The organism is Bradyrhizobium sp. 4, assembly GCF_023100905.1.
Classification (GTDB): domain Bacteria; phylum Pseudomonadota; class Alphaproteobacteria; order Rhizobiales; family Xanthobacteraceae; genus Bradyrhizobium.
Genome location: NZ_CP064686.1, coordinates 1,597,747 through 1,710,792 on the forward strand (window position 1 = coordinate 1,597,747; position 113,046 = coordinate 1,710,792).

The window sequence follows — 113,046 nt, forward strand, 5'->3', positions numbered from 1 at the left end:
CGCGAGCACGCAGAACAGATAGGCGAGGGCAATGACGCGCCCCACCCTGATCCGCATCGATCGTGTCAATCGCAGCAACATTCCGCCGACATGCTCTTCGCGCGGCAATGTTGCACGCGCTGATTTGCAAAATAATGACAAAACGCGCGTTCGCCAAGCTCCATCTTACCGCAGTGCACCGTGCATGCCCAATATCGCGCCACAATGGTTGACCCTGTGGTGATCCGCGGGCCATGGTCCCGCCCGTGCACGCACCAAATCAATCAGGACAAACACCCGAAGCATTCACCCCTGATTCGCGTCAGGCCTGGATGCGCCTCGTCATTGCGCTTCTGATCGGCTCGATCGGCGGCGTCGGCATGTGGGCGATCGTCGTCATGATTCCCGCGGTGCAGGCCGAATTCTCCGCGACGCGCGGTGCGGTGTCGCTGGCTTTCACCCTGATGATGTTCGGCTTCGGGCTTGGCGGCGTCATCGCCGGCAGGATCACCGACCGGTTCGGCATCGTGGCGGCGATGGCGATCAGCATCGCCTTCCTCGGGGTCGCCAATGTGCTGGCGGGTCTGTCCACCCAGCTCTGGCAGTTCGTGGCGGCGTATTTCCTGATCGGGCTCGGCACCTCCGCGACCTTCGCGCCGCTGATGGCGGAGGCCTCGCACTGGTTCGAGCGCTATCGCGGCCTGGCCGTGACCATCGTCGCCAGCGGCAATTATGTCGCCGGCACGATGTGGCCGCCGCTCGTGAGCACGGGCATGCAGACGATCGGCTGGCGCTTCACTCATATCGGCATCGGCCTCGTCTGCGTCAGCCTGATGACCATCCTGGTGCTGGTCCTGCGCGCGCAGATGGGCCACGACAAGGTTCACGATCATGCCAATGCAGCGCCGCCGCGGGTCGACCTCAAGCTCTCGACCAACACGCTGACGGTGCTGCTCTCGATCGCCAGCATTTCCTGTTGCGTCGCCATGGCAATGCCGCAAGTGCATATCGTCGCCTATTGCGGCGATCTCGGATATGGCGTGGCGCGCGGCGCCGAGATGCTGTCGCTGATGATGGCCTGCGGCATCGTCAGCCGGATCGGCTCGGGCTATCTCGCCGACAAGATCGGCGGCATCCCGACGCTTCTGATCGGTGCGCTGGCGCAGGGCTTCGCGCTCGTATTCTACCTGTTCTTTGACAGCCTGACCTCGCTCTATCTGATCTCCGCGATGTTCGGCCTGTTCCAGGGCGGCATCGTGCCGAGCTATGCCATCATCGTGCGCGAGGCGATGCCTGCGAGCGAGGCCGCAACCCGAGTCGGCATCGTGATCTTCGCGTCCGTGTTCGGCATGTCGTTCGGCGGCTGGGTCTCGGGCGTCATCTTCGACGCCACGGGCTCCTACGCAGCGGCGTTCACCAACGGCGTGGCGTGGAACGCACTCAATATCGGCATCGTGTTGACGCTGCTGATCCGCTCGCGGATGAATGCCGTCAGGACCGGCCCGGGTTTTGCGACCTAGACTGCCTGTCCCGCCTTCAGCAGCGAACAACCCGTGATCTTGTAGCTGCCGTCCGCCTGCTGCTCGAGCGTGTAGAGCGCTTCCCAGGCTTCGCCATTGGCATCGATGATATGGACGTGCTGGGCAATGCGGCTGCCCTCGCTCTTGCTGTCGCCAAATTCAAAGCTCTTGTGCCGATAGACCGGCGGGTAGCCGTTTTGCACCATGGACATGAAGATGTCGGGCGCGGGGAAGATCTCCCGGATCGCCGGCGCGGCGTAGGAGTAGGCCGCGCGCGCGTCGTCGCGGCCGAATGCCTGCTCCTGGGCGCGGATGATATCCTGTGCCGTCGCGACATCGTCGGCGCGTGCTGAAGCGCCAGCCAGCAGCGCAAAAATCAGGACAAGGAGCACACGCATGGCAAAACCTCGCTTGGTCATCCCGGTCAGCGAGGATATCGCCACGCGGATGTTCGGGCAAACAGCCTAATGCGACAGCGGGTCGAGGAAAGGCGTGTCGACCGCGCTGACATAGAAGATCACGACCCTGGTCTCGCCCGTCGTCCGATTGTAGCCGGTCATCGCCACGTTCGGCGGTTCCACCATTGCCTCGCCGGCCTTGACCGTCAGCGGCGGCTTGCCCTCGAGTTCGAGTGTGAAGGCGCCTTCCAGCACGTAGACGGTCACCGGGAAGCGGTGGGTATGATGGACCGTCTTGTCGCCCGGCTTGAACGACGCGGTCATCACCCGCACGGACTGCTTCTCGTCCTTCGGCAAGCCCTCAACCACTTGTTGAAGCACCAGATTCGGTTTGGCGATGTCCTGTGTCCGATGGTCCTGCGCAGTGGCTGCGGTCGACCATCCCAGAACGATTACGGCGCCGAAAGTGAAATGGGGGCGCATCCAAAGTCTCCATTCTAAAGTCGCTGAAGACACCAACCTAGGTGCCGCGGTTCGGGCCCGGCAGCCGCAACATTGCGGCCGGCGGCCGCAGAAGTGCATAATCGCTCCATGTTCGACTGGAACGACCTCAAATATTTCCTGGCGGTCGCGCGGCATGGCAGCACCATTGCCGCCGGCAAGGCGCTCGGCCTCAGCCAGTCGACCGTGCAGCGGCGGCTTGAGGAGCTGGAGCGGCGGGTCGGCCGCGCACTGGTGATGCGTCAGCCGAGCGGCTACCGCCTCACCGAATTCGGTCACATCATGCTGCCCTATGCCGAACGGGTCGAAGCCACCATTGATGACTTCCAGCGTCGGACGGCTGACGCCGAGCAGGACATGAAGGGTGTGATCCGCGTCACCTGTCCCGAGCCGATTGTCGCCCGGCTCATCCAGTCCGGCCTCGTCGGCGACTTTCACACGCTGCATCCCTCGCTGCGGGTCGAATTCGTGATGAGCGATGGCTATCTCGATCTGTCGAAGGGCGAGGTCGATATCGCTTTTCGCTCGGGCGATACCGACGACGAGCTGGTCGGACGCAAGATCGCCGAGTCGATCTGGGCGGTTTACGCCAGCCGCGACTATCTTCACCGGCACAGCAGCCCGGATCGTGTCGAGGACCTCACGTCTCATTTGCTGGTCGGGCTGGACGAATCCCTCTCCAAGCACCGCGCCGTCACATGGCTGAAGGAGGTCGCGCCCAATGCTCAGATGGCTGCGCGCGTCAACAGCGTGCTTGGCCTCGTTTCCGCGATCAAATCCGGCGTCGGCATCGGTCCGCTTCCCGTCGCGCTCGGCGATGCCGAAGCCGATCTCGTGTGCGTCCTTGGCCCGATTCCGGAATTGACGCGAAGCTGGCGCATCCTGACGCATCCCGATCTCCGGCGTGTACCGCGGATCGCGGCCTTCTTCGACTTCATCGTGCATCACCGCGAGGCACTGAGGCCGATCCTGACAGGGTGACGCTATCGGTTCCGCTTTGCAGCCGGCTTCGCGGGCTTTGCGGCCGCGCGGACCTTAGCCTTCACGACAGGCTGCACCCGCAACCCGTCGACGAACACGTCGAGCATCCGCAGCACCGAGGATTGCCAGCCGGGCTGGTCGTGCATGTAGCACATGCCGAAGAACGCGCGCAGCAAGTCCTCAGGACTTATGTCTGCGCGCATCGCGCCGGCCGCGGCTGCGCGATCGAGCAGCGAGCCGATCGCCTTGGTCAGGCGCTCAAAGGAAAAGGCATGCAACTCCGACCCGCTCTGCACCGCGAGTGCCAAGGCTGCGACCATGCCCTTTTTGGTGGCAACGAACTCGACGCCTGAGTGCAGCCAGCGCCTGAGCGCATCGACCGGGTCCCCGTTCTTCAACTGCTCGGCGAGCTCGCTGAGCTGTTCGACCTCGCGCCGGTACACCGCCTCGAACAAATCCTCGCGCGTCGGGAAATGCCGATAGAGCGTGCCGATGCCGACGCCGGCACGTTTTGCCACCGCCTCCAGGCTCGCCTCGGGACCACCCGCGTTGAACACGGCCTTTGCCGCCTCAAGCACGCGCTCGCGATTGCGCACGGCATCGGCGCGGGGCTTCCGGGTCTGGTCGGTGGTGTGGTCGTCCATCCACGCAATGTAGATCACGAATTGGTTAGATTGAACCCTTACGGGGCTGCATCGCGTTGATGCGCACGGGCTTTTGACGAATTCCAAATATTTCCCGCCGGCCCTTGTTAAGCGGAGGCTGCCTCCGTATCTTCGCTGAAGTCGTTGCCGATGTTCGGAGCGCATGTCGACGGCGGCCACGGCGGTGGCGCGCTGCGCGATCACTCATGTCCATATCTGATCGGAGCCTTATATGAACCACTCCATCAGCCTCACCGTGAACGGTGCGCGGCGCGACTTCGTCCTCGACGATCCGCGCGTCACGCTGCTCGATCTCCTGCGTGAGCGCCTCCATCTGACCGGAACCAAGAAGGGATGCGACCGCGGCCAATGCGGCGCCTGCACCATTCTCGTCGACGGCAAGCGCATCAACTCCTGCCTCGCGCTCGCGATCAGTCATGACGGCGCCGACATCCTCACAATCGAAGGCATCGCGCGCGGCGAGCAACTTCACCCCGTGCAGGCCGCCTTCATCGCCCATGACGGATTTCAGTGCGGCTTCTGCACGCCCGGCCAGATCATGAGCGCGATCGGCATGATGAGCGAGGCGCAGGCCGGCAACGATCCCGAGCGCATTCGCGAATGCATGAGCGGCAATCTGTGCCGCTGCGGCGCCTATGCCGGCATCGTCGATGCCGTGCTCGACGCGCAGGCCGGCATGGACGAATCCAACCAGAGGCGCTCCGCATGAAGCAGTTTGATTACGTCAGGCCGGCCACGGTCGCCGAGGCCGTCGCCGCCGCCGCGCAGCCGGGTGCCGCCTATCTCGCCGCCGGCACTAATCTGCTCGATCTGATGAAGGGCGGCGTCAGCCGTCCGGATCGTCTGGTTGACGTCACCCATCTCGACGGCCTCGATCGAATCGAGCGTCTCGCCGACGGTGGTATGCGTATCGGCGCACTGGTGAGCAACGCCAACCTTGCGCATGACGCCGACTTCGCAAAGTCCTATCCGGCCGTCGCCGAAGCGCTGCTCTCCGGCGCATCGGCGCAATTGCGCAATGCCGCGACCGTCGGCGGCAATCTGCTGCAACGGACCCGCTGCGCGTATTTCTATGACACCGCCAGCCGCTGCAACAAGCGCGAGGCCGGCAGCGGTTGCGACGCGCGTGACGGCGAGAACCGCACCCACGCCGTGCTCGGCTGGAGCGAAAACTGCATCGCAACGCATCCATCCGACTTCTGCGTACCCTTGGTCGCGCTTGACGCCATCGTCGAGATCGAAGGCAGGAGCGGGCGCCGCGAGATCGCGCTCGACGAACTTCATCGCCTGCCCGGAGATACGCCCGAGCGTGAATCGGCGCTTGAACCGGGGGATCTGATCGTGGCGGTGCGTCTGCCGCCCGCTGCGCGGGGCTTTGCCGCGCATGTGCGCTATCTCAAGGTCCGCGATCGAACGTCCTACGCGTTTGCCGTCGTCTCGGCTGCGGCCGCGCTGCGGATCGAGAACGGCAAGATCGCGGAGGCGCGGCTTGCGCTCGGCGGTGTCGCCGCAAAGCCCTGGCGCGCCCGCGCTGGGGAGGACGTGCTCAGGAACGTCGCGCCCACGGTGGACGCTTTCCAGGAAGCCGCCTCGCGCGCGCTCGCCGACGCAAAACCGTCCGGCGACAACGCCTTCAAGATCGAGCTCGCGCGCCGCATCATCGTGCGCGCGCTGAGCCTCGCTGCCGCCGGTACGCCCGTGCGCATCCCCGCGCTGCCGGCCTCTCCCTTTGCCTCGACGTCCGGAGCCATTCATGCCCGAACTTAATCTCACCAGCGCGCCCGTTCATCTGCGTCACGGCTCGAACATCGGCCAGCCGTTGACCCGCCGCGACGGGGTCCTCAAGGTCAAGGGCCAGGCGACCTACGCCGCCGACAATCATCCGCCCGGCATGCTGTTTGCGGTAATGGCCGTCGCCAGCATTTCGCGCGGCCGCGTGACCTCGCTCGATGTCAGCGCTGCCAAGCGCCACCCCGGCGTCGTCGATGTCATGACGTCAGACCACAAGCCTGAGCTCGCGATCGACCCCGAGATCAAGACCAATCCATTCGTATTCCGGATGGAGGTCCTGCAGAGCAACGAGGTCCGCTACGCCAACCAGCCGATCGCGGTCGTGATTGCCGAAACGCTCGAGGCGGCCACGGAAGGCGCCGCGCTGCTGGCGCCGCGCTACGAGACGCTGCCTGCGCTCATTGGGCTCGATGCGGGTGAAAGCTTCGTGCCGCCGGTCGTCGGCGTCGGCAACCCCACGGAAAATCATCGCGGCGATGTGGAGGCGGGACTTGCGTCGGCCGAGAAGCGTATCGACGCGGTCTACGAAACGCCGCCGCAGTATCACAATGCAATGGAGCCGCATGCGATCGTGGCTGCCTGGGATGGCGACAATCTGCAGATCGACATGCCGACGCAGGGTCTCATGCTGTCGCTGGCGCGTGTTGCCGAATTGTTCGGCATCGCGCACGACAAGATCCACATCCGCAGCCCGTTCCTCGGCGGCGGGTTCGGCTCGAAGGGACTCATGGCCGGCCCGCCGGTCCTCGGCATCATGGCGGCAAAGCTCGTCGGCAAACCGGTCAAGCTGGTGCTGCGCCGCGAGCAGATGTACGGCCCGGTCGGCCATCGCGCGCCGACGCGGCAGCGGCTGCGCATCGGCACCGATGGCGAGGGGCGCCTGACCGCGCTCGATCACCATGCGCGCACCGTGTCGAGCACATTCGACGATTTCTACGAGCCCGCGGCCGATGCCTCGCACACGCTCTATGCGGCACCTGCGATCCGCACCTCGCATGATGCCGTGCGTGTCAACACGGGTACGCCTTTGTTCATGCGCGCGCCCGGCGAGGCGACCGGCTCGATCGCTCTGGAAAGCGCGATCGACGAGATGGCCTGGGCCTGCGGCCTCGATCCGCTCGCCTTTCGTCTGAAGAACTATGCCGAGGTCGAGCCCATCACCGGCAAACCGTTCTCGTCCAAGGCGCTGCGGGCCTGCTACGAGCAAGGCGCTGCGCGCTTCGGCTGGGCGAAGCGACCGCTCCAGCCGCGGCAGATGCGCGACGATGATGGTCTTCTGGTTGGCTGGGGCATGGGCACCGCGACTTTCCCGGCGCTCATGTTCCAGGCCGAGGCACGTGCGGTGCTTCGCCGCGACGGTTCCGGCGCCATGGAGATCGGCGCGCATGACATGGGGCAGGGCGCCTGGACGGCGCTGGCGCAGATCGCGGCCGACGAACTCGGGCTTGATATCGACCGCGTCGAGTTCAAGGCGGGGACGTCCGACCTGCCCGATGCCGGCATTGCCGGCGGCTCCGCCCACACGGCAACCGCGGGTGCCGCGATCCACAGCGCAGGCGCGGCCGTGATTGCGAAACTCGCCGATCTCGCCACCAGCGATGAGCGCTCGCCGCTGTTCGGCGCCGCCAACGCCGGCGTGATCGCGCGCGATGGCAGGTTGATCCGGCGCGACGACGAGAGCCGCGGCGAAAGCTACTCCGAGATTCTTGCGCGCGCAGGCGTGGCCGAGGTCGAGGCGCGTGGCACCGGCGCGCCGAATCCGACGGCGATGGAGGAGTATGCGATGCACGCCCATGGCGCGGTGTTCGCGGAGGTGAAGGTCGATCCCGAACTCGGCCAGGTCCGCGTCACCCGCATGGTCGGCGCTTTCGCCGCGGGACGGATCGTCAACCCGCGCATGGTGCAGAGCCAGCTGTTCGGTGGCATGATCTGGGGCCTGTCCTTCGCCTTGCACGAGGAAGCCATCACCGACCGCCGCACCGGCCGGATCATGAACGCCAATCTCGGCGAGTACCATATCCCGGTGAATGCCGACGTGCCGCCGCTCGACGTGATCACGGTCGATGAGCACGATCCGCACGTGAACGCGCTCGGCATCAAGGGTGTCGGCGAGATCGGCATCACCGGCAGTGCAGGGGCAGTCGCTAACGCCGTCTGGCATGCGACGGGCGTGCGTGTCCGCCGCTTCCCGATCCGGATCGAGGAGTTGCTGACGTAGCCTTCAAGCAGCGGCGGGCGAGCCCGTCTCGCTCCCCGCCTGCTAGTGCAGCTTCTTGCGAAGAGCCTTGAGAGCCTCTCGCTGCGACTCGATGTAATTCGCGATGGTCTTGCGCAGCTCCTCCGAATGGAGCTTGTCGCTGTCGCGCTGCACTTCATCGAGCGCGGCCTCTGCATTTGCGAGCGTGATCTTCATAGCGAGCCCTGTTACGAAGCGGCTCCGGAAAGCGGAGGCTGCTTGGCTACGGCTTGAAACATATAGAGGATCAGGCTGCGGAAATTGAGATGGCTCAACCTCCGTAAGATACCGGTGGCTCCGTAGGATTGCGGACAACTTCAAAACGTCGGCGGTGTGCAGGCCGAGATCACCTCGCACGGCTTGCCGCCGACGCAGCGGAAACGATGCGGGCGACGGCTCTCGAAGTAATAGGCATCGCCCGGATTGAGGATGCGGCGCTCGTCCTCGACGGTGACTTCGAGCTTTCCTGAAATCACGATGCCGCCTTCTTCGCCGTCATGGACGAGGTGAACGCGTCCGGTGTCGCTGCCGGGCTCGTAGCGCTCCTTCAGGATCTGCAGGCTGCGACCGAACAGATTGTCGCCGACTTGCCGATAGGAGATCGGCTTCTTGCCGACCTCAGTCAGCTCTTCGCCGCGGTAGAAGATCTTGCGCCGGCTCTCGGGCTCCAGCGCGAAGAACTCGGCGAGCCCCATCGGGATGCCGTCGAGGATGCGCTTCAGCGCCCCCACCGACGGGTTCATCTGGTTGGATTCGATCAGCGAGATCGTCGAATTGGTGACGCCGGCGCGTTTGGCGAGTTCGCGCTGCGACAGCTTCTGGCGCGCCCGGATGAATCGCAGCCGTCCACCGATATCGACGCTCATGTCCCTGGCCCGTGTTGCAAGTGTTGCGGATCGCGCAAATATGAACCGGCGGGCCTAGTCAAATCAATGGCTTGCAGATCATCAGAAAAGGACTTGTTGCGCTTTTCAAGCCGTGCCTCTGGTACCAGGTCAGCAAAGGAGCGTGGCCCGTGACCCTTCATCAGATTCCGAACACGATCAAGACCGACTCGTTCTGGATGCCGTTCACGGCCAACCGGCAGTTCAAGAAGGCGCCCCGCCTGTTCTCCTCGGCCGAAGGCATGCACTACACCACTGTCGACGGCCGCAAGGTGATCGATGCCTCCGCCGGCCTCTGGTGCGTCAATGCCGGCCACGGCCGCAAGCAGATCGCCGCCGCCGTCGAGCGCCAGCTGATGACGCTGGATTTCGCACCGTCGTTCCAGATGGGCCATCCGCTGGCATTCGACTTCGCCGAGCGTCTGGCCGAGATCGCGCCGAAGGGCCTCGATCGCATCTTCTTCACCAATTCCGGCTCCGAGTCGGTCGACACCGCGCTGAAGATCGCGCTCGCCTATCATCGCGCCAACGGCCAGGCGAGCCGCACCCGCCTGATCGGCCGCGAGCGCGGCTATCACGGCGTCGGATTCGGCGGCACCTCGGTCGGCGGCATGGTCGCCAACCGCCGCGCCTTCGCCACCCTGCTGCCGGGCGTCGACCACATCCGCCACACCCACGATCTCACCCGCAACGCCTTCGCCAAGGATCAGCCCGAGCATGGCGCCGAGCTCGCCGATGATCTCGAGCGGCTGGTGGCCCTGCACGGCGCCGAGACCATTGCTGCCGTCATCGTCGAGCCGGTGCCGGGCTCGACTGCGGTGTTGCCGCCGCCGAAGGGCTATCTCCAGCGCCTGCGCGAGATCTGCGACAAGCACGGCATCCTCCTGATCTTCGACGAGGTCATCACCGGCTTCGGCCGGCTCGGCACGCCGTTCGCCGCCAATTTCTTCGGCGTCACGCCTGACATGATGACGACGGCCAAGGGCATCACCAACGGCACCATTCCCTGCGGCGCCGTGTTCGCGAGCCGCAAGGTTCACGACGGCCTGATGGTCGGCCCGGAGAACGCGATGGAGCTGTTCCACGGCTACACCTATTCGGCGCATCCGGTCGCCTGCGCCGCGGGCATCGCCACGCTCGACATCTACAAGGACGAAGGCCTGCTGACCCGCGGTGCGTCGATCTCCGAATATTGGCGCGATGCGCTGCATTCGCTGAAAGGCTTGCCCAATGTCGTCGACATCCGCAATTGCGGCCTGATGGGCGCGGTCGAGTTGTCGCCGCGTGACGGTACGGTCGGCGTGCGTGGCTACGACGTCATGGTCGACTGCTTCAATCGCGGGCTGTACTTCCGCATGAGCGGCGATAGCTTTGCGCTGTCGCCTCCGCTCATCGTCGAGAAGAGCCACATCGACGATATCGTGTCGATCCTCGGCGATGCCATCAAGCGGGTGGCCTGATAATTGCTCTCGCCGTTGCGGAGTTCCCTCTTGCAGCGGCGAGCGTGATGCCGCGGGAGTTTGACCAAGCGTGAAAGTTCTGATCCTCGGCAGCGGTGTCATCGGTGTCACCTCTGCCTACTACCTCGCACGTGCCGGCCATGAGGTGACGGTCGTCGACCGTCAGCCCGAACCGGCGCTCGAGACCTCCTTTGCCAATGCCGGCGAGGTGTCGCCCGGCTATTCCTCGCCCTGGGCCGGTCCCGGCGTACCGGTGAAGGCGGTCAAATGGCTGCTGATGAAGCACGGCCCGCTGGTGATCCGGCCGAAGCTCGATCCCGTGATGTGGGTCTGGCTGCTCAAGATGCTGCGCAATTGCACCAGCGAACGCTACGCGATCAACAAGAGCCGGATGATCCCGATCGCGGAATATAGTCGCGATTGCCTGCGCGACCTGCGCCGCGACATCGGCATTCAATATGACGAGCGCTCGCAGGGCACGCTGCAGCTGTTCCGCTATCAGGCCCAGCTCGACGGCACCGGTGAGGACATCGCCGTGCTCAAGCAATACGGTGTGCCGTTCGAGGTGCTCAGCCGTGAGGGCTGCATCGCGGCCGAGCCGGCTCTGGCGGGCGTGAAGGAGAAGTTCGCGGGCGGACTGCGTTTGCCGCAGGACGAGACCGGCGACTGCCACATGTTCACGCAGGCGCTGGCCAAGCATGCCGAAGCGCTCGGCGTGCGCTTCATGTTCAACACCAGCATCGACCGCATCGTCACCGACGGCGGGCGCGTCAGCGGCGTCGTGACCAGCGCCGGTATGTTGCAGGCCGACGCTTACGTGCTCGCGCTCGGAAGCTGGTCGTCGCGGCTGGTCGCGCCGCTCGATATTTCGCTGCCGGTCTATCCCGTGAAGGGCTATTCAATCACGGTGCCGATCAAGGACGCTTCCGGCGCGCCGGAATCGACCGTGATGGACGAGAGCTACAAGGTCGCCATCACGCGCCTCGGCAATCGCATCCGCGTCGGCGGCACCGCCGAAATCTCGGGCTTCTCGAGCCAGCTCTACGAGGCGCGGCGCGCCACGCTCGATCACTCGCTGACCGATCTGTTTCCGCGCGGCGGCGATCTCTCCAAGGCAACGTTCTGGAGCGGCCTGCGCCCGATGACGCCCGACGGCCCGCCCGTGATCGGCTCGACGCAGTACGCCAACCTTCACCTCAACACCGGCCACGGCACGCTCGGCTGGACCATGTCCTGCGGCTCCGGCCGCGTGCTCGCCGACATGCTGTCGGGCAAGAAGCCGGACATTGATGTGAGTGCGCTGACGGTGGACCGGTACAAGTACCGGTTCGGTTAAGACTCTATCCTCCCGTCATTGCGAGGAGCACTTGCGACGAAGCAATCCAGAGTGTCTCCGCAGTCAGAGTCTGGATTGCTTCGCTTCGCTCGCAATGACCGCTGCCGCTACCCCGTCCCCGTCACGCAATTTACCCACAGCACCACCGCCTTGGCATCCTCGGCCGGATTTGAAAATCGGTGCGGCCTCCGGCTTGCAAACCGAAAACTGTCGCCCGTCTTCAGCGACCATGTCTCGCTGTCCACCGTCAGCATCATCTCGCCTTCGAGCACGAGGCCGGCTTCTTCGCCGTCATGGGTGTAGAGTTCGTCGCCGGTGGAGCCGCCGGGCTCCAGATGTACCAGGAATAGATTGAGCCGGTTGTCGGCGCTGGCCGGGCTCAGCAATTGCTTCGACACGCCGGTGCGCCAGAGCTTCAGTTCGGGCCGTTGCAGCCCGCGCGTGACGACCTGATCTGACGCACCGTCGGCGTTCGGGCTCGCGCCGAACAGCGCGGCGATGCCGACGCCGAGCACGTCGGCGAGCGTGGCCAGCACGCGCAGCGACGGCGACGACAGGCCGCGCTCGATCTGGCTGAGGAAGCCGATCGACAGCTCCGTGCGCGAAGCGACCGTCTCGAGCGAGAATTGCCTGATCCGCCTGAGATCGCGGATGCGGCGGCCGACCGCGACATCCATCGCCGGCTCGCCCGCTTTGGCGATAGCCTTGGCTTTCACCTTCTTCGCCGGCTTTGCGCCGGCTGGCCTGCGCATTCTCTTGCCACCGCTCACGTCAAACCGCTTCCTTCATGTGCATGAAAACCGCTTGCAACGGCCGCGAAAGTGTGACCAAATTTTCATACTGGTGAAAATAGGCCGAAACGGCTTGGCCCGCAACGTCTGCGATGACGAGATCTGCGAGCGCCGCCATCGGCCGGGCCCAAGGGGGATGCGATGAAGCGTTTTGGTCTCGCCGCGGTCGCGGCACTCGCGATTGCCGCAGCAGCGCCGGCTTCGGCGCAGCAAGTGCTGAAGGTCGGCTCGACGCCGACAGGCATTCCCTTCACCTTCCTCGACACCAAGACCAATAGCATCCAGGGCATCATGGTCGATCTCGTCACCGAAGTGGGCAAGGATGCCGGCTTCAACGTGCAGATCGAGCCGATGCAGTTCTCGGCGCTGATCCCGTCGCTGACATCGAGCAAGATCGACATCATTGCGGCCGCGATGTTCATCACGGCGCCGCGCAAGGAGGTCATCGACTTCTCCGACCCGATCTACACCTATGGCGAAGGTCTCGTGATTCCCAAGAGCGACACCAAGGCCTACGCCACCCAGGACGATCTGAAGGGTGAGACGGTCGGCGCCCAGGTCGGCACCGCCTTCGTCGACGCGCTCAAGAAGTCCGGCCTGTTCGCCGACGTCAAGGCCTACGACACCATCCCCGACATCCTGCGCGACGTGAACACCGGCCGCCTCAAGGCCGGTTACGCCGACTATCCGATCCTCGCCTACAATCTGAAGCAGGGCGGCTTCCCCGAGGTGCGCCTGGTCGACGGCTACAAGCCCGTCACCGTCGGCTCGGTCGGCATCGGCGTGCGCAAGGGCGAGACCGCGCTGCTCGGCAAGATCAACGCCTCGCTCGTCAAGCTGAAGGCCAACGGCACCATCGACAAGATCCTCGATAAATGGGGCCTGAAGGCACAGGGTTGATCGCCAGCGGCCAATCGATGAAGGCTGATCGATGAAAGGCTTCTGGCACGACGCGGCCGAATTCTTCCCGATCCTGATGAGCGGCGTCGTGCTGACGATCGTCGTCACCATCGGCTCGCTGCTGCTCTCGACGGTGCTTGGCCTGGTCTGGGCGATGATGCGGGTCTCCGGCATCCGCGTCCTGTCGCTGCTCAGCGCCAGCCTGATCAACGTGATCCGCGGCATTCCGATCATCGTGCTGTTGTTCTACCTCTACTTCGTGATGCCCGATCTCGGCGTCACGCTCAGCGCGTTGCAGGCCGCGATCCTCGGGCTCGGCATCGCCTACTCGGCCTATCAGGCGGAAAATTTCCGCGCCGGCATCGAGGCGATCGACAAGGGGCAGATCGAGGCGGCGCAATCGATCGGCATGGGCTGGTGGCTGACCATGCGCCGGGTCGTGCTGCCGCAGGCGGTGCGCATCGTGCTGCCGCCCTATGGTAACGTCATGATCATGATGCTGAAGGATTCCTCGCAGGCCTCGACCATCACGGTCGCCGAGCTCGCCCTTCAGGGCAAGCTGATCGCGTCCTCGACCTTCAAGAACACCAACGTGTTTACGATGGTTGCGCTGATGTATCTCACCATGAGCATTCCGCTGATCCTGCTGGTCCGTCACTTCGAGAAGCGGGCCGGCAAGAAATGATCGAGCTGACCGACGTCCACAAGAGCTTTGGCGAGAACGAGGTGCTCAAGGGCATCACGGCGTCCGTCCAGAAGGGCGAGGTGGTCTGCATCGTCGGCCCCTCCGGCTCCGGCAAGTCCACCATCTTGCGCTGTATCAACGGTCTCGAAGGCTACGACCGCGGCGAGATCAGCGTCGAGGGATTGAAGGTCGACCGCGACGCGCCGTCGATCATGCAAGTCCGCACCCAGGTCTCGATGGTGTTCCAGCGCTTCAACCTGTTTCCGCACCGGACCGTGCTGGAGAACGTGGTCGAAGGTCCGCTCTATGTGAAGAAGGAGCCGCGCGCTTCCGCATTCGAGCGTGGCCGCGCGCTGCTCGCCCAGGTGGGCCTTGCTGAGAAAGCCAACGAACATCCGCCGCAGCTCTCCGGCGGCCAGCAGCAACGTGTCGCGATCGCGCGGGCGCTGGCGATGCAGCCCAAGGCCATCCTGTTCGACGAACCGACCTCGGCGCTCGATCCTGAATTGGTCGGCGACGTTCTCGGCGTGATGCGCAAGCTCGCCGACGACGGCATGACCATGGTCGTCGTCACCCACGAGATGGGCTTCGCCCGCGACGTCGCCGACCGCGTGCTGTTCATCGACGGCGGCGTCATCGTCGAGCAGGGACCGGCGAAATCGGTGCTCAACCAACCGCAGCATGCGCGGACGCAGGATTTTCTGCGCCGCGTGCTGCATCCGCTCTGATCGGTCTTCGCCATGACCACGCGCCTGCCTCTGCCGCCGTCTCTCTATGCCGACACCGCCGTTGCGCCGGTGGCCACGCCGCCGCTCGAAATCGATAAGACGGTCTCGGTCGCCATTATCGGCGGCGGCTACACCGGGCTGTCCACCGCATTGCATCTGGCGGAGCAGGGTGTCGAGGCACTGGTGCTGGAGGCGCAGGAGCCGGGCTGGGGCGCGTCCGGCAATAATGGTGGCCACACCAATCCGGGACTGAAGCACGACCCCGATCAGATCGAAGCCGATTTCGGCGCAGAGCTCGGCCGCCGAATGGTCGCGTTCTCCTACGGCACGACGAACTTCACCCACGATTTGATCCGCCGCTACCAGATCCCGTGCGAAGCACGGCAGAACGGCACGCTGCGCGCGGCTTATAACGAGGCGAGCGCCGCCGCGATCGAGACAACCGCACAGCAGTGCATCGCCCGTGGCATGCCGGTGTCGTACCTCAATCGCGAGCAATTGCGCGAGATGACGGGCACGGATCGCTACATCGGCGCCATGCTCGATACCCGCGGCGGCGATCTGCATCCGCTCAGCTATGCCCGCGGCCTCGCGCGCGCCGCGATCTCCGCGGGCGCGAAGGTGTATGGCGAAACACCCGCACTATCACTCCGTCGCGAAGGCAGCCGCTGGCGCATCGAGACGCCGCGCGCGGTGGTGCATGCCGACAAGGTGCTGCTCGCGACCAACGGTTTTACCGACGATCTCTGGCCGGCGCTTCGCCGCACCATCGTGCCGGTGTTTTCCTCGATCGCGGCCACGGCCCCGCTCTCTGACGAAGTGGCCCGTTCGATCATGCCGACGCGTCCCGTCCTTTACGAGAGCGGCCACATCACCGTCTATTACCGCATCGATCAGCAGAACCGCCTCTTGATGGGCGGCCGCGGCCCGATGCGCTGGATCGGTTCGCCGCACGACGTCGCCTATCTCATGCGATACGCCGAACGGCTATGGCCGCAGCTCAAGGGCGTTGCCTGGACCCATGGCTGGAACAGCCGGCTCGCCATCACCGCGGATCATTACCCACATGTGCACGAGCCCGCGGACAACATCCTGATCTCACTCGGCTGCAACGGCCGCGGCGTCGCGCTCTCGACGGCGATGGGCGCGCAGCTCGCGCGACGTCTGATCGGCGGCGCCAAGGCCGAGATCGACATGCCCGTCACCGGCATCAAGCCGATCCCGATGCATGCCTTCTGGCCGGTTGGCGTGACGACGGCAGTGATCGCTGGTCGCGTGCGCGACCGGCTGGGGATCTAAGCTCAGCCCTCCGCCACCGCGTCGGCCCAGGGCTGGAAGATCTCGACCGCGCCGGAATTGGTGTCGCCGTCGCGCATCACGACGCTCGGGCAGGCGAACTTCTGCGGCAAGGACTGCACCCGCGCTTCCTCATAGTCGAATCGCGCCGCGAGCGTCTCGCGTGTGTCCGCCGGCAACCTGGTATCGCCGATCACGATCGCGCCTTCGCTGGCGTCGATGCGCGGTTGGTGGATCGCGGCATCGAGATCCATGCCGAAATCCATCGCAAACGACACGATCTGCATCACCGACGGCAGGATGCGGCGACCGCCGGAGGCGCCGACCGCGAGCCGTCTGCCGTCCTTGGCCTCGGCGATGACAGGCGTGTAGTTGGTGAGACAGCGCTTGCCTGGGGCGAGCGAGTTGGTGGTGCCCGGCATCGGGTCGAACCACATGATGCCGTTGTTCATGGCGATGCCGGTGTGCGGCGTGACGTATTTCGAGCCGAAGGATGACAGCAGCGTCTGCGTCACCGCCGCGATGTTGCCGTGGCGGTCGACCACGGAGAAATGCGTGGTGCAGGCGGGCGCCAGATAGTCCGCGCCGAGCGAGCGCTTGCCGTCGGCATCCCCCATATGCTTGAGCCGCTCGCGATAGGCCGATTGCAACGCGGCGGCATATTCGGCGTAGGCGGCTGCATCGGGCGCGCTTCCCGGCTTCAGGTTCTGCTGCAACAGGCGCAGCGCATGCGCCATGGTCGGTCCGGCCGTCAGCTCCGGCGTCGCAAACACCTTGCCGCCGCGATAGGGGATCGCCAGCGGATCGCGCAGATGGGCTCGGAACGCGGCGAGGTCCTCCACCGATAGCGCGCCGCCGTCGGCCTTGATGTCGGAGGCGATGCTTCTGGCGAGGTCGCCCTGGTAGAAATCGCGCGGACCGGCGTCGGCGAGGTGCGCCAGTGTCGCCTTCAGCGCGTCCAGCGCCAGCCGCGTCTCGGACTTGATGCCCCATGGCGCGCTCGGCGGCAGGCCATCCTTCAGGAACGTGGCCGCGCTTCCCGGATAGCGCCGAAGATCGGCCGCCGATGCCGCGATCGTCAGCGTGGTCCACCAGTCGACCAGCAGGCCTTCACCGGCGAGGGCGACGGCCGGCGCGACGAGATCTTTCCATGGCAGCCTGGCGTGGCGGCGATGCGCCTCCTCCATGCCGGCGACGACCCCGGGCACGGCGATGGAGCCGGGGCCGTGGATATTGTGGTCGCCCTTGACCCGCTGCCAGGGAAACAGATCGGAAGCCGCGCCTTCGCCGCTGAGCGGATAGTCTGCGGTGCGCAGGCTTTGCGGCGCGCACATGCCGTAGTCGATCACCTCATAGCGATTTTCCGCGGCACGGTAGAGCACCATCGCGCCGCCGCCGCCCATGCCGCTGTTCCAGGGCTCCAGCACGTTGAGCGCGAAGGTGGTCGCGACGATCGCATCCACGCAGTCGCCGCCCGCCGCCAGCACTTGCGCCCCCACTTCGGCCGCCCGCCGCGATTGTGCGGCGACGATGCCGCCTTTGGATGTGACGGCGGGCTTGCGGACGGATTGGGCGTGGCTGAACTGGTGCGGCATGATGATGTCTGTGTGCTGTCTTGGTTGCGCTGAGCTCCGCAATTGGCGGAGCGCACGAAGAATGGCACATCGCCCCCACCGAGAACATCGAAAGGGCGACGCGGCATGGCTGGTGTGAAACAGGCGGGGGAGGCGCAGTCGGCAAGACGTAGATGCCAAGACGAGAATGCCCGGGACATAGGCGAGCGGAAGCGACGCCGTCCTTCGGACGGCTATGCCCGGGCATGACGCATTGAGAAACCGATCAGTGGGAAGCAGGAGCCGCAGGGCTCAGCGCGCGCGATCCAGCCGGCTGGCCTGATACTTGGCGTGCCATTTCGGGCCAGGCCCGCGCATGTAGTGGAGCTCGGGGCGGTAGGGATTGCCCGCGACCCGCATCAGCGTCTGCCATTTGCTGGCGATGAAGTTCAGGGGCTGGCGGAGCAGGGTCAGTGACGCGAGCAACATGGCATCACCTCAGTGCGGCTTGCCGAGCATGGCAGTGAAGGGGAGATCGAAGATCTCCTCGCCATCGGAGCCGCTGACATGGATCACCCAGTCGCGCCAATCCTCAGCGCCGGGCGTCAGGATCATCGCGTTCATGATCTGGGCGGCACGGTCGCGCGCCTCGGTCAGGTTGGTCACGGCTGTGCCGCTGCGATCGATCAGCGTGCCGTCCAAGTTGGAGCAGTGAAAATAGACCTGGACCATATGCGTCTCCTATTGGGAGCGATTGGGACGGCAAACCGATACCATTCCAAGCCTTCGCGAAACATTCGGGTCGAGCCCGGTAAGGGAATCTACGGAGATTGGTCGGCGCCAAGCCCCCTGCCGGTTTGATCACAAGGGGGTGTTGATCAACTGGACGGCATTCCCACGGCATGGAACAACCCTGGACGGAAAGTCCGGGAGGCGCCGTGAACCACCTCACATTCTGGCGTGAAAGCCGAAGCCTGCGCGCATGCGCGGGCGCCTTGGTGGTCCTCCTGACCCTCACCTCGGTAGGCTCATCAGAACCGGTCCGCAAGAGCGGCTATGCGATCGGCACGGAGACCTGTGGCAGTGTCGATCTGGCTTTTCCCAGAATCCAGATCGACATGAAGGCGGGATTTTGCGCCGGCCTCGTCGCCAGCGAGGAGGATCGGCTGAAATTCCCGCGCTCGATCATCCAGGTGCCCGGTCGTGACCTGTTCGTGGTCGCCGACATGGCGGGCTGGGGCCATACCGATGGTCGGCTGCTGTTGCTCGACCCGCGCGCGCCCCAGGGACAGCGGTTCAAGGAGCTGCTGACTGCAATCGAATATCCGTTCGGTCTCGTGATCGGCCCGGACAAGAAGCTCTATGCCTCGAGCACGGAGACGATCTTCCGGTTCGATCCGCTCGCCGACAATCCGCGCGACACGGTCGAGACCATCGTCCGTCACATGCCCGGCCGCCGGGTCACATTGCCCGATGGCACAAAGCTCGACGAGAGCGCGCATCCACTCAAGCAGTTTGTCTTTGATAAGAACGGCCGGCTGTTCGTCAACATCGGCTCGCACAGCGACGACTGCATCACGCCGGCGCCGATCACGAGATCTTGCGCGGCGGCCGAGGGCGCTTCCGCGATGGCGTCGATCTGGCTGTTCACGCCGCCCCCGGGCGGTATCTTTCCGGCGTTGAAGCCTGGCGAGACCGACCCGCCGCACAGCGTCTATGCGCGCGGCCTGCGCAACTCGATGGCGCTGGCACTGCATCCGAACTTCCCCGATGCGGGCTATGCTTTCCTGCAAGGCGAGAACGGCCGCGACCTGCCCGATATTTTCAAGCCGAACGAGGAGATCAACGCGATCGAGCCGGGCAGGCATTACGGCTGGCCTTATTGCTACGATCTGTCGACGCCCAGTCCCGAATTCAGGATCGTGTTGCAGTCGGGGGTCTACAAAGCGCTGTGCACCGCCAACGCTCTCTACAAGGCGCCGTTCTCGCTGCTGCCACCGCACGGCGCGCCGCTCGCGATGCTTTATTATCACGGGGCGAAATTTCCGGAGCTCGAAGGCAAGCTGCTGGTTAGCCTGCATGGCTATCGCCCGACCGGCAGCCGCGTCATCGTCTATGACGTCGACGACCACGGCTTCCCGAAGCCCGTCCCGGCGCCGGTGTCTTATCACGTCAGCTGCGCGGCCGATCCGACCCACAGCTTTCAGACCGAGGGCGGCGACGTCGCCGCCGCGCCGTTCGACGAACTGATCGCAGGCTGGCACCGCGTCAACGGCGCCCGGCCGCAAGGCGCCCCGGTCGGCATGACGGTCGCGGAGGACGGCGCCATCTGGCTGGTCGAGGACAAGAACCAGACCGTGATCCGGATCGACCGCGCCGCGGGCGATGCGCCGCCGCCGTTGCCCTGCGACATGCGGAGCCAGGCGCTGATCGATCAACTGGCGGTCTTCGTGGCCAGGGACGCGCCGAACAGCGTCCGGCTCACCAATTTGCGCAAGGGCCTCGTCGAAAAGCATTGCGTCGGCTGTCACTCGGATTTCGGCCTGAAGCCGGGCCTATCGGACGCTCAGAAGGACGCGACGGTGCTTCGCTTCATGCTGTCGCAGGATGGCTGGGTCTATCCTGGTGATCCCGACTCCGGCAAGTTGCGCACGCGGCTTCGCGGGTTAGGCGCGGAGAAGCTGATGCCGCCGGGTGGCGAAGGCCTGCCGAATGCCGAGCCTGGTTACACGCGCCTGCTCGACAGGGCGGATCTGCTGGTGTCAAAAATGGTTCCAGGCCTCCGGATGCGGATCAGGTCCGGCCCGCCGCAGCGCAAGTTCTTTGGCAAAACCAACAAGGAATGCGGCGAAATACCGGCCGCCAAGGTCGTCGTCGTGACACAAAGGAACGCTGTAGACAAACCCGGCTTCAGCCGCTTCTTCCGGCCGGCCGATCCCTATCTGAATGGCGAGTGCAGCGACGGCGATGGCTATTACATCCGGCAGGAATTTCTGGTGCCTGTGCAGTAGCGTTGTTCTCGTCCTTGCGACGGCGCCGGCCCGAGCAGAAACAAAACTGTTCGAAAGCGTGCAGGTGACGCCATCAGGCGAATACACCTTCGGCATCGAAGGGCCGGCCGCCGATCTCGACGGCAATCTCTTCGTCGTCAATTTCGGCAAGCCCGGCACCATCGGCAAGTTGCCTGTCGGCGGCGCGGTGTCCGAGCCGTTCACGGCTTTGCCCGAGGGCAGCGTCGGCAATGCCATCCGCTTCGCGCGCGACGGCACCATGTTCATCGCCGACTACAAGAAGCACAACATCTTCGCGATCCCGAAGGGATCGACCGAGCCCGCCATCTGGTTTCACTCCGACGAGATGAACCAGCCCAACGACATCACCATCGCCCGCGACGGCACGATCTACGCGAGCGATCCGAACTGGAAAGGTCGCGAAGGCCACATCTGGCGTATCGCGAAGGGAACCGACGGAACGGTGCAGGGACAGCTCATGTCGGCGCCGCGCGCGATGGGCACCACCAACGGCATCGATCTCAGCCCTGATGACAAGACGCTCTATGTCGGGGAATCCAGCAGCGGCCAGATCTGGTCCTACACGGTCGGCGGCAACGAGCTCACCAATCCAAAACTCGTCAAGGCGTTTCAGCCCGACACCGTCGACGGCCTGCGCACCGACGTGGACGGCCGCCTCTACGTCGCGCGCATCCTCAAGGGCACGATCACGTTGATGAAGGCCAATGGCGCGGTCGAGCGGGAGATCGCGCTGAGGGCGAAGGAGCCGACCAATCTTGCCTTCGGCGGCCGCGACGGCAAGACGATCTTCGTCACCCAGCGTCAGGGCGGCTTCGTCGAGGCTTTCCGCACCGACCAGGAGGGCCGCGAGCACTGCCTTCAGCGCGGGCGCTGCTAAGCTTCACGAGCGATCTGCTTGCGGCGCAGGGCGGTGTGAGAGGGGCGGCATTCTTCTTGCTTGCATCTCTCCGCCGAGGGGATTTAGACATCTGTGGCACCGTCAAAGCGACCACGGAGTGTTCGAGTGAAAGCCGTCCATACCGAACTGCACCGCAGCCACGATCCGCAATTCTTCCTGGTTCGCGGCGTGGTCAAGCGCACCACCGAGCAGCCCGAGCGTGCCGACCGCCTGCTTAAGGGGCTCAAGGACGGCAAGCATCAACTGGTCGAGCCCAACACATTCGGGCAGGGGCCGCGTGCGCGCATCCATAGCCCCGAATATCTGTCGTTCCTGAGCGAGGCCTGGGAGGCCTGGACCGCGCTCGGCGATTCCGGCCCGGAGATGATCGGCAATATCCATCCGGTGCGCCATGCCGCGACCTATCCCACCCATATCACCGGCAAGCTCGGCTGGCACACCGCCGACACCGCGGCGCCGATCGGCCCCGGCACCTGGGCCGCGGCCTGCGCTGCGACCGACGTTGCGGTCACCGCGGCACAGATGGTGATGGACGGCGAGGATGCGACTTATGCGCTCTGCCGGCCGCCCGGCCATCACGCCTATCGCGACATGGCCGGCGGCTTCTGCTTCCTCAACAACAGCGCGATCGCGGCAGCACATCTGCGGCAGAGGCACGAGCGTGTCGTGATCCTCGACGTCGACGTCCACCACGGCAACGGCACGCAAGGCATCTTCTACGCGCGGCCGGACGTCTACACGGTCTCGATCCATGCCGATCCCGTCGCGTATTATCCTTACGTGTGGGGCTACGCGCATGAGCGCGGCGAAGGTCCCGGCCTCGGCGCCAACCTCAACATTCCCCTGGCGATCGGCACCGGCGATGACGGCTACATCCAGGCGATGGACGTCGCACGCAAGGCGATCGAGTCCTTTGCGCCCGGCGCCCTCGTCATCGCGCTCGGCCTCGACGCCTCCGAGCACGATCCGCTGAAGGGTCTCGCCGTCACTACGCCCGGCTTCCGCCGCATCGGACAGGCCATCGCGAAGATGGGCTTGCCGACGGTGTTCGTGCAGGAGGGCGGCTATCTCTCGGATATTCTCGGCGCGAATTTGACCTCGGTGCTGGCCGGATTCGAAGAGGCGCGGTGATGCTCGCTGAGTAGCCCATCATTCTCCGTCATTGCGAGCGAAGCGAAGCAATCCAGAATCTTTGCGCGGAGGGACTCTGGGTTGCTTCGCTATGCTCGCAATGACGATGTGGATGGTTAGGTCGACTTCATCAACAACTCAAAACATCCCGCTCGCCGCGAGCGCCTTGCAGACGTGCTGCATCTCGGTCTCGTCCGCGACCATGTCGAGCATGATCGTGGTCAGCCCCTTGGCGGCAAACTCCTTCAGCTTCGCGCCGATCTCCGCGTAGCTGCCGACGAGGTAGGGGCAGTCGGCCTGGAAGGTCAGGAACGGCAGCAGCCAATAGCCATTGTCCGCGAGTTCGCCGCTCTGGCCCTCGTAGAGGCGCCGTTTCCACACGGAATCGCTGTTCTCCACCGTGAGCACGAGCAGCTCGCGATCGTCAGCATTATCGCGGAAACGCGCTTTTGCCGCTTGCCGTGCCTCCTCGCGTCCCTCGCGGGCGAAAATTCCAAAATTCACGCCTGATACATCGAGGCCGAGATCGAGATCGGGCGGCAGCATCTGCATCTTGATGCAGCCAGTCTCCTTTGCGACGCGCTGTGCCGGCTCGGACTGGCCTGCGACCAGAAATTCCGGCATCAGCTCCGGCGGCAGACGCGGCCGCAGTTGCAGGTTGCTTGCGCGGTAGAACCGGCCCTCGAAAGTCGCCGGCCGCGGGCTTGCCAGCAGCTGGCGCATCAGCGCAACGAATTCGCCGAGCCGGACATAACGATCGGCATGCGACTGCTCGTCGCCGAGCCCCTGCAGATCGCTGACCGCCGTCCCCGTGATCATGTTGAGATAGACCTTGCGGCGGTGGAGTTGCGCAAAGGACGAGACGAATTTCGCTGCCGTGAACGGGTGCATGTAGACCGGATTGACGGCGATCAGCGGCGAGGATCGGGTCGTCTCGCCGATGATGTGCTGGGCCATCGCCCAAGGCTCGACGAACACGTCGTTGCCTTCGAACAGCAGGATGCCTTCGAAGCCGTTGCGGTCGGCGAACTGCGCCACCCGCATCAGCTCGCCGACATATTTCTTGGGGTCGCGGTTGCGCGAAATCGCGGGAAAGACGCGCAGCCGCGGCAGTGTCATTCAGCCGCCTCCTGCAGCGGCCATGCATTGCGGGTGATGGGAAGGCCGCCGGTGGCGCGGGAGCCGTCGGCGATCGCGAGACGATGCGAGGGCGACGGCGAGATCAGCTGGAATCGCCAGCCTTGCGGATCGTCGGCGATATCGGGCTTGAAGCTGATCTCGATGGCCTCGCGCGATACCTGCATCGCGAAGGCGTCGAGCGGCAAATTGAGGCCGAAACCTCTGGCCTTCAGATAGGCTTCCTTCAGCGTCCAGTAGTCGAAGAAGCGCTCGGTCGCAGCGGGCTCCGGCAGTCCGCGCAGCGTTTCGACCTCTTCCGGCGCGAAGAACCGAAGCGCGGTCGACAGTGGCGCCACCCGACGCGACACGGTCTCGACGTCGACGCCGACGGTCTCATGCCCCGATACGACGCAGGCGACGCAGCCGTCGGCGTGCGACAGGCTGAAATGCAGCGTGCTCGAGGTCTTGGGCGATGCGACAAACGGCCGCCCGTAACGCCCGGCCGCAAATGACCAGTCTGTGGGGGCGACATCAGGTGCGGCGTGCGAGAGCGCGAGGCGCAACATCGCGTGCGCGAAAATATATTGCCGCTGGTGCCGCTCGAACATGAAGCGGTCGGCACGTACCCGTTCGTCGACCGAGAGCAAGCGCCGGCAAGCATCAACCCCATCCGGCGCGTCAAAAGTCTCGATCAGTCCGACAAACAGTTCAATTCTGTCGTCTGCCATCAATTGGGCCCATGGCGTCAGGCCGGGGCCAAATCCCCTGCCATGACGGAAGAATCAACTGAGCAAGAATCAACTGAGCGGACCGCTTCTAGCGGTCCACTCAGGCGAATCCTTGTCGATTGCTGGCCGGTTTACGGGCGCAAGCTTGTGCGAGACCCCAACTCGACACGCGAGCGGCCAAATCTGAAAACTGAAGCCCGAAAACTGAAGCCTGAAGATTCGTGCGGCGTCCCGGCCGACGAGTCTTACGTCTTCTTCTTCTTGGACTTCTTGGAGCCGCCCAACATCGAAATGCTGGCGTCGACGTCCTTCAGCGCGGACTGCAGCTTCTTCTTCTCGGCGCCGAGCAACTTCTGCAGGGCCTTGCGGTCCTTGTCGCTCAGCGAGGTGCCCTTGGTAAATTTGATGAAACCCATAACGAACTCCCCTGTTGAAAATAATCGTCCAAATCAAAACGCGAGAATAATCTTGCGCGATGGCGCCAAATAATCAAGATGCAACTTGGTCATTCACAGCTTTGACGAGTGACCCCGTATTCGCCCGTGCTCTGCGGCCGGTCATGCCGCCCTGCGATTGAGCAGCCGGCCGAGTGGCGCATTGGGTTGGACGAGAGCAGCCCCGAGCAGCGCGACGAGATCCTCCATCCACTGGCCGACCGTGGCGCCGTCGAGCAGCTCGCTCTTGTAATTGCATGAACCGGTGATTCCCGTCGGCCGCTCCTTGAGCATCAGCGACAGCCAGGTCTGGTCGATCGGCAGCACCGGCTGGCCTTCGCGGGCGATGTTGCCGATCGATCCTGTCGTGAGATCAGGCAGATCGAGCGGTTGGCGCAGCGGATTTTGCAGGGTGAAATAGACCTGGAGCAGCGAGGCTGGATTGACCCCCTCCTGCTCCAGATGGTCGGCCAGGATGTTGAACGGCAGCTCCTGGCGCGCATGCGCGTCAAGCACGCTCTGGCGGACCAGGGCCACGGCCTGCGCGAACGACAGCTCCGGCGTGATTTTGGTGCGAACGATCACCGTGTTCTCGAACGGGCCGACGATCCGGTCGGTGTCCGGCTGGGCGCGATTGGCCATGGCAGTGGCGATCGAGATGTCGTGGCGGCCGGTCCGCGCCAGCATCAGGGCTTTCAAGCCGGTCAGCAGGCACATGAACAGCGTGCAATTGTGCTGGCCGGCGAAGGCCGCGAGCCGGCTGATCAGCTCACGCTCGAAACTGACCGGATGGTGCCCCCTGGACGGGCCCGGCCTTGATTCGCCCTCGAAGAGAGGAGCCGCCCCGCGCAAATTCTCCGTCCATTCAGCGGCCTGACGGCGGGCGGCATCGGTGCCGCACCACCAGCGCTGCCAGCGCGCCACGTCCGAGAAGGCCGGCGGCTGTTTCGGCAGCGGCACCGACGGATAGCCCGCCAGCGTCGCATAGCGGTTGGACAATTCCTCGAACAGCACGCCGATCGACCAGCCGTCGACGACGGCGTGGTGCAAAGTCAGCAGCAACACGTGATCGTCATCGTGGAGCCGCAACAGCCGGGCGCGCAGCAGCGGCGCGCGCGTGGTGTCGATCGGGGCATAGGTCTCCTGTTCGATCAGGAGATTGATCTTGCGGAGCTCCAACGCCTTGCGCCGCTTGTTGTTGTGGGGCTGACCGTCGCCGATCGTCTCGATGGTCAGGACACGGCCGAGGGCGCCGGGCGCAGCGACGTGGCTGACGGGCTCCCCGCCGCTCCAGCCGAAATGGGTCCGCAGCGATTCGTGTCGACGCACGATGTCGTCGATCGCCTGCGCCAGAGCGACCAGATTCAGCGGCCCCTGAAGACGGAAGGCGAAAGGCAGGTTGAACAGCGGCAAACCCGAAAGATTCTGCTCGATCCGCAGCATCTGGTCCTGCGCGATCGAGAGCGTGGGAGGGCTGCCTTCGGCCAGGCTCGCTCCAACCAGCCTTGCTAAACTTGCGGCCGGCTTGCGCGGCTTTGCCGCCACGGCCTCGTCGACCCGCCGGGCAAGCTCGTCGATCGTCGGTGCCTCGAAGATGGTCTTGATCGGCAGCGATACGCCAAGCGCCCGGGCGACGCGCGCCATGACTTGGCCCGCCAGCAGCGAATGGCCGCCGAGGTCGAAGAAATTGTCGGTCACGCCGAGGCTCTCGACCTTCAGCAGGTCGATCCAGATGTCGGACAGCACCTTTTCGGTGAAGCGCCGCGCCGGCACAGTCGCATCCGGTCCGGAGGTTTCCTGCTGCGCCGGCGCAAGCAGCGCGCTCCGGTCGATTTTGCCATGGGCATTGAGCGGCACCTGGTCCAGGAACAGGAACGCGGACGGGATGGCATGGCCCGGCAGTCGGCTCTTCAGGAAGTCGCGCAGCTCGCTGGCGCTGCTCCGGCTGCCGGATCTCGCGAAGATGTGGGCAATCAGCCTGACATCGCCGCTCGCTTCGCGACGCGGTTCGACGATGCCGGCGCGCACATCCGGATGGTCGGCAAGCGCGTTCTCGATCTCCTTGAGCTCGATTCGGTAGCCGCGGACCTTGACTTGATGGTCGGCGCGACCGAGGCATTCGATTGTGCCGTCGGCACGGCGGCGGGCGAGGTCGCCGGTCCGGTACAGCCGGCTGCTTGCTTTGCGCGAGAACGGGTCGGGCAGGAAGCGCTGCCGGTTCTGCGCGGGATCGTTGACATAGCCGCGGCCGACACCGGCGCCGCCGATGCAGAGCTCGCCAGTCACGCCGATCGGCTGCGGCTGCAGGCTTGCGTCGAGCACGTAGAGCTGCGTATTCGGCAGTGGCGCGCCGACGGGGACGTTGCTCGTCGTGGTCGTGGGTGCCCTGGTCAGGCGATGCAGCGAGACGTCGTCGGAACATTCCGACGCACCATAGGCGTTGATCAGCGGCACTTTCGGGCAGCGCGCGAACCAGGCGTTGCAGAGATCGACCGGCAGTGGCTCGCCCGTCGAGATCAGAAGGCGCAGCCTCGCAAAGCCGCGTCGGACCTGTGCCTCGTCCATGCGATCGAGGATCACGCGCAGAAGCGACGGGACGATCTCAAGCACCGTGATGCCCTCGCGCTCGATCTCGCGCGCGAGCAAAATCGGGTCTTCCACGATCGCGGTACCGCAGACATGGACGCGCGCGCCGACCATGGGCCCCGCGAGGAACTGCCATACCGAGATGACAAAACTCTGCGGCGCGGTCTGCGCGATCACGTCCCGGCGCGAGAGGTTCAGCTCGGAGATGAGCGAGGCGAGATGGTTCGAAAGCCCGCGCTGCTCGATCATGACGCCCTTGGGCGCGCCGGAGGACCCGGAGGTGTAGATGAGATAGGCAAGGCTCGAAGCCGCGCGCCGCGCCGCGCGGGCCGGATTGGTCGACGCTGGCGCGATCGCATCCTCGAGCCCGGCCATTGGAATGCGCTCGACCAGCGGTTCGAGCAGCGCCTCCGCCATGGACGACTGCGCCCGTCCGGTCAGCAGCATGCGGGCGCCGCTCGATCCGAGGATGGTTGCGAGCCGTGCCGGCGGCTGGTCGGGATCGAGATTGAGGAAGGCAGCGCCCACGCGTTGCACGGCGATCATCGCCGCGAGCAGGTCGGGTCCGCGCTCCGCAAGCAAGGCGACCACGGCCTCGGCGCCGACGCCTTCGCGGGCCAGCCAGCGCGCGGCCGCCTGGCTGCGGCGCGCCAGCTCGCGGTAGCTCACGGATGTGCGGCCGTCCGACACGGCGATCGCGTTCGGCGTCTTCTTGACCTGGCGGTCGAAACGTTCGCTCGGATTGCCGCGCGTGGCGAAATTGGCCGGCACGCCCCGGCCCTGCGCCAGCAGCTGCCGGCGTTCGGTCTCGGTCAGAAGCGCCAAGTGAGAGATGCGCTGCTCGGGATCGGCGATGACGGATTTGAGCAGGGTTTTGAACTGAGCGGCCATGCCCTCGATCGTCGCCGCGTCGAACAGATCGGTGGCGTATTCGAAGAAGCCGGTGAAACGGCCGTCGGCCTCGACCAGTTCGAGCGTGATGTCGAATCGCGCCACTTTTGGATCGATCTCGATCCGCCGCGTCGACAGACCGGAGAAAGATGCCGCCTCGATCGAGGCATTCTGGAGGATGAACATGATCCGGAACAGCGGATTGCCGTCGGTCCTTCGCGCGATCTGAAGCGCGCGCAGGACCTCTTCGATCGGGAGGTCCTGGTTGCGATAGGCATCGAGCGTGACCTGCCGTACCCGGCGCAACATGTCGCCGAAGCTCGGATCGCCGCCAAAATCATTGCGCAGGATCAGGGTGTTGGCGAACAATCCGATCAGGCGCTCGCTCTCGATCTGGTTGCGGTTGGCGATCAGCGATCCGGTCGCGACATCCTCGTGTCCGGTGTGGCGGAACAGCAGGCACTGGAACACTGCGAGCAAGGTCATGAAGGGCGTGACGCCCTGGTTCTGGCTCAGCGCACGCAGGTCGGCCGACAGGGTTTTGGAGAATTCGAGATAGTGACGGGCACCGTGGCCGCTCCAGACCTCCGGCCTTGGTCGGTCGGTCCGCAGCGGCAGTGTGGTGACGCCGTCGAGCTGCGTCCGCCAGTAATCGAGCTGCTCCTTGGCGGCCGGCGTCTGCGCCCAGCTCTGCTGCCAGAGCGCAAAGTCGCGGTACTGGAAGGCTGGCGAAGGCAGTGCCGCCACCTCGTTGTTGCGCGCTGCCGAATAATGGGCGGCGAGTTCTTCCCAGAACAGCCGCTGCGACCAGCCGTCGGTGACGAGATGATGGACGTTGACCACGAGCGCGTGGCTGCTCTTGTCGAACGAGAGCAACGTGACCTTCAGCGGCGCCTCGTGCGCGAGGTCGAACGGATGTTGCGCGAGCCGGAGCGCTTCGCGCCTGACCACAGCGGCCCGCTTGTCCGCAGGGCAGGCCTTGAGCTTGATCCGCTCGAACTGCGGCGGCGATTGCAGCACAAGCTGCACCGGCTCGCCCTCACGTTCGACGATGACCGACCGCAACGCCTCATGGCGCGCCGACACCGCAGCGAGGCCGGTAGAAAGTGCGGCGACATCGAGCCCACCCTTGAGGAGCGCGACTTCGACGACGTTATAATTGTAGCGCGTGGGGTCCAGTCGCGAGAGCACGTACATCCGCTGCTGCTGGAACGACAGCGGCGCGTCTGCTTTCATGGCCTGGCGCCAGGCCGGCAGCATCGTTTCGCGATGAATTGCGGCGGTCTCGATCCGGGCCGCAAGCGCCGCGGCCGTGGCGCAATCAAAAACGTCCTCGAACGAGAAATCGACGTTGAAGCGTTCGCGCAGGCGCGAGCGCATCTGCGTCACCGCGAGCGAGTCGGCGCCGAGCGCGAAGACGTCCTGATCGCTTCCGACCCGCGGCAGCTCCAGCAAATCGGCCCAGATCCCGGCGAGCTCGGTCTCCAGCGCGTTGCGCGGCAGACGCGCCTCCTCCTCGCCGCCGCCCATCGTTGCGATCAGCTCGGCCAGCGCATTGCGCTTGACCTTGCCGCTGGCGCCTTTCGGCAGCGTCGCCACGCTGCGGATCAGGCTCGGCACCTTGTAGGCCGCGAGCCGTTTCCGGGCGAACTGGCGCAACTGGTCCGAGGTCGGCTCGGAATTCGGCCGCAGCACCACGATTGCGGCGACGTTCTCGCCGAGCTTCGGGTGCGGGACGGCAAACACGCCGGCCTCCAGCACCGCCGGATGGCTGAGCAGAACCTCTTCCACCTCCAGCGGCGAGATCTTCTGTCCGCCGCGGTTGATGACGTCCTTGATACGGCCGACGATGAAGAGATAGCCGTCGGCATCGAGATAGCCGAGATCGCCGGTCCGGAACCAGCCGTTGCGGAAGGCAGCCTGCGTCGCCGCCTCGTCATTATAGTAGCTGCGGCTCATGTTGGGTCCGCGCAGCATGATCTCGCCGTGCTCGCCGCTGGCGAGCGCGCGGCCTGTCTCGTCCATGATGGCGATCTCGGGGCCCGCGGCGCGGCCGACCGATCCGACCTTGCGCAGCTCGAACGGATTGGCCGCGATCTGCGAAGCCGCCTCCGTCATGCCGTAGGTTTCGAGCACGGGAACGCCGAACGTCGCCTCCAGCCCGTCGAGGATCGCAGGCGCAAGCGAGGCCGAGGCGGAGCGGATCACGCGCAGCGAAGACGATCGGGCAAGATCCGGGTTGGCTTCCGCCGCCGTCAGCAGCGCGCGATGGATGGTCGGCACTGCCGTGTACCAGGTCGGTTGCAGCTGCCGCATCCAGCCGAAGAAGGAGGCTGCGTCGAAACTTTCCGTACAGATCACGCTGGAGCCCGCGGCCAGCGCCGTCAGCAGGCCGGAAATCAAACCATGGGCGTGAAACAGCGGCAGGACGTTAAGCAGACGATCGTGGGACGCGAGCGACAGCGCGCGGCCGGCGTTGTAGGCGGAGAGGCACACATTGCGATGCGTCAGCGGCACCATCTTCGGTCGCGCCGCCGTGCCCGAGGTCAGCAGGATGAACGCGTCGTCGTCGCCGCGCGAGGCGCCGCTGCTGCTCGCCGGTCCAAGCGCCGGCCCGACGAACGTGCAGCCGCCGAGATCGTCTTGCGACCCCGGCACGAAATCGATCACGGCAATATTGAGCGCCTTGGCGACATCGCGGGCCGCCGAGTTCGTGTCGGCCCGGGTGACGAGCGCGCTCAGCTTCAATTCGCTGAAATAGCGTTGCAGCTCGTCCGCCGTCAGATCGGGATTGACGGGCACGCAAGCGCAGCTCGAGGCGACCGTGATCAACGCCAGTGCGCTGTCGGCACCGCGCGGCAGCGCAACCGCAATACGGTCGGCAGGGGTAATGCCAAGCCCGCGCAGCGTGCGGACGAGATCCTGCGTCCGCGCGCCAATCCCGCCGTAGTTGAGGACCAGCCGGCCAGGGGCGAGGAGGGCGGGGGCTGCCGGCCTCTTGCGGGCATGGAAATCAAGAAGGCCGCCGATATCCGCGAATATCTTCGTTTCGGCCGTCGCGCTGGCCAATTCCTGCGGCGTTGGGCGTGTGACGTCCGACAATTCCGTTCCCTTTTGATCCGATTGGGCTATTCTTCCAAGAAGTTAGGGAACGCGTCCAGTCTGAGGTGAAGTTTTGGCCCCAAAATCTGTGGTTGCGGGGCCCTGAGCCCTTCGACGGAGTGATTGGTCGGGCGGAATCACCATGCTGGAGAATGAGCCGGGCACGGGAACGGAAGGCGGGCTGAAGCGCTGGCTCGATGGTATCGGTCTTAGCCATTATACCGATCTCTTCGCGGAGCACCGTCTCGATCTCGATGTCATGGGAGACCTGACCGAATCCGATCTGGTCGAGCTCGGATTGCCACTCGGCGATCGGAAGCGGCTCCAGCGGGCCATGACCGCGTTGTTCCGGGCCGAAACCGCGGAGAAGCCCGACGGGACGGCGCGCCCGCAAATCCGGACGGAGGTCGGCGCGGAGCGGCGTCAGCTCACCACCATGTTCTGCGACATGGTGGATTCCACCTCGCTCTCGGTGCAGTTCGATCCGGAAGACGTGCGCGACATGATCGCGAGCTTCCGCGAAACCTGTGTCCGCGTGGTGAAGCATTACGAAGGTTTTGCCGCCCGCTTCGTCGGGGACGGTATTTTGGTCTATTTCGGCTATCCGACCGCACATGAGGACGACGCCGAGCGCGCCGTGCGAGCGGGGCTGGAAATCGTCCGGGTGTTGTCGACCGCCCGCGCGATCGAGCCGCGTGGTGCGCTCAGCCACTCACCCGCCGTCCGCATCGGCATCGCGACCGGTCTCGTCGTGGTTGGCGACCTCGTCGGACAGGGCACCGAAGAGCGCGACTCCGCGGTCGGAGAAACCGTCAATCTCGCCGCGCGCCTGCAAGGCCTGGCGCCGCCCAACGGTGTGGTGATTTCCACGTCGACCCAGTCGCTGTTGAAGGGGAAGTTCGACTACCGCGATCTCGGCGTCCACGCGCTCAAGGGCATCTCGGAGAAAGCCCAGGCCTGGCATGTGATGCGCGCCTCGCGGGTGGAGACCCGCTTCGCCGCCGCGATGGGCACGCGGCTGACCCCGCTCGTCAACCGCGAGGAGGAGATTGCGCTGCTGATGGGGCGCTGGCAGCAGGCCAAGGACGGCGAGGGCCAGGTCGTGGTCAAGTTCGGCGAGCCCGGCATCGGCAAGTCGCGCATCATCCAGGAAATCTTCGAGCGGATCGCGGGCGACCGCCATGGACAGGTCTCGTTCCAGTGCTCGCCCTATTACACCTCCACGGCGTTCTATCCGTTCGCCGAGCAGCTCAAATTCTCTCTCGGTCTCGATCGCGAGGATGCGTCCGTGCAGTCGCTGGCGAGCCTGGAGACCGCGATCGCTGCCGCTCATGGCGACATCGAGCAGGTTGCTCCGCTGCTTGCCGCGCTGTTGTCCATTCCGACCGGTGACCACTATCCGCCGCTGGAGCTGTCGCCGCAGCAGCAAAAGGATGCGACCGTCGCGGCGCTGGTCAATCATTTCCTCGGCCTTGCGCGCGAGCAGCCGCTGGTGATCGCATTCGAGGATCTGCACTGGATCGACCCGACGTCCCGTGAGGTGATCGATCTCCTGGTAGACCGGGCACAGAACCGGGCAATCCTGGTCATCATCACCGCGCGGACCGAATTCCAGCCGAGCTGGAACGCCCACTCGCATATCACGACCCTGGTCCTGAGCCGGTTGAGCCGGCAGTTGCGCGCGACGCTGGTCGAACGCGTGGCGGGACGCGAGCTTCCCAAGGAAGTCATCGAGGAAATCATCGTCAAGACCGACGGCGTGCCGTTGTTCCTGGAGGAGCTGACCAAGACGGTGCTCGAATCCAACCTCCTGACCGAACGGCACGGGCGCTACGTGCTGTCGGGCCCGTGGCGGCAGCTCGCGATCCCGGCGACGCTGACGGACTCGCTGATGGCGCGGCTGGACCGGATGGGGCCGTTCAAGCGGATCGCGCAGATCGGCGCCACCATCGGCCGCGAATTCTCCTACGAGACTCTGCACGCGGTCGCCAACACGCCCGCCGAACAGATCGAGGCCGCGCTCAATCACCTGGAGGAGGCCGGGCTGATCATGCGCCGCGGCCACCCGCCCGACGCGCTCTACTCCTTCAAGCACGTGATGATCCAGAACGCAGCGCATGCGAGCTTGCTGCACAGCGAGCGACGCAAGCTGCATTCCCGGATCGCCCAGGTGCTCGCCGAGATGTATCCCGAGAAGACCGAGCGCGAACCGGAGCTGCTTGCCCATCATTTGACCGAATCCGGCCAGAGCGAGGGCGCTGCCAGCTTCTGGCTCAAGGCCGGCAAGCAGGCGGCCAAGAGCGGCGCCAATCTGGAGGCGATTGGCCATCTGCGCCGCGGCCTCAGCGTCGTGCAGGCCAATGCGCGCATGCAGGGCGCCGACGAGATGGAGCTGGAGCTGCGCATCGCGCTCGGCAACGCGCTGATCGCCGCCAAGGGCTATGCCGTGCAGGAGGTCGAGGAGAACTACGTCCGCGCCCTCGAGCTCGGCCAGCAGCTCGACGACGACGAAAAGGCCTTCGCCGCCACGCGCGGGCTCTGGGTCTGTCATTTCATCCGCGCCGATCTGACCCGCGCGCACGATCTCAGCGTCGAGCTGTTGAAGTTCGCCAAGCGCGAGCGGCTGAACGAGGGAACGCTGCCGGCACAGCAGACCGGCTATCTGATCGAGGCGCATCGCTCGATCGCGATGACCATGCTCTATCGCGGGCGCTTTGCTGTGTCCCAGCACCATCTGCATCGCTGCATCAACCTCTACAGCCCCGATCTGCACTCCGATCTGATGGAGCGGCACGGCACCGATCCCGGCGTCGTCTCGCTGTCCTATCTCGGCTACCTCTTGTGGTTCCTCGGCCGGCCCGACGCGGCGCGGCAGCACAGCGAGCAGGCGATCGCGAACGCCGAGAAGATCCGCCACCCCTTCACGCTAGCCTTCGCGCTCGTGTTCGGCGCCTATCTCTGTCAGCATTTGCGCGATGTCGAGGGCACGCGCGACCACGCCAACCGCGCCATGATCATCGCCACCGAGCACAATTTCCTGCACTGGAAGCAGCAGGCCGCGATCCTGCGCGGCTGGGCGCTGGCGCAGCTCGGCGAGGCCGACGAAGGCCTCAGTCAGATGCGGTTCGGTCTCGACGAATACGAAGCGATGGATTCCTGGCTCGCCGGCTGCTGGTTCCGCTGCCTGCTCGCGGAGGCCTACGCCAAGGTCGGGATGCGCGATGCCGCCTTGCGCGCGCTGGACGGTGCGCTCGCGACCGCAAGACGGACCGGCGATCACTCCTACCTCGCCGAAGTCTACCGCCTGCAAGGCGAGATCACGCTCTTGGACGGGGATCCGGCCTCGGTGCAGGAGGCCGAGGACCTGTTCAACCTGTCGCTGGAGATCGCGCGCAAGCAGGGCGCGCTGTCGTGGGAGCTTCGCACCGCCGTCAGCCTCGCGCGCCTGTCGCACCAAGCCGGCAAGCGCGAGCACGCTCGTCTCCTGCTCGTACCGATCGTCGGCAGGTTCAGCGAGGGCTTTTCCACGCCGGACCTGAAACAGGCGATGCAACTGATCGACGAGCTCGGCGCGGACGCGCCTGTTCGTGCACAGTCGATCCCGTGAGATGAGTGATCTTGCCGCCGCGCGTGCGCGTTACGTGGAGCTGATCGCAAAGCGCGAGCAGATCTCCTCAATGCGCCTGCTAGAAGCCCTCGCCACCGTTCCGCGCGAAAAGTTTCTGGCGAAGGGACCCTGGCGCATCAAGAGCGAGGCGGCGCGCTTCTATCGGCTGACGCCGGATGCCGATCCCGTTCATCTCCAGGACAATGTGCTGGTCGCGATCGATGCGCGCCGCAAGCTCGACACCGGACTGCCGAGCCTGTGGGCGCACTTCATCGATGTGCTCGACGTCGGGGAGAAAGACCGTGTGGTCCAGATCGGCTGCGGGCTCGGCTATTTCTCGGCCGTGCTGTCGAAGATCGTGGGCCCCAAGGGCAGGGTGCAGGCAATCGAATGCGACGAGCGGCTTGCGGCGCGCGCCGCGACCTATCTTGGCGCCTATCGCAACGTCGCGGTCGTCCATGGCGACGGATGCGAGGACATCGGCGAACCCGCCGACGTGATCATCGTTCATGCCGGCTTCTCGCAGCCGCATCCGCTCTGGCTTCGGTCGATTCGTCCGCGCGGCCGGCTTCTGGTGCCGCTGACCCAGCGGGACCGCGAAGGCGCCGCGCTCAAGATCACCCGCAAGGGCAAGGGGTTCGAAGCCGAGGCGGTGCAGCAGATCCGGATCTTCCCCGGTCAGGGTCGAGGCGTGACCGCGCTCGACGACCGCGTCGCCGACTGGTGGCAGCGCGCCTCCGCGCTGGCGCCGCTGCGCTTTCGCGGCATCGAGCAGGGGCTGCCGTCGGATGGCTAATGCTTCGTTTCATTTTACCTTGATTGCGAATGTAAGTATTCAACGCGCCTCGGCGCCGCTATGAGTACGGCCTGATCGCCATACGAGCGCGCGCCATGCATTCCGTTGCCCTGCTGACCGCCAGCTACGCCAAGGATATCGAGCGTTTTTCGCTGCTCAGCGAGAGCATCGACACCTGGTTGACGGGCTACACGCGGCATTATGTTCTCGTTAACGATGAGGATCTGCCGCTGTTCGCGCGGTTCGCTTCCGACAAGCGTGTCATCGTTCCGGCCTCGCGCTACTTGCCGAAATGGCTGTGGGCGCTGCCGCCGGCTCTGCAGTTCATCAGCAAACGGCGCGTCTGGCTGTCGCTGCTGTCGTCACCCGTTCATGGCTGGCACATCCAGCAGATCCTCAAGATCGCCGGCGTCCTCAACGCGCCCGAGCAGCGCGTCTGCATCCTGGATTCGGACAATCTGTTCTTCCGCGAATTCGACGTCGGCCAGTATGCCGGCGGCGAGAAGACGCCGCTGTTCGTCACGCGCAACGGGATCGACGCCGCCCACCCCTTGCATGTCCTGTGGCTCCGCACCGTCGATCAGCTCCTTGGCATCAAGGAAAGGTCCTTCCCCGCGGACGACTATGTCGGCAACGCACTGGTGTGGGACAAGGACACCGCGCGCGCGATGACCGACGCGATCAAGTCGGCGACGGGATTGAACTGGGTTCTGGCGCTGTGCCGGAAAAAGAAGTTCTCGGAATATCTCATGTACGGCCATTTCGTCGCGAACGCGCCCGCGCATCTGGCCACTCATCGGGTCACCGAGGATAGCATCGCGGTCTCGCATTGGGATGACACGCGCCTCGACCGCCCGGCCATCGAAGCGATGATGCGCGCCGCTTCGCCCGACCAGGTGGCGCTGTGCATCCAGTCCTATTCGTCGACCTCGATCGACGACATCCGCGACGTGTTCCGCCTCAGCTCGCGCGACCGTCGTAGTCCGAGCCTTTCGCCCGATCACATGGGCGATGCGGTTGAGTTCGAAGCACCGACGAAGACGCGCTAGGGCATGATCCGGAAAAGTGTGCAGCGGTTTTCCGAAAAGATCATGCTCAAAATAAAGCCGTTTAAGCGTCCCTCGTGAACTTGTTGATCACGTTCATGAACGGCTTCGGCTTGAACTCGCCGTCGAGCGGCAGAGGACGGTTCGGCTGCTTGTCGGCGCGGGCAAAGGTGCCGTTGATCCAGCTATAGCGGTCCGAGAGACCCCAGGTCAGGATCGAGCGCACCGGTCCGCTGGTCGAGATCGCGGTCAGGAGATCGTCGACGCGCTTGGCGACGATGGCATCGCGCTCCGCCGGCGTCCCCGTCAGCTTCTGGTCGTCGACATCAAGCTCGGTGACATACACCTCGAGGCCCCAGGCGCGCAGCTCGGTGACGAATTCGGCGAGCCCATGGGTGTCGATCTCGAGCTCGGCATGCAGATGCGATTGCAGTCCCACGGCGTGCAGCGGCACGCCCTGGTCGAGCAGCTCCATGATGAGTTGGCGGTAGGCCGCGCGCTTCGCAATGAACGTGTCCTTGGCCGACTCGATGTCATATTCGTTGATCGCGAGCTTGACGAAGGGGTCGGCCGCGGCCGCCGTGCGAAACGCCAGCGGAATCCAGCGATTGCCCAGATGCTGCGTCCAGAACGAGTCGCGCCGGTCTTTTGGACTGCGCGGATTGTCGGGGATCGGCTCGTTGACGACGTCCCACGACGTCAGCTTGTCCTTGTAATAGGAGACGACCGTGCCGATGTGGTCGACATAGGCGCGCTCGACGCCCTTGGCATCCTTGATCTGCTTGGTCCAGTCCGGAATATCGTGATACCAAGCGAGCGCGTGCCCGCGCATCGTCAGGTCGTTCTGCCGGGCGAAATCCAGTATCGCGTCGGCGCGTTCAAAGGCAAAGGTGTGCGCGTCCGGACGCAGCATCGGCCATTTCAGCTCGAGCACCGGAACCACCTGCGTGCAATACGTGCTGATGGCTTCGCCGAGCCTGGGATCGGCTTGCAGATCCCAGAGCGTGGCCGCGGCACCAAATCCCTGATGGCGCTGGGCGAGTTTCGATGCCGGCGCTGCGGACGCCGATGCGCCCGCCGCAAGTGCGGCGGCGCTGCCGAGGAGAAATTCGCGTCTGTCGAGCCTGGTCACGGCATTCCTTAATCGGAGCCAACGCGCCATCGTACCAAGCGACGCCTTGCAACGCCGGGGTTTTCCCCTCGTTCGGTTAACTTTGCCATCTGCGAAATCACGGTTCCTTTCGGTGGCCACGCCCCGTCAGGGAAGGGCAAATTTAACGCTAACCCGCGAAAGCGGCCTCAAAGCCGCCTTCGCCGCCCGATCTCCAGACTTATGTGACACTCTTGAGGGATGCTGCGGCGCAATTCGTTCGCCCCGCCATGGTCCAATTGATGAACGGCCGTCACACTCGCAACAATGTTGCCGGTCCCGTGCTCGCATGCTGAACCGCCATTTCTCGATTTATCTCGTCGCCTACATCCTGCCTGCGGCGGTGGGCTTCTTCGCCGTCACGGCCTACACGCGGCTGCTCACGCCGGCGGAGTACGGCGTCTATGTCGTCGGCATCAGCCTGGCCGGCATTCTGGGTGCGATCTTCTTCGCCTGGATCAAGCTGTCGGTGTCGCGCTATCAGGCGATGTCGGCCGAGGTGGATTTCCGCGGCACCGCAATGGTCGCCTTCGCGCTTACCGTCGCCGTCCTCTGCGCCACCACGCCGCTGGTCTTCCTGTTCCGCAGTGATCTCAGCGTTGGGCTGCTGCTTGCCAGCATGTTCGTCGCGATCATGGCGAATGCCGTCGATGTCGGCCAGGAGTTCGAGCGCGCAAAATTGCGCCCTTACAGATTCGCGGCGATCTCGATCGTGCGCAGCGTGTCGAGCGTCGGTTTCGGCCTGCTCGGCATCTGGCTCGGCTGGGGTGGACTGGGACTGCTCGCCGCATTCGGCCTGGGTTCGCTTGCAGGGATTATCCTGAACCTCGTCGGTGACCGCACCAGGATCGCGCGTTTTCAGCGCAGCCAGTTCGTGCAGCTCGCGCGCTACGGCCTGCCGCTGACGCTGGCCGGATTGTCCGTCGCGGTCTACTCGGCCTGCGACCGCCTCATCGTGGCATATTTGCTCGGCAAGGACGCCGCAGGCATCTTTGGCGTCGCTGCCGATCTGCCGCGACAGTTCATGGTCATGATCGCCTCCAGCGTCGCCGCGGCAACAGTGCCGCTGGTGTTCCGGTCATTGTCGGAGAAAAACAACGAGACGACGCGGGAGCGGCTGACTGAGAGCCTCGAACTTCTGCTCGTCGTGGTCGCGCCCGTCGCCGTCTGGCTCGCGCTCGCAGCCGACCAGGTCGCCGGCACACTCGTCGGCGTCGACTTCCGCGCCGGCGTATCGGCGCTGCTGCCGACCCTGGTGCTCGCCCGGTTGTTCGGCATCGCCAATCAATTCTACGTGCAGATCAGCTTCCAGCTTGCCGAGCGGCCGTTCATGCTGGCGGCGCAGTCGTTCCTGACGCTGGTCGTCAGCGTGGCGTTGATGTTCGTGCTGGTGGCCGGCCATGGCCTCTACGGCGCGGCGCTGGCAACGCTTGCGACCGAGGCGATCGGCTTCCTCGTTGCCGTCGCCCTGATGCATCGCGCCCATCCGGTTCCGTTCGACCTCCACCGCCTCGCCGGCGTTGCCGTCTCCGCCGCGGCGATGGCGGCTGCGATTCTCGTTGCACGATCCCAGGTCAATGGCATCGGCCTCGTCCCGCTCATGGTTGTGAGCCTTGCGGGCGGCCTCGCTTATGCCGCCGCAGCGTGGTTGCTGAACGTCGCAAATGTCCGGACGCTGTCGTTGCGTTTCCTGCGAACCTTCAATCGGAAGGCGTTAGGCGTTTAGCCGCGGCGTCTGACGAGGCTCGTCCTCACCGTCTGAAGCCCTGAAAGCGCCGCTTGACTTGGCGATGGCTCGGTTTCGGCCGGAAGCGGTCCAGGTGGTGGGCGATTTTGTTGCATCCTTGGCCATAACCGTGCTTCTTGGGCCGAATGTCGGGAGCAGAGCAGACTATGACCCAGGGAATACCGGAAATCCGCGCATCGGCGCAGTTGCTCGCCCGCTATCGCGAGCCCGACAATGCACGGGGTGTCCTCGAACTGGCGATTACGGCGATACCGTTCGTCGTCATCTGGGCTCTGATCTGGGCCGCTCTGGACCAGGGCTATTGGTTTGCCCTCCTGCTGGAGGTGCCCGCGGCGGGTTTGCTGGTCCGCCTCTTCATGATCCAACATGATTGCGGACACGGCTCGTTCTTCCGCGGCCGCGTTGCCAACGATTGGGTCGGCCGTGCCCTCGGCGTGATGACACTGACGCCATACGGCTACTGGCGGCGTAACCATGCAGGCCATCATGCGAACTCCGGCAATCTCGATCAAAGGGGCTTGGGCGACATCGATACGCTGACCACGCGTGAATTTCTCGGGCGGTCCCGATGGCGTCGGACGCTGTATCGCTTGTATCGACATCCCCTGGTGATGTTTGGCGTCGGCCCCTCGTATTTGTTCATCTTGAAGCACCGATTGCCGGTCGGGATGATGCGTCGCGGCTGGAAACCCTGGCTGAGCACGATGGGCACGAACATGGCCCTCGCGGTTCTCGTCGTCACGATGATCCAGCTGGTCGGCTATGGGCCGTTCCTGCTCGTGCATCTGCCGATCATTGTTCTGGCGGCGTCGATCGGCGTCTGGCTGTTCTACGTCCAGCATCAGTTCGAGCACACGCACTGGGCCCACGACGAGACCTGGAATTTTCACGACGCTGCGCTGCACGGCAGCTCTCACTACCAACTGCCGGCTGTCTTGAGATGGTTCACGGCAAATATCGGCGTCCACCACATCCATCATTTGTCCAGTCGAATTCCCTACTATCGCTTGCAGGACGTGTTGCGCGACAATCCGCAGTTCGCTGGTGTCGGGCGGATTACGCTGCTCCAGAGTTTGCGGACCGTGCGGCTGACCTTGTGGGACGAGGAGCGGCAGCGGCTCGTCTCCTTTGGAGAGGCGGCCTTGTTTGGAAAGGGAGCCAAGCTTGTTTGAAAAGGCGGCCTTGGCCCCAGCGGTTTCGCTTACACCGCCCCCGCGCGGCCGCCGAATGGCGTGAATCCGCGCGATCGGAAGGCGATGGGCGTTCTGCGCCCGTTCAAGGTGGCCTCGCCGTCCGACGTGAGGCGCTGGCAGCCGTGTCACCGACCCTCGGTCATTCTGTCGCAGCGATAGAGCGCGAGCTTCGGCCGCGCGCCGCCCTTCCGCCTGCGTCAACCGTCGTATATGAGATTTATCGCCGGAACGTGCCGAATGTCGCCACAGACGGAACGTAAGGCGGCTGCGATTTCTTAATTCAATGATCGCAATCTGATCAATGACCGGCGGATTGGCATTTCGACCGAGGATGGCATGAGAAACCTGATGACAACGGCGCAATCCACCGTGGCGATGCGGCGTTGGGGGCCTCCCGGAATTGTGACCTTGGCGGCGATGCTCGCCTTTGCGGCCGTGGGCCCGGCGACCGCGGCCAAGCAGGCGCGTCAGCCGGCCGAGGCGGTGGCGCCCCGCGAGGCCGGCGAGCCGATCATGGCGATCGTCTCGATCAAGAGCCAGCAGGTCACCTTCTATGACGCCGAGGGCTGGATTTTTCGCGCGCCGGTGTCCACCGGCACGACGGGACGCGAGACGCCGGCCGGCGTTTTCGCCATCGTCGAGAAGGACAAGGACCACCACTCGACCATGTATGACGACGCCTGGATGCCGAACATGCAGCGCATCACCTGGAACGGCATCGCGCTGCATGGCGGGCCGCTGCCCGGCTACGCCGCTTCCCATGGCTGCGTGCGGATGCCGTTCGGCTTCGCGGAGGGCCTGTTCGACAAGACCAACATCGGGATGCGCGTGATCATCTCGCCGAACGACGCGGCCCCGATCGACATCGTTCATCCCGCATTGTTCATGCCGAAGCGGGACGCCATTGCGGCGGCGCCGGGCCAGATCGGCAAGCTCTCCGGCGAGGCCGAGGAGGCCACAAGGGCTGCCGACGAGGCCAAGAAGGCCGCGACTTTGGCCGCGAAAGAGGCGGCCTCGCTGCCGGCCTCGCTGCGCAAGCTGGAACAGCAGAAGACCCGCGCCGACGCCGAGCTCGCCTTCGCCGACAAGCAGCTCGCGACCGCCAAGACCGATCAGGCCCGCGCCAAGGCCGAGGAGCTGAAGCAGAAGGCCGCCACCAAGGCCGCCGACGCGGCGACGCAGCTCGATGCCGCCAAGGCCGCCGCACAGCCGAAGCGCGATGCGGTCGCTGCCACGAAAGAGGCGGCCAAGGCGGCAGCGGCCAGGAAGGCCGACGCCGTGAAGGCTGCGACCGACGCAAAGCTCGCGCTCGAACCGGTCTCGGTCTACATCAGCCGCGCGACGCAGAAGCTCTATGTGCGGCGGAACACGCACAAGCCGGCACCGGACGGCGGCGGCGAGGTGTTCGACACCAGCATCGAGGTTCCCGTCACGATCCGCAATCCGGATCAACCGCTCGGCACGCATATCTTCACGGCGATGGCGAAGAACGACACCGGCCTGCGCTGGAGCGTGGTCACGATCGAAGACGGCGACAACGCCAGGAACGCGCTCGATCGCATCACCATCCCGCAGGAGGTGCTCGATCGCATCGCCCCGACCGCGTTGCCGCGGTCCTCGATCATCATCTCGGACGAGCCGCTGAGCAGCGAGACCAACTACCGCACCGAGTTCGTCGCGGTGCTGAGCAACCAGCCCCAGGGCGGTTTCATCACGCGCAAGCCGACCGCGCCTCCGATGGCCATGGCGAGCGACGACGGCTGGGACAATGGCGGCAACGGTTTCGGCTTCTTCTTCCAGCGCGATCCGAACCCGCAGCCCGTCAATCCGCGCCGGCGTGGCCAGTATCAATACTATCAGCCGGCACAGCCGATGCAGCGGGGCTTCTGGTAGGAGGCGGACAGATCGAAGTCCGCCACTATCGCCGCGCCTCGATCACGATAGCCTGGATCTTGCCCTCGATCGGTCCGGACCCATGGCGCGTTCGGATCGCCTCGGCGACGATGTCGGTCGCAGCCTGAAGCTTGCTGGCATCGCGTGCCTCGATCTCGCTGCGCAGCGGCGTGCCCTGGCAGAGCGCGATCGCGACGTGCTCGGGCGACGGCGCGCGGCTTATTTCAGCTCGCGTTTCGATCGATATGTCACGGAAGCCTGCGCGTTCGAGGTCGGTTCTGATGACCGCCTTGTCGTGATAGCCGTGCGGCGTCCGGGCCATGAAACGGGGCGGGTCGTCGGGAAACAGCTTTTCGAGTGCGACGGTTGCTTCATGCGTCAGCACATTGTCCTCGATGCGATCCCAGACGTTGAACACGAACGTGCCGCCATCCTTCAGGACGCGCTTCACTTCGCCGAAAGCCTTGACGCGATCCGGAAAGAACATGGCGCCGAATTGGCAGCAGACCACGTCGAAGGCGGCATCGTCGAAGGGCAGGGCCGATCCGTCGGCCTGGCGCCACGAAATGCGATCGTCATCTGCCTGACGCTGCGCCGCGACGGCGAGCATCGGCTCGTTGAGGTCGGTGGCGACATAACGGACGCCGCGCGGCAGCGCCGCCGCCACCGCGCGCGTCACGGCGCCGGTGCCTGCCGCGATCTCGAGCAGCACGGAAGGAGATCGGGCCGCGACACGTCTTGCGATGTCGTCGGCGTAGACGGCGAAGATCATCGGCACCAGATATTCGTCGTAAAGTTTCGGGATCGAGCCGGCGAAAACCTTGTCAGTGTTGGACATGCTTGCCTCGCTGAAGGTTCGGACACGAAGCTCACGTTACCATGGATTGCCGTCTACCGCGCCAGCAGCGCGGTGAACCCGGCCGGTTCCTGCATAGCCTTGCGGGCTGGCGTCATCGGCTCCCACCGACCTCGCGGATCGGCCGCGTGCCGTCCCAGCTCAAAGCAGCCTGCCGGACCTTGTCGAAGAACGGCCCCTTGGTGCCGCTGATGTCGGAGATCTCGATCACGGTGCCCGGATGGGCCTGGGTGTCGAAATAGGCAAAGCGCCCCTTGTCGCCGCCGATCTGGCCCTCGTGGCCGATCCTGTAGCCGAGCCCGAGCGCCCTGTCGTAGAGCGCCTGGTAGTCGTGGCTCCAGTAGGACATGTGCTGAAGGCCTTCGTGGCCGGACTCGAGGAACTCCCTGTACAGCGAGGGCGCGTCGTTGCGCTGCTGGATCAGCTCGATCTGGAGATCGCCGGAATTGGCCAGCGCGATGCTCATCTCGACGGCAGAGTTTTCGCCGCGATGGCGAAACCAGTCGGTCTTGACGCGGTCCAAATAGTACCACGGACCGACGCCCATCACCTCGATCCAGTGCTTCATCGCGGCGTGGATGTCCCGCACCACATATCCGTTCTGGCGCACCGCGCCGAAGATGCGGCTCATATCGGCGCCCCCGTTGTCACCTCGTTCACCTGATCTCGATTCACTTCACTTCAATGCCCGCGTCCTTGGCAACCTGCTTCCAGGCCGCGATGTCGCGCGCGTTGATGTCACGCTGCTCGTCGCCCGGCACGAATTGCGGCGTGATGCCGAGCCCCAGCAGCTTCTGCTTCACCTCGTCATCGGCGAGCGCGTCCTTCAGTGCCGCTGACAGCTTTCTTGCGATCGGCTCGGCAAGTCCCGCAGGCGCATACATCGCCCAGGACAGGCTGCGGTCGAACGGCACGCCTTGTTCCTTGTAGCTGGCGACATCCGGCAGGCTCGGCGAACGCTCGCCGCAGGCGGCCAGCGCCTTGATCGAACCGTCCTTCACCAGCGGCGTCGCGGTCGCCATGTCGAGTGTCGCCAGCGAGATGTGGCCGCCGAGCAGATCGCCGGCCAGTTTGGCGATGCCGTTGAACGGCACGTGGTCCATCTTGATTCCGGTCTGCTGCATCAGGATTTCCGCGCAGAATTGTCCGGTCGAGCCCACGCCCCAGCTTCCGTACTGGATCGGCTCGCCCTTCTTGGCCAGCGCGATCAGGCCCTTGATGTCGTTGGCGGCAAAATCCTTGGTCGCCACCAGCATGATCGAGGACGTGCCGATGCGCCCGATCGTGGTGAAATCCTTGATCGAATCGTAGGGCAGTTTCGGATAGATCGCCGGCGCCAGCACATGGGTGGTCATGCCGCCGACGGTGATGGTGTAGCCGTCGTTCGCCGACGCCGCGACCATCTGGGTGCCGAGCGTGCCGGCAGCCCCGGTGTGGTTCTCGATATAGACGCTCTGTCCGAGCGTCTTGCCCATCCTGTCGCCGAGCAGCCGCCCGATCACGTCGCCGCCGCCACCGGCCGCATAAGGCAGCAGCATCCTGATCTTGTGGGTGGGATAGGCGGCCGGGTCCTCGGCGCGCGCAGGCAGCATTGCCGAGGACGTTACGACCAATGACAATGTCGCGGCGCGCAGCAGACGAAAATGGACGAAGCGCGCCATGACCCAGTCTCCCCAGATTGCTCTCCGCTTCTTTGAGAGCGGAGTTGAAACGAACGATCGTTCGTACGATTGACTAGCGAACGATCGTTCGTTAGTCAAGTTGCATGGCTGTCCACACCACCAGCGCGGCGGAAGCGGCTGCGCCCACGACCCGCGCGCGCATCCTCGCCGAGGCGCTCGATCTGTTCGCGCAGAGCGGCTATGGCGGCGCCTCGATGCGCGAGCTCGCGCGTCGCGTCGGCATTCGCGAGAGCAGCCTCTACAATCACTTCGCCGGCAAGGCCGCGATCCTCGAGGCCATCGTCAGCGAGCACGGTCCGGCCAGCTCGGCGAGCCGGCTGGAAGAGCTGCGCTACAAGCAGCTCGCACGCCAGCCCGCCGCGTTCTGCCGCCAGTTTGCATTGGACCTCGTCGAGCAATGGTCCGATCCGCGCGAGCACCAGTTCCAGAAAGTCATCACCGCCGAGCGCAATCGCGTGCCCGGCATTCGCGCCAAATTCGCCGATCATTTTTATGCGCGCGAGCAGAGCATGATGACGGATTATTTCCGCGGCTTTGCGCTCGCCGGCCTGGTCTCGACGCCGGACCCGCGCGAGACCGCGCGGCTGTTCGCCGCCGGGCTGATCTACATCCGTCTCGAGCATTACGTGATGGGCGCGGCACCGTCGCCGCGGCCGAAGGTGATCGAGGCGATCGACCGCTATCTCGCCTTCTTCCTTTCGCTGATCGCGGCGGATGGCGGGACGCGAGACAACAAGAAACGAAAAGCCAAGGGAGAGACTCGTGGCAAGGCTGCCCCTGATTGATCCGGAGACGACCAGCGGCGACATCCGCGCCTCGTTCGACCGCATGCCGGTCAAGCTGAATATTTTCCGCATGATGGCCCATGCCGAGGCCAACATGATCCCGGCGATGCGGCTCGGCAATTCGATCCTGCACAAGCAGAAGCTCAGCGCGGTCAGTCGCGAGCTCCTGATCCTCCAGGCCGCCCAGCTCGAAGGCGGCGCCTATGAATGGCGCCAGCACGTGCCGATCGCGCTCGGCGTAGGCTGCACGCAAGCGCAGATCGACGCGGTCGAGCGCGCCGATTACGATGCCGCCGGCTTGAGCGAGGCCGAGTGCGCGCTGCTGAAATTCGGCCGCGAAGTGGTCGAGAACGTCCGCGTTCCCGAGGCGATCTTCGCCGCCATGCGCGAGCATTTCAGCGACCAGGAGATCGTCGAATCCATCGTCGCCCTCGGCTTCTATATGATGATGGCGCGCGTCACCGAGGCGACCGAAACCGATCTCGATCCCGCGGCCGGCATGGCGGTCTATGACGGCGGCAAGAAGCCGGGCGCCTGAGATGACGGATACCGATAGCAAGCGGGACCGTTACGTCCGCCCGCCGAGTGCGGAGTCGCTGGGCGAAGCGCCGGGGAGGGGACGCCTTAGGGGCCGCCGCATCCTGATCGTCGGCGGTGGCCAGCGTGTGTTCGACGCCGCCACCGATCCGATCGGCAACGGCCGCGCCATGAGCATTCTGTCCGCGCGTGAGGGCGCCAGGGTTGCGGTCGCCGACCTCAACCGAACCTCGGCCGAGCACACCGTCAAGCGCATCACCGACGAAGGCGGTGAAGCCTTTGCGATTGCCGCCGACGTCACGTCGGAGGCCGACGTCCTGCGCATGATCGACGAGGCGCATCGCGCCATGGGCGGGCTCGACGGCATGGTGCTCAACATCGGCACCTTCAGCAAAGTCGGGCTCGATGCCGTCAGCCCCGAGGAGTGGAATGCGATCTACGACGTCAACGTTCGCGGCCCGATGCTGTGCTGCCGCGCAGGCCTGCCGAAATTCGACAGCGGCGGATCGATCGTCTTCATCTCCTCCATCGCCGCGCTGAAAGCCGGCTCGCAGATGGCGGTGTATGATTCATCGAAAGCCGCGCTCGGCGGCCTCATGCGCAACATCGCCCATCTCGGGTCGCGCCGCGGCATCCGCGCCAACCTGGTCTATCCCGGCCTCGTCGACACCCCGAACGGCCGCGAGGCCGGCGCCGGCCGACCCAACCGTGGCAAGGGCCATGTCCCGTTCGGCCGCCAGGCCACCGCCTGGGAGATCGCCTATGCCGTGCTGTTCTTCCTCTCGGACGAGAGTGTCTACGTCACCGCGCAGACGCTCGCGGTCGATAGCGGCCTGAGCGGGATGTGAGAGGCCTCGCGCCTATGGCCCGGGGGCGCGCGCTCGGCAGATCAGGTGGTCCAGCGAGACGCGTCCCGGCCCGTAGGCCATGATGCCGAGCGCCATCGCCGCCCAGGTGATGTGGATCGGCCAGCCGTCAGGCACGGTCAGCTCGACGATGATAGTCATGAACAGCAGTCCGAGCGCCGCAAACCGCGTGCCGAGGCCGAGCAGGAGGAGGATCGGGAACATGATTTCCCCGCATCCGGAGAGAAAGGCCATGACGGTCGGCGCCGGATAGTGATAGGGCCCGCCCGGCAGATGCAGCATGAACTCGTCGCTGAACAACGTCACCGCGGTGTCGTTGAGCCTGAGGAAGCCTGCCCATTTGAGCATGCCGGAACGCCAGAACGGCACCGCCAGCGCGATGCGGAGCACGAGCTGAACGACTGACGGCGAGGCGATGGTCTGCACGAGATGATTGGCCTTATCGACGAGGAGTCCGAGTGAGGGCAGGCCGCCGCCCGCCTGCATGCGTTGGTCCGTGATCATCAGACGTCTCCGAAAGCGAATGAGGTGAAGGCGCCCGCCTCGATCAGGCCGGTGATGTTCGAAGCGATGTCGAAGTCGGCCGCCGCGTCCAGCGCGCGTGCGGCGGCCTCGCCGAGCGGCCGACCCGACATCAGGCTGCTCGCGAATACTGCTCCGCCCGGCGGCAGGTGCCGGACCACGGCATCGAATTCGGCGCGCGTGACCAACGCGTCTTCCGGTGTCGCAGCGTCGATGCGCCCGACCGGCGACGTGTCGCGGTTGGCGGCGAATATCGTCACCGCCGCGAATTGCGACCGCACGATTCTCGTCGCCGGGTGCGGTAGGAGAACGAGATCGCCCAGCCGATCCGGCGCAACAGCGGCAAGCTGCGCCGGCGACAGCGGTGCGGCGTCGGCGGCGTGATAGGCATCGAGCCAGGCTCGCTCGATGCGTGCGACATCTGCGAGCCATGGCATCATCTGCGCATGTTCATATTGCGCGATGAAGGCGGGGAAGTCGCGGCCGTAGTCGAACAGCAGGGGTGAGATCGGTGGCGTCAGGCGAACGTGGAAGCGCGCCATGGCACGGAAGAAGCCGGCGCCGGTGATGCGCTGCACCGCCGGATAGATCGCGGCGAGCGCGTCGATCAGGCTGACCGTGACGTTGTTGCGGTAGACGTCGTAGCGCTTGCCATTGGCCTTGCCGTTCGGGCCGGTCACGATCTCGGGCGCAGGGCGCACCGGGTCCAGCAGCGCCGGTGCAAAGGCTGCGGCAAAGCAAAGGTCAGGCTCAGGCGGCATGACGATCTCCCGTCAGCCCGACCGGGCGGCAACGGTCGAGGATCGCCTGCGCGGCGGCGGCTTCCGCTTGCAGGACCGCCCAATCCGGGATCTTGCTGTCCCACTCGATCAGCGTCGGCACGCCGCCGCGGCGCCGGACGGCGATCTCGTACAGCTTCCACACGGCGTCCGCGACCGGGCCGTCATGGCTGTCGATCAGCAGCAGATCGCCTTCGTCGTCGGCCTGCTCGGCATGGCCGGCGAGATGGATCTCCCCGACGCGCGGCAGCGGAAAGTCCGCGAGGTAGTCGAGTGCCGAGAAGCCGTGATTGGTCGCTGATACGAATACATTGTTGATGTCGAGCAGCAGCCCGCAGCCGGTCCGCTCGGCAACAGTGCGGATGAAATCGGTCTCGCTCATCGACGATTCGCGAAAGGCGACGTAGGTCGACGGGTTTTCCAGCAGCAGCGGGCGGCGGATCGCGTCCTGTACCTGATCGATGTGATCGCAGACGTTCCGGAGCGTTGCCGCGGTGTAGGGCAGCGGCAACAGATCGTTGAAGAAGCTGGTCTCATGCGTCGACCAGGCGAGATGCTCGGATACCAGCGCGGGCTGGTAACGCGCCACCAGTGCGCGAAAGCGGGCCAGATGCGCCTTGTCGAGCGGCTGTGGTCCGCCGATCGACATGCACACGCCATGCAGTGAGAGGGGATGGTCGCGGCGGATCGCTTCCAGCGCGCGGTGCGGCGGTCCGCCTGCGCCCATGTAGTTCTCGGCGTGGACCTCGAAGAAGCCGCGTTGTGGTTTCGCGCCCAGGATCGCCTGAAGATGTTCAGGCTTGAAGCTGGTCCCGGCGACGCCGCCGATGGGCGCGGAATAGCGGAGGGGCACCGCAGACATGTCAGGCGCGATTGCCGTCGTCATGGTTTCACTCCGCTCTTCCGTGTTGTGGTGGTCGCGACGCAGCGCGTCAGACCGGCTTCAGCGAGCCCTTCTTGCCACCCGGCAGGTCGATGCTGGTGCAGGTGCCGCCCTGGACGAATTTCCATGCATTGCCCTGGAAGTCGGCGGTCGAGGTGCCCTGGCAGGTCGTGCCCGGTCCGGCCGCGCAATCGTTCTGGCCCTTCAGCGCGACGCCGAAGCATTTTTCCTTCTTGGCGGCGACGGCCGCGTCGCCCTCGGCCTTGGTCAGCGGAGCAGCAGCGGCCAGGGTCGCCAGTGCGGTCGACATGGCGCCGGCGAGAACGAACGTGGTCACGGCAAGTTTGGCAGACATCGAAGTTTCTCCTGTTCGAGATGGCATCGCCTGGCAGGCGAAGAGCGCCTTGTTCGGTTCGCCCCGCAGCCGCTCGCGTTACCGATCGAGCAGGTCACGAGTTCGTGAGGCCGTCAGATGGGCGCACGGGCTGTGCGCTTGGATCGGATTAGCGGGTGACGGGCCGGTCAATCCAATGCCTAGTCTCTATCGAGACCTTAGCCGGAGAGCATTGGCGGCGACGCGCGGCGCCTGCCACAGGTAACGAATGCACGCCTGCCACGTAGAGCGGTAATAGGAGATGGTCGGTCGCCGCTTTGCCGGAGAACGGAAACAGCTATGAATGTTGATCCCGGACGGCACCTGCGCGCGATCGCGAAGCTGACGGTCAGCATCCGCCTCGCCGTCTCGGCGCTGGTCCTGACCGCGATCCTTTTGACCGCCGCCCTCTCCAGCCTGTTGTGGTGGCGCACGGCGGAGGCGGCGAGCCAGCAGCTCGCATCGACCATCAACGAGCAGATCGTGGCCGCTGTCCGCAAGGAAGTCGCCGCGATTGTGGACGAGGCGCGTGCGGCCCACACCGCCATTCGAACGCTGTTCTTGCAGAACGTGCTCGACACCCGCGAGGCCGACAAGCGCGAATTCGTGTTCCTGTCGCAACTGCAGTCGCAGGCGACGATCTCCTGGGTCGCCTTTGGCTGGCCCGACGGGACCTTCTTCGCCGCGCACAAGCTCGGCGACCGCCGCCTGGAGATGATGGAGATCTCGCTGACCGATCATGCCGGCCAGCGCCGCATCGACGAATACGAGGTGGTGCCCGGCGATATCGAATTCGCCAATCGCCGTTTCGAGCCGACCGATTTTCGCGTCGCCGATCGCGCCTGGTTCAAGACCGGACTGGCGGCCGGCGAGCCGCAGTGGTTCAAGGTCATGGACCATCCGACCGGCGAGCGGCCATCGATTGCCTTTGCCGGTCCGATCGATGTCTACCAGGAGCGGCAAGGCGTCCTCGCCATCGTCATCGAATACACCAGGCTCGCGCGCTTCCTGTCGCAGCTCGAGGTCGGGCGCACCGGAACGGCTTTCATCATCGACGGTAGCGGCGAGCTGATCGCGGCGCCCGACAAGGACGCCGACGAGCTGCACGCTGCGAAGGGCGATACGACGCTGCTACCGCTGGCGCGGATGGCACTCGTGAAGGCGGGCGAGGATGGCCGGAAGGAAGCCTGGCGAAGTCGGCTGACATCGGCTGGCGGCGCTTACGAAGTGGCGCTCACGCCGCTGCCGTTTCCCGGCTGGTCGCTCGCAACCGTGATCCCCGAGGCCGAGTTCCTCGGTCCGGTCGAGACGACATTGCGCCGCCTGATCATCGGCCTTGGCATCGGCGCCGTGCTCGCAGCGTTGGCCTCGGCGATGCTGGCGCGTTCCGTCATCGCCGCACCGCTGTCGCGCGTCGTCGGCGAGCTCCGCCATGTCGAAGCCTTCGCGCTGGAGCAGGTCCGCCGCCATCCGTCGCGGCTCAAGGAGATCGCGAGCCTGTCCGGCGCGATCGCCGAGATGGCGGCCGGCCTGTCCGCGTTTCGCAAGTTCATCCCGGCCGATCTGGTCCGCTCGCTGTTGCGCCAGGGCGTCGAGGCAAGGCCAGGTGGCAGCATGCAGGAGCTCAGCGTGATGTTCGTCGACATCGCCGGCTTCACCGGGCTGTCCGAGCGGCTGGGCGATCGCGTGGTGCCGTTGTTGTCGCGCTATCTCGACCTCGCCTCCGAGACCGTCGTCGCCAATGGCGGCACCATCGACAAGTTCATCGGCGACGCCGTCATGGCGTTCTGGGGCGCGCCGCAGCCGCAGGCCGACCACGCGCTACGCTGCTGCCGTGCGGCGCTCGGCTGTTGCAGGGCGATCGCGGCCTCGGGCCTTGCCGACGATCTTGGCCAGCCGCTCCAGATCCGGATCGGTATCAATTCCGGCCGCATGCTGGTCGGCAATATCGGTTCCGAGCTGCGCCTGAACTATACCGTGATCGGCGATGCCGTGAACGTCGCGAGCCGCCTCGAGGGCGCCAACAAATCCTACGGCACGCAAATCCTCATTGGCGAAGCGACCGAACGTCTCGCACGCGGCGCCATCGTCACGCGCGAGATCGACAGCATCGCCGTGTATGGACGTGAGGAGGGCTTTGCGGTCTACGAATTGATCGGACTTGCCGGGGAGAGCGGCGGGGAGAGGCTTGATTGGATCGTACGCTATGAACAGGGCCTCGCTAACTACCGCGGGCGCCATTTTGCGGCTGCACTCGCTGATTTCGAAGCCGTGCTGAATATGCGCGGCCCGGATCGCCCTGCTGAACTGATGCGCGACCGCTGCCGGCAGTTGGTTGAGAGCGCGCCTGATGTTGCGTGGCGCCCGGTCGCGGCACTGACGACGAAGTAGTCGCGAAAGATTGGCGTGCTGACGGACGAGAGCTGGCGACGATTCTGCCTGCATGATACGTAACTGACACCCGCCCTCTCGCGCTCCCGGACCACCTCAATTCATGAAAACCACACTGCTGAAATCCGAAGACTATACCCGCTCGCCCTGGAAGAACGGCGGCGGCATCTTTACCGATATCGCGGATGCCCATCGCGCTGAGTCCAATGTGAAGGATTGGGACAGCCTGCTGTGGCGCTTCGCGGCCACGCCAATCGTGGCACCCGGGCCGTTCTCCCATATGCCCGGCATCGACCGTTTGCAAATGGTGGTCGGCGGCCGCGGGCTGGTGCTGAAATCGCCCACCCAGGAATTCGACGAGCGCGAGCCGTTCACGACGGTGCGATTCACCGGCGAACTCGAGATCGTGACCAGGCTCGAGGAAGGGCCAGTCGAGGTGGTGAATTTGATGGGCCGGCGCGGTGCGGTGGCGCTTGAGCTCGAAGCGCTTAAGGCGCCCGGTGAGCGGCGATTGTCCGCCGGCACGCATCTGATCTATGCGGCGCGCGGTGACTGCGGCATCCGTCTCGACGGCACGGATTTTTCGATTTCGCACGAAAACACGTTGAAGGTCGAACTGACGGGGGCGTCGACGCTTGCGCTTGTGTCGGGGCTGGCCGTGCTGAGCTCTATTCAGATCGTCGGCTGAACCGCGTTCCCGCCACCGGAGCGGTGCGCACAATCCGTGCAACTGGCTAGGTTGACGCCGTCGCGCCGGAGCACGATATCTGCCCTGATGCAGCCGCCGCCCGAAGCACGGACGGCCACGATATGAACGGGCAGATATGATCGCAGAGAAGAAACCCGCCACGCTATCCGACGGTGTCGTCGATTGGCTGATCAACGGCACGCGCGACGAGCGCTTCGTCGACAAGATCTTTGCCGAGATGTGCATCCGGCTTCAGCAGGCCGGCATTCCGCTGGCGCGGTCGACGGTTCACGTGCTGATCCAGCATCCGCAATGGCTGGGCGCCCGCTTCATGTGGGCCGACGGCATGCGCGAGGCGGAGATTGCGCGGGTCGACTACGACGTCCGCGAGCGGTCCGAATACATCGGCAGTCCCGCCAACGAAATGTTCGACGGCGCAACCGAGGTGCGCGAGAATCTCGAGCAGGACCCAGCGCTCGGCCGCAAGCACGCGCTCTATCGCGAGATGCGCGCGCAGGGGCTGACCGACTATGTGGCCTGGCCGCTCTATCATACGCTCGGCAAGCGCCATCTCGTCACCTTCGCGACCGACCGGCCCGGCGGTTTCGACGAGACCCATGTCGCCGCCCTCAAGAACATATTGCCGGTGCTGGCGCTGGTCAGCGAGATCCGCATCAAGAACCGGCTGGCGCGAACGCTGCTCGAGACCTATGTCGGCTCCCATGCCGGCGAGCTCATCCTGGCCGGCGCCACGCGGCGCGGCACCGGCACGACGGTGCGCGCCGCGATCATGATCTGCGATCTGCGCGAGTTCACCAAGATTTCCGACAATTGGCCGCGCGACGACGTCATCGATCTGCTCAACGACTATTTCGACGCGATGTCGGAGCCGATCGCGCGGCATGGCGGCGAGATCCTGAAATTCATCGGTGACGGCCTGCTCGCCATCTTTCCGCTGAGCGAGCCCAACGCCGGCGCAAACCTGCTGCATGCCGTGACCGAAGCCCGTCAGGCCATGATCGCGTTGAACGCGCGCAACGACGGCACCGGCCGCGCGCCGCTGAACTACGGCATCGGCGTCCATGTCGGCGACGTCATGTACGGCAATATCGGATCGTCCACCCGGCTCGACTTCACCGTGATCGGTCCCGCCGTCAACATGGCCTCGCGGCTGGAAGCCTTGACCAAGCAATTGGGGAAGACGGTGCTGCTGTCACGCGACTTCGCCGATCTCGTCGGCGGCCAGTTCGATCTGGAGCGCGTTGGCGAGCACGGTGTGCGCGGCTTCAGCGAGCCGATCGAGCTGTTTGCGTATCAGGGGTGAGGCAAAGCCGATATGCGACGATCACTGTTTCGATCCGGTCCAGCTTCCGACGCATCCATCGGATCGCCGGAACGACCCGGAGCCGCTGCGGCCTGAGAACCGCCCGGACATGGTCCAGGTCAGGCTTCCGGCGGCACCGACCCCGGAGGTGGAGCCGTTCGGACTGACTTGAGCAGTGCCGTACTGTCCGACCAACTTGCCGCCGGTGATGACCACCGTGTCGGAGGAGGTGCCGCAGGGCGTGCCGACACTGGTCAGAATCCATGCTCCGTCGAGATTGCTGCCTCCGCCGCTCTTTTGCGGCGCGCGGCGCGGCTCGTCGTCCGCGGGCTTGCTGCGCCGTGCCGGCTTCGAAGGCTCGGCCGTCCGCGGCGTCTCGCGCGAACCGGACAGCGATTTTTCGTCATTGCCGATGCTGCCGCCGGCGCTTCCCGACTGCGCACGCGCCATGTCGGGCAAGGCGACGATTACGAGCGCGGCCGACAACAGGGCGGCTTCACAAGAAGCGCGGAAATAGTTTTGCATAGTGCACTGGTTTGAAATGAACAGGTCTAGACCGCGGATCGTATTGCCAATGCCGGAGTGTGTCACTACCCTTGACCCTGGGTCGCCCAAACGTTGCTTCGATCGGCCGCACGTTCATGCCAAAATTCCTCCGCATCGGAATCCATCAGTCGAACGTATCGGGTTACACGTCGAAGGCATGGTGCGTCCGGCGCGTCGGCACGGCGATCCTCCTGAAATGGGGCGCCGTGGAGGTCCAGGGCGCCGGTGACGGACGCAAGGTTTACTGGACCCGTCTGCCGCAGGAGAAGACAATTCGCTGCGGCAGCGCGCAGCGTGCCCAGGATTACGCCAAGGCGGCGATCGCGCGGCGCCGCAACCATCGCTATGAACCTCTCGCCGGCGCGATCGTGCTGCGGCGCCGACCGGCCGCGGGCAGCACCGAACTCAAGCGAGCGCTCGCCACGATCCTGATCGTCGATATCGTCGGCTCCACCGCAAAAGCCGCAAAGCTCGGCGATGCCCGCTGGACCAAAATCATGGGCCATTATTACGCGGCAGTCCGCAAGGAGCTGAAGAGCTCGCGCGGCAAGGAAGTCACGACTACGGGCGACGGCGTGCTGGCGACGTTCAAGACGCCGGCCGCCGGAATCAATTGCGCGACCGCGATCCAGAAGGCCGTGCGTACGCTCGGCCTCGAGATCAGGGTCGGCCTGCATGCGGGCGAATACACCGTGAGCGGCACCGAGGCGGTCGGCCTCGCCTTTCACATCGGCACCCGCGTCGCCGCCAAGGCACGCGCCGGCGAGGTCTTGGTCTCCAGCGCGGTGAAGGAGCTGCTGACGACGCAGTCCGGGATCCGCTTCGCCGATCACGGCGTACACCAGCTCAAGGGCGTGCCGGAGCGCTGGCGGCTGTGGCGGGTGGAGGGCTGAGTCGCCCTCAGAACGCCCGCGCGGTGCGGGCGGGCTGCGGCGCCGCCGTCGCATCGAGCCGCAAATCCTTTCGAATCCCGGCATCCACCAGGGCTGCGGGCGCAAACCTGCGTAGCAATCGCAGGCGCTTCGCAAGGCTGCCGGCCGCGTATTTGAGTTGCGGGCGCGCCGCGCTCGCGGCCTTCAGCACGGTCTCGGCCACCACGCCGGGTTGTTCGGCCGTCGCCATCACCTCGTTCACCCGCTTGGTCACGCCGGCGCGGGCCTCGCGATATTCGTCGAGCGTGGCGTCGGGCTCCATGAAGTTCGCGTCGAACGGCGTCTTGGTGTAGGCGGGCTCGACCACCGAGACCCGGATGCCCCGCGTGCGCAGTTCATGGTCGAGCGATTCCGAATAGCCCGCCACCGCGTGCTTGGTCGCGGCATAGAGCGCGCCATAGGGCATCGGCAGAAAGCCGAGCACCGAGCCGATATTGATGATGCGGCCATTTCCCTGGCGGCGCATGTGCGGCACCACGGCGCGCGTCATCCGGATCAGGCCGAAAAAGTTCGTCTCGAAAATCGCGCGCGCCTGCTCCATCGAGCTCTCTTCTGCGCCGGCAGGGGCAACGCCGAAACCGGCGTTGTTGACGAGCAGGTCGATGCGGCCCTCGCGCCGGATCACTTCGCCGACGGCGGCTTCCACCGATGCATCGCTGGTGACGTCGAGAGCCAGCATCTCGAACGCCTGCTTGCCCGGCTGCGCGCCCCGCCTGCTGGTGCCGAACACCTTGTAGCCGGCGTTCGCGAGCCGCTCCGCCGTGGCCTGGCCGATGCCTGAGGAGGCGCCGGTCACCAGCGCGATCTTCGGTGTAATCCTGTTCATAATGCCTCTCCGACGCCACGACCGGGCCTGAAATCGTTTGATTACGATCGTAACTATTGATATACATGACGATCGTAATTATAAAAGTCAAGCCCCGTGCCCGAGGATCAGTCCCATGCGCGTCTCAAAGGAACAGGCCGCCAAAAATCGCGAGCATATTCTCGAGACCGCCTCGCGCCTGCTGCGGGAGCGCGGCATCACAGGTGTCGGTGTCGACGCGCTCGCCGAGGCGGCCGGGATGACGCATGGCAGCCTGTACAGTCAGTTCGGCTCCAAGGAGCGGCTGGTCGAGGAGGCCGTGGCCCATGCGATCGAGGCCAAAGGCCAGGAATTGCCCGAGGCGTTCGCGCTTGAGGACTATGTTTCGCAATATCTCTCGCCGGGGCATCGCGACGATCCCGCCGCCGGCTGCCCCTTCGCTGCGCTCGCCTGTGAGGTGTCACGTCAAGGCGGCGGCCTGAGAGCGCGCTTCACCGCCGGCGTGCGCGGCACGATCGCCCTGCTGAGCAATCGGATGGCCGCTACGCTGAAGCCACGGCAGCGCGAGGACAAGGCGCTCGCGGCGGCCGCATCCATGGTTGGCGCCCTCGTGCTCGCCCGCGCCGTGGACGATCCCAAGCTGTCGGATGATATTCTTCGCGCGACGAGGAAGTCGCTGGCGGGGTGATGGCGGGACGCCGAAAGGCTGGAACAAAATTCCGGGCCGATGCCTATTATGGCCCGCGCTACTATGGCCCGCCCTACGGCTATTATGGACCGCGCGCCGTGCGGCGGGGCTATTATGTACCTTACGCCTACGCTCCACCGCCCTATGGGGATCCCTGGTGGTGACGAGACAAGGCCCGGACCATCATCCGGGCCTTCCTGCGTGAGCGCAATTGGTTAGTGGTTCGCAGCGCGCCTATTTGCGGTTCGCTCCGGTGGAGCCGGAGCCTGGGATGGCCTGCTGGCCTCCTTGCGTTTGCCTTGTGTCGTTGTCGCCTGGCCGCGTCGTCGACGATTTGGCCGGTGCGTTCGCGCCGCCGCCATTGTTGTCCGATGACGTGTTGAGGCTGGAGGCTCCCGCTCCCGTCGTGCCGCCGGTGCCCGGCGAGTCGATGCTCGACCCGGTCCTGGAGGCACCCGCGCCTTGCGCGAATGCGGCAGGAGGAAATGCGAGAGCCGCAACGAGCCCTGCGAGAACCAGCTTTTTCATGTCCGCTCCTGTGCTTGACGTCGTCACATACCGTGTCGAGGCAAAGATCTCGGCACGCACCCGTTCCTGCGCGGGCGCGGAAATGCCGCACCAGCGCCGACGACTCACCCCGAACTCATCGCGCGCGAGGCGATCATTTCCTGCGCTTGCGGCGTCAGCTCATAGTGGTCGCCGGCTTTCACCAGCCAGCCAGCCTCGATCATGCGTCGCGTCATGCCTGCGCTGCACAGCGGGTGGCCGCCGCCGGGATGAAACAGCGCGCCCTCGCGTTCGATCAGGTAGCCGTAGAGCCGGGCCTGTCGAAGCGGGTTTTGCATCCCTGGTGTGGGCGCCTCCATGGTCTTTCGCGCAGCGCTCCACATGATGGGTTGAGATAACGGGCTGATCCCCGTCAGGCGGCCCCGGCCTGTGGCCCGGGGGCGGGGCTTCGAGCCGAGGCCGCCAGTGCCGGAATCGCAAGGACCCGGCGCGGCCCAATACGCAACGGCCCCAGGTCGTTCCTACAAAGCCGTTCCTGTCGGCATTGCTCTTCCCGGATTGATGCCGGGCAAGGCGAAGCGTCTAGGCCGACCAACGATCCTGCTCTTCCCGGTGGGCATGCTCGTTCAGCCGTTCGGCGATCTGATCCGCGATCTTCTCCGACTCGGCCGAGGCGACCGGCTCGCCCTTGTGGGTCCTGAGCTTGTCCTTGTCGGCTTCGATGGGAAAATCGTCGGGCTTCAGTCCGGGATCCCTGGTCATGGCGCGCCTCATTGTGTCTCGCATCCCGAAAACACGGATGCAGGCTGTTCGTTGCTGGAACAATGAAGCTGCGATCGAAAGCCACAGCCTGGCTCAAGCACCGCGCTCCCGCGCTTTGCTCAGGCCCCGCCGACGGCCCGGATCACGGTGCCGCTGCCGCCGCACGTCGCGCAGGGCGCGCCGTCGATCCGCCCCTTGCCATGGCAATCGGGGCACACGTCTTCGCCCGTGCCCGTCGTTCCCGGTGCGGCTTCATCGCCTGGGTTGAGCGCTGCCGAATCCGTCGGCGATGTCCCGGTCTTGGCGCCTTGCGCGTCGGTCTTGGTCATCTGCATCTCCTTCGAAAAGACCGCAACGCGCCTTGCCGCCGGAAGTGCCAATCGAGGTTGCACGCCGAGACGGCTCCCATTTGCGGGATGACGGAATCGTCGGCAACCACAGCTTGCGCGGCCCGCCAGAAAACCAGCAGTATGCATGCTGGCTCATGGTCGATCTCAAGTTGAAAAATGCCACCGCTCGGCGGCCGGTGTCCGGATCGACATGGCGCATCCCGAGCAGGATCTGAACGAGCTCAAGATCGTCAAGGACAGCAAGCTCTATGACTATCTGGTGCTCGCCTGTCCGTTGACGAAGGACGTGTTCACGCAGCTCGGCCTTGCTCCCAACCTCGCGGAGCAGAAAGTGAATCACGAGATCACGTTCAATCCGTACTGCATGACGACGGTCTGGATCGATATGAAGATGGATGCGCCGGTCGCGCCGGTGCTGCCGCTCACCGAGCAGGGCATGCCGTGGGCGGTCGCGCGGCAGTTCCAGGATAGCGGCAACATGTTCACGCAGTTCTACACCCGCCCCAGGGACGAGCAGACCGGCGATGAGGTCATCGCGGAGGTCAAGCGACTGACCAAACTGCTCGGCGGCACGATCGACACCAGCCAGCCGCGCTGGCAAACATTCGACGAGTTCACCTACTTTCAGCACTTCACGCCGGACCAGATCAAGACCGGCATCTACGCCGACCTCGCCCGCATGCAGGGCGCCGACCGCACGTTCTACGTCGGCGGCGCCACCGACTTCGAGCTGGTCGAGCCGATCGTCGCCCATTCGAAATACATCGTCGAGAAGCACTTCGCCGGCGGGGTCCAGCGCCCGTCGTAGCGGGGCGGGGCAGTCATCACCCCATCGTCACCGCACGCCCGTGCCCTTGCAGCGCTGGCACTTCACCACCTTGTCGCCCTTCTTGAGCAGGCCTTTGCCTTCGCAGTTCTTGCATTTCTGCTTCTTCTTGATGTTCGGGCCTTTTTCACTGGTCATGGATGGCTCCTGCCGCGGTGGGGGGACGGGCGCCTTGTATAGGATATTGAACCCGCGAAGCGGCAGAAATCATCAAGAGTGCTGCGCCGCAATCCCCGCGTTCGATCAGGGACGTCCGCGAATATTCGCGCCGGACGGGCCGCCGACCGTCTGGATCGGCTCACCGGCCGCGCGGTCCAGCGGTGGGTGCGGCCTGGCGAGTCCGACTGTTCCGGGAGCTGCGTCGTTGCTGACCGCAGGCATGTTGACGCGCTCCATCGTGATCGTGGCCACGATGGCAACGGCGAGGGCGATAGCACTCAAAACCAGGGTCATCCGATTCTGGTCTTCCATCGTCAGACCTCCGCGAAACGGCTCCGTAGCGCGGGGATAATGCCGGATCTGCGGTTTAGTTGCTCTCACTTGGTTCAGGCTGCGCCGGACACCACGCCTCACCCCTCGTTCTCCGCGCGGCTGCGCCACGCGTAGCGCGCAGGGCAGATGCTCGCCTTCAGGCCTCCAGCTCTCAGTTCGCGCTCGCGAAAGCATCCGCTGCGTAGACGACCTTGCCGCCCACGACGGTCAGCAGGGACGCCGTGGCGCCGATTTGCTCGACGGGGACGGACATGAAATCCCGATCGAGAATCGCGAAGTCGGCGAGCTTGCCGGTCTCTAACGTGCCGCGCCGCGTCTCGTCGAAGCAGAACCACGCGCTTCCCACCGTGTAGAGGCGCAAGGCATCTTCGCGGCTGGGTGTTTCGTCCGGGCCGCGCGTCGACAGTCCGCCGACGGTCTTGCCGTCGAGCATCCATTGCAGCGCCACGAACGGATTGTAGGATGCGACCCGATGCGCATCCGTACCGGCGCCGACATGGACCCCCATGCGCAACGCCGTGGCGAGGGGTGGCATGCTGCGCGCGGCTTCGCCGGCCTGCGCCACGATGCGGTCGCCGCCGAGATACATCGCGTCCTGCATGGTCCAGCCGACACCGAGGGCTTTCATGCGCGCCAGCGTTTGGGGCGAGGTGTTGTCGAGATGGGCGATGGACCAGCGCAGCGGCGCGAGCGGCGTCTCCTTGTTGACCTCGTCATAGAGGTCCAGGAGGTGATGGACGGATTTGTCTTCCTGCCAGTGGATGGTGACCGTCAGCCCTTGTTTGGCCGCCCAGCGAATGATCTCGCGGAACTTGTCCTTGGCGGCCGCGTCGGGCGCGTTGTTGTTGTACATGGCGCCGGTGATCCGCTCGCCGATGCCGTTGAATCGCAGCATGTCGTCGCCGAATCCCATTGGCAGGAACGGCGTGAGAGCCTTGTACTCCTCGAATTCCGCGCCGACATTCTGGGCGAACAGGCTGAAGGCAACCCGAACCGACAATGATTTGTCGCGCCAGAGCTTTTGCAAGGCGGCGTAATGGCCAGGATAGATGCTGAAGCCGCCGGGATCCACGATCCCGGTCACGCCAAGACGATTGAGCTCCGTGAAGAACTGCCGGGTCCCGGCGACATTCTCATCGACATTCGGCCTCGGCAGCCGATCGAACAGCGCGGAGATGCTGACAATGGAGCCGTTGAGCCAGCCCGTGGTGTCGCCCGATGCGGCGCGCTCAGTCGTGATACCCGCCGGCAACTGATCCGTGGACATCCCGAGCGCCTGCTGCGCTTTCGGCGTCATCAGCACCGCCGAATAGAACAGCTGGATGTAAGCCGGATTGTCGGGAACGGCCGACATCACCTCGGCGAGCGTCGGCCGCCGCTTCTCCGCAAATTGCAATTCGCTCCAGCCGCCGGCCACGATGATCCAGGACGCCGGGCGCGCCTTTGCCGCCTGGCGCAAGCGTTCCATGGCCTCAGGGATAGTCTTCGCGCCGATCCAGTTGACCTCGGTTGCGTAGGTGAGGCCGGCCCGCACGGCGTGAATATGGGAATCGATCAATCCCGGAATGATCGTGCGTCCGCCTGCGTCGACGCGGCGCGTCGCGGGCCCGATCAGGCCTTCCACGGCATCGTTGCCGCCAATCGCGACGATCTTGCCGTCGCGGACGGCGAGAGCCTGCGCGATCGTCGACGCGGCATCCAGCGTCACGATTTTTGCGTTCGTGACAATCAGGTCGGCCTTTTGTGCGTGAACCAAGCTGGCCCAGCACGAGATCACCAGAATCGCCAGAAGCTTGCGCATGTTCAGTCCCGAAATGAGAGAGGCAGGAATGAGAGAGGCGGGTGCGACGCCACACATCCGGCGCTGGATGCGCTCGCGGACATCGCGTGTCGCAACGGGGAGTGTCGTGATCTTGACCACGTCTGGCACCAACAAAATCAGCCGGTCCACCGGAAAGTTCGGTAACGGCTCAAGCAATGATGTTGCAGCCCGCCTTCGCCCGATGGGCTTCCGCGCGGCAGCCTCACTCGCTTTGCACCGAGCGGGGCGTTCTCCCCTGCTAATCCCTTGTCAGCTTGCCGGATTGCGCGCCGTGACGATCCAGGTCGCTCTGTCGATCATCACCGACCGCTCGCCGGCGCGGCCCGCGAAGGCGGCACGAACCGCGGCCGAGGCGCGGGCGCGGATGTCGTCGGGCTGATCAGCGAGCGCGCGCGCTAGCGGGCCGACGTCGAACGTCATCTTCACCGCGTCGTCGACCGCCGCGTCCCGCGTCTCGCCCTCGCCAAACGGGATGGAGACATCGAAGGGCGCGATAGCGATATCGGTGAAGCCGGCCGCCGTCAGGATGCGAACCACCCGCCCCCGGTTGCCGAACGAGAATGGGCCGGGCACTTCGGGATCGGGTGGCGCCGTCGGCGGGACGATGCCTTTGATCGCGTCCATCGGCAATCGCACCCAATCGTTCTCGGCCGCACCACGCCAGCAGACGAAAGCGACCCGCCCGCCCGGCTTGAGCGCACGGCGCATATGAGCGAACGCCGCCGTAGGATCGTCAAAGAACATCACCCCGAAACGCGAGAACAGGATGTCGAACGCGCCCTCGGGCAGCTCGGCTCTGCCAGCGTCGGCCACTCGGAACTGGACCGGCGTATCCGGTGGCGCAAGCGCGCGCGCTCGGCCGATCAGCGGTTCGGATATGTCCACGCCCAGCACATAGCCCCCCGCGCCGACGCGGGCGGCCAGAGCCAGACTCGACGCGCCCGCGCCGCAGCCGATGTCCAGCACGCGTTCGCCCGTGGCGGGCGCTGCGGCTTCGATCGCGGCCTGGCCGAACACCGCCACCCTGGCATCGAGCCGGGCCTGGTGGGCGACCCAGCGCTCCCCGCTTTGGCCATTCCAGTCGGCGACCTGATCGGCATTGTGCTTTGCCATGACATGTCCTTGTTCTGGCCCGGTCACTGGAAGCAGTGGCGACCGCCGGGGACTTCCGAGACGATGCAGTTCATCCGGCCTATAAGCGAAAGATTACGGCTTGCGCGCGTCTGCCTTCTGAAAGTCGTCCCGATGCGCGCGCACAAAGTCCTCGACCGACATCGGCGACACCCCGGTCAGCAGGTTCACATCGTCCGAGGATCGGTCGTATCGGCCGTCCCGGTGCAGCAGTGCCATCGACTCCAAGTGCGCGACCACGTGTGCGGATGCGCCAAAGGATCGCAGGCTCTCCAGCCACGGTTCCAACGGAATATTCATGTAGGTGATTGGACGCCCCAAGACTCTTGTGAAATCTTCGGCGACCTCGCGAAGAGTCTCCGCACGGGGACCGGTCAGTTCGTAAACCTTTCCAAGGTGAGACTCGGGATTCACCAACACCTCTGTCACGCACCGCGCAACATCGTGGGCGGCGATTGGCGACGTCTTTGCCTCTCCGAAGGGCAACATCAGCGCGTTCTGAGCGGTGATAGTCGGAACGGCAAATCGCCAGAAGAACGCGTCCATGAAGGCGGTGGGACGGATCGTGACCACCGGCAAGCCGCTCCACCGCAACACCTGCTCGGCCAGCCAGTGCTGCTTGTGCTGCGGGCTGCGCGCGGTCTCGCGGATGCTCATCTCCGAGACCGTCATCTGCGACATGTTGACGAATGCTTCGACGCCATGGTGCCGGGCAACCGCCGCCACGTTCGTCGTAGCCTCGAGATACTTCTCGCTGGCCGACATGCTGAAGTACAGGCGCTTGCAGCCATCCAGGGCGCGGTGCACCGCGTCCAGGTCGAGCAGATCTCCGACGATCACCTCGGCACCAAGTGCCCTCAGCGATTCCGCCCGGCCGTCATCCTGCCGGACCATGGCGCGCACCTTCAGCCCGCGCTCCAGCAGAGACTTCGTCACGCTCGGTCCGATCGCTCCAACTTGGCCAGCGGCACCGGTGACAAGGATGGGATGGGAGTGTTTCATGTCAAGGTTTCTCCGCGAGACCAATAACGGCGCTCGTGCCGGTGACGAGAATGGTGTGACCGAACAACTTCACTGGCGAGTCGTGGACCTGATGTTGAATTGGTAGTGCCCGCGGACGTCGCGTCTCGGCTGTGCCGTTTCTGCTCGGCGCGACTCACGACGCCACCATGTCGGCGTGAATCGCCTCGACGACCGCGGCGGGGTGGGTCAGCGGGATCATGTGTGCAGCGCCGGGGACAACGACCGTGCGGGCGTCGAACGCTCCCGCGAGCAGACGGCTCACCGACCGCGGAGCGGCCGACGTCCGCTCGCCGACGAGCACCAAGGTCGGCACCGCGGTCGAGGTGAACTCGGCGAGCGTGGTCCGATCGGCTGCGCTGGCGGTCATCTCGAGCCTTAGCCGCGGTGCGAGCCGTGTAACCAGCGCACGCCCCTTCTCGCCCAGCGCGTTCCACGTGCCGGCGCCGCTCCAGTGCTCCACCAGCAGGCAGGCGGCCGCACCGTGATCCGGCCACGCGCGCATGAACCGATCGCAGAGGGTCTGCCCCTCGCGCAGGGCGTCTTCTTCCCCGGGCACGCGCAGCACGCTGACGACCACAGGATCGATCAACGTGAGCCGCGCCACGCGAGACCCGACGGCCAGCCGCAGGTGAAGTCCGAAAAATGCCCCGAGTGAGTGGGTGACGAGGTGGAACGCGCCGACGCCCTGCATGTCGAGCCAGCCGCGCAGGTGGGAAACCTCGTCCTTTGGCTGCCACGCCTCGCTCGGTGTCGGCGACCGTCCGTAGCCGAGCATGTCGGGTGCCAACGCCCTGGCGCCGCGCGCCTCCAGACCCGTGCGGACTGCGGCCCAGGAGTGGGAGCCGGTGGCGGAGCCATGGAGGAGCACAATGGGAAGGTCGTCGATCATCGGAGATCCTGATTTCGGGTAAAAGGGACTTTGATCTCAAACCAGCATCGACTGCTGGGCGAAGATACCCGCCATCGCGCCTTGCGATGATGCCTGGGTGACCGAGGGCAAGAAGGGCGTGGTGAGGTCGCCGGCGGCGTAGATGCCGGGCATGCTTGTTTGGCGGCGCTCGTCGACCTTGAGAACGATGCCGCCCGGCGTATCCACCGTGGCGAGGCCCAGTGATTCATGCAGGTTTGCGGACGGCTTGGTGCGCGGATGGGCGAACAGGATGTCGACTGCGACATTGCGGCCGGTATCGAGATTGACGGTGGCGATATGCCCCTTGTGATGGGCGATCCCGGACATCCGGCCATCGACGACAGGTATGTTGCGGCGCGCCAGATCGGCCTTAGTATCAGGCGGAATGTCGCGACCATCGGCAAAGACAGTCAACTTGTCGGTCCAGTCGAGGAACAGCCTGGCCTGATTGTGCGACTGCGGGCCGGACCAGACGAGGCCCCAATGCTGGCCGGCGACTTCAAAGCCGTCGCAATAGGGGCAGGGCACGATGGACGTGCCCCAGCCTTCGGCAAAGCCCGGAACATCAGGCATCTGGTCGGTGATGCCATAGCTCAGGATCAGACGACGCGCCCCAAAGCTTTCGCCATCGGAAGTGAGGACGTTGAAATCGTCGATGCCGCCGGAGACGCTGTCGGCCCGGGCACTGACCAGCTTGATCGTGGGATAACGCGCCAGCTGCTGCCGCGCCTCGACCAGGATGTCCAGCGGCGCCTTGTGATCGTGGCCGAGCAGGCCATGCGAGTGGCCAGCGAAGCGGTTGCGCGTCAGGCCGGTATCGAGAACGGTGACCTTGCGGCGGGCACGGCCGAGCTGCAGGGCGCCGGCGAGACCGGCAAAGCTGCCGCCGATGATGATGACGTCATCCATGGTGATGGGCTCCGTGGGAGGACAGGTGGAAACCTGCCCAATGGCTTGCATATTTCAGACACTGCGTGGTATCGTAATTCAAGTATTAGAATACTGTCAAGTACTGGAATTGTGGTGACCGAAAACAGACAAGGACGGCGCGGCCGGCCCGCCAACGAGGCGCTTGGCCAAACGATCCTTGACGCCGCGCGCGAACTCTTTGTGGAATTGGGTTTTCAAGCGACGACCTTGGACAAGGTCGCCCAGCGGGCGAAGATATCCAAGCTCAGCATCTACAGACACTTCGAGAACAAGGAGGCGCTGTTCAGCGCGGCCATCGCGGCCGGCTGCCATCAGTTTACACAGGCCCTTTTTGAAGGCGTCGATGGTTCGGCCGAAGATCAGCTCATGGCGGTGGGATCATCCCTGCTTCGCACGCTGTTGAGATCAGACGTCCGCAATGTCGAAGCCATGATCATGGCCGACACGACCAATCAAAAGTCGTTAAGCAAGCTCCATTACGAAGCCCGCCCCGCGCATGTCATCGCCCAAATCGAGGCCCTGTTGCGTCAGTTGCACGCGAAGGCGCTTCTGAATGTGCCCGATCCTCTCCGGTCCGCCCGCTTGTTTGCCGCGCTTTTCAAAGGATCCGATCTCCTGATGATCGCACGCTTCGATCAGGCGAGAGCAGAGGACGACGACGAAATCGAATCCTATTGCCGGTCGGCCGTCGCCATGTTCATTGCCGCGCACGGTGGCAACGACCACGTGGGCGGATATTTGCCTGCCCCAAGGTCAAAAGACGAAATTTGAATCGTGCGTGACCGATGTCGTCAAAATAACCATTGAGCTACAGGCCCCGCCGCGAGACGGCCATTTTGGCAGCGGCGGGCAACGCTGCGCGGTTCGTTTACAGGGATGGAGGTATTAGGGTGACGGTGCATTTAACTCGCCGGACGCCTGTTAAAGCGGAAGCGCATCATTCAGTGCACGGTCATCCTAGTTCCGCGATATCGATCAAGTTGGACCTGTCACGCCCCAGGCGCGCTTTGCGCCACATCGATCACGTGGCGATCCGATCCTACGGTGATCACCACAGTATAGCTCTTTTGCGCGCCGGCCTGATCAGTGGGCGGCGCGAGGTGTAGTTGGCCTCCGTACCATTCGCCGGGCAAGAGCGTGTTGTCCTTGATCGCCGCTTGCTCGAGCACGGCCATGTTGCGTTGACCTGCTTCAATCGTCCCGGAAATCATCGCGTCATTTTGTGCGGCCGCGTTGCCTTGCGCGATCGCCGCGGCTGTCGGGCTGTAGAATGAGCCGGTCCGGCCACTTGGGGTCGTATAGGTGCCATGTCCTGCTCGCGATGCGCCGTAGGCGTTGGCGCCGGCGGCGACCCCGGTCAGAAGCGCAGCCGCGACCTGCCGGTTCTTCTCCTCTTGAACAAGCATCTCGTATGTCACGATCTTCATTTCGAAGTCGGACCCCGCGGCGTGCTGGACGGCTTCAACTTGCCCGACTCGAAACTCGACCGGTTGACGGCCGAGATTGTTGATGCCGACCACGAACACGGGCCGGCCGTTCGCCTGGAGCTGTCGGGATGCCGGCCGAACGAGGACCAGGGAGCTCTTTTGCCGCGAGACGAGAGCAGGCTGCCCATCCCTCATGAGAGCTTGTTGCTGTGGATTAGAAGCTTTGAACGAGACCGTTTCCCCAGCTGTCATGCAGCCGGTGAGCGCGGCGCAAGCCGCCACCAAGACTAAAATACGCACGCTGAATTCCCCCGCCGAAAGAGTCGATGCAAGCGCAACCATTGAGCGAGGGCAAAGACAGTTTACGCGCGCAGGCCCGCGGTCCTCGATCAAAAAGTCTAAGAGGCACCGGCTTGCCTAGCCGAAGCTCGCGAAGCGAGCGAAGGCTGGTGGGCCCGGCAGGACTCGAACCTGCAACCAGACCGTTATGAGCGGCCGGCTCTAACCATTGAGCTACAGGCCCCGCCGCGAGACGGCCGCGAAAGCTGCGGCCAGCAACGGTGCGCGGTTCGTTTACAGGGACGGAGGCGGGGGTGCAATGCTGGGTCTGGCGGATGGAAACGCCGGCGCGGCAACACCTGGTGTTTTTGAAAAACCGAATTAGGCGATGATGCCCTTATAATCCTGTTTTGCCCGACGGCGCAAGCCCACCTCGCCGAGCCTTCGCCCCGCCCTCTGGCAATCGCGCCAGCGGGGGCTCGTTTTTTCCATTCCGTAACCCCTTGTGATCGCTTGCTCTTTCTACTGTGCATGGGGTTGTTTTCGCACATTTTGTTGGGAGGGGTCTTCCGATCCCCTCCGATGTCGCGTCGGCGCGCTGCAGGCTCGCGGCAGTTCCGCGGCGCTAGTCCACCGACACCCCGGCGAACTCCACCACCTTGCGCCACTTCTCGGTCTCGTCGGTGACCAGCTTGCCGAACTCGGCCGGCGTCATCGGCTTGGGGATGCCGCCGGTCTCGGTGAGGCGCGCGACCAGCTTCGGGTCCTTCAGCGCCTCGTTGACGGCCTTGTTGAGGATCTCGATCACGTCCTGCGGCGTGCCCTTCGGTGCGGAGATGCCGTAGAAGCCGACCGATTCGAAGCCGGGCAACGTCTCGGCGATCGCGGGCACGTCGGGCACGCTCGGCCAGCGCTGCGGCGAGGTCACGCCGAGCGCGCGGACATTGCCGCCCTTGGCCTGCTCCATCGCGGAGGGAAGGTTGTCGAAGATCAGCTGCACCTTGTTGGAGATGATGTCGGGGAAGGCGATGGCAGATCCCCGATAGGGCACGTGCACCATGTCGCACTTGGTCATCACCTTGAACAGCTCCGCCGACATGTGCACCGAGGTGCCGTTGCCGGACGAGGCAAAGGAGATCTTTCCGGGATTGGCCTTGCAGTAGTCGATGAACTCCTGAACCGTCTTGGCGGGAAACGCGTTGGAGACGACCAGCATGTTGGTAAGCTGCATGATGCTCGCGACCGGCACCGTGTCGCGCAGGAAGTCGAACGGCAGCTTCTTGTAGAGCGAGGTCGAGATCGCGTTGTTGGGCGCGACGAACAGCAGCGTGTAGCCGTCCGGCGGCGAGGCGATCGCGGCGCCCGCCGCGATGTTGCCGCCGGAGCCGGCCTTGTTCTCGACGATGAACTGCTGGCCGAAGCGGTCCGACAGCCAGTTCGCCATGATCCGCGCCACGATGTCGACCGGGCCGCCGGCGGAGAAGCCGATGATCCAGTGCACGGGGCGGTCGGGATAAGCTGCGGAGGCGGGAGGTGCGGCGCCCAACAGCGTTGAAAGGAAAACCAGCCCGAAAACACTGTTACGCAAAATTCGCAACATGACGCCTCCCATTGTTCTATTGTCGTTGCTGCATGCTTTCACAAAATCGGGGCGCTGCCTACATCGCCGCAAGTCGATGTTGACGCGCCCCCGCCGGGACCGACCATGAGATTCGTTCTTCTTTTCCTTCTCGCTGCGGCGCTGCTTTCAAGCCCCGCCGCCGCTCAAACCGGAGGCAACGCCATTCCGACCACGACTCCCGGCCTGACGATCAGCTTGGGCACCGCGACGCCCGGCGGCGGCTTTCCGCTCTATGGCAACGCCTTTGCGCAAGCGATGAACGCGGCCGATCCGCAAGTGATCATCGCCCCGCGCAACACCAAGGGCAGCAACGAGAACATTCCGCTCTTGGAGAAGGGCGAGCTCGATCTCGCTCTGGTCGCGGGCGAGCCGGCCTATGAAGCCTTCGCCGGCATCGGCCGCGCGCCGGTACGGTTGAAGATCCTTACCGCGATCTATTCCAACCCTGGCATGTTCGTGGTGCGCGCGGACAGTCCCTACAAGACCATTCGCGATCTGGTCGGTCAGCCCGTTGCGTTCGGCGCCAAAGGTTCGGGCCTGCCGATCCTGGCGCGCTATGTGCTCGATGGTCTCGGGTTGAAGCAGGACGAAGACTTCAAGGCGATCTATCTCGATCGCGCCGGCGACGGCCCTGCGATGGTCGAGGATGGACGTGTCGCCGCACTCTGGGGCGCCGGCATCGGCTGGCCCGGTTTTGCAGCGGTGGCCTCGAGCGCGTCAGGCGCGCGCTTCATCGCGCCCAGCGCGGAGGACATCACGCGCATCCGCGCCAAGCATGCGTTCCTGAAGCCGCTCACCGTGCCGGCCGGAAGCTATCCGAAGCAGTCCGAGCCGATCGCCTCGCTGGGGTCCTGGAGCTTTGTGCTGACGCGCGAAGATCTGCCCGACGATGTCGCCTATCGGCTGGCGAAGACGCTTCACGGCGTCGAGCCGACATTCTGCAAGCAGCTCGCGCAAGCCTGTGAGACCACGGCCGCGAACACCGTCGCGGCCGCGCCGAAGCCCGAGCTGATCCATCCCGGCGTGATGAAGTATTTTCGCGAGATCGGGGTGGTGAAGTAGGCGCGCCAGCAACGGCCGTCATGCCCGGGCTTGTCCCGGCCATCCACGTTCTTGGCGCAGCATGAAAGATCGTGGATGGCCGGGACAAGCCCGGCCATGACGTGGCGGCTAGCTTGCGTCGCCCATCACTTCTTCACCATCGCACATGCCGGGTCCGGCGGGCCGAACGCCTTGTCGCCCGAGATCGTCGTGAGGATCTTGTAATAGTCCCACGGATATTTGCTCTCCTCCGGCGTCTTCACCTGCACCAGCCAGAGGTCGTGCACCATCAGATTGTCCTCGCGCAGTTTGCCGTTGCGGGCGAAGAAATCCTCGATCGGCTTTTCCCGCATCTTGGCGGCGACCTTGAGCGGATCGTCGGTGCCGGTGTCCTTGATGGCGTTGAGATAGTGCATCACGCTCGAATAGACGCCGGCCTGCCACATCGACGGCATCTTGTTCATCTTGGCGAAGTAGCGCTTCGACCATTCGCGGGTCTTGTCGTCCAGGTCCCAATAGAACGAGGTCGTCAGCAACAGCCCTTGCGCTGCCTGCAGGCCGAGGCCGTGGATGTCGGTGATCAGCGCCAGCAGCGCCGCCATCTGCTGGCCGCCCTTGAACACGCCGAACTCGGAGCCGGTCTTGATCTCGTTCATGTTGTTGGGCGGACCCGCCGCAATGCCGATGATCTTGGCCTTGGAGGACTGCGCCTGCAGCACGAACGAGGAGAGGTCGGGCGTTGCCAAGGGTGGCTTCACCGAGCCCAGCACCTTGCCGCCATTGGCGGTCACCACCGCCGAGGCGTCGCGCTCCAGCGAATGGCCGAAGGCATAGTCGTCGGTGATGAAGAACCAGCTGTCGCCGCCACGCTTGACCACGGCGTCCGCGGTGCCGACCGCGAGCGCGCGGGTGTCGAACACCCATTGGATCGCATAGGGCGAGCAGAACTTGCCGTGGAAATCCGCGGTGCCGGTGGAGTGGGTGATGAACAGCCGCTTCTTCTCGTTGGCCATGTTCTGCACCGCGAGCCCGACCGCGGAGACCGGCACGTCGACGATCAGATCGACCTGGTCGACGTCGTACCAGCGCCGCGCAATCGCGCCGCCGATGTCGGCCTTGAGCTGGTGGTCGCCGACGACGATGCTGATCGGCTTGCCGAGCACGGTGCCGCCGAAATCGTCGATCGCCATCTGCGCCGCCGTCACCGAGCCCTGGCCGGTCGGCGCCGAGGCCGGACCGTTCATGTCGGTGAGCACGCCGATCTTGACGACGTCGTCGGACACCTGCGCCATCGCAGCGCCCGGCATCAGCGCCGCAAGGAATGTCGCTGCAAAGCCGGCAGCAACCGGCAGACCAAATCTCGTTGGCTTCATGCTTGTCCTCCCCTGATCCGGCGCATTGGCCGGTGTGCCCTCCGGGTATGGCCCGGCTGAATTGGTTTCTTTTGCAACTATTTGGGGGCGGGCGTCAACGTCAGGCGGCGAAGCGGATTTGTCCGGCCGGCGAGGGATCGTAGCCGGTCAGCTCCCCGGCGCGCTGGAGCAGGCGCTTTTCGCTGAGGAACCGGATCAGACCCTGCATGGCGGGGCGGAAATAGCTGCGCTGCCGCATCGCGAGGTCGAAATTCTCCCAGACCAGCGGCACGAAATCGAGGCCGGCCGAGCGCGCCGACGCACGCGTCGCGATTCCGCAATCGGCTTGTCCCGCGCGGACGATCTCGGCGAGATCCGGTCCGGTCAGAGCGGGCGTCTCGATCCGGCGCAAATCGCGCGTCGAGGCGCCGGCGCGCTTGAGCAGCACATCGAGCAGCATCTGCGCGCCCGTACCCTGTTGCCGCATCGCCACCTTGGCCCCGAGCGCGAGCACGTCGGAAAGGCCGCGCAGCCGCTTGGGATTGCCCGGCGGCAGCACGAGACCCTGCTCGCGACGCACGAACGCGACCAGCAATGCATCATGCAGGTCCGGAGCGTCACGCAGGACGGTCGCATTGGCGTCGGCGGCAAGATTGCCGTCGGCATCGAGGCTATGGAAGTGCACCGCCACGGCCATCACCTCGTCGCGCTGCAAGCGCTCGAGCCCGCGCGCGCTACCCTCGCTCATCGATCCCAAGCCCGAGCCGGATTCGCGCAGACCCCAATCCAGCAGCTCGTCCTGGCTGCCGCCGACGACCGGCGGCGGCTCCGCGATCAGCATGCCGGCCGGACGCGCCAGTCCGGACAGCACCCAGAGGTCGAGCTCGTGCCGCGGGAAGAGCCACTTTCCGGTCACCTTGGTGCAGGGGATCGCGCCGGTGGTGACGAGTTCGTAAAGCTTGCGTTCGCCGAGCCGAAGATAGTCGGCGGCTTCGCTGGTCGTCAGGAATTCCATCCTGCATTCCTATGCAAATTCTTGCTTCTTTTTGGAGTTCGACGCAGGTGGAATTCTGCATTTCCAGTTTTGTCCGCCACGACCATGCCCGATCATCTCGCTGCTTTGCAACACATCCCCACGCGCGATCTCTGCTTTGGTGAACGATCCTGAATCGCTCGCGCGGAACGGATCTTGCGGCTGTCGCGCGCAACAGCAATTGGCGTGCCGCTCCGCGCGTTGCCGAGATTTCCCGAGTCGTCGGCGCCCGACGCGAAGGGTAAAGTCTGTCGCCGGTAGTGGTTTGACCCGCGCTCTATCTGTTGTTGTCCGCATCCGACGCTGCAACGAGCAAACGCGTCACGAGTGCGGCGCAATCGATCATCATCATGAGCGCGTCATAGCCAGTGGGAACCCGAACATGGCCGTCCGCCGCCTCTCCGTTGCACTCGCGCTTCTCTGCGGCCTTGCCGCAGGCGTTGCGGCGTCATTCGCGGAGGAACGCGAGATCGTGCTGGCCACGACCACAGCGACGCAGGAGTCCGGCCTGCTCGATTACCTGCTGCCGATCTTCCGTGACAAGACCGGCATCGACGTGACCGTGATCGCGCGGCGCGCCGACGAGGTGCTCGAGGGGGCGCGAAGGGGCGAAGTCGACGTCGTGCTGATGCATGCGCGGCCGCAGGAGGAGAAATTCGTGGCCGACGGTTTTGCCGCGAAGCGCTTCGACGTGATGTACAACGACTATGTGCTGATCGGGCCGAAGAGCGATCCCGCCGGCGTCAAGGGCAAGGACATCGCGACCGCGCTGAAGGCGATCGAGGCCAAGGGCGCGCCGTTCGTGACGCGCGGCGACCGCTCGGGCACGCATGCCGCGGAGCTCGCGCTCTGGATCGTCGCCGGCATCGACATCGCCCGCACCAAGGGCGCCTGGTATCGCGAGGCCAAGCAGGACATGGCTTCCGCCCTCGACGCAGCGCGCGTGGCGAACGCCTATGTGCTGTCCGACCGCGGCAGCTGGATCGCTTTTCGGGAGCGCGGCGATCTCGACATCGTGGTCGAAGGCGACAAGCGGCTGCTCAATCAGTACGGCGTGATGCTGGTGAACCCTTTGAAGTTTCCGAACGTGAAGAAGGAGCTGGGGCAAGACTTCGTCGACTGGCTGATCTCGCCCGGCGGGCAGGCGGCGATCGCCGGATACAAGGTCGACGGACAGCAGCTGTTCTTCCCCAACGCGGACAAATCGGGCGGCTGACGTTCGTATCGCCAGCGATTGCCAAACCGGGCGATGCATGGTCCATCATGGCGCATGACCCAGCGCCTGCCGCCATCGCTGACGCCGCTCGACACCGCGCTCGCCGCGTTGCTGACAGGGCTTGATCCGCTCGCGCCGATGGAGTTGCAGCTGATTGAAGCGGCCGGCTGCATCGCGGCGGGCAATCCGCTGCTCCCAGCCCGACCGTCTCGTGACGTCGCTGCCGCGGACGGCTGGGCATTGTGCGCCAATGATCTGGTCGGCGCGTCCTCCTATTCACCGCTGCCTCTCGGAACAGCGCCGGCCTGGGTCGATGCCGGCGAGGCGCTGCCCGCGGGATGCGACTGTGTGCTCGATGCTGACGCGGTCGAGGTGTCTGGTCCGCTCGCCCAGGTGTTGGCGGAGGGCGTGCCGGGGCAGGGCGTCCGGCGCGCTGGAAGTGACATCGACGGACGCACGCCTGCCCCGGCAGAGGGGAATGCGCTTGGTCCTGCCGCTCTGTTGCTCGCGCGTGCCGCCGGACTGGACCGGCTGAGCGTGCGCCGTCCGCGACTGCGCATCATCAATGTACCAGGTGCAACGGTGACCATGCATCTGATTGCGGACATCGCACGCGCCGCAGGACTGGATGTGCAAACGAGCGAGGCCGGTGCGCGCGACGCGGGATCGATCGCGGAGGCGTTGGGGACGCCTACCTGCGATCTCCTGCTAACGATCGGCGGCAGCGGTGTCGGTCGCAAGGATGCAGCGGTCACCGCTCTGGCCCAGCATGGTGACGTGCTCGCCCATGGTCTTGCGCTCCAGCCCGGACGCTCCGCCGCGATCGGGCGGCTCGGAACGATTCCTGTCGTCGCCTTGCCCGGATCACCGGATCACGCGCTCGCGGTCTGGCTCGCGCTCGTGCTGCCGCTCGTCGACCTTCTGTCGGCTCGGCTGCCACGCCGACAGGTAACCTTGCCGCTCGCGCGAAAAATTGCATCCAGCGTCGGCATCGCCGAAATGGTCCTGCTGGCCGAGGAACATCATGCGTGGGTGCCACTTGCGGTAGGAGAATGGCCGCTCCAGGCAATTGCCCGCGCGGATGCATGGCTGCTTGTTCCCGCCAGTCACGAGGGATTTGCAGCGGGCGCGCCGGTCGATGCCTATCTGATGTGGGAATGATATGGGTTTAGCATGACCATGATCCCGCAATCGCAAGTCCGCAGCGCGCTCGAACAGGAACAGTTCCTCAAAATCCTTTCCCGCGAGGAGGCCCTGGCTCGCTTCGAGGGCGCGCTGTTCCCGCGCGCGCTTCTGTGTGAAATGCGCAAACTCGGTGCTGCGCTCGGTGCGTCGCTCGCTGAAGACATCACTGCGCCAATCGACGTACCGCCGTTCGACCGTTCCAATGTCGACGGCTTCGCGGTGCGCTCAGCGGACCTTGCGACAGCCGGCGAAGGCGCGGCGGTTCGCCTTGGATTGAATGGCGAGACTATTCACTGCGGCACCGTACCGGCGCTGCAAGTCGCTGCGGGAACGGCAACGCCGATTGCCACCGGCGGTCCGCTGCCGCGCGGTGCCGATGCCGTGGTCATGGTCGAGCATACTCAGCCGGCGGGATCCGGTGCGATCGACGTCCGGCGCGCGACCTCGCCCGGGCAATTCATATCCTACGCGGGGTCCGATATCGCGCGCGGCGAGGCGCTGCTGCGCGCCGGCACGATCATCGGCTCGCGCGAGGTCGGCATGCTGGCGGCCTGCGGTCTTGCCGAGGTGCGCGTCGTGCGCAAACCTCGTGTTGCCGTGATCTCCACCGGCGATGAACTGGTTCAGCCGGGCGAGGTGCTCGCGCCTGCTGCGATCTACGACACCAACGGCGCGATCGTCACTGCTGCGATCGAGGAGAACGGCGGAGAGGCGGTTTTCCTCGGTGCCATTTCCGACGACGAAGCCCAGCTCGAAGCTGCCATGCGGCGTGCGCTGGCGGACGCCGACATGCTGGTGCTCTCCGGCGGTACGTCGAAAGGCGCGGGCGATCTGTCTCATCGCATCATCGGCCGGCTCGGCCAGCCCGGCATCATCGCGCATGGCATTGCGCTCAAGCCCGGCAAGCCGCTGTGTCTTGCGGTGTGCGACGGCAAGCCGGTGGTGATCCTTCCGGGTTTTCCGACCTCGGCGATGTTCACCTTTCACGACATGATCGTGCCGGTGCTTCGCAAGATGGCCGGACTGCCGCCGCGTTCTGATGCCAGGGTGAGCGCGACCGTGCCGGTGCGCATTGCTTCCGAGCTCGGCCGCACAGAATTCGTCATGGTCTCGCTGGTAGATGGCAAGGACGGCTTGATCGCCTATCCCTCCGGCAAGGGGTCCGGTGCGATCACCTCGTTCGCGCAGGCCGACGGTTTTCTGCGCATCGACGCGCTCGCCGACCAGATGCCGGCCGGGAGCGAAGCCGAAGTGACGCTTTTCACGCCGCATGTGCGGGTGCCCGATCTCGTCATCGTCGGCAGCCATTGCACCGGCCTCGATCTCGTCACGGCGCAACTCGCGCATGCCGGCCTGAGCGTGCGCTCGATCGCGGTCGGCAGTCTCGGCGGACTTGCGGCGGCACGGCGCGGCGAATGCGATCTGGCGCCGATCCATCTGTTCGACGACAAGAGCCAGACCTACAATACGCCTTACCTCGTCGAAGGGCTCGAGCTCGTGCCGGGCTGGCGGCGGATGCAGGGCATCGTGTTTCGCAAGGGCGACAAGCGTTTCGAAGGCCACAGCGCGAAGGACGCCGTCGTCGCGGCGCTCGCTGATTCCTCCTGCATCATGGTCAACCGCAACCAGGGCGCCGGCACGCGCATCCTGATCGACCGGTTGCTTGGTGGTGCGCGCCCGGAAGGCTACTGGAACCAGCCACGCTCGCATAACGCGGTGGCCGCGGCGGTCGCACAGCACCGCGCCGACTGGGGCGTGACCATTGCGCCGGTCGCCCATGCGGTCGGCCTCGGTTTCATTCCGCTCGCGGAGGAACATTATGACTTCGCGTTGGTGACGGCGCGCAAGCAGCGTCCTGCGGTACAGGCCTTTCTCGCCGCCCTCAGCTCGGACGAAGCGCGCGCCGCGCTGGAGCGGGGCGGATTTCGGCCGGCGTAGGCTTGGTTAGGACGCCGCGTCCAGTGCGGCCAGCCGCTCGGCTTCCGCGATGTCCTCGACCGTGTTGGCATTGAAGAACGGATCGAGCGGCTCCGTCGGCCACGTCACGGTCGCGAGCGGATAACGCGCGGTCCAACGGTCAATCTTGCGGAGATCCTCGACCACCAGCGCGTGACGCAGGTCGTCGCGCAAGCCAACCCGCCACAAGCCGATCACCGGATGCGACTGGCCACCTGACGCCGCAACGGCGAGCTCGGCATTCGCCGCGATGCGTTCTTCATGCAAGCGCGCGATCAAATTTCGCGGCAGGAACGGACAGTCGCCGGCGGCACTGAGTACCCATTCCACCTCAGGCCGGTTCGCCGCGGTCCAGTCGAGCGCGGCAAGGATGCCGGCGAGCGGACCGGGAAAGCCGGGCACGTCGTCGGCAACGACCTGCAAACCGAACGGAGCGAAGCGGTCGGGATCGCCGTTGGCATTGAGGATCAGGCCGCTGCATTGCGGCTTCAGGCGTGCGATTACGCGTTCCAGGATGGTGTGGCCGGCGATGGTGCGCATCGGCTTGTCGCCGCCGCCCATACGCCGCGCGAGGCCGCCGGCGAGCAGCACGCCTTGCGTGGTCGGAAAGCTAATCGTCACCACTTTCACCCTTGCGCTTGTGCTTGGCCGATTCCTCCTCGACATAAGCGAGGTTCTGGTCGTAGACGATGCGCTCTGCCCCCGACAGCGCGATGAACCGTTTGCCGCGTGCGCGGCCGACCAGGGTCAAGCCCACCTGCCGGGCGAGATCGACGCCCCAGGCGGTGAAGCCGGAGCGCGACACCAAAATCGGAATTCCCATGCGGACAGTCTTGATCACCATCTCAGAGGTGAGCCGTCCGGTGGTATAAAGGATCTTGTCGGATGCATCGACGCCGTGGCGGTACATCCAGCCTGCGATCTTGTCGACGGCGTTGTGACGGCCGACATCTTCGGTGTAGCAGAGCGGGTCGCCCTCCCTGCACAGCACGCAGCCGTGGATCGCGCCGGCCTCCAGATAGAGCGAGGGCATGGTGTTGATGGTCTGGGTCATCTGGTAGAGCCAGGAGGTACGCAGCTCCGCCTTCGGCAACGCGACGCTCTCGACCGCCTCCAGCAGATCGCCGAAGGCGGTGCCCTGCGCGCAGCCCGATGTCTGCGTGCGCTTCTTCAGCTTGGCTTCGAAATTGGTGTGGTGCTCGGTGCGCACCACCACCACCTGCAGGTCGTCGTCGTATTCGACCTCGGTGACCGCGTCATTATACTTCAGCATATTCTGGTTGAGCAAATAGCCCAGCGCCAGATACTCCGGATAGTCGCCGATCGTCATCATGGTGACGATCTCCTGCGAATTCAGGTAGAGCGTCAGGGGGCGCTCCACCGGCACCTTGATCTCGATCCTGGCGCCGGACTGGTCGGTCCCGGTCACGCTCTCGGTGAGACGCGGGTCGTCCGTGTCAGGGACGATCAGGGGCGTTGGGGCTTTGTCGATTTTCATCATGGCCGCGACGTTAGCATGACATTCGGATCAAGCCGATATAAGCATGCTAGCGAGAGAACGAAATGCCGCCTATTCGTCATTGCGAGCGAAGCGAAGCAATCCAGGCTGCCGCCGTGGATGCATTCCTGGATTGCCTCGCTGCGCTCGCAATGACGGAGGAGAGGGTGGTTCCATCAAGGACCGGGTCGCTCGCGGAGACGGAGCTGGAATGAAAGTCATCGGCCTTGCAGGCTGGAGCGGTGCGGGCAAGACCACGCTGTTGACGCGGCTGATCCCGCATTTCAATGCGCTTGGCTTGCGCGTCTCTGTCATCAAGCATGCGCATCACCAGTTCGACGTCGACGTGCCCGGCAAGGATTCCTGGCGCCATCGCGAGGCCGGCGCGGCCGAGGTGCTGGTTGCTTCGTCAAATCGCTGGGCGCTGATGCACGAATTGCGCGGAGCGCCGGAGCCGCGTCTGCCGGAACTGTTGAGCAAATTGTCGGCCGTCGATCTCGTCGTGGTCGAGGGTTTCAAGCGCGAGCCGCATCGCAAGATCGAGGTGCATCGCGCCGCCAACGACAAGCCGTTGCTGTTTCCCGATGATCCCGGAATTTTCGGGATCGCGGCCGACGTTGCCATTGAAACCCGACTGCCGACCGTCCATCTCGACGATATCGCTGCCGCCGCGGAATTGCTGCTGCGCGCGGCGATGCCGGTCGAGGAAGCGGTCGCGAAAAGCGCTGCGATGCGCTGACGAGGCAGCATGGCGCAACTGTCGGACGATTGTTTTGCCTTCGGCGGACCGATGATGTCGGTCGCCGAGGCCGTTGGCCTGATCACGACGCGCGTCAACGCGATTGTCGATCTCGAAACCGTGGCGCTCATCGATGCAGATGGGCGGGTGCTGGCCCGCGATATCGCGGCGCCGCTGCCGTTGCCGCCCTTCACCAATTCCGCTGTTGACGGCTACGCCGTGCGCAACGCAGATCTTCCGGATAGCGCCGAGCGGGCACTCCCGCTCGACGGCCGCATCCAGGCCGGCGGTCTGGCACTGGCGCCGATCAAGGCTGGCCGCACCGCGCGCATCTTCACCGGCGCGCCGATGCCGCCGGATGCCGAAACCGTTTTCATGCAGGAAGACGTCCGCGTCGACGATGCCGGCCGAATTGTGCTGCCGCCGGGGCTGAAGCCGGGTGCGAATGTCCGCCCTGCGGGAGAGGACATTCCCCAGGGCCACATTGCGCTGCGCGCAGGCCAGCGCTTGCTGCCGCAGCATGTCGCGCTCGCGGCGGCGTTCGGCCTGGTCAGGCTCGACGTCGTCAGGCGTATCCGCGTCGCGGTGTTCTCGACCGGTGATGAACTGGCCTCGCCCGGCGAGCCGCGCGCGGCCTCGCAGCTGTTCGACTCCAACCGCTTCATGCTGATGGCGATGCTGCGCCGGCTCGGCTGCGACGTCAGCGATCTCGGCATTTTGCGCGACGAACGTATCTCGCTTGCGAATGGCCTCAAGCAAGTCGCCGGCACGCACGATCTGATCCTCACCACCGGCGGCGTATCGACCGGGGAAGAGGATCACGTCAAGGCGGCAGTCGAGAGCATCGGCTCGCTGGTGTTGTGGCGGATGGCGATCAAGCCTGGCCGGCCCGTGGCGATGGGCATCATCGAGGGCACGCCGCTGATCGGACTGCCGGGCAATCCCGTCGCGAGTTTCGTCACCTTCGTGCATGTGGTGCGGCCGACGGTGCTGGCGCTTGCGGGCAGCCTGCAGGCGCCGCCGTTGCCGATCCCGGTGCGCGCGGCGTTCACCTACAAGAAGAAGGCGGGGCGTCGCGAATATGTTCGCGCCTCCTTGCGGCGCACGCAGGACGGCGCACTCGAGGCAATCAAGTTTCCACGCGAGGGGGCGGGGCTGTTGTCCTCACTGGTCGACACGGACGGCCTCATCGAGCTCGATGAGGAGGTTACGCGTGTCGAGCCGGGGCAGAGCGTGGGTTTCTTGTCCTATGCCGATTTGCTCTGAGTCTGGGTGCTATGTTGGCGCTGTCCTGGCGTTGACGCCATCGACCCCTCCCGCCATGTTGCGCCGATGACCAGAACGACGCTCGATCTCACCGGATTGAAATGCCCGCTGCCCGCCCTGAAGACGCGCAAAGCGCTGAAGCCGTTGCAGCCGGGCGATCAGCTCGAAGTGTACTGCACCGATCCCCTGTCGGTGATTGACATTCCGAACCTGATCCGAGAGACCGGCGACACGGTGGAGATCACCGAGCGCAACGACGCGCGTATCGTGTTCTTGATTGAGAAGGCCAATCGATCGATAGAAAATTTCAATGGTGCGCCGCCCACTTAGCCGGCGGTCACTCGGTTGATACCTACCTTTTGTCTATCGACATCGATCACCACTTCTGCCCCAATTGAGTTCCTCCGCCGAGACGCGGAGGTCGAGTCTTGCCTGCGATATGCGGAGCAAATGGGCCATCGAAAGAAGCCCGGCCGTGGCGTCGGGCATAGCCCCCGAGGTTAGGGGTTTAACGTCTCGGATGCGCGTGACGATCCTGGCGCGCGTCGATCATTGTGCGGAGCAGCAGGGACAAAGGCTGCGCTGCAGGCTGAGGAACAGGACCGTCGTGGCAGGCCGTTCAGAAGGGCGGCTTCAGGGGAGGAATGCATGTCTACCATCGAGAGCGCTGGAACACTTTCGGGTGCCGGCGCAGGTTTTCTGGATCGCGAGCGGACCATCGCGACCGCCGGGTTCAATCGCTGGCTGGTGCCGCCGGCCGCTTTGTGCATCCATCTCTGCATCGGCATGGCCTACGGCTTCTCGGTGTTCTGGCTGCCGCTGTCGCGCGCGATCGGAGTGACCGCGCCGAAGGCGTGCGCAGACATGTCGCTTTTTCAGGAGCTGTTCACGACCAGCTGCGACTGGAAGGTCGCCAGCATGGGATGGATGTACACACTGTTCTTCGTTGTGCTCGGTCTCTCTGCCGCAATGTGGGGCGGCTGGCTCGAGCGCGTCGGACCGCGCAAGGCAGGCTTTGTCGCCGCGCTGTGCTGGTGCGGCGGCCTCCTACTCGGGGCCATCGGCATCTATCTCCATCAGCTCTGGATCATGTGGCTCGGCTCCGGCGTGATCGGCGGCATCGGCCTCGGCCTTGGCTATATCTCACCGGTGTCGACCTTGGTGAAATGGTTCCCGGACCGGCGGGGCATGGCGACCGGCATGGCCATCATGGGCTTCGGCGGCGGCGCCATGATAGGATCGCCACTCGCCAGCGTATTAATGGACGGCGGCAGCTTCCTGAAAATCAATCTCACCTATATCGGCGTCGACTACGTACGCGATTTCACTTTTTCTGGCTTGAAGAGCTCGGTGGATGTTGGGGCCTGGCAGACCTTTCTTATCTTGGGCGCGGGGTATTTCGTCTTCATGATGATCGGCGCCTTTCGTTATCGCCTGCCGCCGGCCGGCTGGAAGCCAGATGGCTGGACGCCGCCGAGCGAAAAGAAGACGATGATCTCCGAGCATCACGTCCACCTTAACAACGCGCACAAGACGCCACAGTTCTGGCTGATCTGGTGGGTGCTGTGCCTGAACGTGTCGGCCGGGATTGGCGTGCTGGGAATGGCCTCGCCGATACTCCAGGAAGTTTTCGCAGGTAAGCTGATCGGCCTGCCTGAAGTCGGCTTCAACGCATTGAGCGTGGCGCAAAAGGCGCAGATCGCCGGAATTGCGGCTGGCTTTGCCGGACTGCTGTCGCTGTTCAACATTGGCGGCCGTTTCTTCTGGGCGTCGCTGTCGGACTATATCGGCCGCAAGAACACCTATTATACCTTCTTCATTCTCGGCATCGTGCTCTATGCGCTGGCGCCGACATTTGCGGCGATGGGCTCGAAGCTCCTGTTCGTGCTCGGCTTTGGCATCATCCTGTCGATGTATGGCGGTGGGTTCGCGACCGTGCCGGCCTATCTTGCCGATATGTTCGGAACGCAGTTTGTCGGCGCCATCCATGGCCGGCTGCTGACGGCGTGGTCCACCGCGGGCATCATCGGACCCGTCGTGGTCAACTACATCCGCGAGTTCCAGCTCGCGGCCGGCGTGCCGCGCGACCAGCTCTACAACACCACCATGTACATCCTCTGTGCGATGCTGATCGCGGGCCTGATCTGCAACTATCTGATCAAGCCGGTCGATCCGAAGTGGTACATGAGCGACACCGAGGTGGCGAAGGTCCAGGCCTCGATCGGTGGCGCCAGTGGCGGTCAGTCCGGGTCATTCGGGATCGGCACGGGCGGCTTGGATGGCAAGGCCGCGCTATTCTGGGCGTTTGTCGCCATTCCATTGGCTTGGGGCGTATACAAGACGCTCGAAAGCGCCGTCAGAATTCTCTGATTGTAAAACCCACGCTGCCGCGAGGTGCCCAACGCAGCACCTCGCGGCGCTCGCCTTTCCAGATGATCAAGAATGTGACTCAGGGGGACTTTTATGCTTCGCACCCGAATTGGCCTTGCGGCCGTGTTGCTCGTTGCTGGTCTTCATACCGCGTCCGCGCAGACGGCAACGACACCGGCGGCGCCTGCTGCAACGACCGAAGCCAAGCCTGGCAAGATCAAGCTCACCATGCAGAAGCTGAAGGACATGAAAGCGAAATGGGCAGCCAACAAGCCGAAGCTGAAAGCCTGTCGCGCCGACGTGAAGGCCAAGGGCCTCGCCGGCGATGACCGCTGGTTCTACATCGAAGAGTGCATGAGCAAGACCTGAGATCGGGTTCCGTCTGGCGCACGCGTAAAGGGGCATGGTGGGCGACTGCCTGCCTCCTAAATCATTCTAGAGACGCTCTAAATTGTCTTGCATCTGGCATACCAGAGACTAGAGTTGCGTCGAATTTGGCTTGGTCGGCGGGACGCAGAACCGGTGGTTCCGCTGATCGAATCGGGAAACGAAGGCTGATCGCTTTGGCGATCCGGCCTAAACTCATCACGCATTTGAAGAGAACGCGACGTCTCCATGAGCAGCAACGACGACGTTCACAAGGTCAGAGAATTCGAGCATCCGGGCCAGGGACGGAAGCGCGCCAAGTCCACGCCCAAGGGGCGGCAGGTTGATCCCACCGCCGCGCACGAGATCGAGCAGCTGCTCGGCGACAGGCCGCGGCGGCGCGACCTGTTGATCGAATATCTGCATCTGATCCAGGACAAGAACCGCCAAATCTCGGCCGCGCATCTCGCCGCGCTCGCCGACGAGATGAAGCTCGCGTTCGCCGAGGTGTTCGAGACCGCAACCTTCTACGCGCATTTCGACGTGGTGAAGGAAGGCGAGCCCGATATCGCGCCTCTGACGATCCGCGTCTGCGATTCGCTGACCTGCGCGATGCTGGGCGGAGAGAAGCTGCTCGCCGATTTGCAGGACGCGTCGGGTCCCGGCATCCGCGTGGTGCGTGCGCCCTGTGTCGGTCGCTGCGACACGGCGCCGGCCGCGGAAGTCGGACACAACTTTGTTGACCATGCGACGGTCGCCAGTGTCACGGCGGCGGCGAAGGCTGGCGACACCCACGCGCATCTGCCCGAATATGTCGGCTATGACGCCTATGTCGCCGGCGGCGGGTACAAGCTGCTCAATCGCCTGCGCTCGGGCGAGCTAGCGACGGACGACCTGCTGAAGGCACTCGACGACGCCTCGTTGCGCGGTCTCGGCGGCGCTGGATTCCCCACGGGCCGCAAATGGCGTGCGGTGCTTGGTGAACCAGGCCCGCGGCTGATGGCGATCAACGGCGATGAAGGCGAGCCCGGCACGTTCAAGGATCGCGTCTATCTCGAGAGCGATCCGCACCGCTTCCTCGAGGGCATGCTGATCGGTGCGCACGTGGTGCAGGCCTCGGATACCTACATTTACCTCCGCGACGAATATCCGGCCTCGCGCGAAATCCTCGAACGCGAGATCGCAAAGCTCCCGCCGGGCGGTCCGACGCTGCACATGCGCCGCGGCGCGGGCGCCTATATCTGCGGCGAGGAATCCTCGCTGCTGGAAAGCATCGAGGGCAAGCGCGGCCTGCCCAGGCACAAGCCGCCTTATCCATTCCAGGTCGGCCTGTTCGGGCTGCCGACGTTGATCAACAACATCGAGACCTTGTGGTGGGTGCGTGACATCGTCGAGAAGGGTGCCGACTGGTGGAAGGGCCACGGTCGCCATGAGCGTCACGGCCTGCGCAGTTTCTCGGTCTCGGGCCGCGTCAAGAATCCCGGCATGAAGCTCGCGCCTGCTGGCATCACCGTGCGCGAGCTGATCGAGGAATATTGCGGCGGCATGGCCGACGGCCATCAGTTCTATGCGTACCTGCCGGGTGGTGCGTCCGGTGGCATCCTGCCGGCGGCGATGGACGACATCCCGCTCGATTTCGGCACGCTTGAAAAATACGGTTGCTTCATCGGCTCTGCCGCGATCGTGATCCTGTCGCAGAAGGACAGCGTGCGCGCGGCCGCGTTGAACCTGATGAAGTTCTTCGAGGACGAGAGCTGCGGCCAGTGCACGCCGTGTCGCGTCGGAACCCAGAAGGCCGCACTGCTGATGCAGCAACCGGTCTGGAACCGCGCTCTCCTGGACGAATTGAGCCAGGCGATGCGCGATGCCTCGATCTGCGGGCTTGGACAGGCGGCATCGAATCCGCTGTCCACTGTGATCAAATATTTCCCTGACGAGTTCAAGGAAGCGGCCGAATGACGAAGATTACGTTCGAGCTCGACGGCAAGCAGGTCGAGGCCAATGCAGGCGAGACGATCTGGCAAGTTGCAAAACGTCAGGGCCGCGAGATTCCGCATCTGTGCTATTCGCCCGCGCCCGACTATCGCCCCGACGGCAATTGCCGCGCCTGCATGGTCGAGATCGAGGGCGAGCGTGTGCTCGCGGCGTCCTGCAAGCGCACGCCATCGGTCGGCATGAAGGTGAAGACCGAGAGCGCGCGCGCTGTTTCCGCGCAAAAAATGGTCATGGAGCTGCTGGTCGCCGATCAGCCGGCGCGCGAGACCTCGCACGATCCGGAGTCCAAATTCTGGCACTGGGCCGAAACCACTGGAGTCACCGAGAGCCGCTTCCCCGCCGCCGAGCGTTGGGCGACCGATGCCAGCCATCCGGCGATGCGCGTCAATCTTGATGCCTGCATCCAGTGCGGACTGTGCGTGCGCGCCTGCCGCGAGGTCCAGGTCAATGACGTCATCGGCATGGCCTATCGCAGCCACGGCTCGAAAATCGTGTTCGATTTCGACGATCCCATGGGCGAGTCCACCTGCGTCGCCTGCGGCGAATGCGTGCAGGCGTGTCCGACCGGAGCGCTGATGCCGGCCGTGATGCTGGATGAGGCGCAAACCCGTGTCGTCTATGCCGACAAGAAGGTGGATTCGCTCTGCCCGTTCTGCGGCGTCGGCTGCCAGGTGACCTATGAGGTCAAGGACGAGAAGGTGATCTATGCCGAGGGGCGGGATGGCCCGGCCAATCACAACCGCCTTTGCGTCAAGGGCCGCTTCGGCTTCGACTACATCCACCATCCGCATCGCCTGACCAAGCCGCTGGTGCGGCTGCCGAACGCGAAGAAGGATTCCAACGACCAGGTCGATCCGGCCAATCCCTTCACGCATTTCCGCGAAGCGAGCTGGGAAGAAGCGCTCGACATCGCGGCCAAGGGCCTCGTCAAGATCCGCGACACCAACGGCGTGAAGGCGCTGGCCGGCTTCGGCTCGGCGAAGGGCTCGAACGAGGAGGCCTATCTGTTCCAGAAGCTGGTGCGCACCGGCTTCGGGTCGAACAATGTCGACCATTGCACCCGTCTGTGCCACGCCTCGTCGGTCGCGGCGCTGTTCGAAGGCCTGAGTTCGGGCGCGGTGTCCGCGCCGTTTTCGGCTGCGATGGACGCCGAGGTCATCATCGTGATCGGCGCCAACCCGACCGTGAACCATCCGGTTGCCGCGACCTTCATCAAGAACGCGGTCAAGCAGAACGGCGCAAAGCTGTTCGTCATGGACCCGCGCCGGCAGACGCTGTCGCGCCATGCGACCAAGCATCTGCAGTTCAAGCCGGGCTCCGACGTCGCCATGCTGAACGCGATGATCCACACGATCATCACGGAAGGTTTGACCGACGACCAGTACATCGCCGGCTATACCGAGGGGTTCGAGGACCTCAAGGAGAAGATCAAGGAGTTCACCCCGGAGAAGATGGAGGCGATCTGCGGCATCCCGGCGCAGACCCTGCGTGAGGTCGCGCGAACCTATGCGCGCGCAAAATCGTCGATCATCTTCTGGGGCATGGGCATCAGCCAGCATGTCCACGGCACCGACAATGCGCGCTGCCTGATTGCGCTGGCGCTGATTACCGGCCAGGTCGGTCGTCCCGGCACCGGCCTGCATCCGCTGCGCGGCCAGAACAACGTGCAGGGCGCTTCCGATGCCGGCCTGATCCCGATGTTCCTGCCGGACTATCAGCCGGTCGGCCGCGACGACATGCGCGGTGCCTTCGAGAAGCTGTGGGGCCAGGATCTCGATCCCGTGCGCGGCCTGACCGTGGTCGAGATCATGAACGCGATTCACGCGGGCGAGATCACGGGCATGTATATCGAGGGCGAGAACCCCGCGATGTCCGACCCCGATCTCCAGCACGCGCGTCAGGCTCTCGCCATGCTCGATCATCTCGTGGTGCAGGATCTCTTCGTCACCGAGACCGCGTTCCACGCCGACGTCATCCTGCCGGCCTCGGCGTTTGCCGAAAAGGAAGGCTCCTTCACCAACACCGATCGCCGCGTGCAGCTCGCGCGCCAGGTAATCAAGCCGCCGGGCGATGCGCGGCAAGATCTCTGGATCATCCAGGAGATCGGCAAGCGCATGGGCCTGCCGTGGAATTATGCCGGTCCCGGCGATGTCTTCTCCGAGATGGCCGAGCTGATGCCGTCGTTGAAGAACATCACCTGGGAGCGGCTGGTCCGCGAGGGCGCGGTCACCTATCCCGTCGATGGTCCCGACATGCCCGGCAACGAGATCATCTTCACCACGGGCTTCCCGACCGCGAGCGGCCGCGGCAAGATCGTTCCGGCTCACGTGATCCCGCCGGACGAGATCCCCGACGCCGAATATCCGATGGTGCTCTCGACCGGCCGCGTGCTGGAGCATTGGCACACCGGCTCCATGACCCGCCGCGCGCAGGTGCTCGACCAGATCGAGCCCGAGGCGGTCGCATTCATGTCGCCAAAGGACATGCACAGGAAGAAGCTCGCGCCCGGCGATTTCATTCGGCTCGAGACCCGCCGCGGCGCGGTCGAGGTCAAGGTCCGCTCCGACCGCGACGTTCCCGAGAATATGGTCTTCATGCCGTTTTGCTACGCGGAAGCGGCGGCGAATTTGTTGACCAACCCGGCGCTCGATCCGTTCGGCAAGATCCCGGAATTCAAGTTCTGCGCGGCCAGGGCCGAGCGCGCCGAAATGCGCGACGCGGCGGAGTAGGACGGCGGCGGTCGTTAGGCGGCTGGGATCCATCCAACACCCCGGCGTCGTCCTGGCGAATGCCAGGACCCATACCGCGTGATCCATCGATTGTAGCTGGTCGCAGTACCGCACTAATAAGAGTCTGCGCCAAGCGCCTCCCTGGGGTAATGGGTCCTGGCCTTCGCCAGGACGACTCGGGAGAGACTGCGCCGTGCTCGTCCCTTCGCTCCTCGCAATGGCGGTGCTAGACATCGTCCATGTCCAAAGCCACCCCAGCCACACGCGCGCTCACAGCCGCCGGTGTTGCCTTCACCGTCCACGCTTACAGCTATGATCCCGATGCCGAGAGCATCGGCCTCCAGGCGGCAGCTGCGCTTGGCGAAGACCCCGCGCGCGTGTTGAAGACGCTGATGGCGCTCGTCGACGGCAAGCCGGTCTGCGTGATCGTCCCGTCCGATCAGGAAGTCTCGATGAAGAAGCTCGCCGCCGCTTTCAGCGGCAAGTCGGCGCAGATGATGAAACCGCCGGAGGCCGAGCGCCTCACCGGCTTCAAGGTCGGCGGCATCAGCCCGTTCGGGCAGCGGAAGCCCGTGCGCACCGTGATCGAGCAGAGCGCGCTCGCGCATAACTATGTGTACGTGAATGGCGGTCAGCGCGGACTGCAGGTGCAGCTCAGTCCGGCCGATGTGCGGGACGTGTTGAAGGCGATCGTCGCGGAACTGGTCGCCTGAGCGACGCGCTCTGCTACTGCTTTTGCAACAGCTTCAGCCGACAGCGCAGCGCCTCGCGGATGTGTGCACGCGCGAGCTGCTCCGCTTTGCCGCCGTCGCGAGCCGCGATGGCTTCGATGATGGCCTGGTGCTCACCGTGGCTGGTCGAGGGGCGGCCCGATACCGTGAACGTGGTTGGACCGAGCAGTGCGATCCAGTCCTGCAATTCGCCTGATGCGTTATCGAGATAACGGTTGCGCGCGGCGCGGCAGATCGCTTCGTGGAAGGCGCGGTTGAGCCTTGCCATGTCTCCTGCCATCTCGGCCGCGTCGGTCGCGGAGGCTTCGACAAAGGCCTGCTCGATATCCCTCAGTGCATCGATTTCGGGCGTCGAGGCGTGCTCGGCCGCAAGTCGGGCAGCGGCACCCTCCATGATCTCGCGCATGGCGTAGAGTTCGAGCACCTCAGAGATGTCGAGGTTGCGTACGATCAGGCCGCGGCCGCCGGCAGGTTCGACGAACCCGCGTGCGGCAAGCCGCCCGAGAGCTTCCCGCACCGGGGTGCGGCTGACCTTCAGCCGCTGGGCGACCTCTTCCTCGCGCAGGCGGTCGCCCGCACGGTAGCTGCCGGTCTGCAGCGCCTCGCAGAGCGAGCGGAACACGGCTTCGCCAAGCGCCACGCCGCCGCCGCGCGCGATCGAGCCGCCTGCCTTTGTCGGGCGTCTTGCCATGCGTCCCCGTGGGCTCGCGCATCCTGCCCATGCAGCGATGGCGCTTGCTGGATTTCTGTATATCTTTGTATACAAAGGTGCGCAATGGCAAGCCGGATTGACGGGGCCGCAGGCGGGGCAGAATGTCTCCAACTTCGTCGCATCGGGCAGACGGCATGAGCGGCAAATACGATGTGCTGGTGATCGGCGGCGGCAATGCAGCGCTGTGTGCGGCGATCAGCGCGCGACGCGGTGGGGCATCGGTGCTGGTGCTCGAAGGTGCGCCAAAATTCTATCGCGGCGGCAACACGCGCCACACCCGCAACATGCGTTGCGCCCATGACGAGGCAACCGAAATCCTCACCGGCCCCTACACCGAGGAGGAGTTTTGGGAAGATCTCCTGCGCGTCACCGGCGGCCAAACCGACGAGGTGCTCGCCCGGCACATGATCCGCGAGTCCAAGGACATCTTGAACTGGATCGTGGAGCAGGGCGTGCGCTGGCAGCCCTCGCTCGGCGGCACGCTGAGCCTCGGTCGTACCAACTCCTTCTTTCTCGGTGGCGGCCGCGCGATGCTGAACGCACTTTATCTCACCGCCGAGAAGCTCGGCGTCGAAGTCGAATACGACGCCGAGGTCACCGACCTCATGATCGAGGACGGCATGTTTCTCGCCGCTCGCCTCAAGCGGCCGATCAAGGGTGACACCGAGATACGCGCGACGTCGCTGGTCGCCGCGGCCGGCGGGTTCGAGGCCAACATCGAATGGCTGAAGCAATATTGGGGCGACGCCGCCGACAATTTCCTGATCCGCGGCACGCCCTATAACCGCGGCTCGATCCTGAAGATGCTGCTCGCCAAGGGCGTGCAGGAGGTCGGCGATCCCACCCAATGCCATGCGGTCGCGATCGACGCCCGCGCGCCGAAATTCGACGGTGGCATCATCACAAGGCACGATTCGGTCGTGTTCGGCATCGTCGTCAACAAGCACGCGCAGCGCTTTTACGACGAGGGCGAGGACATTTGGCCGAAGCGCTACGCGATCTGGGGTCGGCTGGTGGCCGCGCAGCCCGACCAGATCGCCTACATCATCTTCGACTCGACCGTTGTCACCAGCTTCATGCCGACGCTGTTTCCTCCGATCGCCGGGCAGACCGTGGCTGAGCTCGCCGGCAAGCTCGAGCTCGATCCGGCCACACTGGAAAAGACCATCACCGAATTCAACGCCGCGGTGCAGCCCGGCACCTTCGACCACACCATTCTGGACGATTGCCGCACCGAAGGCATCACGCCGCAGAAGACGCATTGGGCGCGCGGATCGAGACGCCGCCCTATCTTGCCTATCCGGTGCGGCCCGGCATCACCTTCACCTATCTCGGCACGCGCGTGACCAGAGAAGCGCGGATGCTGATGGCCGACGGCAAGCCGTCGGCGAACATGTTCGCGGCCGGCGAGATCATGGCCGGCAACGTGCTCGGCAAGGGCTATGCCGCCGGCATGGGCATGACCATCGGCAGCGTGTTCGGACGGATTGCAGGACGGGAAGCGGCGCGCCACGCCAAGAACTAGGCGAAGGAAAGGCAGAGGGAGAAACCATGTCACGCATTGCCACTGCCGCGATCGCGGCGCTGCTGATCGTCGGCCACGCCCACGCGGCTGAGCCGATCACGCTACGAGACATGGGTTCGTTCCATGTCGGCGGCCGCCTTGTCGAAATCTCCGGCAAGCCGGTGAGGGAGGTCGTGTTCGCGCCCGGCGGCGTGCCGGCCAAGGTCGATCCCAACGGCACGTATCAGGTCGAGCAGATGTACGTGCAGTATTTCCTGCCCGCCAACGAGAAGGGTGCCTATCCCTTGCTGATGTGGCACGGCGGGGGATTGACCGGCGTCACCTACGAGACCACGCCGGACGGACGCGAAGGCTGGCTGAATTATTTTCTGCGCAAGGGGTGGGCGGTCTATAATTCCGACGCGGTAGAGCGCGGACGCGCGGGCTGGGCGCAATACCCCGATATCTTCAAAGGCGAGCCGATCTTCCTGACCACGGCCAATCCGTTCGAGCGTTTCCGCATCGGCGATGGGCCGAACTCCTACGATCCCGATCCCGCCAAGCGAAGATTGTTGCCGGGCAACCAGTTCCCCGTCGAGGGTTACGAGAATTTCGTCAAGCAGAACGTACCGCGCTGGACCACGACCGACGATGCGACCATCGCCGCCTATATCGCCGAGATCGATCGCGTCGGCCCCTCGGTGCTTCTGTTCCACAGCCAAGCCGGCACCTTCGGCTTCAAGGTCGCGCAAGCCCGCCCCGACAAGGTCAAGGCGCTGATTGCGATCGAGCCGGCCGGCATCGGCGATCCCGCCAAGGCGGATGTGCTGAAGAACATCCCGACCCTCATCATCTACGGCGACTATATCGAGCGCGATTCGCGCTGGCCCAAGATCCGCGCCAATGGCATCGCCTTTGCGGACGCCATCAAGGCAGCCGGGGGCAGCGTCGACATCGTCGATCTCCCACAGGCCGGCATCAAAGGCAATTCGCATATGGTGATGATGGACAAGAACAACCTCGAGGTCGCAGCCCTGATCCAGAAATGGCTCGAGGGCAAAGGTCTGACGAAGTAAAGCCATGCACGGAACCAGAATTTTGGACGAAGCCGACCGCTTGATGACGGTCTGCAATTCCTGCCGTTACTGCGAGGGTCTTTGCGCGGTGTTTCCCGCGATGGAGATGCGGCGCGCCTTCTCTGATGGCGACCTCAATTATCTCGCCAATCTCTGCCATGGCTGCGGCGCCTGCTACGTCGACTGCCAGTTCTCGCCGCCGCACGAATTCAACGTCAACGTCCCGCAGACGCTGGCGATCGCGCGCGCAGAATCCTACGCGGCCTATGCCTGGCCGCACGCGCTGTCCGGTGCCTTCGCGCGTAACGGTCTCGTCATCAGCATCGTCGCCGCGCTCAGCATGGCCGCCTTCATCCTCGGCTTCGCTGCCCTGAACGACCGCAGCGTGCTGTTTGGCGTGCACATCGGCCCCGGCGCGTTCTACAAGTTGATGCCGCACAACGCGATGGCGGCGTTGTTCAGCGCCGCCTTCCTTTATGCGATCTTCGCGCTGGTGATGAGCGTGCGTGCCTTCTGGCGAGATATCGGTCCGCCGATCGGCGGCCGTGCGGACGGCCGCTCGATCTTTCAGGCGATACGCGACGCTGGTGAGCTGCGCTATCTCCACGGTGGCGGCGTCGGCTGCTACAATGAGGATGACAAGCCGACCGACCGGCGCAAGCTGTTCCATCACCTGACCTTCTATGGCTTCCTGCTCTGCTTGGCCGCGACCTCGGTCGCCACGCTGTATCACTATCTGCTCGGCCGCGAGGCGCCGTATCCGTGGTGGGATCTGCCGGTGGTGCTCGGCACGCTCGGTGGCATCGGCCTGATCATCGGGCCGATCGGCCTGTTTGTCGCCAAGATGCGGCGCGATCCGGCGCTGCTCGACGAGCAGCGCTACGGCATGGATGTCGGCTTCATCGCCATGCTGTTCCTGACCGGGTTCACCGGCATGCTGCTTCTGCTCTTGCGGGACACCGCCGCCATGGGCCCGCTGCTGGCGCTGCATTTGGGCGCAGTTTTCGCGCTTTTCATCACCATGCCCTATGGCAAATTCGTGCACGGCATCTATCGCTTCGCAGCACTGGTGCGTTACGCGCAGGAGCGGCGCAGTGAAGCCGCCTCCTGAGATTCAGACGGTCGGAAGCGGCCGTCGCGCAGGAAAGCGATCGTCTGTTCGATCGCGGCGGCGTGACGCGGAAGTCCGGTATGGGACGCCTTCACGACGATATGGTCGGCCATGCCGGCAACCATTGTGCTTTGCACCGAGACCCGTCCGTCATTCGGCTTCGGCAGAACGAAAAGACCTGCGACGGGATCGATGAAGCGGTTTCCCGCGATCACGCCGACGGGATAGTCCACGGGGGGAAGGGCGTCGGGCCGGGGCGTGGACGTGGTGGTGAGCTCGAGTCCGGCCGGGCCGTAGAATGCGCTATAGAGGCGATATCGGCTGAGGAGATCGGCGACCTCGCTGCCGCCGTTCGGCGTGCCCAGCATCACCACGCCGGCAAGCCGGTCCGGACGGTATTTTGCGATATAGGCGCGCGTCACCAGACCGCCCATGGAATGTGCGACGAAATACAGCGGCGCATCACGTTCGGCGAAGCGGGCAACCTCTGGATGGATATCGTCCCTGAACGCGGTGATCGGCTTGCGGCGGCTGGCATAGTCGATGTTGAGCGTTGCGAAGCCGCTTGCCCGGAGCGCCCGTTCAAGACTTTTCATGGATGCCGAGGTTCGCGCGATGCCGTGAAGCAGAACCACTCCCGGGCATCGCGCGTCACCTGATTGAGGCGCCTCGTGCATCTCGCTTATGCCACCTCGCGCTCTGGTCCAGACGCCTGCTCGCGAGCCATCGTCGTTGCGGTGACGTAGTCGGTCTTGCCGGTGCCGAGCAGTGGCACCTTGTCCACCACCATGATCGCCGCGGGAACGGTCAACTCGGATGCGCCGATGGCCTTGGCTTGCCCCTGCATTGCACTGCGCTCGGCACCCTTTTCCGTCGTCAGCAGCACGATACGCTCGCCCTTGCGCGGATCCGGGATCGAAACCGCGACCGATGCGGCCTGCGGCCACAGGGTCGTCGCGATGTTCTCGACCGCCGACAGCGAGACCATTTCGCCGGCGATCTTGGCAAAGCGCTTGGCGCGGCCCTTGATGGTGATGAAGCCGGCAGCGTCGATCGCCACGATGTCGCCGGTGTCGTGCCAGCCCTCGGCGAGCGGTTCGAGCACGCCGGGACTTTCCGCCCGCAAGTATCCGAGCATCACGTTCGGGCCGCGCACCGACAGGCGGCCGCCTTCCTCGATGCCGGGGACCGGGTCGAGGCGGCTTTCCATCAGCGGCGACAGGCGGCCGACCGTTCCGGGGCGATTGGCCATCGGCGTATTCATCGCCAGCACCGGCGCGGTCTCGGTCACGCCGTAGCCTTCGAGGATGCGGATGCCGTAGCGTTCCATGAACACCTGCCGGGTGCGATCCTTGACCGCCTCGGCGCCGGCGATCACCAGGCGCAGGGTCCGGAAGTCGTAGGCATGCGCCGAGCGGGCGTAGCCGGTGAGGAACGTGTCGGTGCCGAACAGGATGGTGGCGCCGGTCTGGTAGATCAGCTCGGGCACGATCCGGTAGTGCAGCGGCGAGGGGTACATGTAGATCGGAATGCCCGCGAGCAGCGGCATCATCATTCCGCCGGTCAGCCCGAACGAGTGGAACACCGGCAGCACGTTGAACACCTTGTCATTGGCGTTGGCATCGACCCGCGCCAGCGCCTGTGCGGCGTTGGCGAGGATATTGCGGTGAGACAGCACAACGCCCTTGGGTGTGCCTTCCGAGCCCGACGTGAACAGCACGACGGCCGGATCGCTCGCCTGGCGGACGACGCGCGGCATAGTACCGGCGAGCAGGCCCGTGATCTTGTCGGCCGTGCCGATCGAGGCGCGAACATCCTCGAGATAGACGACGCGAACTTCCGCGGAGATCGCGGCCATCAGCTTGTCGAGCTTGCCCTTCTCGATGAAGGCCTTGGACGTCAGCACGGTCTTGACCTGTGCGGCCTTCATGGCCGCGAGGACGTTGACCGGGCCGGCCGAGAAGTTAAGCATCGCCGGCACCCGGCCGATATTTTGCAGCGCCATGAAAACGACGGCGACGCCTGCGGAGTTCGGCAGCAGCACGCCGACATTCTCACCAATGACGGTGCCGTTCTCCAGCTTCCGGCTCAAGACCTGCGCGCCCAGGATCAGCTTGCGATAGGTCAGCTTGGTGCCGAGCGCGTCCTCGATGATGACCTTGCCGGTGTCGCGATCGCGGTAAGCGTGTCCGAGCGCCTCGAACAGGGTGTGATCGAGCATGGCGTTTTTCACCATGGCGTCGATCATCACGTCCTGAAGTGCTGCGCCAGCGGCGTTGCGGCGCGTCTTGCCCTTGAGCGATGGATCGACCGGAAGCTTGACCGGCGGCAGGATGGTGACGGTCACCCGCGGAAACCACGAGCGCTTGATCTGGCTGCCGTTGAGATAGCTGAGATGCGAGCGCTGGGCGCCTTCGATGCGGACCGGGACGACGACTGCGTCGGCCTTGTCCGCAATCATCGCGGTGCCGTCATAGACCTTCATGAGCGAGCCGGAGACGGTAATGCGTCCCTCCGGAAAGATCACCACCGGCTCTCCGGCGGCGACGAGCTTGATGAGGTCGCGCGCGGCCAGCGGCTTGCTGGGGTCCATGGTGTAGTGCTTGACTACCCGCAGGAACGGCTTGGCCCACCAGGCCTTGGCGATGCCGGTATCGACCGCGAAGCTCGCGTCGATCGGCAGCACGGCGTGCAGCAGCGGCCCGTCGATCAGGCTGACATGGTTGGGCGCGATCAGCATGCGCGTGCCAGCAGGCGGCAGGTTCTCCAGCCCGCGGACCTCGGTGCGGAACAGCGCGCGGAACAGCAGCCCGCCGAAGTCACGCACGCCTTCCTTGCCCCACTTCGTCAGCACGAACCAGACCGCGCCGAAGCTGGCGACGCCGAGGCCGAAGAAGATCCAGCCGATGTGCAATCCGCCGGCCTGCAGCAGCGCGACGAACAGCGAGCCGGCCACCATGAAGGCGGCCTGTAGCACGTTGCCGGCGGCGATGATGCGGGCGCGCTCGGAGGGGGCGGACCAGGCCTGGACGGCGGCGAAGGACGGAACGACGAACAGGCCGCCGCCGAATGCGAAGGCAACGAAATCGAGCAGCATGCGCAGGCCCGCGAACGAGGTCGCGAAGTCGCCCGCGGTGATGTCCTGCCCCTTGGTGGTCACGCCGATCGCCCAAGCGAGGTCGATGCCGGCAAACCCCATCATGATGGCGCCGATCGGCACCAGCGCGAGGTTCGGGCGAACGTGGCTCAGATTCGCGGCAAACAGCGAGCCGATGGCAATGCCGGTTGCGAAGATCGCGAGACACAACGTCACCACGCCCTCGGTGCCACCGATGACTTCCTTGACCAGTGCCGGCAGCAGTGAGAGCACGATGGCGCCCACCAGCCAGAACCAGGAGACGATCACGGTGCCGTCCCACAGCCGGTGATCGGCGTGCAGCGTCTTCAACAGGCCGAGCGTCGAGGTCCAGGGATTGGCGTTGACCGGCAGATCGGGTGCAGACGGCGTCGTCGCGGGAATGCGGGAGGCGAAGGCCCAGGACAGCAGGGCCAGCACGACCACGGCCGATGCGACCCAGCCCATATGCGCGGAGCCGGCCACGAACTGGCCGCCGGCAACGGTGCCGAGCAGGATGGCCATGAAGGTCGCGCCTTCGACCAGCGCGTTGCCGGTCGCGAGCTCGCCGAGCTCGAGCTGGTCCGGCAGCATCGCGTATTTCACGGGACCGAACAGCGCGGCGATGACGCCGAACAGTGCGAGTGCTGCGAACAGCAGCGGCACCGAGTGCAGGAAGAAGCCGGCCGCGGCAAAGCCCGCGGCAAAGATCTCGGCGAACTTGAGTCGCCTTGCGACGACGGATTTGACGTATTTGTCGGCGAGCTGGCCGCCGAGCCCGGACAGAATGAAATAGGGGAAGATGAAGACGGCGCCTGCGACCGTCACCAGCGCATCGCCGTGGCCCGTCGCGGCACTGTAAAGCAGGATGATGACGAGTGCGTTCTTGAGCACGTTGTCGTTCAGCGCCGAGAAGAATTGCGCCCAGAACAGCGGCGCGAAGCGGCGTGACGACATCAAATCCCTGATCATGACTAGTCCTGTTTTGGAAAGGCTGCCTGAAGTTTCATTGTCGGATGGACTTTGGGTCCAGAGGATATGCGACGGGCTATTGTGGGTTGACGACAGTCGCCCCGGCCTGCTCTGCGCGCTTACCTTCCGATCCTGTTGGTCTCCGCGTGGCGTGGTTTGGTTCGCAATGGTTCGGTTGCGGCCTTATCCAGACAGGCTGCGCCTGCCAGGATATTGCTCAGGGCGCTGAGGGAAACCTGAACCGCATCGTCGAAGGCCGCGGCATCGGCTCGAATGTCGGGACATGGTAAGTCCTTCCTTGCGGTTTGATATTGCATTCGGGGCGCCCCGAACTTGCCGGCTGCGCTCGCCTCAGGTGAGGTGGGCGAGGCGGCGAAAGGGCGAGAGGCGGCCGAGCAGGCTAATGCGGCGGCCCTCATGACGGGCACGGCCGCGGTTGGCCCGCCACATCCGGAAGGTCGCGCGGCGCTCAGTCAGGACACCGGCGATGTCGCAGGCATTTGCGATACGATCGATCGGCCCCGTCGCGAACCGCAGGAGGGCGCGGCCAAATTCGGTCACGAGAGCTGTGGCGTCATCGACGAAGGTGGAAGCGATATCAACAGCGAGGGTTTGCATTTTGCAGGTCTACGGGTTAACTTGAACATTGTTCAAATGAGTATCCTGAAAATGAACAATGTTCAAGATGAATCGTTGCGAGATCGAAAAAAATCTCGCCGGCGGCAGCAGATCGTGGAGATCGCTCGCGGCATTATTGCAGCTAAGGGATTGAAATCGTTGAAAGTCCGGGACATCGCGGACGCCGCCGGCTGCTCGGTTGGCAGCGTCTATAACGAGTTCGGCGACTTCGACGGGGTGATCCTGACCGTGAATCGGGAGACCGTTAAGGCGCTGACGTTGCGGTTGGGCCAGGTTCCGGCCGAGGATCCCGTTCGCCAGCTCTACGGGCTGGCCGCGACCTACCTCGAATTCTTCGCGACGAACGCCAATCTGCTGCGCTCGCTGTTCGAGCATCGGATGGAGGACGACCGCCCTTACCCCGATGACATCCTTCAGATGGTGATGGACGCCTTCGCGCTGATGCATGCGCCCCTGGTGCGGCTGCTTCCGAATGCAGACGACGTGCAGATCGCGCTGCTGTCACGCACCCTGTTTTCCGCCGTGCACGGGATCATCTCGCTCGGCCTCGAAGAGCGTATGGTGGCCGTACCGCCGCAAATGCTGCGCCAGCAGGTCGAACAATTTCTGGATGCGCATCTCGCGGGGCTCGGGATTCTGCCCATACGATAAAGTGCTGAGCGCTGCTATGCGCTGGCGGACTTGCGTTGCCGAGAGGTGACGACGATGACGTCCGTCGTCCCGTTGTCGACCTGAACACGGTTGCGTCCGTTCTCCTTGGCGCGATAGCAGGCGGCATCCGCGCGCCGCATCGCGTCCTCGAGCGTGGTGTTGCCGTCGCTGATGCAGGTAACGCCGATGCTGGCCGTCACTGCAAAGCAATGATCGTCCCAGGCGAAGACGGATAGCTCGAGCGCCCGGCGCAGCCGTTCGGCGATATCGACGGCGTCGTACGGCGTGCATTGCGGAAGGATTAGGCCGAATTCGTCACCGCCGAGCCGGGCCACCAGGTCATGCGGCCGCCGCTCCTGCTGCAGGAGGCGCGAAATCTGGCGGAGCAGGCGGTCGCCGGCGAGGTGACCGCAGCTGTCGTTGACGTCCTTGAACTGATCGAGATCGAGCAGGATCAGGCCCAGCGAACCCGCCGCGGTGCCGTCCAACTCGCTTTGCAGGCGGGCCTCGAACGCGCGGCGGTTGGACAAGCCGGTCAGCCAGTCGTGCGACGCCTGCCAGGCCAGGCGCTCCTTCTCGGCATGCAAGGCATCCTCGAACGCCTGTCGTTGCAGCACAAATCGCCGCGTGTGCCAGATCAGGAGCAGGATCAGCGTCATGGCTGTGACGATATTGACGCCAGTCAGCGTCATCTTGATGGCGCGCGAGCCTTCGCCGAGAACGGTGGAGAACCGCTTGGCGTGCACCGTGAACTGGGTGTTGAGCTCCGACAGCCGCGACGACAATAATTGCAGGCGCTTGCTGTCCTGGACGAGCCCGTTCTTCAGCTCTGACCGGATGACCTCGCCGAAAACGCTGAGCTCCAGCAGCATGGGGTCTGTGGCAGCCCACTCGCGGATCGCTTCCTTGAGAAAGCTGACCTGTTTGAAGTAGCGAAACAGCCAGATCAGTCCCGGCACGTCATCGGGATGGTTGCCGCCTTGCAGGAAGCCGATGCGGGCGGCCTCGACGTCGACCGGATCGCGCTCGAGCGCCCAGCGCGCGAACTCGTCGCCGATGGGAACGGCCAGCGAGGTCTGATATTGCGCAAACTGGCTGGCGTCGCCCGAATGCAGATAGAGATTGAGAAAATAGACGGCGTTCTTCTGCGAGCGGGACCATAGCGCTTCGCCCGCGACATAGGCGCGAACCGAGGACATCACCTCCAGGCTGAATCCGGCGATCGCCGCCTGCAGCAGGACGACCGTGACGAAAGGCGAGACGAGCTTGATGACGTGAAGGAAATTGCGTCCCTTCGTTGATGGCGCTGTTCTGCGAAACACTTTGCGTTCCCCAAGTCGCTCAACGACCCAGCGGAGCGACCCGCTCATAACGCGGATTACGCGCCAAAGGTGCTTAACTCGACTTGAAAATGCCAGGAGACCGCGTCGCAAGGTGAAGGCGTTGTGAAGTGGATGCTTACAGATCGTCGCAAATGCCGCCGAACCGGAACTGACGCGGCATCGCGAGCCGATGTCGCGCATTCGCCCCAAGTGGTTTACCTGATGGAGAGAGAATGCTCTGCCGCTAGACCAGCACCGGTTTGCGCACGCGGCCGGCGTCGCCGAAGACGCGCAAATAGCGCTCGATCTCCGAGGGCAGGCCGGTCGCCTTCTCGGGATTGTCGGAGAGCTTGACGGCCGGATGTCCGTCGACCGAAGACACCTTGCAGACCAGCGAGATTGGATCGAGGTTGAACGAGCCGTCCGGCGTGCAGCCGACGAAATCATTGGTGAGATTGGTGCCCCAGCCGAAGGAGAGCCGCACCCGGCCGGTGAAGTGGTGGTAGGTCTCCTCGATCGAGCCCACGTCCATCGCGTCGGAGAACACCAGCAGCTTGTCCCTGGGATTGCGGCCCTTCTGCTCCCACCATTTGATGATCTCCTCACCGGCCTGGATCGGCGGCGCGCTGTCGGGACGGAAGCCGGTCCAGTCGGCGACCCATTCCGGCGCATCGCGCAGAAAAGCCTTGGTGCCGAAAGCGTCGGGCAGCGCGATCAGGAGGTTGCCGCCATAGGTCTGGCGCCACTGGTCGAGGATGCGATAGGGCGCCCAGCGCAACTCCTCGTCGTCCTTGGCCAGCGCCGCCGCGACCATCGGCAGTTCATGGGCGTTGGTGCCGATGGCTTCGAGATCATTGTCCATCGCGAGCAGCACGTTGGAAGTGCCGATGAAGGACGGGCCCAGGCCTTCCTTCACGGCCTCCACGCACCAGCGCTGCCAGAGGAAGCCATGGCGGCGACGGGTGCCGAAATCGGAGAGCCGCAAGCCATCCAGCTTGCGCAGGCGTTCCACCTTGGTCCACAGCTTGGCCTTGGCCCGGGCATAGAGCACGTCGAGCTCGAAGCGGCCGCGGCCCTTCATCGCTGCCCGCGAGCGCAATTCGTTGAGGATGGCGAGCGCAGGAATCTCCCACATCGTGGTATGGCTCCACGGCCCGTGGAAGTGCAGCTCGTACTGGCCTTCGACCTTGCGCAGCTCGTATTCGGGCAGCCGGAATTCGGCGAGCCAGCGGATGAAGTCCGCCGAGAACATGTGTGTCTTGCCGTAGAAAGTATTACCGGCAAGCCAGATCAGCTCTTTTTTGGTGAAGCGGATGGTGCGGGCGTGGTCGAGCTGGGCGCGCAGTTCGCCCTCGTCGATGATTTCGGCGAGCCGGACATGGCGCGATCGGTTGATGACCGAGAATGTCACCTGCTGATTCGGGTAGGATTCCCGAATCATTTGCAACATCAATAGCTTGTAGAAGTCGGTATCAAGCAGGCTGCGGATGATGGGATCCAGCCGCCAGCTGTGATTGTAGGTCCGGCTCGCAATGTCGGTCACTGTCATGGGTGGAATTCTAGCGTGGCTCCCCGTGCGCAACCAGTGGATTTGGCGAAGGGCAGGCCACCGCCGAGCATCCGGCTGCGCGAGGGCGGCCCGAAATCGCTCCGAGAGCCCGTTCGCGAACCGGTCTGCGGACGGTCCGGGTGGCTTACATGGCGTCGAACGCTCCCGTGAGCGTGACGCGGGGGCCGTGCGTGTAGCGGTCGGGCGTCAGACCGGAGTTGGAGGAGCCTGCCTGGTTGAACACATTGATGAACGCATCGAGCCGATAGCCTGCGCCGAGTTTCAGGTTCTGCGTCATCCAATAGGAGACGCCAACCTGAATGTCGGCGCTGAGCACCCCGGCAAACAACCGATCGTTGCTCGTCGAGAGCGTATTCGCGACTGGAAAGAGGGGAGAAAGGACCGACGGCGTTACCGAGAACAGGGTCGACGAACTGGTCGCCGACTGTTGCCGGCCGAGTAGCAGGGCGGCGTCGCCGGCATAATCGAACGACCATTTGCCGCCAAATGGGACCGAGCCCTCGACACCGATGAGTGGTCCCGCGCCGAGGAAGTTCGCGCGCGTATCGCGCAACGTCGAGAGCGTTGTGGAAAAGCTGGTGATCGCCGGAAAGCCAGGCAACGCAACACCAGTGCTGGTCGCGGCCTGGACGTCCGAGCTTGAGCTCCGGGTGACGAATTCGGCAACGCGAAGGCCGCCCTTCAGCTGAAGCGTGCTCGGTCCGCTGCCGGCGATGTCGCGTCCAACCGCGAGATCGGCGAGCCAGCGGGTTTCCTTGTAGGTATTGGCGAAGATTTCCGTGCCTGTCTGGCTCGCAGCGCCAACGACGATTGTTTGCGTCAGTGAGTCCAGGCCGGTGCTCTTGCCTCCCTCGCCGTAGCGGAACTGGCCGCTGATGTGCCAGGGAGATCCGGCGAAGCGATAATCGAAGCCAGTAGCCGTTTCCCATCCGACCTTTGGCGTCAGGTCGAACTGTCCGGTGAGACCGTAAGTGTCTGATATCGGATCCCCGCCGCTGAAGATGGCGCCGCCTTCGATCCAGGCCCTGAACTGTCCCGGACCGGCAAGCAGTTGTGCCTTGACCGGTAGGTCTGCGGCATACGCCTGCAACGGATTTCTGGCCTGTTGCGAAACAGCAGTGACCGCCCGGAATGCGGAATTGTCCTGGTGTGATCGGGCCCCAGTCCTGGCAGGTTCGCTCGTTGCGCGTTCGCCTTGCGATTTCAGCCGCGTATTCTCTTCGCGCAACTGCTGGTTCGCGCGCAACGCGGCATTTTCCTTGCGGATCGCGGCGTTCTGCCTTTCCAGCACCTCGAGGCGCGCATTGACGTCTTCGATTTCTCCGGCGGTGGCGCTGGTGACCGTCCATGCCGCGGTCGCGCCGAGCATGAGCGCCGCAAGATTCTTCTTCATTATATTCACCTCGTCGCACCAGTTGCGCGACGGTGGCGCGGAATCACACAACGTGCATCAACCGTTCGGTTGAACTCGACCGGCTACCGCATTCGAAGAGTCGTTTCCGGACTTGGGTGTGGCTTATGCGCCGCAGCCCGCGTGTTCAGGGGTGCGAGGCCGTCGCCGCCACGGTCTCGAGCTGGCTTCTGATCCAGCGATGTGCCGGGTCCTTCTGATAGCGCTGGTGCCAGACCATGAACATCGGCAGCTCGGCCAGGGTTCGCGTGCGCGAGGCCAGCGGAATCCGTACCTGCGCGAAGCCGTGCATCACGCCGGGCGCCAGCAGGCTCGGCATGCTCGCCAGCATTTGCGAGCCACGCAGGAAGGACGGCACGCGGGAGAAGCTCGGCACGGAGATCGCGATGTCGCGGTGGAAACCGTTGGCTGCAAGCCGGCGATCGAAGTCGAGTCGCTCGTTGTCAGTGTAGACCACGGTGATGTGACGCGCCGCAAGATAGGCGCCGCGCGTTGCCGGCGCGGCACGCGCTTTGGGATCGTAGTAACAAACGTAATGGTCTTGCAGCAGGCGCTTCTGCACGATGTCCACGCCGGATGGCGGCAGCGGCGTGATCAGCAGATCGCAGCGGTTTTCCCGCAGCATCGCCGGTGAGGGCGACTGCGAGGGGATCACGCGCAGGTTCAAGCTCGTCACTTGCGCGGCGACATGATAGAAGAACCGCGGCAGCAGCAGGTCGCGCTGGAAGTCGTTCGCGGCGATTGTCAGCGAAAGCTGCGCGATCGCCGGCTCGAACGTGACGCCGCCGGCAAAGCTCCGCATCTCGTCGATCAGCGCTCGCGCCTTTGCCGCGAGCGCCTGGGCGTGCGCCGTGGCCACAATGCCGCGGCCGGATTTGGCAAACAGCGGATCGCCGACGATCCGCCGCAGCTTGTTGAGGGCGTGGCTGACCGCGGATTGCGTCAGGCCGAGCCGCGTTGCGGCCGCCGTCACCGAACCTTCCTCCAGCACCGCCAGGAACAGCTCCAGCGCGTGGCCATCAAGCGCCAAATGATCGATTTTGTTCATGGAATTCATTATAATCAATCTATTTATCTTGAGAATAGCCGGCGCCATCATCTCCCGATAAGTCGTGCGCCCCAACGGGAGCGCCACAGGGAGAGACAACGCCGATGCATGCCAGGCGCCAGCCTCGCGGGATCCCCGCCTCAACCACCCCGAGCCGTTCACGCCGCCGCTCGGTGACGGCGGCTTCTTCCAGCGCGACCGTTCCATGCATCCGCCCGCGCACGCGCCGGGCTACAAATCATCGGTGCTACGTTCGCCGCGCCAGGCGCTGCTGTCGCTTGAGAACTCGGTCTCGGAGATTACGGGGCCGGTGTTCGGTCACAACGACCTCGGCGCGCTCGACAATGATTTGATCCGCAACTACGCCAAGGACGGTGATCCCGTCGGCGAGCGCATCATCGTCCACGGCCGCGTGCTGGACGAGACCGGCCGCGGCGTGCCGAATACGCTGGTCGAGTTCTGGCAAGCCAATGCCGGCGGCCGCTACCGGCACAAGAAGGACACCTATCTGGCGCCGATCGATCCGAATTTCGGCGGTTGCGGTCGCGCGCTGACCGACGACACCGGCTACTATTATTTCCGTACCGTGAAGCCGGGGCCCTATCCCTGGCGTAACTACGTCAACAGTTGGCGTCCCGCTCACATCCACTTTTCGGTGTTCGGCTCGGGCTTTGCACAGCGTCTGATCACCCAGATGTACTTTGAGGGCGATCCCCTGATCCCGGTCTGCCCGATCCTGACGACGATCCCGGACAAGGATGCGCTGGAGCGTCTCGTCGCGCCGCTCGACCTCAACGCATCGGCCCCGTTCGACTCGCTCGCCTACCGCTTCGACATCGTCTTGCGCGGCCAGCGCTCCACTTACTTTGAAAATCGCACCGCAGGGAACTAGGTCCATGCCGCAGCCGCTCAACTACCTCAAGGAAACCGCCTCGCAGACGGCCGGGCCCTACGTGCATATCGGGTTGATCCCGGCCATGGCCGGCTTCGACATTTTCGAGAAGAATTTCTCCAACGTGCTGGTGACGCCAAACACGCAAGGCGAACGCATCACGCTGGATGGCAGGGTGATCGACGGCAGCGGCACGCCGCTGCGCGACGTGCTGCTGGAGATGTGGCAGGCCAACGCGGCCGGCCGCTACAACCATTCGGCCGACCGGTCGACCGGCGCGCTTGACGAGGAATTTCGTGGCTGGGGCCGCGCGGGCTCTGACTTCGAGAGTGGTCTCGTCACCTTCGAGACCATCAAGCCGGGCGCGATCATCGACAAGACGGGCCGCAAAGGCGCTCCGCACATCAATGTCTGGATCGTCGCGCGCGGTATCAACATCGGTCTGAACACGCGCCTCTATTTCTCGGACGAAGAGGCCGCCAACGCCGCCGACCCCGTGCTCAACCTGATCGAGCAGCCGGTCCGGCGCTCGACTCTGATCGCAAAGCGCAGCGAACCCGCCGGCAAGATCGTGTACTCCTTCACGATCAATTTGCAGGGGCCGGAAGAGACGGTGTTCTTCGACGTGTGATCGTCTCAGGTCTCCTCGCCGTGGAGCTGCGCGCGAAAGGCGCGCGGTGACACGCCCGTGGCGGCGGCATAGACCCGGCTGAAATAGGCGGGGTCCTCAAAGCCCAGCGCATAGGCGATCGTTGAGACCGGCAAGTTGGTGTAGACGAGGTTGCGCCGCGCTTCGCGGATCAGCCGGTTGAGGATCAGGTGCGAGGCGGTGTCGCCGGTTGCTGACCGCGTCACCCGGTTGAGATGGGTCGGCGTGATCGACAGCGCGCCCGCATAGTCCGCAACGCTCCAGCGTTCCAGATGATGCTCTTCCAGCAGCGCCTCGAAGCGGCGGAATAGTCCGCTTTCAGCCGTGCCGTTGCCACCGCTCTCGCCGGTGAGCGCGCGGGCCACCAGCCCGATCATGGCCGCCGACAGTGCGCGCAGCACATGCGCCCGGCCGAAATCGCGCGCGGCGTGTTCGGCAAAGATCTGCTTCATGGTGGTCCGGATCTGCGGCGTGCCACGTATCACGGCCGAGCGCGACAAGGCGCCGCGCAGTCCTTCGGAGGCGAGCAGCGCTTCGTCCAATATTTCCGCGGCGATGGTCAGCACCCAGCCTTGGGTGTCAGGCACGAACCGGAAGCCATGGACGTGGCCGACAGGCACGTTGACGATCTGCATCGGCTTCAGCTGCACCACGCGCCCGTCGAGCGTGGCTTCGCCGCCGCCGCGGTCGATCAGCAGCATCTGGTGCAGCCGGGCATGGCGGTGCACGGCCAGCGTCCAATCGTGCAGCACCGAGCGCGACGCTATCGTCTCGCAATGCACGACATCAGGCAGATCGCCGGACTCGCCGAACAGATTGTAGACCCGGATCGCGGGGGCGGGGGCTGCGCTTCTCATGTTCGAATAGTACAAGACAAAGACGAAAGCCTCCATCGGTCAGCGGCGCTGAATCTGCAAGAAAGTGCAGAGGAGGACGAAAAAATGAAAGTCCAGGTCTGTATCATCGGCGGCGGGCCGTCCGGGCTGCTGTTGTCCCAGCTCCTGCATCTCAAGGGCATCGACACGGTCGTGCTGGAAAAATCCAGCCGCGACCACGTGCTTGCCCGGATCCGTGCCGGCGTGCTTGAGCACGGCTTCGCCAGGCTCATGCGCGAGGCTCAGTGCGGCGAGCGGATGGACCGCGAGGGCGAGATCCACAAGGGATTCGAGATCGCCCATGACGGCGTGCTCTCCCAGATCGACCTCCATAAGCATTCCGGCGGCAATTCGGTGCTGGTCTACGGCCAGACCGAGCTGACGCGCGACCTCTACGAGGCGCGCGACCGCCTCGGCGGCAACGTTGTGCACAATGCCGAGGACGTGACGCCGCATGAGCTGACCTCGGACCGGCCTTACGTGACCTATCGTTCGAACAGCGAGACCGTCCGAGTTGATTGCGACTATATCGTCGGCGCCGACGGCTTTCACGGCGTCAGCCGCAAGTCGATCCCGAAGGACGTGCTGCGGGAATTCGAGAAGATCTATCCGTTCGGCTGGCTGGGCGTGCTGTCGCGCACGAAACCGGTGTCGCCGGAGCTGATTTACGTGAAGCACGAGCGCGGCTTTGCGCTGTGTTCCCTGCGGTCGCAAGTGCTGAGCCGCTACTACGTCCAGGTGCCGCTCACCGACAAGGTGGAGGACTGGAGCGACGATGCGTTCTGGGCCGAGCTGAAGCGTCGTTTGCCGGACGAGGTCGGCGGCCGCCTAGTCACGGGACCGTCCATCGAGAAGAGCATCGCGCCCTTGCGCAGCTTCGTCGCCGAGCCGATGAGCTACGGCCGCCTGTTTCTCGCCGGCGATGCCGCCCACATCGTGCCGCCGACCGGCGCGCGCGGGCTGAACAGCGCCGCCTCCGACATCTATTATCTCTACCACGCCATGCTCGCGCACTATCAGAACGACGATGATTCCGGGCTCCAGGGCTACTCCGCCAAGGCGCTGGCGCGGATCTGGAAGGCGCAACGCTTCTCGTGGTGGATGACGATGCTGCTGCATCGCTTCCCCGACCGGCTCGAATACGAGGACCGGCTCCAGCAGACTGAACTGGAATATCTCCTCTCGTCCGAAACGGCCCAGCGCCTGCTCGCGGAGAATTACGTGGGGCTGCCGTTTTAGCGTGGAGTGAACCCGAAAAGCGATGCGACGCCGCGCTACTTTCCTTCTAGGATGTTCACCGGCGTCCAGTCCGACCCTGGTGGATTTGTAGCGAGCGCAGTTGCGCGCTTGCCAAAAAGCGCTGACGCCGGATCCATTTCCGCCATTCGCCCGAACGCACCAGCCGCCTTCGCAAACTCCCGCGCCCGCCAGCAGGCGAGCCCCTCCGCGTAAGCCGCGGCGAGTTTTTTCTGCCCGGCGCTCTCCGCGCCTCTGTCCGCGAGCGGCTCGAATACCCTGATCGCCTCGCCGCGCCCCAGCACCCGGATCGCATCGAGTTCCCGCCAGGCGAAGCCGTCGCCGGTCTGCGCCATCGTCGATTCCGAGGCCATGATTGCGGTGCCGTAGTATTTGTTGGCGCCTTCGAGCCGCGAAGCGACGTTCACGGTGTCGCTCATCACGGTGTAATTGAAGCGGCGGCGGGAGCCGATATTGCCGACCACGGCCTCGCCGCTGTTGAGCCCGATGCGGTGCGACAGGCCGCGGCCGGCGAAGGCGGCGCTGCCGGCGTTGAGCTCTGCCAGCTTTGCGTGACATTTCAGCGCGGCATGGACGGCGTGGCGCGCATGCGCGGGATCGTCGGCGGGCGCACCGAACATGGCGACGATGGAATCGCCGATATATTTGTCGACATAGCCGCCATGGCTCTCGATGATGTCGGTCATGGCCGACAGATATTCGTTCATCAGCGTCACCAGCTCGCCCGGCGTCATCGTCTCGGCGATGGAGGAGAAGCCGCTCAGGTCGGAGAAGAACATGGTGACGTTGCGCATTTCGCCGCCGAGCGCCGGCATCTTGCCGGAGGCAACCATGGTGTCGATCACTTCGGGGGCGAGATAGAACGCAAAGCTCTTGCGCAGGAAACGCTCGTCACGATCGGCTAAAACGAAACGGTAGCCGATCATCATCGCGAGCGCGGCAAGGCTTGCGAGTGCCGGCTCCGTCAGCGGCAGCGCCAAGGCATAGACGAATGCACCGACGGCCACGGCGGCGTATACCGCGGTGAGGCCGAGCCATGCGATCAGTGCGCCACCCGGTGCAAGCACGCAGGCCGCGCAGGCCACGATCGCTGCGAACACGATGGTGAGAATGCTCCGCAGTGGAAAGCCGAGCTCGGTCACCGCATCGCGTTCGATCAGATTTCGCACCGCGTTGGCATGCACGAAGACACCGGCGATGTCGCTGCGGGCCTTTTGTGCGGTGCTTGCCGGAGCGGGCTGGGCGCATCGTGGCCCCGGCGTTCCGTCGTATCCGCCGGACAGTCGCATCGAGGTGAGCTTGCGATCATCGAAATTCAGGGCGGTGCCGAGCAGCACGACTTTGCCGCCGAAGGCGCGACGGAAGAAATCGCGATCGCCTTTTTCGACGCAGGCTCGCAGATCGGCGAAGGAGAAAGTCGGAATGTCGCGGCCCAGTCCTCGAAAATTGAGCGCCAGTGTATTCGGTACCGCGCTCGGAATTGCATAACCGGACAATCCGGTCGTTCCGGACGGTGCAATCTCGGGCTTTACAGCGAGCGCGCGCGCGGCGAGCTCGACCGCCATCGCGGGGACCGGCTTGCCGTCGATCGAGAAGCTCAGCGGCATCCGCCGGATCACGTCGTCGGTGTCGGTATGGACGTTGAGGGCGCGGATATTGTTTCTCACCGCCAATTGCTGCGCGCGGTCGGGCCTTTCCTGATGGTCGTTGCTCAAGATCTCGCCGAGCACCAGCTTGCCGCTGTCGGAAAGCTTCCGCAGGGCGATGAGATAGTCCCGATCGAAGCCTCTCATGCGGCTGCCCAGCGAGGCGTCGCCGAAGGGAATCTCCGACTGCTCGATCGAGCTTGGAAAGATGACGTCGAAGCCGATCGCCCGGGCGCCGCCGTCGTCGATGCTGCCGAGAACCCGGCCGATCTCGCGCGTCCAGGTCTGCGTTGGCGATCCCTTGAACGGCGGAGTGTCGTAGGTCTCGCCGTCGATGGCCACGACGACGACCGGTGATGTCCCGGGATCTCGTTGGTCGCCGACGAGCTTGCCGCGCAGTGCCGTGAGAATGTCGAGCGACAGGCCCTGCAGCGTCTGCAACGGCGGAGACGTCACGATGGCGCCTGCAAGAAGCGCAATCAGGATCGCTGCAACGATGTCCCGTCTGCCGATCCGCCGCATCGCCCTGTCGCTAGCTGCCTATTCGAGCCGCAGCAGGCGCCCGACGATCGGCGTCGGCGACGACGTGGCGCTGGGATCGACCTGGAAGGCGTAACGCTTGGTGCCGAGGATGGCGAGATAGCTGCCGCCCGGCGTCAGCGACTTCCCGGCCTTGGCGAAGTCATAGAACTTGCCTCCGACCATTGTCTCGCTCTTGAGGGGAACGCTGATGGTGGGCTCCTTGCCATCGGTGCGTTCGATCACCAGGGTGCTGCCGCTCTTGGCCTGCACCAACGGCGCGATGCCGTAGAGCGTCGGCAGCTTGGCCGGAGCGCTGCCCTTGGCGTCCGATCGCATAGTGCGGAAGGTCGTCGCGGCACTCTGGTTCGCCTCCCGCTCCGACAGTTTTGCCGCGTTGGTATCGCAGGGCACCTTCTCCCGCTTGACCTCGCCGAGTTGCACGGTGCTCTGCTCGGTGCCGACCATGACGACGCCTTCGCTGATGGTCTCGCGCTGGCACGATTTGAGATAGCTGAGCGTAATGGTTGCCTTGGGGCCCAGCTTGATGATCTTGCCCGGCGCCACATAATCCATGAACGCGACGCCGTCGACCTTGCCTTGCACGTCCTCGACGATGGCGGCCGGCGTCTCCGCCAAAGCGGGGGCAGCAAGACAGCACGCGCCGACAACAGCGCCGATCAGGCTTTTCATGGGAAATCTCATCCAGTTCGACCGATATTTGCCCGGTCCCCGTCCAGGGCCGATGCTTAGCAGCGAAACGCCCAGGCAAGTGTGACCGGAATCACTCTCAGATATTGGTGCACTCTATCAGGAAGAGGTTCAAACCGGCGACCGGAGAAAACAGTGCGCCGGCAAGCTGTTGGCCGGATAGACAATTTCATTCGGCTGGGACGGCCTCGACCGGGTGGCCCTCCGCTGCACTCTCTATACCTGTAATGGGCGCGAGCGTGGCCTCGGTCTTCTGATACGGCGTCGCCTGCTGACCGGCGGCGATCTCGACCACTTCTTCCCAGCGCGATAGGAAGGCTAGCTGTCACGAAGGCTGAGTTGATAGCGGTTATATGCAAGCTGCCAAACGAGGTCGGCACGCCGATCGTTTTTAGCGCGGTATGCAACGAGGTCCAGCTTTCTTGCCCGCTGCGCGGAGGAGCCTGCGCTGCCCGCGTCGCTGCGCGTCGGTAGCAATTTGACTGGCTCGCTTTCCAGGGTGTTAACCGTGGCGGAATGCTCTCCGCGCGGATCATTGTCGCGCCCTAGTATTGGTTGCAAATGCGTTCTGAGTTTTACGGCGGATATTTTCATGCTGAGAGACGGCAAATACGCGGCCTGGTTCAGGACCCCGCGCGGTCAGGGCACGGGCGTCGTGCATCTGGCGGAGGGACGAATCTCCGGCAGCGACAGCTTCTTCACCTATGGCGGCTCTTACCGAATCGACGAGCAGCGCTTCACGGCGGTTCTGACCACGCGGCGACATGCCGAGGGTCCGCCGACCGTGTTCGGGCTCGACGAAGTCGAGGTCAAGCTCTCGGGCGTGTGCAGCGGCGCGATGGCGACCTGTTCCGGTACGGCCGAGCAGGCCCCCGATGTGACCTTCGAGGCGACGCTGATCTACAGCCAGGACGAGGTGCCGGCCGCTGACGCCAGAGGTGCGGTCGTGAAGCTCAATGCCGACAAGCTGCCCAAGGGGCTCGACGGCCGTTCGCGATCGCGCCATCCGTTTGCGCCGGGATCGCTTGGTTCAGAACGGAATAGACCATAAGGCAACGTCTCATCCCGCCTGATCGACTTCGACGATGTTGTCAGGACTGCTTAAGCGGATGAGCCCTCTGGTGCCAAGCCCAGGCGGTGCGGATCACGGTCGGTAGATCCGAATGTCGCGGCACGAAATTCAGCACTTTTCGCGCTGCGGAGGGATCGGCAACCAGATAGGTGGGATCGCCGGAGCGGCGCGGTTTGACGGTGTGGGGCACCTCGCGCCCGGTCTCCTGCCTGATGGCAGTCAGGATTTCCCGCACCGAAAAGCCGGAGCCGGTGCCCAGATTGAAGCTGCCGCCGGCATGCCCTTGTTCCAGCAGTTTCAGCGCCGCGACATGCGCGGCGGCGAGGTCGGTGACATGGATGTAGTCGCGGATCGCGGTGCCGTCGGGCGTGTCGTAGTCCTCACCGAACACGGCAAAATCCACATGGCCCTGTAACGCCATCATGGCGCGCGGAATGAGATGGGTTTCGTTGTCACGCAATTCGCCAATGCCGCCGGCAGGATCGGCGCCGCTGGCGTTGAAATAGCGCAGGCAGAACGCGCCGAAGCCGTAAGCGGCGCGGTAATCGGCCAGCATGCGCTCGATCATCCACTTAGATGCGCCATAGGGGTTGATCGGCGCGCAGGGGAAGTCTTCCGGCAGTTCCTTGGAATCGGCATTGCCGTAGACGGCGCCGGTCGAGGAGAAGACGATACGATGGCAACCCGCATTGCGCATCGCCTGCAAGAGCGACAGCGTGCCCTGCACATTGTTGATGTAGTACTTTTGCGGGTCGGTCATGGACTCGCCGACGAGGCTCGCCGCCGCGAAATGCATGACCGCTGTGATGTTGTGCTCAGCGAAGGCGCGCGCCAGCGTGGCGCCGTCGAGCAGATCGCCTGTTACCAGCGAGCCGGCGACGAAGCCGCGATGACCTGTCGACAGATTGTCATAAACGACGGGCTGATAGCCGGCCGCGGTCAGTGCGCGGCAGGCATGCGAGCCGATATAGCCCGCGCCTCCCGTAACGAGGACAGTCGGTCGGTCGTTCATGTGTGCTTACC

Annotated in this window: 104 protein-coding genes, 1 tRNA gene and 1 pseudogene (2 of these 106 cut by a window edge); 51 read left to right on the forward strand and 55 right to left on the reverse strand. The window is 64.7% G+C overall.

Annotated elements, in window-relative coordinates:
• Positions 1-81: the 5' portion of a hypothetical protein gene (locus IVB45_RS07320; RefSeq protein WP_346015293.1), read on the reverse strand. It extends 366 nt beyond the left edge of the window; the window shows 81 of its 447 coding nt (coding positions 1-81); it begins with the start codon at positions 79-81; the stop codon falls past the left edge of the window.
• A 152-nt stretch (positions 82-233) separates the two neighbouring features.
• Here IVB45_RS07320 and IVB45_RS07325 point away from each other — a divergent pair, with 152 nt between their 5' ends.
• Entirely contained in the window at positions 234-1,499 is a 1,266-nt protein-coding gene (locus IVB45_RS07325) for an MFS transporter (RefSeq protein WP_247282579.1), read from the forward strand.
• Here IVB45_RS07325 and IVB45_RS07330 read toward each other — a convergent pair.
• Positions 1,496-1,897 (reverse strand): DUF4864 domain-containing protein, encoded by a 402-nt coding sequence (locus IVB45_RS07330; RefSeq protein ID WP_247357237.1) that lies wholly within the window; start codon positions 1,895-1,897, stop codon positions 1,496-1,498. The two genes, IVB45_RS07325 and IVB45_RS07330, sit on opposite strands and share 4 nt — an antisense overlap.
• Positions 1,898-1,963: 66 nt before the next feature.
• Positions 1,964-2,380 (reverse strand): cupin domain-containing protein, encoded by a 417-nt coding sequence (locus IVB45_RS07335; RefSeq protein ID WP_051462822.1) that lies wholly within the window; start codon positions 2,378-2,380, stop codon positions 1,964-1,966.
• 93 nt (positions 2,381-2,473) lie between these two features.
• Between IVB45_RS07335 and IVB45_RS07340 the strand changes: the two genes are divergently transcribed.
• Positions 2,474-3,379: a LysR family transcriptional regulator gene (locus tag IVB45_RS07340; RefSeq protein WP_247282580.1), complete on the forward strand. Its 906-nt coding sequence runs from the start codon at positions 2,474-2,476 to the stop codon at positions 3,377-3,379.
• Between the two features lie 2 nt (positions 3,380-3,381).
• On the opposite strand, the gene IVB45_RS07345 is transcribed toward IVB45_RS07340, so the two are convergent.
• The gene (locus IVB45_RS07345; RefSeq protein WP_247357266.1) at positions 3,382-4,023 is read right to left on the reverse strand and encodes a TetR/AcrR family transcriptional regulator; all 642 of its coding nucleotides are present in this window, start codon (positions 4,021-4,023) and stop codon (positions 3,382-3,384) included.
• Between the two features lie 232 nt (positions 4,024-4,255).
• Between IVB45_RS07345 and IVB45_RS07350 the strand changes: the two genes are divergently transcribed.
• Genes IVB45_RS07350 through IVB45_RS07360 form a run of 3 tightly spaced genes read left to right on the forward strand, consistent with a single transcriptional unit; the run spans position 4,256 to position 8,053 of the window.
• A complete protein-coding gene (locus IVB45_RS07350) occupies positions 4,256-4,753 on the forward strand; it encodes a (2Fe-2S)-binding protein (RefSeq protein WP_247357236.1) in 498 nt (165 codons plus the stop codon).
• Positions 4,750-5,811 (forward strand): xanthine dehydrogenase family protein subunit M, encoded by a 1,062-nt coding sequence (locus tag IVB45_RS07355; protein WP_247357235.1) that lies wholly within the window; start codon positions 4,750-4,752, stop codon positions 5,809-5,811. Before IVB45_RS07350 ends, IVB45_RS07355 begins: the two co-directional genes overlap by 4 nt.
• Positions 5,798-8,053 carry a xanthine dehydrogenase family protein molybdopterin-binding subunit gene (locus tag IVB45_RS07360; protein ID WP_247357234.1) on the forward strand — a complete coding sequence of 752 codons (2,256 nt, stop codon included), beginning with the start codon at positions 5,798-5,800 and terminating at the stop codon, positions 8,051-8,053. The genes IVB45_RS07355 and IVB45_RS07360 overlap by 14 nt, the downstream gene beginning before the upstream one ends.
• Positions 8,054-8,095: 42 nt before the next feature.
• Here IVB45_RS07360 and IVB45_RS07365 read toward each other — a convergent pair whose 3' ends face one another.
• Positions 8,096-8,248, reverse strand: coding sequence for a hypothetical protein (locus tag IVB45_RS07365; protein WP_197031157.1), 153 nt, complete (start codon positions 8,246-8,248; stop codon positions 8,096-8,098).
• 140 nt (positions 8,249-8,388) lie between these two features.
• Positions 8,389-8,937: a cupin domain-containing protein gene (locus tag IVB45_RS07370; protein WP_007606338.1), complete on the reverse strand. Its 549-nt coding sequence runs from the start codon at positions 8,935-8,937 to the stop codon at positions 8,389-8,391.
• A 149-nt stretch (positions 8,938-9,086) separates the two neighbouring features.
• On the opposite strand from IVB45_RS07370, the gene IVB45_RS07375 reads away from it, so the two are divergent.
• Entirely contained in the window at positions 9,087-10,415 is a 1,329-nt protein-coding gene (locus IVB45_RS07375) for an aspartate aminotransferase family protein (protein WP_007600575.1), read from the forward strand.
• 70 nt (positions 10,416-10,485) lie between these two features.
• Positions 10,486-11,751 (forward strand): D-amino acid dehydrogenase, encoded by a 1,266-nt coding sequence (locus tag IVB45_RS07380; protein ID WP_247357233.1) that lies wholly within the window; start codon positions 10,486-10,488, stop codon positions 11,749-11,751.
• Between the two features lie 107 nt (positions 11,752-11,858).
• Here the strand turns inward: IVB45_RS07380 and IVB45_RS07385 are convergent, their stop codons facing one another.
• Positions 11,859-12,503 carry an XRE family transcriptional regulator gene (locus IVB45_RS07385; protein ID WP_247357232.1) on the reverse strand — a complete coding sequence of 215 codons (645 nt, stop codon included), beginning with the start codon at positions 12,501-12,503 and terminating at the stop codon, positions 11,859-11,861.
• Between the two features lie 180 nt (positions 12,504-12,683).
• Here IVB45_RS07385 and IVB45_RS07390 point away from each other — a divergent pair, with 180 nt between their 5' ends.
• From IVB45_RS07390 to IVB45_RS07405, 4 genes are read left to right on the forward strand one after another with little or no spacing between them, the layout of a single operon-like run.
• Positions 12,684-13,442, forward strand: a complete 759-nt coding sequence (locus IVB45_RS07390; protein WP_247357231.1) for an ABC transporter substrate-binding protein — start codon at positions 12,684-12,686, stop codon at positions 13,440-13,442.
• A gap of 31 nt (positions 13,443-13,473) precedes the next feature.
• Complete coding sequence (locus IVB45_RS07395; protein WP_007600584.1) at positions 13,474-14,127, forward strand: amino acid ABC transporter permease; 654 nt, start codon at positions 13,474-13,476, stop codon at positions 14,125-14,127.
• Positions 14,124-14,855 (forward strand): amino acid ABC transporter ATP-binding protein, encoded by a 732-nt coding sequence (locus IVB45_RS07400; RefSeq protein ID WP_247357230.1) that lies wholly within the window; start codon positions 14,124-14,126, stop codon positions 14,853-14,855. The genes IVB45_RS07395 and IVB45_RS07400 overlap by 4 nt, the downstream gene beginning before the upstream one ends.
• Positions 14,856-14,867: 12 nt before the next feature.
• Positions 14,868-16,154, forward strand: a complete 1,287-nt coding sequence (locus IVB45_RS07405; RefSeq protein WP_247357229.1) for an FAD-binding oxidoreductase — start codon at positions 14,868-14,870, stop codon at positions 16,152-16,154.
• A 2-nt stretch (positions 16,155-16,156) separates the two neighbouring features.
• Here the strand turns inward: IVB45_RS07405 and IVB45_RS07410 are convergent, their stop codons facing one another.
• The 3 genes from IVB45_RS07410 to IVB45_RS07420 form a co-directional block, all read right to left on the reverse strand.
• Positions 16,157-17,746, reverse strand: coding sequence for a gamma-glutamyltransferase (locus tag IVB45_RS07410; RefSeq protein ID WP_247357228.1), 1,590 nt, complete (start codon positions 17,744-17,746; stop codon positions 16,157-16,159).
• Between the two features lie 270 nt (positions 17,747-18,016).
• The gene (locus IVB45_RS07415; protein ID WP_247357227.1) at positions 18,017-18,193 is read right to left on the reverse strand and encodes a hypothetical protein; all 177 of its coding nucleotides are present in this window, start codon (positions 18,191-18,193) and stop codon (positions 18,017-18,019) included.
• A gap of 9 nt (positions 18,194-18,202) precedes the next feature.
• Positions 18,203-18,436 (reverse strand): hypothetical protein, encoded by a 234-nt coding sequence (locus IVB45_RS07420; RefSeq protein WP_007606355.1) that lies wholly within the window; start codon positions 18,434-18,436, stop codon positions 18,203-18,205.
• A gap of 206 nt (positions 18,437-18,642) precedes the next feature.
• Between IVB45_RS07420 and IVB45_RS07425 the strand changes: the two genes are divergently transcribed.
• The 3 genes from IVB45_RS07425 to IVB45_RS07435 all read left to right on the forward strand — a co-directional run bounded on the left by IVB45_RS07425 (position 18,643) and on the right by IVB45_RS07435 (position 22,765).
• Entirely contained in the window at positions 18,643-20,715 is a 2,073-nt protein-coding gene (locus IVB45_RS07425) for a PQQ-dependent sugar dehydrogenase (protein ID WP_247357226.1), read from the forward strand.
• Positions 20,672-21,613, forward strand: coding sequence for an SMP-30/gluconolactonase/LRE family protein (locus tag IVB45_RS07430; protein WP_247357225.1), 942 nt, complete (start codon positions 20,672-20,674; stop codon positions 21,611-21,613). The genes IVB45_RS07425 and IVB45_RS07430 overlap by 44 nt, the downstream gene beginning before the upstream one ends.
• Before the next feature lie 126 nt (positions 21,614-21,739).
• Complete coding sequence (locus IVB45_RS07435) at positions 21,740-22,765, forward strand: histone deacetylase family protein (protein ID WP_247357224.1); 1,026 nt, start codon at positions 21,740-21,742, stop codon at positions 22,763-22,765.
• Between the two features lie 138 nt (positions 22,766-22,903).
• Here the strand turns inward: IVB45_RS07435 and IVB45_RS07440 are convergent, their stop codons facing one another.
• The 4 genes from IVB45_RS07440 to IVB45_RS07455 all read right to left on the reverse strand — a co-directional run bounded on the left by IVB45_RS07440 (position 22,904) and on the right by IVB45_RS07455 (position 31,625).
• A complete protein-coding gene (locus tag IVB45_RS07440; protein WP_247357223.1) occupies positions 22,904-23,884 on the reverse strand; it encodes an LLM class flavin-dependent oxidoreductase in 981 nt (326 codons plus the stop codon).
• Positions 23,881-24,612, reverse strand: a complete 732-nt coding sequence (locus tag IVB45_RS07445; RefSeq protein WP_247357222.1) for a 4'-phosphopantetheinyl transferase superfamily protein — start codon at positions 24,610-24,612, stop codon at positions 23,881-23,883. Before IVB45_RS07445 ends, IVB45_RS07440 begins: the two co-directional genes overlap by 4 nt.
• Before the next feature lie 245 nt (positions 24,613-24,857).
• Positions 24,858-25,028, reverse strand: coding sequence for a hypothetical protein (locus IVB45_RS07450; RefSeq protein WP_162847227.1), 171 nt, complete (start codon positions 25,026-25,028; stop codon positions 24,858-24,860).
• Between the two features lie 141 nt (positions 25,029-25,169).
• The gene (locus IVB45_RS07455; RefSeq protein ID WP_247357221.1) at positions 25,170-31,625 is read right to left on the reverse strand and encodes a non-ribosomal peptide synthetase; all 6,456 of its coding nucleotides are present in this window, start codon (positions 31,623-31,625) and stop codon (positions 25,170-25,172) included.
• A 142-nt stretch (positions 31,626-31,767) separates the two neighbouring features.
• On the opposite strand from IVB45_RS07455, the gene IVB45_RS07460 reads away from it, so the two are divergent.
• The 3 genes from IVB45_RS07460 to IVB45_RS07470 all read left to right on the forward strand — a co-directional run bounded on the left by IVB45_RS07460 (position 31,768) and on the right by IVB45_RS07470 (position 37,077).
• Positions 31,768-35,232 carry an AAA family ATPase gene (locus IVB45_RS07460; RefSeq protein WP_247357220.1) on the forward strand — a complete coding sequence of 1,155 codons (3,465 nt, stop codon included), beginning with the start codon at positions 31,768-31,770 and terminating at the stop codon, positions 35,230-35,232.
• Position 35,233: 1 nt separating this feature from the next.
• Positions 35,234-36,028 carry an rRNA adenine N-6-methyltransferase family protein gene (locus IVB45_RS07465; protein ID WP_247357219.1) on the forward strand — a complete coding sequence of 265 codons (795 nt, stop codon included), beginning with the start codon at positions 35,234-35,236 and terminating at the stop codon, positions 36,026-36,028.
• A 95-nt stretch (positions 36,029-36,123) separates the two neighbouring features.
• Entirely contained in the window at positions 36,124-37,077 is a 954-nt protein-coding gene (locus IVB45_RS07470; RefSeq protein ID WP_027568169.1) for a DUF6492 family protein, read from the forward strand.
• Positions 37,078-37,138: 61 nt separating this feature from the next.
• On the opposite strand, the gene IVB45_RS07475 is transcribed toward IVB45_RS07470, so the two are convergent.
• Positions 37,139-38,206, reverse strand: a complete 1,068-nt coding sequence (locus IVB45_RS07475; RefSeq protein WP_247282596.1) for an endo-1,4-beta-xylanase — start codon at positions 38,204-38,206, stop codon at positions 37,139-37,141.
• A gap of 307 nt (positions 38,207-38,513) precedes the next feature.
• Here IVB45_RS07475 and IVB45_RS07480 point away from each other — a divergent pair, with 307 nt between their 5' ends.
• The 3 genes from IVB45_RS07480 to IVB45_RS07490 all read left to right on the forward strand — a co-directional run bounded on the left by IVB45_RS07480 (position 38,514) and on the right by IVB45_RS07490 (position 43,057).
• Positions 38,514-39,950, forward strand: coding sequence for an oligosaccharide flippase family protein (locus IVB45_RS07480; protein WP_247282597.1), 1,437 nt, complete (start codon positions 38,514-38,516; stop codon positions 39,948-39,950).
• A gap of 167 nt (positions 39,951-40,117) precedes the next feature.
• Complete coding sequence (locus tag IVB45_RS07485) at positions 40,118-41,143, forward strand: fatty acid desaturase (RefSeq protein WP_247357265.1); 1,026 nt, start codon at positions 40,118-40,120, stop codon at positions 41,141-41,143.
• Between the two features lie 357 nt (positions 41,144-41,500).
• The gene (locus IVB45_RS07490) at positions 41,501-43,057 is read left to right on the forward strand and encodes a L,D-transpeptidase (RefSeq protein ID WP_247357218.1); all 1,557 of its coding nucleotides are present in this window, start codon (positions 41,501-41,503) and stop codon (positions 43,055-43,057) included.
• Between the two features lie 25 nt (positions 43,058-43,082).
• On the opposite strand, the gene IVB45_RS07495 is transcribed toward IVB45_RS07490, so the two are convergent.
• From IVB45_RS07495 to IVB45_RS07505, 3 genes are all read right to left on the reverse strand, one after another.
• Entirely contained in the window at positions 43,083-43,895 is an 813-nt protein-coding gene (locus IVB45_RS07495) for a class I SAM-dependent methyltransferase (RefSeq protein ID WP_247357217.1), read from the reverse strand.
• 112 nt (positions 43,896-44,007) lie between these two features.
• Entirely contained in the window at positions 44,008-44,544 is a 537-nt protein-coding gene (locus tag IVB45_RS07500; protein ID WP_027568163.1) for a VOC family protein, read from the reverse strand.
• A gap of 40 nt (positions 44,545-44,584) precedes the next feature.
• Positions 44,585-45,574, reverse strand: a complete 990-nt coding sequence (locus IVB45_RS07505; protein WP_247357216.1) for a tripartite tricarboxylate transporter substrate binding protein — start codon at positions 45,572-45,574, stop codon at positions 44,585-44,587.
• A 104-nt stretch (positions 45,575-45,678) separates the two neighbouring features.
• On the opposite strand from IVB45_RS07505, the gene IVB45_RS07510 reads away from it, so the two are divergent.
• From IVB45_RS07510 to IVB45_RS07520, 3 genes are read left to right on the forward strand one after another with little or no spacing between them, the layout of a single operon-like run.
• Positions 45,679-46,380 carry a TetR/AcrR family transcriptional regulator gene (locus tag IVB45_RS07510; protein ID WP_247357215.1) on the forward strand — a complete coding sequence of 234 codons (702 nt, stop codon included), beginning with the start codon at positions 45,679-45,681 and terminating at the stop codon, positions 46,378-46,380.
• The gene (locus IVB45_RS07515; protein ID WP_247357214.1) at positions 46,358-46,918 is read left to right on the forward strand and encodes a carboxymuconolactone decarboxylase family protein; all 561 of its coding nucleotides are present in this window, start codon (positions 46,358-46,360) and stop codon (positions 46,916-46,918) included. Before IVB45_RS07510 ends, IVB45_RS07515 begins: the two co-directional genes overlap by 23 nt.
• A gap of 1 nt (position 46,919) precedes the next feature.
• The gene (locus IVB45_RS07520; RefSeq protein WP_247357213.1) at positions 46,920-47,765 is read left to right on the forward strand and encodes an SDR family oxidoreductase; all 846 of its coding nucleotides are present in this window, start codon (positions 46,920-46,922) and stop codon (positions 47,763-47,765) included.
• Between the two features lie 12 nt (positions 47,766-47,777).
• On the opposite strand, the gene IVB45_RS07525 is transcribed toward IVB45_RS07520, so the two are convergent.
• The 4 genes from IVB45_RS07525 to IVB45_RS07540 are packed head-to-tail and all read right to left on the reverse strand — an operon-like array spanning position 47,778 to position 50,322.
• Complete coding sequence (locus IVB45_RS07525; RefSeq protein WP_247357212.1) at positions 47,778-48,287, reverse strand: DoxX family protein; 510 nt, start codon at positions 48,285-48,287, stop codon at positions 47,778-47,780.
• Positions 48,287-49,066, reverse strand: a complete 780-nt coding sequence (locus IVB45_RS07530; protein ID WP_247357211.1) for a DNA-binding domain-containing protein — start codon at positions 49,064-49,066, stop codon at positions 48,287-48,289. The genes IVB45_RS07525 and IVB45_RS07530 overlap by 1 nt, the downstream gene beginning before the upstream one ends.
• Positions 49,056-49,970, reverse strand: a complete 915-nt coding sequence (locus tag IVB45_RS07535; protein ID WP_247357210.1) for a DUF692 domain-containing protein — start codon at positions 49,968-49,970, stop codon at positions 49,056-49,058. The genes IVB45_RS07530 and IVB45_RS07535 overlap by 11 nt, the downstream gene beginning before the upstream one ends.
• Positions 49,971-50,016: 46 nt before the next feature.
• A complete protein-coding gene (locus IVB45_RS07540; protein WP_247357209.1) occupies positions 50,017-50,322 on the reverse strand; it encodes a DUF2282 domain-containing protein in 306 nt (101 codons plus the stop codon).
• A 318-nt stretch (positions 50,323-50,640) separates the two neighbouring features.
• Here IVB45_RS07540 and IVB45_RS07545 point away from each other — a divergent pair, with 318 nt between their 5' ends.
• The 3 genes from IVB45_RS07545 (at position 50,641) to IVB45_RS07555 (ending at position 54,743) form a co-directional block, all read left to right on the forward strand.
• A complete protein-coding gene (locus IVB45_RS07545) occupies positions 50,641-52,731 on the forward strand; it encodes an adenylate/guanylate cyclase domain-containing protein (protein ID WP_247357208.1) in 2,091 nt (696 codons plus the stop codon).
• Between the two features lie 103 nt (positions 52,732-52,834).
• The gene (locus IVB45_RS07550) at positions 52,835-53,419 is read left to right on the forward strand and encodes a HutD family protein (RefSeq protein ID WP_027568154.1); all 585 of its coding nucleotides are present in this window, start codon (positions 52,835-52,837) and stop codon (positions 53,417-53,419) included.
• 136 nt (positions 53,420-53,555) lie between these two features.
• Complete coding sequence (locus tag IVB45_RS07555) at positions 53,556-54,743, forward strand: adenylate/guanylate cyclase domain-containing protein (protein ID WP_247357207.1); 1,188 nt, start codon at positions 53,556-53,558, stop codon at positions 54,741-54,743.
• A 21-nt stretch (positions 54,744-54,764) separates the two neighbouring features.
• On the opposite strand, the gene IVB45_RS07560 is transcribed toward IVB45_RS07555, so the two are convergent.
• Positions 54,765-55,268, reverse strand: a complete 504-nt coding sequence (locus IVB45_RS07560; protein WP_247357206.1) for a hypothetical protein — start codon at positions 55,266-55,268, stop codon at positions 54,765-54,767.
• 116 nt (positions 55,269-55,384) lie between these two features.
• Between IVB45_RS07560 and IVB45_RS07565 the strand changes: the two genes are divergently transcribed.
• Positions 55,385-56,182, forward strand: a complete 798-nt coding sequence (locus IVB45_RS07565; protein ID WP_247357205.1) for an adenylate/guanylate cyclase domain-containing protein — start codon at positions 55,385-55,387, stop codon at positions 56,180-56,182.
• A gap of 7 nt (positions 56,183-56,189) precedes the next feature.
• On the opposite strand, the gene IVB45_RS07570 is transcribed toward IVB45_RS07565, so the two are convergent.
• Positions 56,190-57,047, reverse strand: a complete 858-nt coding sequence (locus IVB45_RS07570; RefSeq protein ID WP_027568150.1) for an oxidoreductase — start codon at positions 57,045-57,047, stop codon at positions 56,190-56,192.
• A 115-nt stretch (positions 57,048-57,162) separates the two neighbouring features.
• On the opposite strand from IVB45_RS07570, the gene IVB45_RS07575 reads away from it, so the two are divergent.
• On the forward strand, positions 57,163-57,714 hold the full coding sequence (locus IVB45_RS07575; RefSeq protein ID WP_247357204.1) for a TetR/AcrR family transcriptional regulator: 552 nt from the start codon (positions 57,163-57,165) through the stop codon (positions 57,712-57,714).
• Complete coding sequence (locus IVB45_RS07580; protein ID WP_247357203.1) at positions 57,714-57,878, forward strand: hypothetical protein; 165 nt, start codon at positions 57,714-57,716, stop codon at positions 57,876-57,878. Before IVB45_RS07575 ends, IVB45_RS07580 begins: the two co-directional genes overlap by 1 nt.
• A gap of 70 nt (positions 57,879-57,948) precedes the next feature.
• Here the strand turns inward: IVB45_RS07580 and IVB45_RS07585 are convergent, their stop codons facing one another.
• The 4 genes from IVB45_RS07585 to IVB45_RS07600 all read right to left on the reverse strand — a co-directional run bounded on the left by IVB45_RS07585 (position 57,949) and on the right by IVB45_RS07600 (position 59,312).
• Positions 57,949-58,242 carry a hypothetical protein gene (locus IVB45_RS07585; protein WP_247357202.1) on the reverse strand — a complete coding sequence of 98 codons (294 nt, stop codon included), beginning with the start codon at positions 58,240-58,242 and terminating at the stop codon, positions 57,949-57,951.
• Positions 58,243-58,346: 104 nt separating this feature from the next.
• Entirely contained in the window at positions 58,347-58,580 is a 234-nt protein-coding gene (locus tag IVB45_RS07590; protein ID WP_027568147.1) for a hypothetical protein, read from the reverse strand.
• Positions 58,581-58,803: 223 nt separating this feature from the next.
• Positions 58,804-58,983: a hypothetical protein gene (locus IVB45_RS07595; protein WP_027568146.1), complete on the reverse strand. Its 180-nt coding sequence runs from the start codon at positions 58,981-58,983 to the stop codon at positions 58,804-58,806.
• Positions 58,984-59,102: 119 nt separating this feature from the next.
• Entirely contained in the window at positions 59,103-59,312 is a 210-nt protein-coding gene (locus IVB45_RS07600) for a hypothetical protein (RefSeq protein ID WP_247282614.1), read from the reverse strand.
• Between the two features lie 211 nt (positions 59,313-59,523).
• Between IVB45_RS07600 and IVB45_RS07605 the strand changes: the two genes are divergently transcribed.
• Positions 59,524-60,141 (forward strand): hypothetical protein, encoded by a 618-nt coding sequence (locus IVB45_RS07605; protein WP_247357201.1) that lies wholly within the window; start codon positions 59,524-59,526, stop codon positions 60,139-60,141.
• A 27-nt stretch (positions 60,142-60,168) separates the two neighbouring features.
• Here IVB45_RS07605 and IVB45_RS38885 read toward each other — a convergent pair whose 3' ends face one another.
• The 7 genes from IVB45_RS38885 to IVB45_RS07635 form a co-directional block, all read right to left on the reverse strand.
• Positions 60,169-60,297, reverse strand: coding sequence for a hypothetical protein (locus IVB45_RS38885; protein ID WP_007600646.1), 129 nt, complete (start codon positions 60,295-60,297; stop codon positions 60,169-60,171).
• Positions 60,298-60,402: 105 nt separating this feature from the next.
• The gene (locus IVB45_RS07610; protein WP_247357200.1) at positions 60,403-60,630 is read right to left on the reverse strand and encodes a hypothetical protein; all 228 of its coding nucleotides are present in this window, start codon (positions 60,628-60,630) and stop codon (positions 60,403-60,405) included.
• Between the two features lie 172 nt (positions 60,631-60,802).
• Entirely contained in the window at positions 60,803-62,452 is a 1,650-nt protein-coding gene (locus tag IVB45_RS07615) for an amidohydrolase (RefSeq protein WP_247357199.1), read from the reverse strand.
• Positions 62,453-62,722: 270 nt separating this feature from the next.
• Positions 62,723-63,586, reverse strand: coding sequence for a methyltransferase domain-containing protein (locus IVB45_RS07620; protein ID WP_247357198.1), 864 nt, complete (start codon positions 63,584-63,586; stop codon positions 62,723-62,725).
• A gap of 93 nt (positions 63,587-63,679) precedes the next feature.
• Positions 63,680-64,606 (reverse strand): NmrA family NAD(P)-binding protein, encoded by a 927-nt coding sequence (locus IVB45_RS07625; protein ID WP_247357197.1) that lies wholly within the window; start codon positions 64,604-64,606, stop codon positions 63,680-63,682.
• Between the two features lie 154 nt (positions 64,607-64,760).
• A complete protein-coding gene (locus IVB45_RS07630) occupies positions 64,761-65,516 on the reverse strand; it encodes an alpha/beta hydrolase (protein WP_247282621.1) in 756 nt (251 codons plus the stop codon).
• Between the two features lie 36 nt (positions 65,517-65,552).
• Positions 65,553-66,446, reverse strand: a complete 894-nt coding sequence (locus tag IVB45_RS07635) for an NAD(P)/FAD-dependent oxidoreductase (RefSeq protein ID WP_247357196.1) — start codon at positions 66,444-66,446, stop codon at positions 65,553-65,555.
• A 114-nt stretch (positions 66,447-66,560) separates the two neighbouring features.
• On the opposite strand from IVB45_RS07635, the gene IVB45_RS07640 reads away from it, so the two are divergent.
• Positions 66,561-67,238, forward strand: a complete 678-nt coding sequence (locus tag IVB45_RS07640; protein WP_247357195.1) for a TetR/AcrR family transcriptional regulator — start codon at positions 66,561-66,563, stop codon at positions 67,236-67,238.
• Positions 67,239-67,456: 218 nt separating this feature from the next.
• Here the strand turns inward: IVB45_RS07640 and IVB45_RS07645 are convergent, their stop codons facing one another.
• The 3 genes from IVB45_RS07645 to IVB45_RS07655 form a co-directional block, all read right to left on the reverse strand.
• The gene (locus IVB45_RS07645; protein ID WP_247282624.1) at positions 67,457-68,194 is read right to left on the reverse strand and encodes a hypothetical protein; all 738 of its coding nucleotides are present in this window, start codon (positions 68,192-68,194) and stop codon (positions 67,457-67,459) included.
• 147 nt (positions 68,195-68,341) lie between these two features.
• Positions 68,342-68,417: transfer RNA gene (locus IVB45_RS07650), tRNA-Ile, on the reverse strand.
• Positions 68,418-68,798: 381 nt separating this feature from the next.
• A complete protein-coding gene (locus IVB45_RS07655; RefSeq protein WP_247357194.1) occupies positions 68,799-69,773 on the reverse strand; it encodes a tripartite tricarboxylate transporter substrate binding protein in 975 nt (324 codons plus the stop codon).
• Between the two features lie 105 nt (positions 69,774-69,878).
• Here IVB45_RS07655 and IVB45_RS07660 point away from each other — a divergent pair, with 105 nt between their 5' ends.
• Complete coding sequence (locus tag IVB45_RS07660; RefSeq protein WP_247357193.1) at positions 69,879-70,856, forward strand: TAXI family TRAP transporter solute-binding subunit; 978 nt, start codon at positions 69,879-69,881, stop codon at positions 70,854-70,856.
• A 125-nt stretch (positions 70,857-70,981) separates the two neighbouring features.
• Here the strand turns inward: IVB45_RS07660 and IVB45_RS07665 are convergent, their stop codons facing one another.
• Positions 70,982-72,208: an ABC transporter substrate-binding protein gene (locus IVB45_RS07665; RefSeq protein ID WP_247357192.1), complete on the reverse strand. Its 1,227-nt coding sequence runs from the start codon at positions 72,206-72,208 to the stop codon at positions 70,982-70,984.
• A gap of 100 nt (positions 72,209-72,308) precedes the next feature.
• Positions 72,309-73,202 carry a helix-turn-helix transcriptional regulator gene (locus IVB45_RS07670; RefSeq protein WP_247357191.1) on the reverse strand — a complete coding sequence of 298 codons (894 nt, stop codon included), beginning with the start codon at positions 73,200-73,202 and terminating at the stop codon, positions 72,309-72,311.
• 400 nt (positions 73,203-73,602) lie between these two features.
• Between IVB45_RS07670 and IVB45_RS07675 the strand changes: the two genes are divergently transcribed.
• The 3 genes from IVB45_RS07675 to IVB45_RS07685 are packed head-to-tail and all read left to right on the forward strand — an operon-like array spanning position 73,603 to position 77,559.
• Entirely contained in the window at positions 73,603-74,436 is an 834-nt protein-coding gene (locus IVB45_RS07675) for a substrate-binding domain-containing protein (protein ID WP_247357190.1), read from the forward strand.
• A gap of 54 nt (positions 74,437-74,490) precedes the next feature.
• Complete coding sequence (locus IVB45_RS07680) at positions 74,491-75,597, forward strand: molybdopterin-binding protein (RefSeq protein ID WP_247357189.1); 1,107 nt, start codon at positions 74,491-74,493, stop codon at positions 75,595-75,597.
• A 12-nt stretch (positions 75,598-75,609) separates the two neighbouring features.
• Positions 75,610-77,559, forward strand: coding sequence for a molybdopterin biosynthesis protein (locus tag IVB45_RS07685; RefSeq protein WP_247357188.1), 1,950 nt, complete (start codon positions 75,610-75,612; stop codon positions 77,557-77,559).
• A gap of 6 nt (positions 77,560-77,565) precedes the next feature.
• On the opposite strand, the gene mobA is transcribed toward IVB45_RS07685, so the two are convergent.
• Positions 77,566-78,243, reverse strand: coding sequence for a molybdenum cofactor guanylyltransferase MobA (gene mobA / locus IVB45_RS07690; RefSeq protein ID WP_247357187.1), 678 nt, complete (start codon positions 78,241-78,243; stop codon positions 77,566-77,568).
• Complete coding sequence (fdhD, locus tag IVB45_RS07695; protein ID WP_247282632.1) at positions 78,188-79,078, reverse strand: formate dehydrogenase accessory sulfurtransferase FdhD; 891 nt, start codon at positions 79,076-79,078, stop codon at positions 78,188-78,190. The genes mobA and fdhD overlap by 56 nt, the downstream gene beginning before the upstream one ends.
• A 208-nt stretch (positions 79,079-79,286) precedes the next feature.
• Between fdhD and mobB the strand changes: the two genes are divergently transcribed.
• The 8 genes from mobB (at position 79,287) to ybaK (ending at position 89,253) form a co-directional block, all read left to right on the forward strand.
• Positions 79,287-79,814 carry a molybdopterin-guanine dinucleotide biosynthesis protein B gene (gene mobB / locus IVB45_RS07700; protein WP_247357186.1) on the forward strand — a complete coding sequence of 176 codons (528 nt, stop codon included), beginning with the start codon at positions 79,287-79,289 and terminating at the stop codon, positions 79,812-79,814.
• A gap of 9 nt (positions 79,815-79,823) precedes the next feature.
• Positions 79,824-81,080, forward strand: a complete 1,257-nt coding sequence (gene glp / locus IVB45_RS07705) for a gephyrin-like molybdotransferase Glp (protein ID WP_247357185.1) — start codon at positions 79,824-79,826, stop codon at positions 81,078-81,080.
• Between the two features lie 66 nt (positions 81,081-81,146).
• The gene (locus IVB45_RS07710) at positions 81,147-81,410 is read left to right on the forward strand and encodes a sulfurtransferase TusA family protein (protein WP_027567850.1); all 264 of its coding nucleotides are present in this window, start codon (positions 81,147-81,149) and stop codon (positions 81,408-81,410) included.
• A gap of 318 nt (positions 81,411-81,728) precedes the next feature.
• Positions 81,729-83,450: an OFA family MFS transporter gene (locus tag IVB45_RS07715; protein WP_247282635.1), complete on the forward strand. Its 1,722-nt coding sequence runs from the start codon at positions 81,729-81,731 to the stop codon at positions 83,448-83,450.
• Positions 83,451-83,543: 93 nt separating this feature from the next.
• On the forward strand, positions 83,544-83,819 hold the full coding sequence (locus IVB45_RS07720) for a hypothetical protein (RefSeq protein ID WP_247357184.1): 276 nt from the start codon (positions 83,544-83,546) through the stop codon (positions 83,817-83,819).
• 246 nt (positions 83,820-84,065) lie between these two features.
• On the forward strand, positions 84,066-85,775 hold the full coding sequence (locus tag IVB45_RS07725) for an NADH-ubiquinone oxidoreductase-F iron-sulfur binding region domain-containing protein (RefSeq protein WP_247357183.1): 1,710 nt from the start codon (positions 84,066-84,068) through the stop codon (positions 85,773-85,775).
• Complete coding sequence (gene fdhF, locus IVB45_RS07730; RefSeq protein WP_247357182.1) at positions 85,772-88,540, forward strand: formate dehydrogenase subunit alpha; 2,769 nt, start codon at positions 85,772-85,774, stop codon at positions 88,538-88,540. Before IVB45_RS07725 ends, fdhF begins: the two co-directional genes overlap by 4 nt.
• A 239-nt stretch (positions 88,541-88,779) precedes the next feature.
• Positions 88,780-89,253 carry a Cys-tRNA(Pro) deacylase gene (gene ybaK / locus IVB45_RS07735; protein WP_247357181.1) on the forward strand — a complete coding sequence of 158 codons (474 nt, stop codon included), beginning with the start codon at positions 88,780-88,782 and terminating at the stop codon, positions 89,251-89,253.
• A 13-nt stretch (positions 89,254-89,266) separates the two neighbouring features.
• On the opposite strand, the gene IVB45_RS07740 is transcribed toward ybaK, so the two are convergent.
• Entirely contained in the window at positions 89,267-89,962 is a 696-nt protein-coding gene (locus IVB45_RS07740; RefSeq protein WP_247357180.1) for a GntR family transcriptional regulator, read from the reverse strand.
• 155 nt (positions 89,963-90,117) lie between these two features.
• Here IVB45_RS07740 and tcuA point away from each other — a divergent pair.
• The 3 genes and pseudogenes from tcuA (at position 90,118) to tcuB (ending at position 93,674) form a co-directional block, all read left to right on the forward strand.
• Positions 90,118-91,508 (forward strand): annotated as a pseudogene (gene tcuA / locus IVB45_RS07745) (FAD-dependent tricarballylate dehydrogenase TcuA).
• A gap of 26 nt (positions 91,509-91,534) precedes the next feature.
• A complete protein-coding gene (locus IVB45_RS07755) occupies positions 91,535-92,563 on the forward strand; it encodes an esterase (RefSeq protein WP_247357179.1) in 1,029 nt (342 codons plus the stop codon).
• A gap of 4 nt (positions 92,564-92,567) precedes the next feature.
• Positions 92,568-93,674, forward strand: a complete 1,107-nt coding sequence (tcuB, locus tag IVB45_RS07760; protein ID WP_247357178.1) for a tricarballylate utilization 4Fe-4S protein TcuB — start codon at positions 92,568-92,570, stop codon at positions 93,672-93,674.
• Here the strand turns inward: tcuB and IVB45_RS07765 are convergent.
• From IVB45_RS07765 to IVB45_RS39040, 3 genes are all read right to left on the reverse strand, one after another.
• Positions 93,638-94,351, reverse strand: a complete 714-nt coding sequence (locus IVB45_RS07765; protein ID WP_247357177.1) for an alpha/beta fold hydrolase — start codon at positions 94,349-94,351, stop codon at positions 93,638-93,640. The two genes, tcuB and IVB45_RS07765, sit on opposite strands and share 37 nt — an antisense overlap.
• Before the next feature lie 5 nt (positions 94,352-94,356).
• Positions 94,357-97,761, reverse strand: coding sequence for an acyl-[ACP]--phospholipid O-acyltransferase (locus IVB45_RS07770; protein WP_247357176.1), 3,405 nt, complete (start codon positions 97,759-97,761; stop codon positions 94,357-94,359).
• A gap of 351 nt (positions 97,762-98,112) precedes the next feature.
• The gene (locus IVB45_RS39040; RefSeq protein ID WP_346015292.1) at positions 98,113-98,379 is read right to left on the reverse strand and encodes a hypothetical protein; all 267 of its coding nucleotides are present in this window, start codon (positions 98,377-98,379) and stop codon (positions 98,113-98,115) included.
• Positions 98,380-98,430: 51 nt separating this feature from the next.
• On the opposite strand from IVB45_RS39040, the gene IVB45_RS07775 reads away from it, so the two are divergent.
• Positions 98,431-99,051 (forward strand): TetR/AcrR family transcriptional regulator, encoded by a 621-nt coding sequence (locus IVB45_RS07775; RefSeq protein ID WP_247357264.1) that lies wholly within the window; start codon positions 98,431-98,433, stop codon positions 99,049-99,051.
• Between the two features lie 14 nt (positions 99,052-99,065).
• Here the strand turns inward: IVB45_RS07775 and IVB45_RS07780 are convergent, their stop codons facing one another.
• The 4 genes from IVB45_RS07780 to IVB45_RS07795 form a co-directional block, all read right to left on the reverse strand.
• Positions 99,066-100,373, reverse strand: coding sequence for a GGDEF domain-containing protein (locus IVB45_RS07780; RefSeq protein ID WP_247357175.1), 1,308 nt, complete (start codon positions 100,371-100,373; stop codon positions 99,066-99,068).
• A gap of 244 nt (positions 100,374-100,617) precedes the next feature.
• Entirely contained in the window at positions 100,618-101,922 is a 1,305-nt protein-coding gene (gene pncB, locus IVB45_RS07785; protein WP_247357174.1) for a nicotinate phosphoribosyltransferase, read from the reverse strand.
• 145 nt (positions 101,923-102,067) lie between these two features.
• The gene (locus tag IVB45_RS07790; RefSeq protein WP_247357173.1) at positions 102,068-103,312 is read right to left on the reverse strand and encodes an Lpg1974 family pore-forming outer membrane protein; all 1,245 of its coding nucleotides are present in this window, start codon (positions 103,310-103,312) and stop codon (positions 102,068-102,070) included.
• Between the two features lie 169 nt (positions 103,313-103,481).
• Positions 103,482-104,411 (reverse strand): LysR family transcriptional regulator, encoded by a 930-nt coding sequence (locus tag IVB45_RS07795; protein WP_247357172.1) that lies wholly within the window; start codon positions 104,409-104,411, stop codon positions 103,482-103,484.
• Between the two features lie 55 nt (positions 104,412-104,466).
• Between IVB45_RS07795 and pcaH the strand changes: the two genes are divergently transcribed.
• Both pcaH and pcaG read left to right on the forward strand, forming a co-directional pair.
• Positions 104,467-105,294, forward strand: a complete 828-nt coding sequence (gene pcaH / locus IVB45_RS07800; protein ID WP_256469508.1) for a protocatechuate 3,4-dioxygenase subunit beta — start codon at positions 104,467-104,469, stop codon at positions 105,292-105,294.
• Between the two features lie 4 nt (positions 105,295-105,298).
• On the forward strand, positions 105,299-105,925 hold the full coding sequence (pcaG, locus tag IVB45_RS07805; protein ID WP_247357171.1) for a protocatechuate 3,4-dioxygenase subunit alpha: 627 nt from the start codon (positions 105,299-105,301) through the stop codon (positions 105,923-105,925).
• Positions 105,926-105,930: 5 nt separating this feature from the next.
• On the opposite strand, the gene IVB45_RS07810 is transcribed toward pcaG, so the two are convergent.
• Positions 105,931-106,836 carry a helix-turn-helix domain-containing protein gene (locus IVB45_RS07810; RefSeq protein WP_247357170.1) on the reverse strand — a complete coding sequence of 302 codons (906 nt, stop codon included), beginning with the start codon at positions 106,834-106,836 and terminating at the stop codon, positions 105,931-105,933.
• A gap of 48 nt (positions 106,837-106,884) precedes the next feature.
• On the opposite strand from IVB45_RS07810, the gene pobA reads away from it, so the two are divergent.
• Complete coding sequence (gene pobA, locus IVB45_RS07815; RefSeq protein ID WP_247357169.1) at positions 106,885-108,057, forward strand: 4-hydroxybenzoate 3-monooxygenase; 1,173 nt, start codon at positions 106,885-106,887, stop codon at positions 108,055-108,057.
• A 35-nt stretch (positions 108,058-108,092) separates the two neighbouring features.
• On the opposite strand, the gene IVB45_RS07820 is transcribed toward pobA, so the two are convergent.
• Positions 108,093-110,243, reverse strand: a complete 2,151-nt coding sequence (locus IVB45_RS07820; RefSeq protein ID WP_247357168.1) for an adenylate/guanylate cyclase domain-containing protein — start codon at positions 110,241-110,243, stop codon at positions 108,093-108,095.
• 18 nt (positions 110,244-110,261) lie between these two features.
• On the reverse strand, positions 110,262-110,933 hold the full coding sequence (locus IVB45_RS07825) for a hypothetical protein (RefSeq protein ID WP_007606556.1): 672 nt from the start codon (positions 110,931-110,933) through the stop codon (positions 110,262-110,264).
• A gap of 610 nt (positions 110,934-111,543) precedes the next feature.
• Here IVB45_RS07825 and IVB45_RS07830 point away from each other — a divergent pair.
• Positions 111,544-112,002, forward strand: a complete 459-nt coding sequence (locus IVB45_RS07830; protein ID WP_007606557.1) for a hypothetical protein — start codon at positions 111,544-111,546, stop codon at positions 112,000-112,002.
• 40 nt (positions 112,003-112,042) lie between these two features.
• Here IVB45_RS07830 and galE read toward each other — a convergent pair whose 3' ends face one another.
• Both galE and IVB45_RS07840 read right to left on the reverse strand, forming a co-directional pair.
• The gene (gene galE, locus IVB45_RS07835; protein ID WP_027567873.1) at positions 112,043-113,035 is read right to left on the reverse strand and encodes a UDP-glucose 4-epimerase GalE; all 993 of its coding nucleotides are present in this window, start codon (positions 113,033-113,035) and stop codon (positions 112,043-112,045) included.
• A 6-nt stretch (positions 113,036-113,041) separates the two neighbouring features.
• Positions 113,042-113,046: the 3' portion of a hypothetical protein gene (locus tag IVB45_RS07840; protein ID WP_247357167.1), read on the reverse strand. The gene runs 175 nt beyond the window's last position; the window shows 5 of its 180 coding nt (coding positions 176-180); the start codon falls outside the window, past its right edge; the stop codon is at positions 113,042-113,044.

Bases quoted from the DNA above. Each gene is read 5' to 3' on its own strand.
- IVB45_RS07555 (WP_247357207.1), top strand. From the start codon at position 53,556: ATGATCGCAGAGAAGAAACCCGCCACGCTATCCGACGGTGTCGTCGAT.
- IVB45_RS07755 (WP_247357179.1), top strand. From the start codon at position 91,535: ATGTCACGCATTGCCACTGCCGCGATCGCGGCGCTGCTGATCGTCGGC.
- IVB45_RS07450 (WP_162847227.1), bottom strand. From the start codon at position 25,028: ATGGGTTTCATCAAATTTACCAAGGGCACCTCGCTGAGCGACAAGGAC.
- IVB45_RS07370 (WP_007606338.1), bottom strand. From the start codon at position 8,937: ATGAGCGTCGATATCGGTGGACGGCTGCGATTCATCCGGGCGCGCCAG.
- IVB45_RS07390 (WP_247357231.1), top strand. From the start codon at position 12,684: ATGAAGCGTTTTGGTCTCGCCGCGGTCGCGGCACTCGCGATTGCCGCA.
- IVB45_RS07580 (WP_247357203.1), top strand. From the start codon at position 57,714: ATGGCGGGACGCCGAAAGGCTGGAACAAAATTCCGGGCCGATGCCTAT.
- IVB45_RS07500 (WP_027568163.1), bottom strand. From the start codon at position 44,544: ATGAGCCGCATCTTCGGCGCGGTGCGCCAGAACGGATATGTGGTGCGG.
- IVB45_RS07470 (WP_027568169.1), top strand. From the start codon at position 36,124: ATGCATTCCGTTGCCCTGCTGACCGCCAGCTACGCCAAGGATATCGAG.
- IVB45_RS07790 (WP_247357173.1), bottom strand. From the start codon at position 103,312: ATGCTCGGCGCGACCGCGGCATGGACGGTCACCAGCGCCACCGCCGGA.
- IVB45_RS07410 (WP_247357228.1), bottom strand. From the start codon at position 17,746: ATGCCGCACCAGTTCAGCCACGCCCAATCCGTCCGCAAGCCCGCCGTC.
- IVB45_RS07540 (WP_247357209.1), bottom strand. From the start codon at position 50,322: ATGTCTGCCAAACTTGCCGTGACCACGTTCGTTCTCGCCGGCGCCATG.
- IVB45_RS07610 (WP_247357200.1), bottom strand. From the start codon at position 60,630: ATGGAAGACCAGAATCGGATGACCCTGGTTTTGAGTGCTATCGCCCTC.
- mobA (WP_247357187.1), bottom strand. From the start codon at position 78,243: ATGTCGAGGAGGAATCGGCCAAGCACAAGCGCAAGGGTGAAAGTGGTG.
- IVB45_RS07400 (WP_247357230.1), top strand. From the start codon at position 14,124: ATGATCGAGCTGACCGACGTCCACAAGAGCTTTGGCGAGAACGAGGTG.
- IVB45_RS07325 (WP_247282579.1), top strand. From the start codon at position 234: ATGGTCCCGCCCGTGCACGCACCAAATCAATCAGGACAAACACCCGAA.
- IVB45_RS07525 (WP_247357212.1), bottom strand. From the start codon at position 48,287: ATGATCACGGACCAACGCATGCAGGCGGGCGGCGGCCTGCCCTCACTC.
- IVB45_RS07510 (WP_247357215.1), top strand. From the start codon at position 45,679: ATGGCTGTCCACACCACCAGCGCGGCGGAAGCGGCTGCGCCCACGACC.
- IVB45_RS07480 (WP_247282597.1), top strand. From the start codon at position 38,514: ATGCTGAACCGCCATTTCTCGATTTATCTCGTCGCCTACATCCTGCCT.
- ybaK (WP_247357181.1), top strand. From the start codon at position 88,780: ATGTCCAAAGCCACCCCAGCCACACGCGCGCTCACAGCCGCCGGTGTT.
- IVB45_RS07345 (WP_247357266.1), bottom strand. From the start codon at position 4,023: ATGGACGACCACACCACCGACCAGACCCGGAAGCCCCGCGCCGATGCC.
- IVB45_RS07820 (WP_247357168.1), bottom strand. From the start codon at position 110,243: ATGCGGCGGATCGGCAGACGGGACATCGTTGCAGCGATCCTGATTGCG.
- IVB45_RS07665 (WP_247357192.1), bottom strand. From the start codon at position 72,208: ATGAAGCCAACGAGATTTGGTCTGCCGGTTGCTGCCGGCTTTGCAGCG.
- IVB45_RS07485 (WP_247357265.1), top strand. From the start codon at position 40,118: ATGACCCAGGGAATACCGGAAATCCGCGCATCGGCGCAGTTGCTCGCC.
- IVB45_RS07680 (WP_247357189.1), top strand. From the start codon at position 74,491: ATGACCCAGCGCCTGCCGCCATCGCTGACGCCGCTCGACACCGCGCTC.
- IVB45_RS07590 (WP_027568147.1), bottom strand. From the start codon at position 58,580: ATGGAGGCGCCCACACCAGGGATGCAAAACCCGCTTCGACAGGCCCGG.
- galE (WP_027567873.1), bottom strand. From the start codon at position 113,035: ATGAACGACCGACCGACTGTCCTCGTTACGGGAGGCGCGGGCTATATC.
- IVB45_RS07615 (WP_247357199.1), bottom strand. From the start codon at position 62,452: ATGCGCAAGCTTCTGGCGATTCTGGTGATCTCGTGCTGGGCCAGCTTG.
- IVB45_RS07495 (WP_247357217.1), bottom strand. From the start codon at position 43,895: ATGTCCAACACTGACAAGGTTTTCGCCGGCTCGATCCCGAAACTTTAC.
- IVB45_RS07545 (WP_247357208.1), top strand. From the start codon at position 50,641: ATGAATGTTGATCCCGGACGGCACCTGCGCGCGATCGCGAAGCTGACG.
- IVB45_RS07405 (WP_247357229.1), top strand. From the start codon at position 14,868: ATGACCACGCGCCTGCCTCTGCCGCCGTCTCTCTATGCCGACACCGCC.
- IVB45_RS07420 (WP_007606355.1), bottom strand. From the start codon at position 18,436: ATGGTCCAGGTCTATTTTCACTGCTCCAACTTGGACGGCACGCTGATC.
- IVB45_RS07385 (WP_247357232.1), bottom strand. From the start codon at position 12,503: ATGCGCAGGCCAGCCGGCGCAAAGCCGGCGAAGAAGGTGAAAGCCAAG.
- IVB45_RS39040 (WP_346015292.1), bottom strand. From the start codon at position 98,379: ATGCAAACCCTCGCTGTTGATATCGCTTCCACCTTCGTCGATGACGCC.
- IVB45_RS07415 (WP_247357227.1), bottom strand. From the start codon at position 18,193: ATGTTGCTCGCGTCACTGACCCTGCTCCGCCAGCCCCTGAACTTCATC.
- IVB45_RS07505 (WP_247357216.1), bottom strand. From the start codon at position 45,574: ATGGCGCGCTTCGTCCATTTTCGTCTGCTGCGCGCCGCGACATTGTCA.
- IVB45_RS07625 (WP_247357197.1), bottom strand. From the start codon at position 64,606: ATGAAACACTCCCATCCCATCCTTGTCACCGGTGCCGCTGGCCAAGTT.
- IVB45_RS07335 (WP_051462822.1), bottom strand. From the start codon at position 2,380: ATGCGCCCCCATTTCACTTTCGGCGCCGTAATCGTTCTGGGATGGTCG.
- IVB45_RS07685 (WP_247357188.1), top strand. From the start codon at position 75,610: ATGACCATGATCCCGCAATCGCAAGTCCGCAGCGCGCTCGAACAGGAA.
- IVB45_RS07560 (WP_247357206.1), bottom strand. From the start codon at position 55,268: ATGCAAAACTATTTCCGCGCTTCTTGTGAAGCCGCCCTGTTGTCGGCC.
- IVB45_RS07570 (WP_027568150.1), bottom strand. From the start codon at position 57,047: ATGAACAGGATTACACCGAAGATCGCGCTGGTGACCGGCGCCTCCTCA.
- IVB45_RS07465 (WP_247357219.1), top strand. From the start codon at position 35,234: ATGAGTGATCTTGCCGCCGCGCGTGCGCGTTACGTGGAGCTGATCGCA.
- IVB45_RS07715 (WP_247282635.1), top strand. From the start codon at position 81,729: ATGTCTACCATCGAGAGCGCTGGAACACTTTCGGGTGCCGGCGCAGGT.
- IVB45_RS07620 (WP_247357198.1), bottom strand. From the start codon at position 63,586: ATGGCAAAGCACAATGCCGATCAGGTCGCCGACTGGAATGGCCAAAGC.
- IVB45_RS07550 (WP_027568154.1), top strand. From the start codon at position 52,835: ATGAAAACCACACTGCTGAAATCCGAAGACTATACCCGCTCGCCCTGG.
- IVB45_RS07660 (WP_247357193.1), top strand. From the start codon at position 69,879: ATGAGATTCGTTCTTCTTTTCCTTCTCGCTGCGGCGCTGCTTTCAAGC.
- pcaG (WP_247357171.1), top strand. From the start codon at position 105,299: ATGCCGCAGCCGCTCAACTACCTCAAGGAAACCGCCTCGCAGACGGCC.
- pobA (WP_247357169.1), top strand. From the start codon at position 106,885: ATGAAAGTCCAGGTCTGTATCATCGGCGGCGGGCCGTCCGGGCTGCTG.
- fdhD (WP_247282632.1), bottom strand. From the start codon at position 79,078: ATGATGAAAATCGACAAAGCCCCAACGCCCCTGATCGTCCCTGACACG.
- IVB45_RS07520 (WP_247357213.1), top strand. From the start codon at position 46,920: ATGACGGATACCGATAGCAAGCGGGACCGTTACGTCCGCCCGCCGAGT.
- IVB45_RS38885 (WP_007600646.1), bottom strand. From the start codon at position 60,297: ATGACCAGTGAAAAAGGCCCGAACATCAAGAAGAAGCAGAAATGCAAG.
- IVB45_RS07535 (WP_247357210.1), bottom strand. From the start codon at position 49,970: ATGACGACGGCAATCGCGCCTGACATGTCTGCGGTGCCCCTCCGCTAT.
- IVB45_RS07710 (WP_027567850.1), top strand. From the start codon at position 81,147: ATGACCAGAACGACGCTCGATCTCACCGGATTGAAATGCCCGCTGCCC.
- IVB45_RS07720 (WP_247357184.1), top strand. From the start codon at position 83,544: ATGCTTCGCACCCGAATTGGCCTTGCGGCCGTGTTGCTCGTTGCTGGT.
- IVB45_RS07830 (WP_007606557.1), top strand. From the start codon at position 111,544: ATGCTGAGAGACGGCAAATACGCGGCCTGGTTCAGGACCCCGCGCGGT.
- IVB45_RS07350 (WP_247357236.1), top strand. From the start codon at position 4,256: ATGAACCACTCCATCAGCCTCACCGTGAACGGTGCGCGGCGCGACTTC.
- IVB45_RS07810 (WP_247357170.1), bottom strand. From the start codon at position 106,836: ATGGAGGCTTTCGTCTTTGTCTTGTACTATTCGAACATGAGAAGCGCA.
- tcuB (WP_247357178.1), top strand. From the start codon at position 92,568: ATGCACGGAACCAGAATTTTGGACGAAGCCGACCGCTTGATGACGGTC.
- IVB45_RS07765 (WP_247357177.1), bottom strand. From the start codon at position 94,351: ATGCACGAGGCGCCTCAATCAGGTGACGCGCGATGCCCGGGAGTGGTT.
- IVB45_RS07575 (WP_247357204.1), top strand. From the start codon at position 57,163: ATGCGCGTCTCAAAGGAACAGGCCGCCAAAAATCGCGAGCATATTCTC.
- IVB45_RS07655 (WP_247357194.1), bottom strand. From the start codon at position 69,773: ATGTTGCGAATTTTGCGTAACAGTGTTTTCGGGCTGGTTTTCCTTTCA.
- IVB45_RS07635 (WP_247357196.1), bottom strand. From the start codon at position 66,446: ATGGATGACGTCATCATCATCGGCGGCAGCTTTGCCGGTCTCGCCGGC.
- IVB45_RS07440 (WP_247357223.1), bottom strand. From the start codon at position 23,884: ATGACACTGCCGCGGCTGCGCGTCTTTCCCGCGATTTCGCGCAACCGC.
- IVB45_RS07355 (WP_247357235.1), top strand. From the start codon at position 4,750: ATGAAGCAGTTTGATTACGTCAGGCCGGCCACGGTCGCCGAGGCCGTC.
- IVB45_RS07740 (WP_247357180.1), bottom strand. From the start codon at position 89,962: ATGGCAAGACGCCCGACAAAGGCAGGCGGCTCGATCGCGCGCGGCGGC.
- IVB45_RS07585 (WP_247357202.1), bottom strand. From the start codon at position 58,242: ATGAAAAAGCTGGTTCTCGCAGGGCTCGTTGCGGCTCTCGCATTTCCT.
- glp (WP_247357185.1), top strand. From the start codon at position 79,824: ATGGCGCAACTGTCGGACGATTGTTTTGCCTTCGGCGGACCGATGATG.
- IVB45_RS07360 (WP_247357234.1), top strand. From the start codon at position 5,798: ATGCCCGAACTTAATCTCACCAGCGCGCCCGTTCATCTGCGTCACGGC.
- IVB45_RS07770 (WP_247357176.1), bottom strand. From the start codon at position 97,761: ATGATCAGGGATTTGATGTCGTCACGCCGCTTCGCGCCGCTGTTCTGG.
- IVB45_RS07395 (WP_007600584.1), top strand. From the start codon at position 13,474: ATGAAAGGCTTCTGGCACGACGCGGCCGAATTCTTCCCGATCCTGATG.
- fdhF (WP_247357182.1), top strand. From the start codon at position 85,772: ATGACGAAGATTACGTTCGAGCTCGACGGCAAGCAGGTCGAGGCCAAT.
- IVB45_RS07825 (WP_007606556.1), bottom strand. From the start codon at position 110,933: ATGAAAAGCCTGATCGGCGCTGTTGTCGGCGCGTGCTGTCTTGCTGCC.
- IVB45_RS07605 (WP_247357201.1), top strand. From the start codon at position 59,524: ATGGCGCATCCCGAGCAGGATCTGAACGAGCTCAAGATCGTCAAGGAC.
- IVB45_RS07460 (WP_247357220.1), top strand. From the start codon at position 31,768: ATGCTGGAGAATGAGCCGGGCACGGGAACGGAAGGCGGGCTGAAGCGC.
- IVB45_RS07430 (WP_247357225.1), top strand. From the start codon at position 20,672: ATGGCTATTACATCCGGCAGGAATTTCTGGTGCCTGTGCAGTAGCGTT.
- IVB45_RS07365 (WP_197031157.1), bottom strand. From the start codon at position 8,248: ATGAAGATCACGCTCGCAAATGCAGAGGCCGCGCTCGATGAAGTGCAG.
- IVB45_RS07530 (WP_247357211.1), bottom strand. From the start codon at position 49,066: ATGCCGCCTGAGCCTGACCTTTGCTTTGCCGCAGCCTTTGCACCGGCG.
- IVB45_RS07775 (WP_247357264.1), top strand. From the start codon at position 98,431: ATGAACAATGTTCAAGATGAATCGTTGCGAGATCGAAAAAAATCTCGC.
- IVB45_RS07670 (WP_247357191.1), bottom strand. From the start codon at position 73,202: ATGGAATTCCTGACGACCAGCGAAGCCGCCGACTATCTTCGGCTCGGC.
- IVB45_RS07675 (WP_247357190.1), top strand. From the start codon at position 73,603: ATGGCCGTCCGCCGCCTCTCCGTTGCACTCGCGCTTCTCTGCGGCCTT.
- IVB45_RS07600 (WP_247282614.1), bottom strand. From the start codon at position 59,312: ATGACCAAGACCGACGCGCAAGGCGCCAAGACCGGGACATCGCCGACG.
- IVB45_RS07795 (WP_247357172.1), bottom strand. From the start codon at position 104,411: ATGAATTCCATGAACAAAATCGATCATTTGGCGCTTGATGGCCACGCG.
- IVB45_RS07595 (WP_027568146.1), bottom strand. From the start codon at position 58,983: ATGACCAGGGATCCCGGACTGAAGCCCGACGATTTTCCCATCGAAGCC.
- IVB45_RS07725 (WP_247357183.1), top strand. From the start codon at position 84,066: ATGAGCAGCAACGACGACGTTCACAAGGTCAGAGAATTCGAGCATCCG.
- IVB45_RS07490 (WP_247357218.1), top strand. From the start codon at position 41,501: ATGAGAAACCTGATGACAACGGCGCAATCCACCGTGGCGATGCGGCGT.
- IVB45_RS07565 (WP_247357205.1), top strand. From the start codon at position 55,385: ATGCCAAAATTCCTCCGCATCGGAATCCATCAGTCGAACGTATCGGGT.
- IVB45_RS07630 (WP_247282621.1), bottom strand. From the start codon at position 65,516: ATGATCGACGACCTTCCCATTGTGCTCCTCCATGGCTCCGCCACCGGC.
- pncB (WP_247357174.1), bottom strand. From the start codon at position 101,922: ATGACAGTGACCGACATTGCGAGCCGGACCTACAATCACAGCTGGCGG.
- mobB (WP_247357186.1), top strand. From the start codon at position 79,287: ATGAAAGTCATCGGCCTTGCAGGCTGGAGCGGTGCGGGCAAGACCACG.
- IVB45_RS07445 (WP_247357222.1), bottom strand. From the start codon at position 24,612: ATGGCAGACGACAGAATTGAACTGTTTGTCGGACTGATCGAGACTTTT.
- IVB45_RS07330 (WP_247357237.1), bottom strand. From the start codon at position 1,897: ATGCGTGTGCTCCTTGTCCTGATTTTTGCGCTGCTGGCTGGCGCTTCA.